The sequence below is a fragment of the Streptomyces javensis genome (genome assembly GCF_039525925.1).
Classification (GTDB): Bacteria; Actinomycetota; Actinomycetes; order Streptomycetales; family Streptomycetaceae; genus Streptomyces; species Streptomyces asiaticus.
The window spans coordinates 1-113,643 of record NZ_BAAAIF010000007.1; the positions used below are offsets into that span (position 1 = coordinate 1).

Consider the following 113,643-nt stretch of genomic DNA (forward strand, 5'->3'; position numbering starts at 1 on the left):
CTGCGCTGGTGCTCGCCGTACTGCGCGGCATCGAAGCGCTGGGCAAAGCCGGAGCGAGCGAGGAGACGCTGACCGATATAGCCCGGACAGCCCTTGCTGTACTGCCCCGCCCCGCTCACTGAGCTTCTTCACACCCACCGGATCATCCGTATCTGCGAACGCCAGGGCATCCCCTTACTGGCCGACCTGGCCGAGCGTGGCATCGCCCGCCTCGAGTCCTGGCGGATCTTCCCGCACGCCCGCTGCGCTGCGGCCCGAACCGCATGACGTCATTCGCCAATGCCGTACTCACCCTGGAGCGGCACCGCTGAAGAAGCTCAGTCCTGCTGCCAGTCCAGCGACCCCTGCCACTCGTCCCGACGGGGATCTCCTTCTCCACCTTGCCCGTTTCCGGGTCGGTCCTTGTAGTCGCCCAAGAGGACCGGTGACGCGTCGCTGCCCGCCTGGTTGCCGATGCGGCCGTAGTCGTCAGGGGCGTCGGCCTTGGTGAACTCCGGGGCAGTTCTCGTTGCGCTCGATCTCCTTGTTGTTCGGGCCGGCCGGTGTCCGCAGGGGGGCAGTCGCCGGTCAGGCCGTCGGTCATGGTGGTGGTGTTGGCGCGCTACCTCGATGTCCGGCGCGGCGCCCAGAATGAGTTGGAAGCCCGAGCGGACCAGTGCCTCGTCGTCGACCACCACTACCCGGATCACGCGCTCCGCCTCACCTTCGTTCATGCCGTCCCGGCCCATGCCGCCTCGACCCTGAGGCCACGCAGAGCCCCGGCGGCGCGGCGAGCGGCAGCTCCAGCCACACGGCGGGGTAGCACCCACCAGTCGGCAGGGACATCACAGCCATCTGCCGCAGACTCCATGATCGGCCCGGTCTCCAGCCTGACGGCATGACACATCACCCGGGCTCCCCGCCGCTCCCGGCCGACGCGCCGTCCCCTGAACGCGAGCGCACCAAGCCCTCGACCGGAGCGCCCGGCGTGGGCCCGCTGATCGGGCTGGCCCCGGCCCGCGGCCTGGCCGTCTTCGGTATGTACGCGGTCCACGTGGGGCCCGCCCCGAGCCAGGGCCGGCACCGGGCACGAGACGCACCGCCAGCCAGGAGCCGCCGTACGGCTGGGGGCTGCTGGCGGCCGAGCCGCACAGCGGTTCCACGTTCGACCTAGTCGGCTGCCTGGGTGTCGCGATCACCGTGATCCTGTGCCTGACGGTGGCCGTGGACCGGCTGCCGGTGCTGCGCCGCCTGGCAGCGCCAGTCATCGCCGTCGGAACCGTGTCCCTGACCCTCTACGTGAGCCACATCCTGGTGATCCTCGCTCTGCCCGGCGAAGCAGTGACCCCACTGCGGTCCGCCTCCTTCGAACTGCTGTTCTGCTTCGTCGTCGGAGCGACCCTGTTCGCGGCGATCTGGTCCCGCTTCTTCCACCGCGGGCCGCTGGAGTACCTACCTCCTCAACACCACCACCAAGCCGGCGAACCGCGTCCGCTGAACCTCGGGCGGGCGCCCATGGAAAGTCCGTACACCGGAAGTGACCGCTGCCCAAGATCACAACCCTGAAAGGGCAAGGCTCGGCGGCGGACGGGCACCGCCTCCGCGCCGGGGTGGGGCCCGGGCCGGTGCCGGTCATGGCTGCCGGCCTGGCGGGCAGCGTCGGTGCCGGATGCGGCCGGGCCGGTGCGGAGCGACACTGGCGGGGAGGGCAACAGCCGTGAGCGGAGTGTGCGTATGGATGGGCTGCCATCCGTCTGGGAGAGCACGCGATGAACACGCCCCACCGGCGGCGGGGCGCCCGGGGCACCCCGAGGGTGCGGCGGGACCTGCCCACCCGCATCGACGCCACCGGCACCCGGCGGGAGACGGACGCGCTGGGGACCGTCGAGGTCCCGGCCGACCGGTACTGGGGCGCCCAGACCCAGCGGGCCCTGGTCCACTTCGCGATCGGTGACGACCGCATGCCCAAGGCGGTTTATCACGCGTACGGCTATGTGAAGAAGGCCGCCGCGCTGGTCAACGGCCGGGAGGGGCGGCTGGCCGGATGGCAGGCGGATCTGATCGCGCATGTGGCCGACGAGGTGGTCTCCGGTGCGCTGGACGACCACTTCCCGCTGTATGTGTGGCAGGCCGGTTCCGGCACCCAGACCAACATGAACGTCAACGAGGTCATCAGCAATCGCGCGATCCAGCTGGTCGGCGGCGTCGTGGGCAGCAAGGAGCCGGTGCACCCCAACGACCACGTCAATCTGGGGCAGTCCTCCAACGACACCTTCCCCACGGCCATGCACATCGCCGCGGTGCGCGTCCTGCACGACCCGCTGCTGCCGCAGGTCAGCCTGCTCCAGGAGGCCATCGCCGCCAAGTCCCGGGCCTGGTACGAGATCGTCAAGACCGGCCGCACCCATCTGCGGGACGCGGTCCCCCTCTCCGTGGGGCAGGAGTGGTCCGGCTACGCCGCCCAGCTCTCCGACGCGCTGGAGCGGCTGCGGGCCACGCTGCCGGATCTGTACCAGCTCGCCATCGGCGGCACGGCGGTCGGCACCGGTCTGGGCGCCCCCGAGGGCTTCGGCCCTGCGGTGGCCCGGGAGATCGCCGTGGCCACCGGCCATCCGTTCAAGGTGGCGTCCAACTCCTTCGCGGCGCAGAGCGGGGTGGACACCATGGTGGCCGCCTCCGCCGGGCTGCGCGGCCTCGCCGTCCCCCTGATGAAGATCGCCGACGATATCCGCTGGCTCGCCTCCGGCCCGCACGGCGGGATCGGGGAGCTGACGCTGCCCGCGAACGAGCCCGGCAGTTCCAGCATGCCCGGCAAGGTCAACCCGACGCAGTGCGAGGCCATGATGATGGTGTGCACCCAGGTGCTCTCCGACGACGCCGCCGTGGCGCACGCGGGCACCCGGGGGAACTTCCAGCTCAACGCGGCACGGCCGCTGGTCATCAGCGACTTCCTGCACTCCGCGCGCATCCTCGCCGATGCCTGCGAGAAGCTGCGCGCGTACTGCGTGGAGGGCATCGAGCTGAACCGCGAGCGGATCGACGAGTATCTGGCCCGCTCGCTGATGCTGGTCACCGCGCTGTCCCCGCGGATCGGCCACGACAAGGCCGCCGAGATCGCCCGTAAGGCCGCCGCCGAGGGAACGACCCTGCGCGAGGCGGCCATCGCCAGCGGCCACATCGGGGCCGAGGACTTCGACCGGATCGTGGACCCCCGGAGGATGGCCCGGCTGCGCGACGGCTGAGCTCATCGGCGTCGTATCCCGTGCTCGGCCAGCGGCCCCACCTCCAGACCCGCGGCCCGGCACTCCGCCACCACCGCGGGCAGCGCGGCCAGCGTGGCGCGCCAGCAGCCGGTGGCCGCGGCGCGGTCGGTGTCGTGCAGCAGAACGGTGGCCCCGCCGCGCAGATCGCGCCGTACGGTGGCAGCCACCGAACCCGGGGTGGCGTCCTCGGTCCAGTCGCGCCCCCAGGCCGACCAGAGGACCGGGGTGAGCCCGGCCCGGACCGCCGCCAGCCAGCGGCCGCCGGTGAGGATGCCGTACGGCGGCCGGTACCACCGCGGCACGGCCCCGGTGGCCAGCCGGATCGCGCGGGCGGCCCGGGCCACCTCATGGGCGTCCCGGGACACCGTGGGCAGCCAAGGGCGGCTGTGGGCCCAGCCGTGGACGGCGAGCTCATGGCCCCGGCGGACGATCTCCAGCGTGGTGTGCGGGAAGCGCGTCACACCGTCCCCCAGGACGAAGAAGGTGGCACGGACCCCGAGCTCGTCGAGCACCTGGAGGAAGCGCGGGGTGGTGCGTGGATCGGGTCCGTCGTCGAAGGTGAGGGCCACATGGTCGCGCCGTCCGCGGCCCGCCAGGGCGGGGAACAGGGTGCGCCGGGGCCCGGGCAGCCAGGTACCGGCGGGTGCCAGGTGCGCGGCCGCCGCGAGCAGCGCCGCGTCGCGCACCAGGACACCGGAGCGGTGGCGCGCGCTCATGGTGTTCCCTCGCCGCCGCGGCCGCTCCGCCCGCCGGGGAGCGGTGTCCCGGTGTTCCGTGGCGGCTCGGGGACGGCCTGGTCCCAGCCGCCGCACATCGCGGGCGAGCGGGTCAGGCCCACGATGCCGGCCGCCATCAGCAGGATCCCGGCCACTTCGGGCACGATGCGCGGCCCCAGCTCGATGCGCTCGCCGAACAGCACCCAGCCCAGCGCGATGCTGACCATGGCGTCGCCGAGGGTGAGCGCGGGCTGCGAGGCGGCCAGGGTGCCCGCGCGCAGGGTGCTCTGGAGCAGCAGGAAGCTCAGCAGTCCCACGGCGCACACCACGTACAGCGGCCAGTCGGTGAGCACCTCCACCACCCCACCGGCGAACCGCCCGGTCAGCTCCTTGATCAGCGCCGCGGTGCAGGCGAAGCAGGCGGCGGTGGCGCTGCCGAGGGCGACGGCGCGCGCGGCCCCGCGCAACACCCGGCCCACCGCGATCAGTGCGCCCACGGCGATGGCCACCACCACGCCCACGGGCATCCAGCGGCCGTTGCGTGCCGTGGGCGAGCCGCTGGAAGGGTCGGCCGCCACCAGGAACAGCGCGAGCCCGGCGGCGAGCATCACGAACGACAGCCAGGTCCGGCCGTCCGGGCGGTGGCGGAACACCAGACTGCCGACCACCAGGGTGAACAGCAGCTCGCTGACCAGCAGCGGCTGGACCACCGAGAGCCGCCCGACCGCCAGCGCGCCCACCTGCGCCACCGCCGACACCACCATCGCGGCGAAACCGGCCAGCCAGAACGGGCGGCGCAGCAGCCGTGCCAGCCGCAACAGGCCGCGCACCGGCCCGCCGTCGCCCCGCTCCTCCCGGACCTGGTCCATCGCGGCCCGCCGTTGCAGTACCGAGGCCGCGCCGTTGCCCAGGGCGGACAGCAGGGCCAGTACGACGGTCAGGGCGCTCACCGGGGGTCACCCGAAGCGTGTGGCCAACCGGTGGTACAGCCGGGGAGCCAGGGCCCGTACCACCGCCGGCAGCCGCATCCAGGCCGGTACGTACACCTCGTCCCGCCCGCGCTCGACCGCGTCCCAGACCGCGTCGGCGATCCGCTCCGGCGGCAGCGGGCGGGGCAGCCGCCGGGTGTACGGGGCGCCGCGCCGGGCGAAGAACGGGGTGTCCACCACGCCGGGGACCACATGGGTGACGCGCACCCCGGCCCGGCTCAGCTCGTGGCGCAGGGCGTCGGCGAAGACGCCGAGCGCGGCCTTGGCCGCGGAGTACACCGCCTCGCCGCGCACCCCGACGGTCCCGGCCACCGAGCCGATCAGCACGATGTGTCCGCGCCGCTCGGCCTCCATCCGGGGGACGACCATGCGGACCAGGCGCATCGCGGCGAGCAGGTCGACGCGGACCACCTGGTCGATGGCGGCGGGCGGCATGGTGGCGAAGGGGCCCGCCCAGCCCACGCCCGCCCCCGCGACCAGCAGATCCACCCGTCCGGCGGCACGGAGGGCGTCCCTGAAGAGCGCCTCCGGGCCCTCCGGCGCCGCCAGGTCGACGGGGAGGGCGAGGGCCGACGTCCTGGCGGCCACGTGGTCGAGCCGTTCCCGGTGGCGGCCGCTGACCAGCAGCCGCCATCCGCCCTCGGCCGCGATCCGGTCGGCGATCTCGGCCCCGATGCCCGAGGAGGCACCGGTGACCAGCGCGACCCTCGTCCCGGCGGCCGCCGGGTGCCCGGTGTCCCGCACCTGGCGGCGATCCAGGGGTGGGTCCGGGAGGGGGCGGATCATGGCATCTCCCTGTCTCGCCGCCGACCGGCCGCTGGTCCTGGGTCACCGGCCGTCGAGCGCGCGGTTTGACGGCATGCGGAGCGGATACCTCCAGTGAGCCATGAGGAGCCGCGCCTCGCACCATCGGAGGTGGTCATGCACCCGCTGTCGGCACGCTTTCTCGTTGTCAGCGCCGGGATGGGGGCCGGACACGACGCGGTCGCCGCCGAGCTGGTCCGCAGGCTGGAGGACCGGGGTCAGGGGGCCGGTCGGGTGGATGTGCTGGAGTTGCTGCCGCACCGGATCGGGGCGGGGCTGCGTTCGTTCTATCGGACGGCCATCCGCCGCGCCCCGGTGCTGTACGAGGGCATCTACCGGGCGTTCTTCCACCCCGGCCGGGGTCCCCGGCCGGGCAGCGCCCCACTGGCCGCGCTCGCCGAGGACCGGCTGCTGGCGCTGGTGGAGCGGGAGCGGCCGGATGTCGTGGTCCCGGTGTTCCACCTGGCCGCGCAGCTGACCGGCAGGCTGCGGGCGCGCGGGGCCCTGGGGGTGCCCAGCGCGGTCGTGGTGACCGATTTCGCGGTACACCGCCAGTGGCTGCACCCGGGCAACGATCTGCACCTGTGTGTCACCCCGGACGCCGCGGACACGGTGCGCCGCGCGCTGGGCCGTCCGTCGGTGGCCACCGGGCCGGTGGTGGCGGCGCGCTTCTTCGGCCCGGCGCGGGGGGCGGCGCGGTGGCGGCGGCACTTGGGCGCGCTCGCGCCCGGGAGGCCACCGGTGCTGCTGTCCGTGGGGGCGTGGGGCGCGGGCACACGGGTGGCGGACACCGCGCGGCTGGTGTCCGGGGCGGGGTACCTGCCGGTGGTGCTGTGCGGCCGGGACGAACGGCTGCGCGCCGAGCTGTCGCGCCGCCCGGGGGTGGCGGCCCTCGGCTGGGAGCCGGACATGCCGGGTCTGCTGGCCGCCGTACGGGCCGTGGTGGACAACGCGGCCGGTCAGACCGCGCTGGAGGCGCTGGCCACCGGGGTGCCCGTGATCGGTTACCGCCCCATCCCGGGCCATGGCCGCGAGGGCGTCCGGCGGATGGCGGCACTGGGGCTCTCGGACCACGCGCGGGACTCATGGGAGCTGGTGCGGCTGCTCGACGCGCTCACCGAGCCCACCGCGTGGCGGGAGCGCCGTATCGCGGCGGGCCGCGGGCTGTTCGCCGACGACGCCGCCGTCCGGCTGACCGACGCGGCCGCCCGGGCGGCCGCGAGGTGAGTCGCCGACCCGGCCGCCAGGCGAGTCGCCCGGACGGCCGCGAGGTGAATTTCCGCGCACGCGATGCCGACCGTGCCGACCGTACGACGGCGAGTGGTGGCATGCTCGGCCCCGACCCATCCGACCTCGGGAACCCCGTGTGGAGCACCGCCCCCGCGCGTGAGTTGTCCCCGTGCGGTCCCGCGGGAGTTCCCGAACGACTGACGGAGGCACCGCCCGATGGGAAGTCATCTCTTCGCCGAGCTCGCCCGGCGCACCCTGGACGACGCGCGCCACGAAGTGGAGGTCTACGGACAGGAGATCCCCGAGTACCGGTTCGTGGAGCACGACGGCCGACGACGAGCCGAGGCGCTGGACTACGCGGTCTGGCTCAGACGCCGCACCCTGGACTTAGCCCCCGAGGGAACCCCCCTCGGTCAGGAGGACCTCGACCACATCGCGTCGATGGGCGCCTCGCGGGCCAGGACGGGGATGTGCGCGGCGTCCCGGCGGCGGGTCCTCGGTCTGCACACCAACCTCATGCTCCGGGAGATCCAGGAGGCGTCCGGCCCGGAGAACACCGATGAGCTGATGCGGGTCATGGTCTGGTTCACCACGCAGGGCACCCGCGGCATCGACGCCTACACCCGCGGCCATGCGGCGGAGCAGAAGCGCCGCCTTCCTTTCGTCGCCCGGGTGCGCGCCCTCACCGCGGCCCTCCTCGCCGACGACTCCCTGGCCCCGGGCCTGGCCCGCGCCGTCGGCATGAGCCCGGCCGCGTCGTACGAGGTGGTGGTCGTCCGTGTCCCCGGCCGCCCCGCCCCGGCCGCCGGAGGGCGCGAGGCGATCGTCGAAGCCCTCCTGACCCACCACCGGATGCCGATCGCCTGGCCCCGGGCGGAGGAGCTGGTGGCCCTGGTGCCCGCCGGCCAGGACAGCGCCCCCGATACGGCCCGGCCGGGCCGCGACCGGTCGGCGCGGGACCGGGCGCTCGCCTTCGTGCGCGACGCGGGCGAGGCGGTGGCGCGGCCCTGCGCGGTGGGCATCAGTACGGGACGCGTGCGCGCGCTGGCCGACGCGTACGACCGCGCCCGGCGCGTCAGCCTGGCGGCTCCGCTCCAGCCCGTGCCCCACCGCCTGCACACCCTGGCCGATGTCTTCGTCGAACTGGCCGTCGCCGAGGACCGCGACATCGACAGCTGGCTGTCCGGCATGGCCCGGACCCTCGCCCGGGGCCCCGAACTGCTCGCCACCCTGGAGACGTACTACGCCCATGACATGCACCGCAGGAACACCGCCGCCGCGCTGAACATCCATCCGCGCACCCTGGACTACCGTCTCCAGCGGGTGCGCCGGCTCACCGATGTCGACCCCGGATCCGCCCGTGGCGTACGCATCCTGAGCACCGTGGTCGCCAGGGCCGCCTCCGGCGCCTGGACGGCATGAGGCCGGTGCGCTGACGGGACGTAGGCCGCCCGGGAATCCCCCGGCGGCCTACGCGGCCCCCCGCCGCCCGTCCTCGGAGCTCGCAGTTGATTCAGAGCTCGCAGTTGATCTCGACTTCGGCGTCGCACCGGTCGATCCCCGGGCCACCGTTCGCCACGTCGTAGCCGGGGCCGCCGATCAGCGTGTCGTTGCCGGAGTGGGACGCGTTGTCGGGGCTGTCACCGAAGAGGTAGTCGTTGCCGGTGCCCCCGGTGATGTTGTCGTTGCCGTTCTGGCCGCTCACGCCGAAGTACGTCCCCACCGACACATTGGTCGGGTCGCTGGGGTTGAAGTTGTCCGAGCCGTCGCCGAGGCAGACCACGGCGGAGGTGCTGATCAGGTCGGAGAAGACCCAGTCGTCCCCGGAGAAGGCGTTGACGACGCTGCCCGGTGTGCCCCAGATGGCATTGGCGTTCCGGTCCCCCTCGATCGTGGCGGTGAGCGGGACACCGGTCTTGGGATCGGTGCAGGTGGTCGCCGTCGGCGCCTTCGCCGGGGCCGCCGCCTGAGCGGCCCCACCGGTGCTGAGGGCGGCACCGGTGAGGGCCGCGGTACAGGCCAGCAGCGCGATGACGCGTCTGCTTCCGTGTCGGGTCATGCGGTGTTCCTCCTCGGAAGGGATGCGGAGTGACGCCGCACAGCCTTCCGCCCGGCCACCCGGCACGTCTTCGTGAACCAGGGAGAAAACACCCGCCCACCACGGGCGCGGAACTGTCAATCCGCGCAACCGGACCCGGGGCCCGGCCCGGACAGCACCCCTAGCCCGCCTTCTTGACGAACTCGGTGGTGTAGGTCTTCTTCAGGTCCACCGTGGCGTTCTTCAGGTTGGGGTTGAACGCCTTGAGGACGCGCTCGACGGTCGCCGGGCCGTCCGCCGGCATCACCCCGTCCTTGGTGAACATCGGCAGGGTGCTCTTGATGGCCTCCGCGTAGAGCTTGGCGCCGCCCTGCGCGTAGTCGCTCGGCATCTTGGCGGCGATGTCCTCGGCCGAGTGGGTGGACATCCACTTGAGGGTCTTCACGAAGGCGTTGGCCAGCTTCTGCACCGTGTCCTTGTGGCCGTTCACCCAGTCGGCGTTCATGTAGAGCGAGGAGGACGGGTACAGGCCGCCGAGCGCCTGCTTGGAGCCCTCCGGTGTGCGCATGTCGATCAGGACCTTGCCGATCTTCTGGTCCACGATCTGGGCGACCGTCGGATCGGTGGTCATACCGCCCTGGATGGAGCCCTGCTTGAGCGCCGAGATGAAGGTCTGGCCGGCGCCGACCGCCACCGGGGTGAACTCGCTGGTCTTGACGCCGCTGTCGACCGCGAGGTACTTGGTCAGGAAGTCCGTGGAGGAGCCCAGACCGGTGACACCGAGCTTCTTGCCCTTGAAGTCCTTGGGCGACTTCAGCTCGCCCGCCGCCTTGTTGGAGACCACCTCGACCTCACCGGGGGCCTGGGCGAGCTGGACGACGGACTCCACCTGCTTGCCCTTGACCTGGAGATCGAGGGTGTGGTCGTAGAAGCCGACGACGCCCTGGACATCGCCCGCGACCAGCGAGGTGGTGGCCTGGACCCCGGCGGGCTCGGTGAGCAGCTGGACCTTGAGGCCCTCCGCCTTGAAGTAGCCGAGCCGCTGGGTGAGCATCGCGGGCATGTAGATGACCTTGTCCAGGCCACCCACCATGATCTTGACCTTGCCGTCCCCGCCGCCGGAGGCGCTGGAGTCGCCGCCACAGGCGGTGAGGGTGGTGAGAGCGAGCGCCGCGGCGACGGCGGCCGCGGAGAACTTGGCACTGCTGCGCATGAGGTCACGTCCTTGTGAGCGGTGATGAGCGGGGCGGAGCGGGGAGGAGGAAGGCGCGGCTGAAGCGGGAGCCGGGAGGAGGGAGGAGGGAGGAGGGAAGCGGGGCTCAGCGGTCCTCACCGGGCTGGGCGGGCTTCCAGCGGAAGAGCCGCTTCTCCAGGAAGGTCAGCAGCCCCTCGGCGAGCAGGGCCACCACGGCGAGGATCACCATGGCGGCGTACACGCCGGCGGCGTTGAAGGTGCCCTGCGAGGAGGACACCAGCAGGCCGAGCCCCTTGGTGGCGCCGATGTACTCGCCGACGATGGCGCCGATGAGGGCGAAGCCGAAGCTGACATGGAGGCTGGTGAAGATCCATGAGGTGGCGGAGGGAATCACCACCTGGAGGGTGACCTGGCGGTTGCTCGCGCCGAGGATCCGGGAGTTGGCCACCAGGTTGCGGTCGACCTCCCGGGCGCCCTGGAAGGCGTTGAAGAAGACGGGGAAGAACACCAGGACGACGGCCGAGGCCACCTTCGAGGCCGGGCCGAGGCCGAACCAGATGAGGAAGATGGGCGCGAGCACGATCCGCGGCAGCGCGTTGAGCACCTTGATGTACGGGCCGAGCACATCGGCGAGGAAGGCGATCCGGCCGAACGCGATCCCCAGGACCACACCGGCCACGACGCCGATGCCCCAGCCCAGGAGCGCCTCGTAGAGCGTGTACCAGATCTGCTCCCAGAGCGAGCCCTGTGCGGTGCCGTGCAGCGCCCACTGCTTGAGCTGCTCCCAGATCTTCGACGGCATGGAGAAGTTGAACGGGTCGATGACGGAGGCGCGGGCCAGCCATTCCCACAGCCCGATGACGCCGAGGAGCACCAGGGCGCGGGTGCTCTGGACGAGGATGGCGCGGTTGCGCGCGGCGCGTGCACGGGCCCTGGAGCGCTCGGTACCGGGTGTCTTGCCGACGGCCGGGGCGGCCGTGGCGGAGATGGTCTCAGGCATCGACGGCACCCCTCTCACGGGTGATGCGGACCTCTTCGCCGAGCGAGGACCAGATCTCCCGGTAGATCTCCACGAACCGCGGCTCCAGCCGCACCGACTCCACCTTGCGGGGCCGGGGCAGATCGATCTCGAAGACCTCCTTGACGGTGGCCGGTCCGGCCGTCATCACCACGACCTTGTCGGCCAGGGCGATGGACTCCTCCAGGTCGTGGGTGACGAAGACGACGCACGCGCCGGTCCCCGCCCACAGCTCCAGGAGCTCGTCCGACATCAGTGCGCGGGTCTGGACGTCGAGCGCCGAGAAGGGCTCGTCCATGAGCAGGATCTCGGGGTCGTTGACGAAGGTGGAGGCGAGCGCCACGCGCTTGCGCTGGCCACCCGACAGCTGGTGCGGATAGCGGTCCTCGAAGGAGGAGAGGCCGACCCGGGCCAGCCACTCACGGGCCCGCTCCTTCGCCTCCGCCTTGGGCACACCGCGGAAGCGCGGGCCGGCCATCACGTTCGACAGCACGCTGCGCCAGGGGAACACCGCGTCCTGCTGGAAGACGAAGCCGACGTTGGAGGCGATGCCGCGGACCGGCTCACCGGCCACCAGCACATCGCCCTCGGTGGGCTCCTCCAACCCGCTGACCAGGGTCAGGGTCGTGGACTTGCCACAGCCGGTGGGCCCGACGACGGCGACGAACTCCCCGTGTCCTACGGTCAGGTCCAGATCCCTGACCGCGGTGTGGAGGGCCCCGGACGGTGTCCGGAACGCCTTGCTCGTTCCCCGCAGCTCGATGGCGGGGCTGGTGTGGCTGCTCATGGCCGGGAGGGTAGGAGTGACCCGCGCCACAGCGGCAGTCTTGTGTGCACAACGCGTCCTTGCGCGCACAAACCGCGTTCTGCTCGTTTTGCTCGCGCCCGCGCAACGAAAACGCTACGGAGACTGGGCATACGCCCCGGGCGCCTTTACGGTGCCTTCACAGCACCATAAACGGACGAAGTACTACCGCTCGCGTACGGGACCACACGGGACCTCGAGACGGGAGACAGGGGGCCCATCATGCGTATCCGATGGCCCCGGCGTGTCTCCGGTCAGGTGCTCGCCGCGCAGCTGTCCATCACCGCCGGGGTGATGGTGCTGGCCACCGCGCTGTTCCTGGCCCCCCTCAGCTCCGAGATCGACAACCAGGCGATGCACCAGGCGCTCGCCATCGCCCAGACCACGGCGGCCGATCCGGACATCGCCCGCGACCTCGCCGCCACGAAGCCCACCCCGTCGGGTCCGGTGCAGCGGGCGGCCGAGCGGATCCGCCGGTCCACCGGGGCGCTGTACATCGTGGTGATGGACTCCCATGGGGTGCGCTGGTCGCACACCACCACCGCCCGGATCGGCGAACACGTCTCCACCGATCCGCGCGAGGCGCTGTCCGGCCGGGAGGTCCTCCAGATCGACGTGGGGACGCTCGGCCGCTCGGCCCGCGCCAAGGTGCCGCTGCGGGCCAGGGACGGACGGATCATCGGGGCGGTGTCGGTGGGCATCGGCTACGGCAGCGTGCGCGACCAACTGCTGGCGGCGGTGCCCCGGCTGCTGCTGTACGCCGGCGCGGCGCTCGCGGTGGGCGTCCTCGCGGCGATCGCCGTCTCGCGCCGGCTGCGCCGCCGCACCCACGGTGTGGCGTTCGCCGACATCTCGGCGCTGCTCGACGAGCGGGAGGCGATGCTGCACGGCATCCGCGAAGGGGTGGTGGCCTTCGACCGGCAGGGCCGGATCCGCCTGGTCAACGACGAGGCCGGGCGGCTGCTGGGGATCCACCCGGACGCCACCGGACGCACCCTGGAGGAGTCACTGCCCCCGGGCCGCACCACCGATGTGCTGGCGGGCCGGGTGGACGGGGCGGATCTGCTGACCGTCAGCGGCGGCCGGGTGCTGGTGGCCAACCGCATGCCCACCAAGGACGGCGGGGCGGTGACCACGCTGCGGGACCGCACCGAACTGGAGTTGCTGGGCCGCGAGCTGGACAGCACCCGGGGGCTGCTGGACGCGCTGCGCGCCCAGGACCACGAACACGCCAACCGGCTGCACACCCTGCTGGGGCTGCTGGAGCTCGGACTGCACGAGCGGGCGGCACAGTTCGTGGCCGAGCTGACCAACGCCCGGCGCGCCTCCGCCGAGCAGATCTCCGAACGGGTGCACGATCCGATGCTGTCGGCGCTGCTGGTCGGCAAGTCGGCCATCGTGGCCGAGCGCGGGGTCGCCCTGCGCATCTCCCCCGCCACGCTGCTGCCGGGGCGGGTGGTCGATCCGCGCGATCTGGTGACCGTGCTCGGCAACCTCATCGACAACGCGCTGGACGCGGTGGCGGCACACCGCTCGCCCACCCCGTTCATCGAGGTCGAGCTGAGGGCCGAGGGCACCACCGCCGTGCTGCGGGTGAGCGACACCGGTCCTGGGGTGCCGCCGGGAATGCGCGAACAGATCTTCACCGAGGGCTGGTCCACCAAACGGCCCGCCCCTCCCGGCTCCCCGGACGGCCCCGACGCCCACGAGGGGTGCGCCACGGTGTCGCCGCGCGGCCGGGGCATCGGACTGGCCCTGGTACGGCGGCTGGCCGAGCGATACGGAGGGATGGCCCGGGTCACCGCCCGGGCCGGTGGCGGGGCGGTGTTCACCGTCGTCCTGCCCGAGGCCCTCACCGGGGACGACACACCCATTCATGAGTTCACCGCAGCAGGAGAGTCACGATGATCGACGTTCTCGTCGTGGACGACGACTTCCATGTCGCCGAGATCAACGCCGCGTATGTGGCTCAGGTGCCCGGCTACCGGGTCACCGCCCGCGCCCATACCGCCGCCCAGGCCCTCGCGACCCTCGAACGCACCCCGGTCGACCTCGTCCTGCTGGACCACTACCTGCCGGACGAGACCGGGCTGACGCTGGTGCGCCGGATGCGCCAGCTCGGCCATCACGCCGACGTCATCATGGTGACGGCGGCGTGTGATGTGGCCACCGTGCAGGCCGCCATGCGCCATGGCGCACTCCAATACCTGGTCAAGCCGTTCAGCTTCGCCGGGCTGCGGGCCAAGCTGGACGGCTACGCGGGGCTGCGCCGCACCCTCGAGGGCGTCGGCGGGCGCGGCGAGACCGGCCAGGAGAGGGTGGACCGGATCTTCGGCGCCTTCGCGGCCGCCGACACCTCCGGTCCCGCCCTCCCCAAGGGCCACTCCGCGCCCACCGTCGACCTCATACGCCGGGTCCTGGACCAGTCCGACCACCCGCTCTCCGCCCATGAAGTGGCGGAGCGCACCGGCATCAGCCGCTCCACGGCCCAGCGCTATCTGAAGTACCTCGAGCATGCGGGCCGTATCAGCCTCACGCTCAAGTACGGGGACACCGGCCGTCCCGAACACCGCTACACATGGGTGGCGGTGAACTGACGGCACCCCTCAGCTGGTGGCCGTGGCCTCGTACAGGCCACGGCCGGAGCGCTGGGCCCGGTCCGAGGAGCGCAGCCGCTCGAGGGTGTTGCGCACCGAGTTCACGTTGGTGCGGGACTCGTCGCGGCCCAGGGCCTCGTTGACCTCGGAGGCCCGCATGGGGCGGCCGGCCTTGCGCAGCGCGGTCAGCACGCTGTCGGCGAGCCCGGTGGAGCGCTCGGAGGTGGTGGCCGTCTCCTTGGTGGCCTTCTCCGCCGGCTTCTCCGCGGCCTTGGTGCTCTTGGCGGTCTTGGACGTTGCCTTGGTGGCCTTCACCGTGGCCTTGGCGGACTTGGGAGCCTTCGCCGCGGTCTTCGCGGCGGTCTTCTTGGCGGCGGTCTTCTTGGCCGCCGCCTTGGTGCCCCGTCCGGTGGCCGGCGCCTTGCCCGCCTTGCCGCCGCTGCGCTGACGGCCGATGGCCGCCTTGCGGGTGGCGGCGGAGGTACGGCCGGTGGCGGCCGTGTCCTCGGCGGACTCCGGCGCGGCGGCCTCGGCCGTGGCCTCGGTGGCCGGTTCCGCGGCCGGCTGGGCCACGGGCTCCGCCACCGCCACCGGGGCTCCGTTGCCGCCCTGCTCGGGCACCGCGGAGGTGGAGAGGGACTGAAGACTGCTCAGGGCGGTGCTGACCGCCTCCAGCCGCTTGGTGACGGCCTCCAAATCACCCTTGAGTGCCTCCTGTTGCTTCTGGAGCTGAGGGAGTTCGGCCTCCAGCACCTCGATGGTGGAACCGACACTGCTGTCCGCGCTCAACGCGTTCACTTCACTTCGTCCCCTTTCTGGGCGTCTGCGCCCATCGCAGCAGCGATTATGCCTGCTGTCAGTGGTGTGCGGTGCCCTGTGTGCCACTACGCAAAACAACCACACATGTCTCAGCACCCCATGAGAGGCCAACTTTCGGTGAAAACACACGCCTGTGACAACATGCCCGCACGGCCGATGTCATCCGGAAGGGTGGCGCCGCAAACGCGGTGACGACGTGTCAGGCCCCCGTTTCCGGAGTGGCATCACATGGGTGGTAGAAACACCGTACCTGTCCGAGGAAACCGAGGTAGTCGAGGTAGTCCCATGAAGTTGCGCTGCGCCGTGCTCGACGACTACCAGGACGTGGCGCTGTCGGCGGCCGACTGGTCGGGTGTGCTCGACGCGGTCGACGTGGTGCCGGTCCATGAGCACATCGCCGGTGAGGACGCGGTGGCCGAGGCGGTCGGGGACTGCGAGATCGTGGTCATCATGCGGGAGCGCACCCCCTTCCCCGGGTCCCTGTTCGCCCGGCTGCCACGGCTGAAACTGCTGGTCACCACGGGTATGCGCAATGCGTCGGTGGATCTGGAGGCCGCCGCCCGCCACGGCGTCACCGTGTGCGGCACGGGCAGCAGCTCGCAACCGCCCGCCGAGCTCACCTGGGCGCTGATCCTGGGGCTCGCCCGCCATGTGGTGCCGGAGAGCACGGCGGTGCGGGACGGCGGACCGTGGCAGAGCACCGTCGGCACCGATCTGCACGGCCGCCGTCTGGGGTTGCTGGGTCTTGGCAGGATCGGCGCCCAGGTGGCGCGGGTCGGCCGGGCCTTCGGCATGGAGGTGGCCGCCTGGAGCGAGAACCTGACGGCCGAGCGCGCGGAGGCGGAGGGGGTCCGGGCGGCGGATTCGAAGGAGGAGCTGCTGGAGACCAGCGACATCGTCTCGGTGCATCTGGTGCTCGGCGACCGCACCCGGGGGCTGCTGGGCGCGCCGGAGCTGAGGCGGATGCGTCCCACGGCACTCCTGGTGAACACCTCCCGCGCCGCCATCGTGGATCAGGCGGCGCTCGCGCGGGCGCTGCGGGACGGCTGGATCGCGGGCGCGGGGGTGGATGTGTTCGAACGGGAGCCGCTGCCGCCGGGCGATCCGTTCCGTACGCTGCCCAATCTGCTGGCCACCCCGCATCTGGGCTATGTCACCCGGGGCAACTACGAGCGGTTCTACGGCGATGTGGTGGAGGACATCAGCGCCTATCTTCAGGGCGCGCCGATCCGCCGTCTGAGCCCGCCCGAACCGGCCGGCTGACCCGGCCCCGAGGAACGCCAAGGGGGCGTATTCCGGAACGCGTTGGAGCCGGTCGGCGGCCTCGCCGACCTTGTTCGAACATCCCGTACCCAGCCACTCTTCGTCTGCCCGGGCTGAAAGCGACGCATGCCCTCCGCCCGGTGGACACTATTCCGTTTCGCCTTCGTCATACCGGACAGGCTGCCTGGCACGGACAACCCATCGGCCCGCACAACAGACCGGTGCCCGGTCCACCGACCCGGCACCGCGGACGGAGGGAACGTGGCTCACAGCACATCCGGAAAGCCGACGGACGACGGGGTATCGGAAGGGCAGGACGCCCTGCGGCACGGCGACGGCGGCGGAGGTTCGGGGACCCCGCCACCGACCCGGCGCGGCATGCTCTCGGTGGCCGCGGCGGCCGGGCTCGGCCTGCTCGCCGGCTGCGGCGAGGAGTCGGCCGGCTCCTCCGGAGCGGGCCCGCAGGGGTCCACGAAGGCGGAGCGCTCCCCGTCCGCCACCCCGTCCAAGCACTCCCCCTCCCCCACTCCGAAACCGCGGCCCGAGCTGCCGCGGGGCGGCCGGGAGCTGTCCCGCTACCGGCTGGTGGGCTACTGCGGGCTGCCCGGGGCCGCCGCGCTCGGCCGGCTCGGTGTCGGAGACCTCGACGACCAGGTGCGGCAGATCGAGAAGACCGCCCGCGCCTACGCCGCGGACCGTGAACCGCAGCCGGTGCTCGAACTCCTCGCGACCGTCGCCAACAGCAGCGCGGGCCCCGACGGCACCTACCGCTCACGCACCTCCCCCGACACGATCCGCCGCTTCCACGACGCGGCCAAGCGCCACCGCGCCCTGCTGCTGCTGAACATCCAGCCGGGCCGGGCGTCGGTCCTCGGCGAGGTCAAGGCGCTGCGCGAATGGCTGGTCCACCCCGATGTGGGCATAGCCCTGGACCCGGAGTGGGAGATGGGTCCGGGTGAGGTGCCGGGGGACATCTACGGCCACACCAGCGGCAAGGAGCTCACCGATGTGGCCCGCTATCTCTCCGGGATCGTCGACGAACACGATCTGCCGCAGAAGCCGCTCGTCTTCCACCAGGTGGCCGTGTCCGTCGTCAGCGACCAGTCCGGCTTGCGCCCGCAGCCCGGTGTGGTGCTCATCAAGAGCGCGGACGGCATAGGTTCGCCGGGGATGAAGCGCGACACCTGGCGACAGCTGGTCAGGAACCAGCCCGAGGGCGTGCGCACCGGCTTCAAGCTCTTCTACGAGGAGGACACCGAGGGGAGCCGGCTGATGACCCCGGAGGAGGTGCTGGCCCTGCGGCCGCGCCCGGACTACGTCATGTTCGAGTGACCGCGGCGTCCCGCGCCACGCATTCGGCGGCCCGCGTCACGCACGCGGCCGCCCCCGGCCGGAGGGCGGCCGGGGGCGGCTGGGGGCGGCTGGGGAAGGAGCGCTCAGGGGCGGGGCGCCGTCTGCACGGTGAGGGGTTCCTGGGTGGCGACGTCGCCGGGGCCGCGGCGGGTGAAGCGCATGGCCACACAGGCGCCCGCGTACAGCACCGCCACCACCAGCAGCAGCGCCTGATAGCCCGTGAGCAGGGCCAGATACTCCAGGGTGCCGCCGAACAGGGAGCCCAGCAGGTTGGCGCCGAACGCCGATGTGGGGTCGGCGGTCGCCGCCAGCCGGTCGGAGAAGATGAGGTTGGCACAGAAGATGGGGGCGAAGGCCAGCGCGATCGCGGCGGCCAGCCGGGGGGCGAAGGGCAGCCCCAGCACCACATGGGACGGGACCAGCCAGGCGATGGCGAGGCTGGCGAACAGCATCAGCTGGAGCACCAGCTGATTGACCCGGCGCAGCCTGCGCCGGACCTCCACCGCGCACAGCACGGCGAGCAGCACCCCAGCGAAGACCATCGCGTTGACCAGCCAGGTGGTGCCGAAGTAGAGGGCGAACCCGATCACGTTCTTGGTCTCCAGCAGCATGAACGCCGCGCCGAGCAGGAACATGTCCACGTAGCGGGCGGTGCGCCTCAGCCGGACCCCGGTGAGCCGCACCGACACCAGCGTCACCAGCAGGATCGCGCCCAGTACCCCGATGTAGAGGGTGGGGATGGTGCGGTGCAGCAGATACGGGAAGGGGTGGTCGTCGCCGGCGGCCGAGGGCACCGGGCCGGAGGGGCGCCACGCGGAGGCGGTGCAGGACTGGTCGCCGGAGGTCACACCGGCCACCAGGATGGCCGCCTTCTTGCCGCCGTAGTGGGTGATGCAGGGGGCGTGCCCGAAGACGGAGGTGAGCGTGGAGCCGAACCGGTCGATGAGCCAGTTCTGCCGGTAGTAGTTGTACATGGCGAACGCGCCGCCGGGGGCGAGGTGGCGGTGTGCCGCCTCGAACGCCTGCCGGGTGAACAGATAGCTCTCCAGGCGCAGGTTGCTCGCGCCCGACACCAGGGTCAGGGAGTCCGGCAGGGCGAGGACGACCAGGTCGTAGCGGGTCCTGGTGCGCTCGAGGAAGGCCCGGCCGTCGTTGATGTGCACGTGCACCCGGGGGTTGGCGTAGGGCCGGGCCGGGTGGAGTGACGCGCCGATCTCCTGCAACCGGGGGTCGATCTCCACCGCGTCCACCCGCCGGGCGCCGTGGGCGAGCGCCATCGCCACGTCGTTGCCGTTGCCCGCCCCGATGACCAGCACCCGGCGGTGGGAGTTGCGCGGGGTCTCGCGGTAGGGCTGCTCGTACGGGGAGTCGGGGCGTCTGAGCACCTTCAGCGGGGCGATGGACTGGTGCGGTACGCCATTGGCGGAGATCTTGTAGTCCCGGCTGCCGGAGGTCGGCCTGGTGACCTCGATCTTGTAGTACGGGGACCAGGAGATACCGCTGGCCGCCGTCTCCAGCGCCAGGATGGCCACCATCAGCGCGAGTGGCACCGAATATCTGATGGTGTCGCGGCGGCCGCCGAGGGTCAGCAGCGCCGCCGCGGCGATCACCCCCCACACCACCGACGGTGCGCGCAGCCAGGACAGCAGCGCGAAGGACACCGAGCCGGTGAGCGAGCCCAGCAGGTCGAAGCGGTACGCCTCAAGCGAGGGCAGTCGGCGGAACTGATCGGCCGTCATCTTGCCGATGGCCATCATGATCAGCGCGGTCAGCCCGAAGAGCACCGGCAGGGTCACCCACTGGGGCAGACCGGTGGTCTTCACGGCGGTGAAGTAGATGACCTCGCCGCTGGTCTGCCGCACCTGCACGGGGAACTCGCGCACCAGGACGACGAGAACGGCGAGCGGGACGGGCGTCCAGCGGGTCAGCCACTGCCCGCGGTCGGCGGGCAGCAGGAATCCCAGGCCGATCCCGAGGAACGAGCCCAAGAGGATGAAGTTCGAGAAATAGCTCAGATGGACGATATTGGCGCCGGTCCACCGGATCAGCGCCAGCTCGACGAAGAGCATGGTGGCGCTGGCCAGCAGCAGCCTCGCGCGCACGTTTTGCGGTCCTGGGCTGTGCTCCATGCCGGCCACGCTGTCATCCGTGGCGGGGCAGGTCGAGCACCCGCACGGCCCGTGCCGTCGGCCGGATGGCGGGCGTCCGGTGCCTCGCGAAGTGGCTCCGGCCGCGCGCCCTCCGTCCGCGCGACGGTGCGCCACCGCGCCACTGTCGCGGCCGTCGGCGCAGGTCAGCGGCGCGCCCTGGGATGCGGTGCGACGGCCGTGCGGGGTGGTGGGGTCATGTCGCGCCACATGTCGTTCAGTCCGCTCCCCCGGCCACCGCCGTACGGCGTTCGGGTCATGGCCCGGCCGGTGTCCGTCACCTGCCCGGGCCAACGGCGGACGCCCGCGCGGAGGAGGCGGACCCGGATGGCGGAGCGGGGCGACGCCGGGTGCGCCTGGCGAGAACCACCGCCGTGGCCACGGTGCCCGCGAGCACGCCCCAGGAGACGATGTCGCCCGTGCGGGAGTACGGGGTGCGCGAGCCGTGGATGGGCACGTCGGCGTACCAGACGCCCGGGTCGGTGGTGGTGTCCTGGGTGGACAGCAGCCGTCCGGTGGCGTCGTAGGCGCTGGACTGGCCGTTGAAGTCCTGCCGGACCAGCGCATAGCCGTTCTCGATCGCGCGCAGCCCGGCCATGGCGGTGTGGGTGCGCCCCATCTCGGGCCAGTCACCGCCGGGGACGAGGACGATGTCGGCGTCGATGTGATTGCCCGCCGGGAAGTCGGCGTCGTAGCAGATGACGTTCGCCAGCCGGCCGTACGGGGTGTCGACGACGGGCACATGGCCGTCGCCTGGTGTGTAGATCTCGAGCCCGGGGATGGGCCGGGCCTTCTCGTAGTCCCACAGCTTCGTGCCGTCGGGGCCGAAGAGATGGGTCTCGTCCCTGCCGTGGGGCGCCTCCGGCAGATAGGTCAGGTCGGCCACCAGGAGATAGACGTTGTGCGCGTCGGCTGCCGCCGATGCCTGCCGCAGGTACGCGCGGTGGTCCTCGTCGGCCACCCGCGCGGCGTTCTCCGACCAGACGACGATCCGCGCACCGGCCGCGGCCGCCCGGGCGGTCTGGCGGAAGAGGTCGTCGAGGAGGGGTCGCATGGCCCGGCGCACATCGGCCCGGTCGACACGGCGCGGATCGGTGACGGCGAGCCGGGACGCGCCGTGCACCGCCGTCTCGGCGTCGATGGCCGCCTGGCTCGGATTGATACCGGCCACTTTGACGGTGTCGGCTCCCGTGTCGTCCGTGGACATCGTGCGGAGCTGTCCGCCGACGACGATCAGCGCGAGGGCCGTGGCGTAGGCGGCGGCCCAGCGCGGCGCGGGCCGGTGCGGCCCGCGCTCCCAGACCAGATTGCCGACCGTCGCTCCCGCCCCGATGGCGAAGGCGATGACGTAGGGCCCGGTCAGCGCGGTGATCTGAAGCAGTGCGGTGTTGGCGTGCTGGGACGCGGCCCGCATGCCGTACGCGGTGCCGAACGGGCCGTACGTGCCGAGGAGGAATTCCACGGACATGGCCGCGGCGGGGAACAGCAGCACCCGGCCGGGCGTCCCGGCGCGCGGGCCGAGCAGCCGGTCGACCACATACGGCAGACCGTAGGCCACTCCGAAGGCCACATCGCCCAGGAGGGTGAGCCAGGTGATGGGCACGGCGAGTTCGGCCATCCACACCGCGGCCGACGCCACCGTCACGGCGAACACCGCGGGCAGGGCCACCAGCGGGCGAGTGTGGCGCAGGAAGCGGAGGAGGAGCAGCGGCGCCACCCATGCGGCCAGCGGCACGTCGAACCGGCCGCCGACGGACAGCAGGGACGCCGCGGCGCCGCCCCACAGGCACAGCCAGGGGCGTTGAGCGGGCGGGGCGAGTCGTTCGGTCATCGGGCACTCCCGTGCGCGGGCCGCGTCCCCACGGACCGGCCCGCATCGATGTGTACGATGCCCACATTGAAGGATGGAGGTGTGGACACTGTCAACATCCACTGGCTCGGGATACCACCACGGGGATCTGCGAGCGGCCCTGCTGGACTCCGCCCTGGCGCTCCTCGACGCCGAGGGCCCGGGCGAGCTGTCGCTGCGCGCGGTCGCCCGGCACGCCGGGGTCTCCCCGAACGCCCCCTACCGCCACTACCGAGACAAGGAGGCGCTGCTCGCCGCCCTCGCCACTCGGGGCTTCACGGAGCTGGGCGAACACCTCGCCGCGGTCGCCCCCGGGGAGGACCCCGACGCGGAGGTCATCGCCATGGCGTGCGCGGCGGTCGACTACGCGCTGGACCACCCCGGGGTGTACCGGCTGATGTTCGGGCAGGCGTGCAGCGGCCACCCCGACACCATCGCCGCCTCCGACGCCGCGATCGCCATCGTGGCGGAGCGCATCGCGGCCATCGCGGAGCCGGAGCGGCGCGAGCCGCTGCGGATCGGGATCTGGGCCCTCGTCCACGGGCTGAGCACTCTGCTGCTGGACGAACGGCTCGGCACGCCGACGCGCGCCGAGGCCGACGCCCTGGTGGAAACGGTCGTACGCACCATGCTGGGCGCCGGCCCCGATCGGCCGGACGGGGGATCCGCCACCGGGTGAAGACCACGCCGGTCAGCGGGGGTTCACCGGGTCAGCTCCCCCCGGTGGCGTAGAACGGCTTGCACACGGTGCCCACGTAGTCCGTGGCGATCTCCAGCACTCGGCCGCCGTCCGCCGAGGGCAGCAGCGCCGAGCTGTAGTTGGGGCACCAGTCGACTACCTTGGAGTCCACCCGCACCGGGGCGGAGATCGAACGCCAGGCTCCGGTGCCGCCGTTGCTGTTGGTCCAGACGGTGGCACCGCTGCCGGTGGCGGTGGTGCCGTCGGCGTTGTTCAGGACCTGACCGACGAGGAACAGCTTGCCCCGGGGATTTCCGGGCTCGGGGGCCCAGGCGAGGTTCGGCGTGTGGGTGAAGTACTTCCCGTCGGCGGTCTCGGGACGGTAGCCGAGGTGAGCGGGGTCGCCCCAGTTCCAGCCGTCCGACGAGGTCCGGTAGTGGACCACGCATGAGTACTGCCCCTGGGCGGCGCAGATCTCGTACACCATGAAGTACTGGCCGCCGGGCAGCTTGCGCACGATGGGCATACCGGGCCGGTCGGAGGCGAGGTTGCTGGCGATGGTGGCGTGGTGGCCCGTCCAGGTGATCCCGTCCGCGCTGCGGGCGGCGACCAGCTTCTGGCTGTGCGCGGGGTCGGTCTCGTCCGAGTAGTGGGCCACCAGCCGTCCGCTGGAGTCGATGGAGAACTCCGGCTCCCACAGCCCCTTGGTGTTGGGGGCGGTGGCCACGGTGGACAGATAGGACCAGGTGCCGCCCCGGTCGTTGCTGCGGAAGACCCGGATGGCCATCCGGCGGTCGGGCTCGTCCTGGCCGATGGAGGCCGCCCACAGGAGGGTCCCGGCGGGCATGGCGCCGACGGCCCGCGGCAGTTCGTACAGGGTGGCGCAGCATTCGCCCTGTCCGCCGGACGCCTCGGGGTCGCCCACCTCGCCCACCTGCCGGAAGGTGGCGCCGTCGTCGGTGCTCTCGTAGATGGCACCGATCCCGTCCGAGCCGCGGAAGGTGACCACCGAGGCGAGGACGCGGCCGTTGGCGGCGCCGTTGTGCTGGAGGCGCAGGGCGCGGGGGTAGAGGCCGGTGCCGTCGCGCAGCAGGGTCCCGGAGGCGGCCGCGGCCGGGGGTGCCTGGGCGGCCAGGAGCGAGCCCAGGACGGCCAGAAGGGTCAGCAGGGTGGGCAGGAGGTGTCTTCGGTACGGCGTGGTCATGCACGCTCCCTCGGGAGGAGTGGTGAAGGGGGGAGAGGGGCCCGGGCCCTGCGTGGCGCAACGCTAGAGAGAATTTCCAACGTTGTAAATCCCTCGCGCAGGTTCCGCGAGGGCCGGGACGGGGACGCGCCTCCGCCCCGTCACACCACGGTGTAACGGGGCGGTCGGGGGCGGTCGGCGGCGGTCGGGGCGGTGCGGTCAGTGCTCCTGGGCCGTGGGGCGCACCATGATCTCGTTGATGGCGGCGTGCGCGGGCTGGGTGACCATGAAGGCGATCGCGCGGGCGATGTCCTCGGGGTGCAGCCAGGACTCGCGCGGCATGCCGCGCCCGGCGGCGGCGATCGCGCTGTCGGTCGTCAGCTCCGTGGCGACCATGCCCGGCTCGATCAGCCCCACCCGGACGCCGCGGGCGGTCACCTCCTGGCGCATGGCCTCGCTCATCGCGCCCACCGCGTGTTTGGTGGCCGAGTAGACGCCGTTGCCGGGCCGTGCCAGCCGGCCGGCCACCGAGCTGACGTTCACCACGTCCGCCACCCCGCGCGGGCCGTCGGAGGCCGTACGCAGCAGATGGGGCAGCGCCTGCTGGGAGGTGTGCAGCACGGTCCTGACGTTGAGGTCGAGCATCCGCTCCCAGCCCTCGGGGTCGCCCTCCTCGACCTTGCCTGGCGCCACGGAGCCGGCGTTGTTCACCAGCACATCGAGCCGTCCGCACTGCTCGACGGCGTCCTCGACGCACCGGCGGGCCTGCGCCGTGTCCCGCAGATCGGCGGTGAGGACGGCGCAGGAGCGGCCCTCCTTCCGCGCCGTGGCGGCCAGGTCCTCCAGCCGTTCGGTACGGCGGGCCACCACCGCGAGATCGGCTCCCTGCCGGGCCAGCGCCACGGCGGTGGCCGCTCCGATGCCGCTGGAGGCGCCGGTCACCAGCGCCACACAGCCGGACAGCGGGCCGTAGGAGGGTCCGGTCTCGCCGGCGTGCCGGTCGTTCCCGGTGTTCATGTCCGTCACCCTGGCTCCCTGGTCTTACGGGGGTGGGGAGGCCACGGGTCGCGTGGCCCGGGGTGTGGACCGGGTACCCCGGCGGAGGCCATCCATCGCCCCCGTTCCGCCTTCTCGGCCGACTTCTCTTCATCACTTCTCAGCCGAAGGCGCCGCTGTAGGCGTGGAGCGCGGGCCGGCCGCCGAGGTGGGCGCGGAGCACGTTGGAGCCCTTGGGCATGCCGCCCGGCGGTCTCGCGTGCGGTCTTCGCCACCTGAGCACGGGTCTCGGCCGGTTTGGCGGAGGCGTCGCTGCCCAGGCCCGGCGGGGCGGTCCTGGCCAGCGAAGCCCCGTGATCACGCCCGCCTGGGTGGAGCCGGTGACGCTGCACACCACGATGGTGGGACATGGGTGGCTCCTCGTGGGTGGTGCCGGATGTCCGGCGGTCCCTACCCCGCCCCCGCCCCTCGGCACACGATTCCCCGAGCCGTCCCCGCCACACGAGCCGAGCCCTCCCGGCCACCCCTGTCAGTACCCGACCGGCGTATGCCAGTAGGCCGTTGGAGTCCCGCTGCTGTCCAGCCTGAGCACCCTGCCGCCGGGTCGCGGCGACTATCTGTGCCTGAGCCCTCGTACCGCCGAGACGGCGCTCGACCGCCGGGCCCACCCGTCCGCCCCACTCGCCCAGGGAGCCGAGATCATGCCCCAGTACTTCCGCGACTCGCCCGAGTCTCTCGTTCCCGACGCGCTCGCGGGCTTCGCCGCCGCCCATGCCGATCTCGTCGCCTACAACCCCGACCACGGGTACTTCCACACCCGCCATATCGCGCCCGCCCGCCGCGTCGGGCTGGTCTCGGGCGGCGGCTCCGGCCATGAGCCGCTGCACTCCGGCTTCCTCGGGACGGGGATGCTGGACGCCGCCTGCCCCGGCCGGATCTTCGCCTCGCCCCACAACCGGCAGATCTTCGAGGCCAGCCGGGCCGTCGCCCGGGCCGACGGGGTGCTGCACATCGTGAAGAACTACACCGGAGACCGCATCAACTTCGGCATCGCGGCCGAGCGCCTGGCCCACGAGGGCATCCGCTGCGCCCGGGTCCTCATCGACGACGACCTCGCCACCGACTCGGACGACATCGCGGTCGGCCGCCGTGGCACCGGCGCCACCCTGATCGTCGAGAAGATCCTCGGCGCCGCCGCCGACGAGGGGCGCGGCCTTGAGGACCTGGTCGCGCTCGGCACCGATGTGACCCGGCGGGCCCGCAGCCTCGCCGTCGCCGCGGCCGCCCACACCACGCCCCAGTCCGGGACACCGGCCTTCACCCTGCCCGACAACGTCCTGGAGTTCGGGGTCGGCATCCACGGGGAGCGGGCCGAGGGGACCACTCCGCACGCACCGCTCGGCAAGCTGGTCGAGACGATGACCGACCAGTTGCTGGCCGCGCTGCCGGACGGCGCCGGGGCACGGGTGCTCGCCCTGGTCAACGGGCTGGGCTCGATCACCTCGCTGGAGCTGTACGGCATCCGGCACGCGGTCGCCAAGGCCCTGGACGACCGCGGTGTCGGCCTCGACCGGTCCCTGACCGGCACCTTCGTGAGCGCCCTGGACATGCGGGGCTTCTCGCTGACCCTGTTCGCCACCGACGCGGAGGCGCTGCGGCTGTGGGACGCCCCCGCCCGCACCCCCGCCTGGCCCCTGTGATCCGCCTGCCCGCGTGACCCCGCCACCACCCCGAGGAGTTGCCCCGCCCATGCCCGACCAGCCCGGCCCCAAGGGCCTCACCCACACCGCCGTCATGGACTGGATGACACGGTTCGCCGCCACCGTACGTTCCGTGGAGCCCGAGCTCACCGCGCTCGACCAGAAGGCGGGCGACGGGGACTTCGGCGCCAACCTGGTCACCGGGATGGACGGTGTCCGCCGCGCGCTGGACGCCCTGGCGGCGGGCGCGGGGAACGGCGGGAGCCGGCGGGGCCCGGACGCGCCGCTGGACGCCGCCGCGCGGGTCTTCCTCGACGATGTGGGCGGCACCAGCGGCCCCCTGTTCGGGCTGCTCTTCCAGGAGCTCGCCGACGCGCTGGGGATGGCCGCCGACCCGCCCGGGACCGCGGCGCTGGCCCTCGGCACCGCCGCGGGCACGGCCGCGATCCAGCGGGTCGGCGAGGCCGAGGTGGGCGACAAGACGATGGTGGACGCCCTCGTCCCCGCCGCGCGGGCCCTCGCCTCCTGCGAACCCACCGCCGACCCCGCGCACGCGCTCCATGTGGCCGCGGTGGCGGCCCACCGGGGCGCCCGCTCCACCACCGATCTGCGCGCCCGCCGCGGGCGCGCCAGCTACACCGGCGACCACTCGCGCGGCGTCCCCGATCCGGGCGCCCTGGCCGTGGCCCTGTTGTTCGCATCCGCACACGCCGAGCTCACCTCGCTCCGCCGGCTCCCCGTGTCCTGAGGGAGGAGGGCCGAGACCGTCGGGGGATCCCCGGAACGTGCCGCCCGCCGGTGAACGCCGCGGCCGGGCCGCACGTACTGGGATCCGAATCCTGACCGCATGAGAGGAGCGGAACGGGGCAGACGACCAGGATTCGACTGTCGGCTCGACCAAAGGTGTCCGGGAGAATCTGTGCAGCAGGAGACCGCCGCCCGTGTGACCACACCACCGGCCGTGACACGGCCGCGCGACGGCGGCGCGTCCAGAGGCCGGGCGCGCGACCCGTACTTCGACAACGCGAAGTACCTCACCATCGTGCTGGTGGCGTGCGGCCACGCATGGGAGCCGCTCACCTACGGCAGCCGGGCGGCCACCGCGATCTATCTGACGGTGTACGCGTTCCACATGCCCGCGTTCGCCCTCATATCGGGCTACTTCTCGCGGAGTTTCGACATGGCGCCGGGGCGGGTGAAGCGGCTGCTCACGGGCGTCGTGGTGCCGTACCTGGTCTTCGAGGTGGCGTACACGCTCTTCTACCGCTGGGCGCAGGACGATCCGGGCTATCCCATCAGCCTGCTCGACCCCTGGTATGTGATGTGGTTCCTGGCCGCGCTGTTCATCTGGCGGGTCACCACCCCGCTGTGGCTCGCGCTGCGCCATCCGGTGCCGGTGGCGCTGGCGGTGGCCGCGCTGGCCTCGATCTCCCCCGAGGCGGGCGGGGATCTCGGTCTCCAGCGGGTGCTGGCGTTCCTCCCGTTCTTCGTGGTCGGGCTCACCCTGCGCCCGGACCACTTCACCCGGCTGCGGACCCGGCGGAACCGGCTGGTCGCCCTTCCGGTGGCGGCCTTCGCCCTGTGCACGGCGTACGCGGTGGCGCCCTGGATGGACGCGGAGTGGTTCTACCACCGCAAGAGCGTCGCCAAGCTGGACGGCGTACCGTCCTGGGCCGGTCTGCTCACCACCCCCGCCCTCTTCGGTCTGGCGCTGGTGCTGACGGCCTGCTTCCTGGCCTGGGTGCCGGGGCGCAGGACCTGGTTCACCACGCTCGGCTCGGGCACGCTGTACGGCTATCTGCTGCACGGCTTCATCATCAAGTCGTCCCGCTTCTGGGACTGGTACGACCATCCGTGGCTGCACACCCCGCTCGGGGAGCTCGCCGTCACGGCGGCCGCGGTACTCATGATCACCGCACTGTGCACGGAACCGGTGCGACGGGTCCTGCGCGCTCTGGTGGAGCCACGCATGGACTGGGCGTTCCGGCGCACCGGTTCGTCGGCCGCTTCCTGAGGGCGGCGAGGCGCTTCCTCGTCCTCTCGCCGACGGTGGGGAATCGCCGTCAGCGGCCGGGAATCGCCGTCACCGGCGGCGGACCTTCACGGTGTTGTCGACGCGGGTGGCCGGCTTTCCCTCGGGGTCGGTCATCTTCTCCTCGTGCACCTCGCTGACGAGGACCTCCCACTCCCCCTCCGCGAGGTCGAGCCCGGCGAGCACCTCCTCGGGGGTCGGGAAGTGGAAGTCCGGATCGGGGTCCGCCACCCAGGACGGGAATCCGGCGTGTCCGGTGATCAGGAGCACCCCGCCCGGTGCGACGGCGCCCGCGGCGCTGCGCAGGATCCGCTCCCGGGGCAGCTCGAGCCAGGAGTGCAGGAAGTAGGTGGAGACCAGGTCGAAGGTGCCGTCCGGGAAGGACACGGACAGGTCGTGCGGCTGCCATTGGATGCGGTCGCCGACACCTTCCGACGCCGCGTGTCCGGCGCCGCGGTCCAGGGCCACCTGGGAGACGTCGACGGCGGTGACCCGCCAGCCCTGCCGGGCGAGCCAGATGGCGTCGGCGCCCTCGCCGCAGCCCAGATCCAGTGCGTGGCCGGGGGTCAGCCCGGTGACCTCGCGCACCAGGGCGGCGTTGGGCCTGCCGCTCCAGACGCGGTCCTCGGCGCTGTAGAAGGTGTCCCAGAACTCCCCGTGCGTGGTGTCGGGCGAGATGTCCGGCTTGGTGGTCATATCGGATGCGCTCCCTTCGTTGGGTCAAGAGAGTGCGTCCGGCCGTGGCCACTTGACAAACTTCTTTGCCGGGGTGGCAAATGAAGGTATGGCTGATGAAGACCTCACCGAGGTGCTGACCGCCGTAGGACCCCGGCTGCGGGCGCTGCGGCGCACCCGTGGCACCACCCTCGCCCAGCTCAGCGAGACGACGGGGATCTCGCTGAGCACCCTGTCGCGACTGGAGTCGGGGCAGCGCAAGCCGACCCTGGAGCTGCTGCTGCCGCTGGCCAAGGCGTACGGAGTGCAGCTGGACGAGCTGGTGGGGGCGCCGGCCACCGGGGACCCCCGCGTCCATCCACGGCCGTTCACCCGGCACGGCCAGACGTTCATTCCGCTGACCCGCTATCTGGGCGGGCTGCACGCGTACAAGCAGATCATGCCGCCCCGGCCGCAGGGCAGCGGCGATGAACCGCTGGAGCAGCGGGTGCACGAGGGCTATGAGTGGCTCTATGTGCTCTCCGGGCGGCTACGGCTGGCGCTGGGCGAGCACGATCTGGTGCTCGCGGCCGGGGAGGCCGCCGAATTCGACACCCGCACCCCCCATGGCTTCGCCAACGCCGGGGACCAGCCCGTGGAGTTCCTCTCCCTGTTCGGGGCGCAGGGCGAGCGCATCCATGTCCGCGCCCGCCCCGCCGGTACCTGACCCCCCGTGGCACCCGGGGCGTTCACCCCGAGGGCTCGTCCGGGACGGGCTGCTCGGGGTGCACGCTCCCGGTCTGCGGCCTCCCCCGCCGTCCGGTGCCGGACTCGTCCGTCTCGGGGATGTCGTCCGTGTCGTCCGGCTCATGGTCGGCGTCCGCCACATCCAGGTGGTCGGGTCCGTCCTGCGCCTGCTGGTCGGGGAGGTCCCTGGGGATCCCGCCCCGCTCCTCGCGTTCCTCCGGTCGCCGGTCGTCGCTCACGATGCCGCTCCTTTCGTCGATGCGTCGATGGAGGGGGCACAGCAGAGGCGATTACCCAGGAGCGCCGGGCGGATGCATGGCAGGCCGATCTGATGCGGCCATCCACTGCGGGCGTCCACTGCGGCCGTCCACTGCGGTCTTCCGTGCACGCGGCCGGTTACTCCCCGCACTCCAGCACATACAGCTCCGGCAGGTTGACCACGATGGCCTCCTGGGTGCTGCGGGCGATGACCACCACCGCCTCGTCGTCGGGATCGGGGTTCTCCTCCCGGTGCGGCACATAGGGCGGTACGAAGATGTAGTCACCCGGCCGGGTGCGCAGCCGGATCTCCTCGACATGTCCGTCCCGCTCCTCGGCGAAGACGAACTCGGGGTGGCCCCGCACCACGAAGATGGCCGTCTCGGACTCGCCGTGGTGGTGGTTGGCGGAGGCGGTGTCCGGCGCCACATGGGTCTGGCCCATCCAGAGCCGCTCGGACCCCACCGACTGGCCGCTGATCGCGGCGAACCGCCGCATGCCCTCGGTCTGGGCGGTGCCGGGGTCGACGTCCTCGGTGCGGATGTGGTGCAGACGCGACCGCAACGGACCGTTGGGGACGGTGGCGTTCAGATGCGGATGGAACGCGTCGTGCTGCTGCGCGGGCTCGCCGCCGGGGGTCGTCATGCCACCGACCGTACCCCCCGCGGACACCGGCAGGCCGCTCACATGTGAGGCGATAGCGACCTCCCAGGACATCCCCTTCCGGTTCCTCAAGGCCGTCTTCCGCGATGCACCAGGCCGGTCTGGTGCGACGGCCTCGTAGGCCGCTGGAGACGGCCCGTAAAGATCTCCTAAATCACTCTGAACGCAACTCGTGCGCCGCCCGTATCCACTGCCGGGTCGTGCTCGTCACGGATGAGCGGATCCCGTAACCCCCCAACAGGAGGTCATGAGTTGAGCCATAAACGGGTACCCAAGCGAAAGATCGTGTTCGCGGGGGCCGGGGCCGCCGCCGTGGCGGCAGCCGCGATCATCCTGCCCAACGCCAACGCCTCACAGGACGACAAGGCCGAGGCGGCCCAGCCCAAGAAGGTGGACGCCGCGTCGGCGGCGGACATCGCCGCGGAGCTCGCGTCGCAGCTGGGCGAGGCGTTCGGCGGGGCCTACTACGACAAGGACAAGCAGCAGGTCATCGTCAATGTCGTGGGCGACAACAACAATGTGAACGTCCAGGTCAAGAGCGCCGGGGCGGTGGCCAGAAAGGTCGACAACAGCACCAAGGCGCTCCAGACCGCCGCGAAGACCCTCAAGACCAAGGCGACCATCCCGGGCACCTCCTGGTCGGTGGACCCCAAGACCAATGAGCTGCGGGTCACCGCGGACTCCACGGTCACCGGGGCGAAGTGGGACACGCTCGAGTCCACCGTGAAGTCGCTGGGCGACGGCATGGCCACTCTGAAGAAGTCCACGGGTGAGTTCAAGCCCTTCGTCGCGGGCGGCGACGCCATCTTCGGCGGCGGCGCGCGCTGCTCGCTGGGTTTCAACGTCACCACGGACAGCGGCGCCCCGGCGTTCCTCACCGCCGGTCACTGCGGCGTCGCCGCCGAGCAGTGGTCGGACTCGCAGAACGGCGCCGCGATCGGCACCGTGCAGGACGCCACCTTCCCCGGTGACGGGGACTTCGCGCTGGTCACGTACGACGACGCCAACACCGAGGCGCCCAGCACGGTGAACACCGGCGACCAGACCGTGGACATCACTGGGGCGGGCGAGGCCACGGTGGGCCAGCAGGTGCAGCGCATGGGCAGCACCACCGGGCTCAACGACGGCTCGGTCACCGGTCTCGACGCGACGGTCAACTACCCCGAGGGCACGGTCAGCGGGCTCATCCAGACCGATGTCTGCGCGGAGCCCGGCGACAGTGGTGGCCCGCTGTTCAGCGCGGACGGCCAGGCCATCGGCCTGACCTCCGGCGGCAGCGGTGACTGCACCTCCGGCGGTGAGACCTTCTTCCAGCCGGTGACGACCGCGCTGGAGGCGGTCGGCGCGAAGATCGGGGACGGCGGTGCGACCGAGGGCGGCGGCGCGGCCGACGACGGTGGCGCGGCGGACGGCGGCGCCGCTGACGGCTCCGGGGCCGCCGGGGACGGCGCGGGCGGGGACGGGCCCGGTGGGGCCGCCGACAACGGCTGATCCCACGCGACCGGGTGTCCCGCGCCGTCACCGCGGGACACCCCGGGAGCCGTGATGGGCCGGAGGCCGTGACGGAGCCGGGAGCCGCGTCGGGCCGGGCGGCCGCTCAGCGGGCGGACGGCCCCGCCGAGAACCCGGCGGACGGCCCCGCGGAGAGCCCCGCGCGCACCCGCTCCACCGTGATCGGCAGATCGCGGACCCGCACCCCCGTGGCGTGGTACACCGCGTTGGCGATCGCCGCCGCCGTGCCGACGATGCCCAGCTCCCCGACGCCCTTGCTGCCCATCGGGTTGAGCTCGTCGTCGTTCTCCTCGAGCCAGTGCGCCTGGACATCGCGCACATCCGCGTTGGCCGCGATGTGATACGTGGCGAGGTCGTGGTTGGCGAAGTCGCCGAACCGCGGGTCCGGCTCCAGGCCTTCGTGCAGCGCCATCGACAGCCCCATGCACATACCGCCGCGCAGCTGCGAGCCCGCCGTCCGGGGATTGATGACGCGTCCGGCGGCGAACATCCCCAGCAGCCGGTCCACCCGCACCTGGCCGGTGACGGCGTCCACCCGCACCTCCGCGAACTGGGCGCCGTAGGCGTGACGCGAGAACGCCCGGCGCGCCGCCACGTCCTCGGCGGTGTCCGCCCGCTCCTCAAGACCGCCGGGCGGGATCGCGCCGGAGACCTCGTCCAGCCGCTTGGTCAGCGCCCGGCATGCCTTGGACACCGCCCAGCCCCAGGAGCTGAGGCCCATGGAACCGCCCGCCCACGGCGCCTGGCCGTAGGCGCTGCGGCCGATGTCGAGGGTGACCCGGTCGATCCCCACACCGAGTTCGTCCGCCGCCACCTGGGTCAGCGCGGTACGGGCGCCGGTGCCGATGTCGGCCGCGGCGATCCGTACGGTGAAGCCGCCGCCGGGCTCGACGCGGGCGGTCGCGGTGGAGGGCCAGGTGAGTGCGGGGTAGTTGCACGCCGCCACTCCGGTGCCGAGCAGCCAGTGCCCCTCCCGGCGGCTCCCCGGCGCGGGGTCGCGGCCCGCCCAGCCGAAGCGCGCCGCGCCCTCCCGCAGACAGGCCACCAGATTGCGGCTGCTGAAGGGATGGCCGGTCCCGGGGTCCACGGACGGCTCGTTGGCCACCCGCAGATCGATGGGGTCCATGCCCAGCGCCACGGCCAGTTCGTCCATCGCGCTCTCCAGCGCGAACATCCCGGGCGCCTCGCCGGGGGCGCGCATCCACGAGGGCGTCGGCACATCCAGCTGCGCCAGCCGGTGGGTGGTCCGGCGGTGGCGCGCGGCGTACATGACGCGGGAGCAGGTGACCGTCTGCTCGCAGTACGGGGTGAGCGTGGAGCTCTGCTGGAGCGCGTCGTGCCAGATGGCGGTGAGCCTGCCGTCCCGTTCGGCGCCGAGGCGGACGCGCTGGAGGGTGGGCGTGCGGTACGAGACCATGGTGAACATCTGCTGCCGGGTGGCGGCCACCTTGACCGGGCGGCCGACGGCGCGGGCGGCCAGCGCGGCGAGCACCGTGGGCGGGCGGGGAATCGCCTTGGAGCCGAAGCCGCCGCCGGTGTGGTCGGCGACGATCCGGACGGCGCCCTCGGGCAGGCCGAACAGCTCGGCCACCCTGGCGGCCGTCATCCAGGGTCCCTGGTCGCCGTTGTACAGGGTGAGCGTGTCCCCGTCCCAGACCGCGATGGTGGCATGCGGTTCCATGGCGGCCGTGTGCTCGGGGGGTGTGGTGTACGTGGCGTCGAGGACGACCGGCGCCGTGGCGAGGGCGGCCTCCACATCGCCGGCCTCCGTGTGCCCCGGGTAGCCACCGTTGACCGTCTCGGGGACGAAGATGCGGGGATCGCCGTCCATCAGCTCGGCGTCGTGGTCGTCCACGTCGTACTCGACCCGTACGGCGGCCGCGGCCTGACGGGCCGTCTCGAAGGAGTCCGCCACCACGGCCGCCACGATCTGCCCCCGGTAGGCGACCTCGGGGGACTGGAGAACGGCGAGTTCGGGGGTGTCGGTCGGGCGCAGCCGGGCCACATTGCGGCTGTCCAGCACGGCGACGACGCCCGGCAGGGACAGCGCCGCGACGGTGTCGACGGCGCGCACCGTGCCGCGCGGAACCGTGGACTGCACCGCCCACGCGTACAGGGCGTCCGGCACCGGGTACTCATACGCGTAGAGCGCGGCACCGGTGACCTTCGCGCGCCCTTCGACGCGGGTCACCTCCGCGCCCACGGTCCGCTGGAGCGTGGTCATCGCCGTCGCCCTCCCGCGAGGTCGCGCACGGCCGAGGTGATGACGTCCACGGCGAGGTCGATCTTGAACGCGTTCCGCGGCAGCGGGCGCGCCGGGGCGAACTCGGCCCGGGCCGCCTCCCGCAGCCGCTCCTCGGTCGGCTGCCGCCCGGTCAGCAGCCGTTCGGCCTCCCGGGCCCGCCAGGGGCGGGCGCCGACTCCGCCGAGCCCCAGCCGGATCTCCCGCAGTGTGCCGTCGGCCTCGGTGGCCACGACGGCGGCCACCGACACCAGGGCGAAGGCGTAGGACCAGCGGTCGCGCACCTTGCGGTAGGACATCGCGGCGCCCTCGGGGGGCGGTGGCAGTTCGACGCCGGTGATCAGGTCGCCGGGCTGGAGCACCGTCTCCCGGTGTGGGGTGTCACCTGGCAGCAGATAGAAGTCGTTCAGCGGCACCGTACGGGGGCTGCCGTCCACCCGCCGCAGATGGACGACCGCGTCGAGCGCGGCCATCGCCACCGCCATGTCCGAGGGGTGGTTGGCCACGCAGAAGTCGGAGGTGCCGAGCACGGCCAGGTCGCGGTGGAGGCCCTGGACGGCCGAACAGCCGGTCTCCGGCCGCCGCTTGTTGCAGGGTTTGGTCACGTCCTGGAAGTACACGCACCGGGTGCGCTGGAGGAGATTGCCACCGGTGGTGGCCACGGTCCTCAGCTGCCCGGAGGCCCCCGACAGCAGCGCTTCGGCCAGCGCCGGGAACCGCTCGCGGATGCCGGGGTCCCCGGCGAGGCGGCTGCCCGGGACCAGCGCGCCGATGAGCACACCGCCGTCCGGGCGGTGCTCGACGGTGTCGTACGGGAGCCGGGTGATGTCGACGAGCAGGGCGGGCTCGGTCACCCCGAGCTTCATCAGGTCCACCAGGTTGGTGCCCCCGGCCAGGTACACCGCCTCGGTGGAGCCGGCCACGAGCGTGGCGGCGGCCTGCGGGTCGGTGGCGCGCTCGTAGCCGAAGGGCTTCATCGGGCGCCTCCCGCCGCGCCCGCGCGGTCGGGCGCCCCGCCGCCGTCGGCCCCGGCGACCTGGCGGATGGCGGCCACGATGCCGGGGTACGCCCCGCAGCGGCACAGGTTGCCGCTCATCCGCTCCCGGATCTCGTCGGCGTCCAGCTCACCCGGCGCGCCGACCCCGGCCGCCATGTCCGCGGTGACATGGCTGGGCCAGCCGCGCGCGGCCTCGGTGAGCGCGCCGATGGCGGAGCAGATCTGGCCCGGTGTGCAGTAGCCGCACTGGAAGCCGTCGTGGTCCAGGAACGCCCGCTGCAACGGGTGGAGTTCCTCGGGGGCGGCGAGCCCCGCCACGTCCTCGGGGGCGGCGAGCCCCGCCACGCCCTCGATGGTGGTGATGTCCCGGCCCTGGGCGGCCACGGCGAACACCAGGCAGCTGTTGACGCGCTCCCCGTCGATCAGGACGGTGCAGGCTCCGCACTGCCCGTGGTCGCACCCCTTCTTGGCCCCGGTCAGCGCCAGGTGTTCGCGGAGGGCGTCCAGCAGGGTCACCCGGTGGTCGAGGGTGAGGGGGCGGTCGGCGCCGTTGACACGCAGCGCGAAGTCGCTGTGGAACGCGTGAGCTGTCACACCCGTCAGCGTGGCATCGGGGCGTGCGCCCCGCATCTTCAGCGCCGGCCGTCCGGCCCCGGTCTCGATTCGGGCGCCGGTTCCGGTGGCTCGTCGGGCACCGGGGGGAACCGCAGATGCGCGAGGTCCGGCGGGATCGGGGCGCTGGGGCGGTAGAACGGCGGGGCCGCGTCGGCGGCGGGCGAGTCGGCCAGCCGGAAGCGGTCCCGCAGCCGGTGGTAGAACTGCGTCGGCGCGAGCCGTACCAGCCGCAGCCGGACCGGCGCCCGGTAGGCCGCCACCCAGTCACCCGGGTTCAGCACCCCGCGCAGCTGCCCGTCGAGGCTGACCGCCACCTGCCCCGAGGTCGGCAGCACCCGTACGGCGACGGGTTCGTCCACCGCGGCCACCACGGTGCGGTCGAAGGCGATGTGCGGGGCGACCGGGGTGAAGACCACCGCGTCCAGGTACGGGGAGACCACCGGCCCGCCGGCGGCGAAGCTGTAGGCGGTGGAGCCGGTCGGGGTGGCCACGATGATCGCGTCGGCCGAGTACGAGGCGAGCAGCTGCGCGGACACATACACGCCAAGACCGGCCTGGCGGTCGCGGGCGAGCTTTTCGAAGACCACGTCGTTGACGGCGTTGACGTCCAGTGGGATGCCCCAGCCCGCCTCCTCGGGGGCGCAGCCGGGGCGGACCTTGGGCGGGGGCGGTACGGGGCCGCGCCCGTACCGCAGCAGCGCCTCCATGCCCTCGGGCATCTCCAGCGGCCGGGACGCCCGCAGGGTGAGCAGCATGCGCTCCTCGATCGTGGCCCGGCCCTCGTGGACGGCGTTGAGCGCGTCCTCCACCTGGTCGACCCTGATCTCGGTGAGGAAGCCGACCCGTCCCACGTTCACGCCCAGCGCCGCGGCCCCGTTCCTGGCGGCGAGCCGGGCGCCGCGCAGAAAGGTGCCGTCGCCGCCGAAGGTGACGATCAGATCGGGGTGGCCGGCGGCCGCCGACTCCTCCTGGGCGCTGCGCCGGGGCTGGTCGCCGCGCCAGACGTCCAGCTCGAAGCAGGAGATGCCATGCGCGGCGGCCCATGCGCGGGCGGTGCGGGCCGCCGCGACGGCGGTGGGGCGGGCCTGGTGGACGACCATGCCGAGCCGGTTGACAGCCATGGCCCTTCCACCGTAGGTCGGCCGGCCCCGGAGCGCCCATCGGGCGGACAGGGGGCGGGCCCGGGGCGGGCGCCCTGGAGTCGCACATCCGCCCTGATCTATGGTGTTCAGCGGCACAGAGACCCGCGTGGGAACCACACCGCATCCGTACGGAGCCAGGGGGATGGTGCAACAGATGGCGAGTGAGAGGCGAACCGCGCTGGTCGAGGGGCTGATGGGGCGTTTCCCCCAGGTGCCCCCGGAGGCCGTGCTCAAGGAGGACCTGCTGCGCGGCGGCATGGCCTTCGACGAGTCCGCGCTCAGCGGCAACGAGGACGGCGACGTCAAGCCGAAGTCGTACTTCATCTTCTCGTTCGACCACCGCACCCTGCCGGAGCTGGGCGCCGCTGCCCTCAACCGGCCGCCCGAGGAGATCGTGCTCACCGGCGGGCCGTACGACCTGCGCCGCACCGTGGTGTCCGTCCGCGTCAACCCCGCGTCGCCGTATGTGGTCCGGGCCGGGGAGGACGGTGCGCTCGGGCTGTATCTGGACGGTGCGCGCATCGCCGACGTGGGGCTGCCGCCGATGCCGGACTACTACCGCCACACCCTGTCGAACGGCAAGTCGGTGATGGAGGTCGCGCCGACCATCCAGTGGGGCTATCTGGTCTATCTGACGGTCTTCCGGGTGTGCCAGTACTTCGGCGCCAAGGAGGAGTGCCAGTACTGCGACATCAACCACAACTGGCGTCAGCACAAGGCGGCGGGCCGCCCGTACACCGGGGTGAAGCCGGTCGAGGAGGTGCTGGAGGCGCTGGAGATCATCGACCGCCATGACACCGCCCGCGCCTCGCAGGCGTACACCCTCACCGGCGGCGCCATCACCTCGCATGTGGGCGGCCGCGACGAGGCCGACTTCTACGGCCAGTACGCGAAGGCCATCGAGGAGCGCTTCCCGGGCCGGTGGATCGGCAAGGTGGTGGCGCAGGCGCTGCCCAAGGCGGATGTCCAGCGGTTCCACGACTACGGGGTGCGGATCTACCACCCCAACTTCGAGGTGTGGGACCGGCGGCTGTTCGAGCTGTACTGCCCGGGCAAGGAGCGCTACATCGGCCGGGACGAGTGGCACCGCCGGATCCTGGACTCGGCCGAGGTGTTCGGGGCCCGGAACGTGATCCCCAACTTCGTGGCGGGCGTGGAGATGGCCCAGCCGCTCGGCTTCGCGTCGGTGGTCGAGGCGATCGACTCCACCGCCGAGGGGCTGCGCTTCTTCATGTCGCACGGGATCGTCCCCCGGTTCACCACCTGGTGCCCCGAGCCGACGACACCACTGGGCAAGGAGAATCCGCAGGGCGCCCCGCTGGAGTACCACATCCGGCTGCTGGAGACCTACCGGGCCACGCTCGAGGACTTCGGGCTGTCCTCGCCGCCCGGATACGGCCCGCCGGGGCCGGGGCGTGCGGTGTTCTCGGTGAGCTCGTTCATGGACAGCCTGCCCGCCGTGGACCCGGACCCGGAGCCGGTGGCGCCCTGACCGGCCCTACGGCGCCCTGATGTGGCGGCCGCCCCAGGCCCGGCGGGGCCCGTTCACTCGACGGGACCCGTTCAGCCGACGTGGACGTGGGGGCGGCGGCCGCGGTCGGGCTCGGCCTCGCGGAGCACCTCACGGGTGACGGGGGCGACCTCGCCCTGGCCGAAGAGGAAGAAGCGCAGGAAGTGGGCCAGCGGATGGCCCTCCGTCCACTCGAAGTAGATGTGCGGGCGCTGCCCGGTCAGGTCCCGCACCCGCAGCAGCAGCGCCGCCAGCGCGTTGGGGATGGTGGCGCTCTGGAGGGTCAGCACGCGGTAGCGGCCGTGCACCACCTCGCCGCACACCCGCAGCTCGCTCTCGAACTCGGACGGGTCGGCCACCGTGACCTCGACGAAGATGATGTCGTCCTCGGGCGGGATGTCGTTGTCCGCCCGGATCTGGTGCTGCTTCTCGCGGTATTCGGCCAGGTCGCGGCGTTCCGGTTTGTTGGCGATGAAGCGGATCCTGCGGTGGGCGGTGTCGCGGACGAATCGCTCGGCCAGGGCGTCGAACGTGACGCTGGTGACCCGTAGCTCGAACGCCCGCGCCACCCGGGACAGCAGCGATACGGCCATGATGCCCGCGATGAAACAGGCGCCGATCTTGACGCCGTCGGGCCGTTCGATGACGTTGACCGCGGTGGTGTACAGGAAGATCAGCGAGATCACTCCGAAGCCGATGGTCCAGCCGCGCTGCCGGGCGCGCCGGGCGGCGATGGTGACCGCGATGGCGGCCGAGGTGATGAGCACGAGCACTCCGGTGGCGTAGGCGCCGCCCTGGGCGTCCACATCCGCCCTGAAGAGCCAGGTCACCAGGAACGCGATGGCGATGAACACCAGCACCATGGGGCGGACCGCGCGCGCCCAGTGGGGTGCCATGCCGTAGCGCGGCAGATAGCGGGGCATCAGATTGAGCAGTCCGGCCATGGCCGAGGCGCCGGCGAACCAGAGGATGGCGATGGTGGATGCGTCGTAGACGCTGCCGAACGCCGAGCCCAGGTACTCATGGGCGAGATAGGCCAGGGCGCGCCCATTGGCCTGACCACCCGGTTCGAACGCCCGCTGCGGGATCAGCAGGGTCGTGACGAAGCTGGAGGTGATGAGGAAGACGCTCATGATCACCGCGGCGGTGGTCAGCAGCTTCCGGGCGCCCTGGACGCGTCCGGCGGGGCGCTCCTCGGTGTCGCCCGGCTTGCCCTCGATATGCGGCATGACGGCCACGCCCGTCTCGAACCCGGACAGGCCGAGGGCCAGCTTCGGGAAGATCACCAACGCCACGCCGACCATCACCAGGGGGCTGCCGCGCTCGGCGACCAGCGCCTGGGACCAGTCGGGGACGACGTGGGGCGCGGTGCACACATGCCACAGCCCGACCGCCACCACGACGGCGTTGAGCAGCAGATAGGCGGCGACCAGCGCCACCGCGATCCCGATGGCCTCGGTGAACCCCTTGAGGAACACCGCGCCGAGCATTCCCACCAGGATCAGGGTGACAGCCACCTCATGGCCGTGCAGGACCGCGGTGAAATGCGGGTTCTCCACCAGGTGGGCGGTGGCGTCGGCGGCGGAGAGGGTGATGGTGATGAGGAAGTCGGTGGCCGCGAAGCCCAGCAGGGTGAGGACGAACAGCTTGCCCTTCCAGAAGGTCAGCAGCCGCTCCAGCATCGCGATCGAGCCCTGGCCGTGCGGGCTCTCCGCGGCCACTCTGCGGTACACCGGCAGCGCGCCCGCCAGGGTCACCACCACCAGCACCACGGTGGCCAGCGGGGAGAGCAGCCCGGCCGCCAGGGCGGCGATACCGGGCTGGTAGCCGAGGGTGGAGAAGTAGTCCAGACCGGTCAGGCACATCACCCGCCACCACCGCTGGCCCCGGTGTACGCCCTCCGGCTCGGCGTGCGGGCCGGGCTGGCGCTTGGCGATGTCGGTCAGGCCCTCCAGCAGCCATGCGCGCAGCCGGTGCCGTGCCCCGCCGTCGGAGGCGGCGCCGCCAGAGGTGGAGGAGACCACGGGGTGCTCCCGTCGTACGGCGAGAGGGGGTCTACGGCGAGAGGGGTCCCCGACCATCGATGAGCCCCTTCGATCAGCGTATGCGGCGCGGCCGGCCACCACCCGGCCGGTGCCGCCGGCCGAAGGACATCGCTCTCTACATCGCTTTCTCAGTGAGTTTTCATCTTCGGTCCCTACGGTTGCGGCACATGGACACCACCAAGACCGACCAACCGACCGACACCGCAGCGCAGCCCGCAGAAGCCGAGGAAGCCACGGCGGAGGGTGTCCCGAACGCTGTTTCGGACCAGCAGGAAACCCCGGACCCGAAGGAGACCCCGGACTCGCTGGACGCATCGGGCCCCGACGACGACATCGTGACCCCTCCCCCGGCCACCACACCGGGTGTCCTCCCCGGCGCCGCCTCGGTCGTCGCCGCGGGCCTCGGGCTCGCCTCGCTCTCCGGCACCTGGCTCGGCACCATGCTCCAGGAGCGCAAGCAGCTGACCGGCCAGATCAAGGCCCAATCCGGGTCGGCCGCCGATCAGATCTCCGCGGTGTACGGCACTCCGTGGCACACCACGGCCCTCGTCAACGGGTTGTTTGCGCTGGTCGCTGTGGTGATCGCCGCCGTGGTGCTGCTGCGGCAGCGGCGGCCCGTCACGGCCGGGGCACCCTGGGTGACCGCGGTGGCCTGGGGAGCGGTGGCGCTGGGCGTGATCGGTCTGCTGATCGCCGCCGCCATGGGGCTCGACATCTTCAGCGCCCTGCCGAAGGTGCCCGCGTCCCCGAACGCCCCGGCGGGCTGACCCATCCGAGCGCGCCCCGTGGACCGGATGGATCCGGCGGGGCGCGCTCCCTCGGGCGGGCGTGTCACGATTGAGTTCCCGACATCGGGACACACGCGAAGGGGACAGGCCGTCCGGCCGCCCCGGCGGAGAGGGCCATCAGGACGGCACGGACTTCCCGCCTACGGAGTTTCCCGCCGATGAGCCGTTCCACCACACACTCCTCCGACCGGTACGGAACACCGCGTACGCCGCATACACCGCATACGCCGGACCCGCCGGAGACCTCGCCCGCACCGGGCGCCCAAGACGCGCAGGACGCGCCGGAAGCGCTGGACACAGACCACGCACCGGACAGCGGCCACGGGTCGGACCGGTCCGGCGCGCGGCAGGGCAAGGACGCACGCACCGCCGTCACCGTCTTCGTCGCCCTCGGCGCCAATCTGGTGATCGCGCTGGCCAAGGCCGTCGGCGGGATCTTCGCCGGCTCCCCCGCGCTGCTCTCGGAGGCCGCTCACTCGGTCGCGGACAGCCTCAACGAGGTGTTCCTGCTCGCCTCACTCAAACGCAGCAGACGGGCCCCCGACGACCAGCACCCGTTCGGCTACGGCAAGGAGCGCTACTTCTGGGCGCTGCTGGCCGCTGTCGGCATCTTCGTCATGGGCGGCTGCTTCTCCTTCTTCCAGGGCGCCGAGGCGCTGAGCGCCGGCAGCTCCGAGGACCACAGCGGCTATCTGGTGGGCCTCGGGGTCCTGGGCGTGGCGCTCATCGCCGAGGGCTCGTCCCTGGTCCGGGCGCTGGTCCAGGTGCGCGGGCACGCCCGGGAAGCGGGCCGCTCCATGGCGACCGAGCTGCGCAGGGGGGACGACCCCACGCTGCGCACCGTTCTGGCCGAGGACTCCACCGCCTGCCTCGGCGTGGTGTTCGCCCTGCTCGGCATGTGGCTGCACATGATCACCGGCCAGGTGGTCTACGAGGCCACGGCCTCCTTCCTGATCGGGGCGCTGCTGGTCTATGTGGCCTACCGGCTGGCCAGGGAGTCGCGCGGGCGGCTCATCGGTGAGGCGATCGACCCGGTCCAGCGCCGGGAGCTCCGCCGGTTCCTCGAGTCGCAGCCGGAGATCGACACCGTGACCACGCTGCTGACGATGCGTCTGGGCAATGACTCGACGCTGGTGGCGGCCCGGGTCGATCTCGTCCCCGGTCATGACAGCGAGGAGGTCGAGGAGGTCCTGGTGCGCGTCAAGACGGCGATGGCGGAGCTCTGGCCGCATGCCGACCAGATCTTCCTCGATGTCACCGACGCCTCGGCCAAGGACCGGGCGAAGGCGCATGCGGACCGCCAGGCGCTGGAGGAGACGGTGGCGGCCGTGGAGCGCGAGGACGGCGAGGCGTGAGATTGGCTCCGGCGGGCCTGGGTACTCGGTGACGACCAGCCCACAACAGCGAACTCATGTACGGAGGCAGAACTGATGGGCCTCGGCGGTTGCATTTTGATGATCGCGGTGGGAGGGATTCTCACCTTCGCCACCGACTGGAACGCCAACGGCTTCAACGTCCACCTGGTCGGCCTGATTCTGATGGCAGTCGGGATCATCGGCACATGCGCGTATGTGAGCGTCTACAAGCGCCGGCGCGTCGTCGAGCCGGGCGCGGTGGCACCTCCGGTGGTCGAGGAGCCCGACCATCACCGGCACCACCACCACTACGACTACTGAGTGCCGGCCAGTCCCCTTTCCGACGAGGTGGTCCCCGCCGCGGGTGGGGGCCACCTCGTCGTTCGTACGACTCTCCCGGGAGGGCAGACACGATGAGCAGCGAACGCACCTCGGAGCAGGACGCCCGTGGCCGCCGGGCCGCGCTGTTCGATGTGGACGGCACGCTCGTGGACACCAACTATCTGCACACTGTCGCCTGGTGGGAGGCGATGCGGCAGGCGGGGCACACGGTGGGCATGCGGGAGATCCACCACACCATCGGCATGAGCTCCGACAAGCTCATGGACCGTCTGCTGCCGGAGGACCGGGACAGGTCGGGGGACCAGCGGATCAGCACCGCCCACAAGACCCTGTACGCGGAGTACTTCGCCCGGCTGCCCGCCCTCGACGGCGCCTCGGAGCTGCTGCGCACCCTTGCCGACCGCGGCTGGTACCTGGTCCTGGCCAGCTCCGCCTCGAAGGACGAACTGGCCGCGATGCGCGCCACGATCGGCGCCGACGAGGCCATCGCGACCGTGCTCAGCTCGGACGACGTCGAGGAGGGCAAGCCCGCGCCGGACCCCGTCGAGCAGGCCCTGAAGCAGGCCGGGGTGTCGGCCCGGGACGCGGTCTTCGTCGGTGACACCGTGTGGGACGTCGTGGCGTGCGTGAAGGCCGGGGTGCGCTGTATCGCGCTCCAGTCCGGCGGCATTCCCCCCGAGATGCTGTTGGATGCCGGTGCGGACGAGATCTACCGCGATCCCGCGGATCTGCTCCGCCACCTCGACAGCAGCGCGCTGGGGCACTGAGCCCCAGCCCGCTGTCTCCCCAGCCCCCAGCCCTCTGCGGGACCCTTGACAGTTCCCTGTTGGAAACTGTCAGAATCTGTTGCGCAAAGGGCTGTTGTGGTCGGTCAACTGTGGTCGGTCAACGACCCTGGTGCCACCCAAGCCCTTGCACACCACACAACCGAAGAGAAGGGGATCGCGATGGCGGTCACTCGCAGATCGTTACTGATCGCAGGCACCGCCGCCCCGATGGCCGGGGCACTTGTCACGGCCGCTCCCGCCCAGTCCGCCACCGCGTCCCGCGCCATGGGAGGCCGGAGCATCCCGCTCACGGACGGCTGGCGCTTCGCCCTCGTCAACCCCGGCGGCATCACCGACCCGACCGGCGGGTACGGACACGCCCACGAACCGGCGTACGACGACTCGGCCTGGCGCGAGGTCGCGGTCCCGCACGACTGGAGCATCGAGCTCACCCCCACCACCGACCACGGCACCAGCGGTGGCACCGGCTTCCTGCCCGGCGGTCTCGGCTGGTACCGCACCAGCTTCACCCTGCCGCGCGCCCTCGAGGGCAAGCGGATCTCCGTCGAATTCGACGGCGTGTACATGGACTCGTCCGTGTACTGCAACGGTCGGCTCCTGGGCGAGCACCCCTACGGATACACCGGCTTCGCCCTCGACCTCACCGAGGTGGCCCACACCGACGGCGCCACGCCCAACGTCCTCGCCGTCAAGGTGCGCAACCGGCTTCCCAGCAGCCGCTGGTACTCCGGCAGCGGCATCTACCGCCACGCCCGGCTCGTGGTCACCGACCCGGTCCATGTGGCCCGCTGGGGCACGTACATCACCACCCCCGGCCTGGCCACCACCCTGCGCGCCGGGCATGCCACGGTGCGGGCGCGGACCCTCGTGGTCAACGAGTCGGACGGCCGGAAGCCGGTGACCGTGGTGTCCACGGTCAAGGACCCCGAGGGGCACCTGGTGGTCCAGACACACTCCACCCTCACCGTCGGGGCGGGTGAGACCCGTACCGCCACCCAGGAGCTGCGGATCGACCGGCCGCGGCTGTGGTCGTTCGACACTCCGCGGCGCTATGTCCTGGAGACCGAACTACGGGTCGGCCAGGAGACCACCGACCGGTACCGCACCCCCTTCGGGCTCCGCCACGCCACCTTCGACCCCGACCACGGATTCTCGCTGAACGGCCGGTACGCCAAGCTCCAGGGCGTCGATCTCCACCACGACCTGGGCGCGCTCGGCGCCGCCGTCAACGCCGACGCCGTGCTGCGCCAGCTGACCATCATGAAGAGCATGGGCGTCAACGCCCTGCGCACCTCGCACAATCCGCCCGCGCCGGAGCTGATCGAGGTCTGCGAGCGGCTCGGCATCGTGATGCTGGTGGAGGCGTTCGACTGCTGGCGCACCGGCAAGAACACCTATGACTACGGGCGCTTCTTCGACGAGTACTGCGATGCGGACATCACCGAGATGGTGCGCGCCGCCCGCAACTCCCCCGCCGTCGTCATGTGGTCCATCGGCAATGAGATCCCCGACTCCACCAGCGCCCCGGGGCTGGGGATGGCCCAGCGGCTCATCGACGCCGTGCGCGCGGCCGATGACACCCGGCCGGTGGTGATCGGCTCGGACAAGTACCGCGCGCTGCCCGCCGAGGGCTCCCCCGCCGATCTGATGCTCGCCAAACTGGACGGGCTCGGCCTGAACTACAACACCGCCGCCTCGGTGGACGCCCTGCACGCCCGTTATCCGCATCTGTTCCTCTTCGAGTCCGAGTCCTCCTCGGAGACCTCCACCCGCGGCGCCTACCAGGAGCCCGAGCACCTCAACACGGGCGAGAACCACACCCCCGGCAGGCGCCAGACCTCCTCTTACGACAACAACCTCGCCTCCTGGACGATGAGCGGCGAGTACGGGCTGAAGAAGGACCGGGACCGGAGGTTCTTCGCCGGGCAGTTCCTGTGGTCGGGCATCGACTACATCGGCGAGCCCACGCCGTACGACGTGTTCCCGGTGAAGGCGTCGTTCTTCGGCGCCGTGGACACCGCGGGCTTCCCCAAGGACATGTACCACCTCTTCAAGAGCCAGTGGACGAGCGAACCGATGGTCCATCTGGTCCCCATGGACTGGACCGGCCACCGGCCGGGCGAGACGGTGGAGGTGTGGGCCTACTCCAACGTCGCCACGGTGGAGCTGTTCCTGGGCGGCCGGTCGCTGGGCGTCCGTGAGTTCGACACCAAGAAGACCACGGACGGCCGTACCTACCTGGAGACCACCGAGCCGACAGGCGACGACAAGACCGTCACCTCCGGCCCCTACCCCGGCAGCTACACCAGCCCGGGCGGCAGCGCCGGAAAGCTCCACCTCACCTGGAAGGTGCCGTTCGCACCGGGCGAGTTGAAGGCCGTGGCCCGGCGCGGTGGCCGGGTGGTGGCCACCGATGTGCTGCGCACGGCGGGTCGCCCGCACGCCGTACGGCTCACCCCCGACCGAGAGACCGTCCACGCCGACGGCCGCTCGCTGTGCTTCGTGACCGCCGAAGTCGTCGACGCCGACGGTGTGGTGGTACCGGACGCCGGCCATCTGATCGCCTTCAAGGTCACCGGAGGCTCCCTGGCCGGGGTCGACAACGGCCGCCAGGAGAGCGCCGAGCGCTACCAGGCGAGCACCCGTACCGCCTTCCACGGCAAGGCCCTGGCCATCGTCCGCGCCGGCACCGAGGCCGGGCCGCTGACCATCACCGCCCGCTCGGCGGGGCTGCGCACCGCCACCGCCACCGTCCGCGCCACCGGCGGGCCATCGGAACCGGTCACCCGCCCCACACCGGTCACACCCGACCCCGGCCCCGGCACTCCCCACCACCCGCTGGCCGACGCCAGCTATTCGGGCGCGCCGACGACGCTGCCCTCGGCCATGCTGGACGGCGATCCGGCCACCGGCTGGTCCAACGCCTTCCACAAGCCCGCGACGGCGCTGCTCCCCGCCTTCGACGGCGCCCGGAAGGCCGACTGGGTCTCGGTGACCTGGAGCGGGAGGCGGCGGCTGCGCCGCGTCGAGGTGTCCATCACCGTGGACGCCAAGCACACCCTGCCCGCCTCGATCGAGGTGTCCGCGTGGAACGGCCACGCCTACGTCCCGGTGCGCGGGGCGTCCATCACCTGGGCCACCGACTCCGACACCCCGACCGTCATCACCTTCGACCCGGTGCGCACCGCACGGCTGCGGCTGGACCTCACCAGCCGTCATCCGGGCGCGGCGAACGGCGCCCAGCGCATCGTCGCCCTCGAGGCCGGCGACGGCTGAGCGGGCGGGCGGGTGCCCCGCCGCGTCACCCGCCGAGCACGCCGAGCCGCGCCACGCCGGACGGGTGGAAGCCTCCCGCGGTCGTTTGTCCGCGATACGAAGAGGGCACCCGACTTCTCCGACGTCGTGCTGGAGGCGAGATGACTCTTTCCCGTAGCCCGGTGACCCGTGCCTGGCGGCGGTGGCGACGGCCACGCGATCTGGAGGTGCCGCGCAACGCCGTGGACGTCGAGGACGCCAACCGGCGGTTCCTGATGTACGGGGTGATGCCGCTGTGGTTCGTCCCGGCGGTGGCGGACTGGCTCATGCACCGCCGGACCAGGATCGAGGACACGTCGGGCACGAAGGAGTCGGCGATCCACGCCCTGATGATGACGGAGGCCGGTGTCCCCGTCGCGATGGGGCTGCTGGCCCGGGTCAATCCGCTGGTGCTGTCGGTGATGGGCGGAGCGGCCGCCGCCCACGGCGCCACGGCGCTGTGGGATGTGAGCCTGGCCACCGGGGAGCGCGAGGTGCGCCCGGTGGAGCAGCACATCCACAGCTTCCTGGAGGTCCTGCCGCTGTCGGCGATGGCGTTCACCTGCTGTCTGCACTGGGACCAGGTCCGCGCGGCGCTGCGCGGCGGGGACCGGCCGGAGGACTGGAAGCTGCTGCCGAAGGACAATCCGCTGCCCGCGCGCTATCTGGCGGCCATCGGGCTCGGCATCGGCGCGTGTGTGGTGCTGCCCTACGCCGAGGAGATGCGCCGGTGCCTCAGGGCCGCCAAGGCCCGTAAGGCGGTGTGAGCCCATGCCGCACGAGCGAGCCGGTACGCGGACACGGTCCCGCGTACCGGCCGAACCGCTGCCGTGTCCACGGGTCCTGGCGCCGGAGGCGCACGGGCCGGAACACGTCGCCGTCGACGCGGAGGGCCGGATCCTCACCGGGACCGCGGACGGGGCGGTCCGGCGGCTGACGCTGTCGCCGGACCATGAACTCGTCCGCTCCGAGGTGCTCGCGCACACCGGTGGCCGGCCGCTGGGGCTCGTCCCCTGCCCCGACGGCGGGCTGCTGGTGTGCGACGCGCGGCGCGGGCTGCTGCGGGTCGGGCCGGACGACGGGTCCGTACGGGTGGTGGCCGACGAGGTGAACGGCAGGCCGCTGCGCTTCTGTAGCAACGTCGCCACGGCGGACGACGGCACGGTGTACTTCACCGTGTCCAGCCGCCGCCACGGCCTGGAGGACTGGCTCGGCGACATCCTGGAGAACACCGCCACCGGGCAGCTGCTCCGGCTGCGGCCGGGTGGCCGACCTGAGATGGTGCTGGACGGGCTGCGGTTCGCCAACGGGGTCGCCCTCGCCGCCGACGAGTCGTATGTGGCCGTGGTCGAGAGCGGCGCCTACCGGATCAGCCGGCTGTGGCTGACCGGCCGCCGGGCGGGGACACGGGACCTTCTCCTGCGCGATCTGCCGGGCTTCCCGGACAATCTCACCCGTGGCCCCGACGGTGTCATCTGGGTGGCCATAGCCGCGCCACGGGAGCCCGCCCTCGATCTGCTGCACCGCGCGCCCGCCGCGCTCAGAAGGGCGGCGGTGCCCGTCGCCACCCGGCTCCGCCCCAGCCCGCGGCGCACGGTGCGCGCCCTGGCGATCGGCCCCGACAACCGGGTGGTCCGCCATCTGGTGCGGCGCCGGACCCCGTACCGGATGGCCACGAGCGTGTGCGCGCTCGGCGGCCTCCTCGTCATGGGCAGCCTCCTCGAGCGGGGCATCGCGGTCTGCCCGCTGCCACCGCCCCGGGAGGCCACAGGCTCTCACCCCCAGCCGGTGGAGTAGCCGCGGTAGCGGCGCCGCCGGGGCCGGATGGTCAGCGTGGACAGCAGCCCCACGAACCCCACCACGATGACCACCAGACCGGGCCCGAAGTTCTGGGCGTACGCCACGACGTCGTCGAGTGTCGAGACGCCGTCGTCGACCCCCGGGCTCCCGGAGGAGCCGGAGGCGATGGCCGGGTTGGGGCTCTGGGTCTTGGCGCCCGGGATGGACACCCCGAGCGCGGTCAGCGCCTTGGTCACGGGCTGGAAGAAGGTCACCCCGCCCCGGTCGCAGTCGCCGCTGCCGCCGGAGGTGACGCCGAGCGCCACGCCCTGGGCGAAGAGCGGCCCCCCGCTGTCGCCGGGCTCGGCGCACACGGTGGTCTGGACGAGCCCGGTGACCGTGCCCTCGGGGTAGTTGACCGTGGCGTTGAGCCCGGTCACCTTGCCCGAGCGCAGCCCGGTGGTGCTGCCGCTGCGGAACACCTCCTGACCCACGACCGGATCGGCCACACCGGTGACCCGCACCGTCTGGCCGCCACCGACGTTGACCACGCTCTTCTGGTCGAGCGAGGCGTTGTCGTAGCGGATCAGCGAGAAGTCATTGCCGGGGAAGCTGCTCTGGACCGTGGTGCCGATCCGGGTGGAGCCGGTGCCGTCGGTGAACCAGGGGGTGCCATTGGGGCCGCAGTGTCCCGCCGTCAGGATGAAACCGGTCTGGCCGTTGGTGACGTTGAAACCGGCCGAGCAGCGGCTGCCGTTGGTGAACATGGGCGAGGCACCGGCGGTCCTGGTGGTGAAGGAGCCCTCCGTCCGCTGCGCGCGCACCTCGCCGCCCACCTGCGCGGCGAGGTCCTTCATCTTCGACCAGCGGGCGGTGGAGACGGTGCTGTCGCCGACCAGCACCACCTGGTTGGACTTGGGGTCCACCATCCAGGCGGTGCCCGCCACCCGGGGCGCCGAGCGCAGCTTCTCGGTCGCGGTGTCCAGGTCCGCCATGCTGTAGCGCACCCGTTTGGCGGTGGCCCCGGCCCGGCTGACCTCGTCCGCCGCCGTGTCGTCCGTCACCGCGACCACCGGGCGGCCGTCGGCCCCGATCCAGTTGCCCGCCGTACGGGAGGCGCCGAGCGCGGACACCAGCCGACCGCCCACATCGTCCGTCCGGTCCGCGCTCAGGGCTCTCGTACCGTCGCCTCCGGTCGTCCCGTGGGCCGATCCGCCCGGCCCGGCCTGAGAGACCATCACCCCGCCACAGACCAGTGCCCCGACAGCCGCGAACCGCACGACCCGGCGCACGCCGCGCCGCATGTGCTTCACCACCCTGTCTCCTTACGTCGATCCAGCCGGGGGCCTCGGACGGCGAAGGCCCACCCGCTCATACGTAAGGAAGCGGCGTGCTGCTCACTCCCCGGACGAAGAGGTCACGCGCGCGGACTCGCGTACGGTGGCGCACCGGGCGTCATGAGGCGTCCTTGCCATAAGGCTCGCTGGTGAACACCACCCTGTCGTCGGCGCCGTCGGTCACCCAGAACCGTTGCGGCTTCTCCCCGTAGAGCGCGAAGAGCGGGTCCGGGCCCCAGGCCAGCACGATCTCGTCCTTGCCGTCGTGGTCGTAGTCCCCGGCTCCGTAGAGCCTGACGGCGCGCCGCTTCTTCGGCACCTCGCGGCCGTCCACGCGGGAGGGGACGGTGCGGTCGAGGGTGCGGCGGTGGGCGATCTCTCCAGGGGCGTCCGGGCGGATCGTCAGCAGTTGGGTGCCGCCGGTGCGCAGCGAGACGGCCAGTTCGTCGGTGCCGTCCCCGTCGGTGTCGGCGGCGGCGAGCACATCGCCGCCCAGGGCGGGGATCCGGATCGGCTCGGGGGCCGAGCCGGCCGTGCGTGTGGTGTACACGCTCACCGACTGGCTGACGTCCGCGGGTTCGGTCTCATAGCCCGGTTCGTCATTGCGGCTGCCGGTGTCGGCGACCGCCACATCCCGCTGCCCGTCGCCGTCGAAATCGCCGAAGGCGATCGCGTTGCCCTTGCGGAGGGTGCGGCCGGTGGTGGCGAGGCCGTCCGGGCCCGCCGTGAGCAGCGCGGACCTCGTCTGGTCGTCGTCGCCCTGCTCGTGCACCACCAGATCGGTGGGCCGGTCGCCGTCGATGGCGTCGGCGTACAGCTCGGCGATCTGGCCGCTGGAGCCGAGGGGGTTGGCGTACGTCTCGGTGCGGGCCGCCTTGCCGTCGCGGCCGAACGGGCCGTACAGCACATGGAAGTCCTTGCCGCTCTGGCGCACGGCGGCCAGATCGTGGTGTCCGTCCCCGTTGAAGTCGCCCGTCGCCAGGGGCCGCGAGTTCTCGAGGCCGTCGTCGGCGTCGGCCAGCCGCACCGGAGTGGCGGGGGTGCCCCGGCGTGGCCCGTCGGGGCCGCCCCAGGCGATGTAGGGCAGCGTCTGGGTGGTGATGTGCACGCGCTCGCTACTGGCCGGGTCGCGCTCCTTGGTGGCGGTGACGATCACATCGGCGTAGCCGTCGCCGTCGAGGTCGGCGGTGGTCGCGGAGTGCATCTCGCCCGCGGTGCCCTGCCACCCGGCGCCGGCGGGCAGGCCGAGGTCGTCTCGGCCGAGCACGGTGCGCACGGCGGGGTCGGGGCCCTTCGCCGAGCCGTACACATAGGCGATATGACGCAGGCCGCCGAGTCCCTCGTCGTCGGAAGCGAGCGGGATTCTGAGCTCGGGGCGGCCGTCGCCGTTGAGGTCGTCCGCCAGCGCGCTGCCCTTGCCCCGGGGGACGGAAGCGGTCGCGGTGGGGGTGACGACGGGTGCGGCCGTGCTCTTCCCGGTCCCGTCGCCACCCTTGGGCTCATCGTGTCCACCGCCACCGCCACCGCCGCACGCGGTGATCAGCGCCAGCGCGGCGGCGCAGAGGGTGGCGGTGACGGGGCGGAGCCTGGTGGTGGGGGATGCCATCAGGACACGACAGCGCATTCGGCGGTGACGCGCCATCGGAGAGATCATTTCGTTACGGCGGCCTCCCTCGCGGCTCCCTCCCCTCGCTACGGCGCGCTCCCCTCGTCACGGCGCGCTCCCCGCCAGCGGGTGTCCGCAGCGCAGATTCCACCGGCCCGCGCGGCCACTGAGCTCCGTCGCGGTCAGCGGGGCGACGTCCAGCCGCCAGAAGGTGGGCGCGGGAAGGCCGAGGGCGTGCACGAGCGCGGCCCGGACCACGGCCGGTTCCACGACGGCGAGCAGCCGCGCGTCACGGGCCGGGGCGCGCGGTGCGGCCGGTGCCGGATCCTCCCGCCGCGCGTCCAGCCAGGCCCCGATCCGCTCCACCAGCTCCAGCAGCGTTTCGCCGCCGTGCGGCGCGGCGGCCGGATCGGACAGCCATCCGGCCACCTCCTCCGGCGCCTCCTGCCCCACCTCGTCCAGCGAACGGCCCCGCCAGCGGCCCACGTCGAGGTCGCGCAGCTCCGGCGTCACCGCGGCGTCGAGCCCCAGGGCCGCGGCGGTGCCGCGGCAGCGCTCGGAGGGCGCGGTGAACGCCATGTCGTGGTGGGGCTGCGCCGCGGCCGCCGCCCCGGCCGGGCGCACCCCGGCCGCGTCCGGCGGGGCGTCGTCGAACCGCACCTGCCGCAGCGCCGCGTTGACGGCGGGCGCGACCAACGTGATCCGCACCACCCAGCCCCTCCTCATCCGCGCCCTCCGCCCATGTGGAGGGCGCCTTCCGGGTCCGCGCCAAGCCGCGGACGACCTCGCGCCCACAGTCTCATGACGCGGACACCGGCATGACCCGGGTGGCGGATCGCGCCACCCGGCAAGCCCAGCCGCGGATGCACACCGCCATGAACCCCGACACGGTGGAGATATCGGACATCACCGACCGGGTTGAGGTGCTGTGGTATGCGCGTGACCGGACTTGGGCATGCTGGGCTGTTCATCGAGACCGCGGCGGGGTCGGTGCTCTGCGATCCATGGGTCAACCCGGCCTTCTTCGGCTCCTGGTTCCCGTTCCCGGACAACACCGATCTGGACTGGGCGTACTACGGGCGCGCCGCGGACTATCTGTACGTCTCCCATCTGCACCGCGACCACTTCGACGCGGAGAATCTGCGCCGGAACGTGCGCAAGGACATCACCGTGCTGCTTCCGGCCTTCGCCACCGATGAGCTGGAACGCGAGCTGAGCGCCCTGGGTTTCGCCAACTTCCTCCGCACCTCCTCCGGTACACCGGTCGAGCGCGACGGACTGCGCATCATGATCACCGCGCTGACCGGCCCCGGGGACGGCCCCATCGGCGACTCCGCGCTCTCGCTGGACGACGGCCGGACCGTGCTGCTCAACCAGAACGACGCCCATCCGCTGGACATCGCGGCGATCCGGGAGTTCGGCGAGGTGGACGCGTACTTCGTCCAGTTCTCCGGGGCGATCTGGTACCCGATGGTGTACCAGTTGCCGCTCTCCGCCAAGAAGGAGTTCGCCGCGCGCAAGCGGCAGGGGCAGTTCGACCGGGCGCTGCGTTACATCGACGCGGTGGAGGCCAAGCACGTCTTCCCCAACGCGGGTCCGCCGTGCTTCCTCGACGACGAGCTCTTCGAGCACAACGGCACCGGCCAGGACGGGGAGAGCATCTTCGTGGACCAGCTGGAGTTCCTGCGCCAGCTGGGCCGGGCGCGCCCCCAGGTGGCGGCGCATCTGCTGCTGCCGGGAACGGTGGCGGAGCCGGAGGACACCGCGTGCAAGCTCACCCACCGCTACACCGAGGCGGAGATCGAGCACATCTTCGGCGAGAAGCCCGCGTACTTGCGGGAGTTCGCCGACCGGCAGCGGTCCACGCTCGCCGCAGAGCGCGCCTCACGGTCCCCCGCACTGCCGCGCGAGCGACTGCTGACCGAGCTGAAGCAGTGGTGGGAACCGCTGCTGACCAGGGCGGACCGGATCTGCGCGGGAGTCGGCGGCCCGGCGCGGCTGGATGTGGGCGAAGTGCCGATCGTGATCGACTTCCCGGCGCGGGAGGTCCGCCTCTGGGACGGTGAGCGCTGCCGCTACACGCTGTCCACCTCGGCCGATCTGGTGGCCACCAACGTCGAGCGGCGCGAGGTGGACTGGTCCAACAGCCTGCTGCTGTCGATGCGGTTCACCGCCAGCCGGATCGGGCCGTACAACGAGTTCCTGTACGTGTTCTTCAAGTGCCTGTCGATGGAGCGCATCGAGTACGTGGAGAACTACTACGACTCCTGCCAGGACGACGGCCAGGACATCGTGTTGGACGGCTGGCAGGTGCAACGGCGCTGCCCCCATCTGCGAGCCGACCTCGGCCGGTTCGGGCAGATCGAGGGCGAGGTGCTCACCTGCACCCTGCACGGCTGGCGCTACGACCTGACCACGGGCCGCTGTCTGACCGCGGACGGACACGACATCCGCGCCTCGGCCGTGTCGTGACCCGCCGCGCCGGGTGGTGGCGGCGATGCCGCCACCGCCCGGCGACTTGCCCTGGAGCGCTCTTCAACTCCTAGCGTCGGCGCACGTCACCACACGACCAACGCAAGGGGACCACCGTGCGCTGCACACTTTTCGGCAGGACCGGCCTCCGGGTGAGCGAGCTGAGCCTGGGTGCCATGACCTTCGGCGAGGACTGGGGCTGGGGGGCCGCCAAGGAGACCAGCCGGCGGCTGCTGGACCTCTACGCGGACGCCGGCGGCAATTTCGTCGACACCGCCAACAACTACACCGGCGGCAGTTCGGAGGCCATCCTCGGCGAGCTTCTCGAGGGCCGCCGGGAGGGCTTCGTCCTGGCCAGCAAGTACACCTGCGCGACCCGCGCGGGCGATGTCAACGCGGCGGGCAACCACCGCAAGAACCTGGTGCGTTCGGTGGAGGACAGCCTGGAGCGGCTGCGCACCGACCGCCTCGATGTCCTGTGGGTGCACGCCCGGGACAACTTCACCCCCGTCGAGGAGGTGATGCGGGCGCTCGACGATCTGGTACGGGCCGGAAAGGTGCTGTACATCGGGGTGTCCGACTGGCCCGCCTGGGAGATCGCCCAGGCCGGCACGCTCGCCGAGCTGCGCGGCTGGACCAGCTTCGCGGGCTCACAGCTGCGCTACAACCTGCTGGAGCGCACCCCCGAGCGCGAACTCCTCCCCCAGGCCCGCGCCTTCGACCTGGCCGTGCTGGCGTGGGGCCCGCTCGCGGGCGGCAAGCTCACCGGCAAGTACCGCCGCGGTGAGCCGGGACGGCTGACCACCCATGCCACCTGGGACGACCGCACGGAACACAACGAGGAGGCCACCATCACCGCGGTGCTGGAGATCGCCGAACAGGGCGGCTGGACCCCGGCCCAGGTGGCGCTTGCCTGGCTGCGCGGCCGCCCCGGCACCGTGATCCCGATCGTCGGCGTCACCCGGGAGTCCCAGCTCACCGATGCCCTCGGATCGGTCGACGTCCGGCTCGACGCCGCCGCGGTGGCACGGCTGGACGAGGTCAGCGCGGTGCCGCTGGGCTTCCCGCATGACTTCGTACGGGACCCGGGCATCACCGAGAACATCTACGGCGACCGCTGGGCCGAGATCGACGACCGCCGCTCCACCCACCGCCGCGCCACGAGCGGAATCCTCTAGAGCACCCGCGGTGGCGGCGCGCGCCGCGCCCTGGTGGCGCGGGCCGTCCCTACGATGGGTGGGGCCAGCGACGATCCGGTACGACAGGAGCGATCCGCCATGCCCGAGGCCCCCAAGCCGACCGGCTCCCCCGCCCGCCGACACGTCACCTTCCCCAGCGCGGGGGCCACCGCGCACGGCTACCTCGCGCTGCCGCCGTCCGGACACGGCCCCGGGTTGATCGTCATTCAGGAGTGGTGGGGCCTGGACCACCACATCGCCGATGTCACCGACCGGCTGGCCCGCGAGGGCTTCGTCGCGCTGGCGCCCGATCTGTACGGGGGCAGCGTCGCCCACAACTCCGACGAGGCGTACCGGATGATGCGGGAACTGCCGGTGGGGCGCGGGGTCGAACTGCTCTCCGGGGCGGTGGACCACCTCCTGGGCCGACCCGAGGTCACCTCCGACACGGTGGGTGCGGTCGGCTTCTGCATGGGCGGCGGCTTCGTGCTGTACCTGGCCGCCACCGATCCCCGGGTCAGCGCGGCGGTGCCCTTCTACGGCGTCATCCAGGGCGAGCTGCCGGACTTCTCGGGACTGCGGGCCGATGTCCTGGGCCACTTCGGGGAGAACGACAACACCATTCCACTGGACGATCTGGAGCGGCTGCGGAGGGTCATGCGGGAGGAGTCCGGCGTGGAGCCGGATTTCCGGCTCCACCCCGCGGGGCACGCCTTCTTCAATGACGAGCGCCCGTCCTATCACGCCGAATCCGCGGCATCCGCCTGGCAGAGCACGCTGGGCTTCCTGCACCAGCGGCTGGACTGACGAAATCGGCTTACCCCGAAAAGGGCCTTAAGGCTTCATGAAGCCTTAAGGCCCTTTTAAGGTCGGACCCGGAGAACCCACTACCGTTCAATTCTCAACCACATTTCCCGGGAAAATTTCCGCCCGGCCCTGAGACGACTCCCGCATCCGCCCGTATGGCATGGCGGACAGCTCGAAAAGGAGTCGACATGACACGCAAAAGGACACTCAGCGGCAGGAAGAAGCTCGGCCTGCTGATCGGTTCGCTGGCGCTGGCGGGCACCGGCGCCGGGGTGCTGGCCGCCACCAGCAACGCCAGCACCGAGGGCGGGGCGCAGTCCTCCACGGCCTGCGCCGGACTGGAGCAGGCGCTGGCCAACAATCAGAAGTTCATCGCCGACCAGCAGGCCAATCCGGATGCGCAGTCACAGGCTCGGATAGCCAACCGGCAGGCCGTCATCGAGGAGATCAAGCGGAAGCAGCAGGCCTCGGGGTGCGCCGCCGATGAGGCCGCGGGCCAGGCGGAGGGGGCCGCGGGCCAGGACGAGGCGGCGGCTCCGGCCGAGGGCGGCGCCTCCGCATCGGCCTCCGCATCGGCGGGGGCCTCGGACTCCGGTGCCGGTGGCGCCGGCGCCTCGGGCGAGGTCGTCTGCGCGGGGTCGACCGTCACCCTGTCCGGCGAGGGCGGGGCCCCGGCCGCCTCCAGCAATGAGTTCCCGGTCGGCACCAAGCTCAAGGTGACCAATCTCGACAACGACAAGTCGACAACCGTCTCGGTCACCTCGACCTCAGGCAGCTGCGCCCTGCTCAACAACGCCGCCTTCGAGCAGGTCCGCGAGCCGGGTAAGTTCCTGATCCGCAACGCGCGCATCGAACGCGTGGGCTGAACCGGCCACACCGGCCGCCGCGCGGCGGCCGGTGTGCCGCGGGGGTGCACACCGGCCGTCCGGCGGGCCGCCCCCACACGGGCGCGAACCGGCGAACTGACCGCCATGTCCGACTGTGACCGGTATCGCAGGGTGAGTCCTCAGCCCGTGGGTACCCGCTGGCCATGAACAGAAATGAGCAGTCAATGCTCACTCCCGATCTGCCGCCGGTCGTCGACGTACCGGACCTGACCTTCCCTCCTCAGGGACGTCACTCCGAGGAGTCGAAGCGCGCGGCGGAGCGGAACGGTGACCAGGAAGCCTCCACCTCCGCCCCCTCCCCCTCTCCCGGCCGGCGCCGCTTGGCGGCGTGACGGACGAACCCCCAGCCCGCGACCGATCCCCTCGCGTCGCCGCCCCGACGGCCGGAGCCATCGGGATGATCTCGCGCACTCCCCTTGTTGACCATCGGCACGGGGAGACGCCAGGCGAGTTTTCGCACACGAGACGAGGGGACGGACATCATGCCGTTGCAGGGTGAGTACGAGCCGAGCCCGGAGAAGTTCGTACGCGATCAGGTCGAGCTGATCGAGAGCTCCGGTGGCACCGAGGGCACGACCATGCGGGGCATGCCCGTGGTCGTCCTGACGACGCTCGGCGCGAAGAGCGGGAAGATCCGCAAGACCCCGCTGATGCGGGTGGAGCACAACGGCACCTACGCCGTCGTCGCCTCGCTGGGCGGCTCCCCCAAGCATCCGGTCTGGTACTACAACGTCCTGGCCGACCCCCGGGTCGAACTTCAGGACGGCCCGCTGCGGCAGGACATGATCGCGCGCGAGGTCACCGGCGAGGAGAAGGCCCGGTGGTGGGAGCGCGCCGTCGAGGCGTACCCGGACTACGCCGACTACCAGACGAAGACCGACCGCCAGATCCCGGTCTTCGTGCTGGAGGCGGCGGCCACCGCGCACTGACCCGTGGGGACCCGGCGCGCCCGGCCCGTTCCGGCGCGCCGGGCGCCGGTGGATCACCGGGCGCCCCCGTGTGATCGACGTCAAAGCATGCCTGTTTGATAGATCGGGTAGCCGGGAGCCGACCCGGGATCCGTACCCAAGGAAGTTGCACCACATGACCACGACAGACAAATCAGACTTCGTGCCGATCTACGACAGCCTCGTGGCGGAGCACGGCGACGTCCCCGCGGAGGCCAGGGAGGCGGCCGAGGAAATCCAGCGCGAGGCCGCCGAGGCCCTGGACTGGAGCAAGGTGCGCGGCGGCGGCTGACGCACTCCGGCCCCGTCTCCCGGGGCCGCCGCATCCGGCTCCGTGAGCGGCCGTCCGTCATCTGCCCGGAAGGCCGCTCGACACCCCTCACCTTCGATAAGCTACCGATGACGCACTGTGCTTGATGGCGTCGACACTTATCTCACGAGGGGAAACAGTTGACTACAGGGGTCGAGACTTTCGAGTTTCAGGTCGAGGCACGACAGCTTCTGCAGTTGATGATCCATTCGATCTACTCGAACAAGGACGTCTTTCTGCGCGAGCTCATCTCCAACGCATCCGACGCGCTGGACAGACTGCGCCTCGAATCGCTCCGCGACGAAAGCCTTCAGGCGGACACCTCTGATCTCCACATCGCCATCGAGATCGACCAGGAGTCGCGCACGCTGACCGTCCGCGACAATGGCATCGGCATGTCGCATCAGGGGGTCGTGGAGCTCATCGGCACGATCGCGAACTCCGGCACCGCGAAATTCCTCAAGGAGCTGCGGGAGTCGAAGGACGCGGCCGCTTCCGCGGATCTCATCGGGCAGTTCGGAGTGGGCTTCTACTCCAGCTTCATGGTGGCCGACGAGGTGACCATGGAGACCCGGCACGCCGGGGAGAGCCAGGGCACCCGCTGGGTCTCCACCGGCGAGGGCACCTACACGATCGAACCGATCGACGACGCCCCCCAGGGCACCTCCGTGACGCTGAAGCTCAAGGCGGAGGACACCGAGGACCACCTCTACGACTACGCCTCGCCCTGGAAGATCCGGGAAATCGTCAAGCAGCACTCGGACTTCATCACCTGGCCCATCAGGATGGCCCCCGCCCAGGCCCCGGCCACCACGGACGAGGCGGAGCAGGCCGAGGAGGGCGACGAGAAGGCGCCCGAGCTCGAGACCGTCAACTCGATGAAGGCGCTGTGGGCCCGCCCCAAGGACGAGGTCACCGACGAGGAATACCACGAGTTCTACAAGCACATCAGCCATGACTGGGTCGATCCGCTCGAGACCATCCGCATGCAGGCGGAGGGCACCTTCGAATACCAGTCGCTGCTGTTCATTCCGGCCCGGGCACCGCAGGACCTGTATATGCAGGACCGCAAGCGGGGTGTGCAGCTCTATGTGAAGCGCGTCTTCATCATGGACGACTGCGAAGCGCTCATGCCGGAATACCTCCGCTTCGTCAAGGGCGTGGTGGACGCCGCGGACCTCTCGCTGAACGTCTCGCGGGAAACCCTTCAGCAGGACCGCCAGATTCAGCTGATGCGGCGCCGCCTGGTGAAGAAGGTGCTCTCGACGGTGAAGGACATCATGTCCTCCGACGCCGAGCGCTACGCGACCTTCTGGAAGGAATTCGGCCGCGTTCTCAAGGAGGGCCTCCTCAGCGATCTGGAGAACCGCGAGGCGATCCTCGAGGTGTGTTCGTTCGCCTCGACCCAGGACGCCGAGCAGCCGACCACGCTGCGCGGTTACGCCGAGCGCATGAAGGACGGGCAGGAGCACATCTACTACATGACCGGCGAGTCCCGGTCGATCGTGGAGAGCTCGCCCCATATGGAGGCGTTCCGGGACAAGGGCTTCGAGGTGCTCCTCCTCACCGACCCCATCGACGAGCTGTGGGTCGACGCCGTGCCGGAGTTCGACGGCAAGCAGCTCCGCTCCATCGCCAAGGGGCAGGTCGATCTCGACTCGCAGGACGAGAAGGACGAGGAGGCGGAGGCCGAGCGGGAGCAGCGGCAGAAGGACTTCGCCGAGCTGCTCTCCTGGATGACGTCGACGCTGAGCGAGCAGGTCAAGGAGGTGCGGCTGTCCTCGCGGCTGACCACCTCCCCGGCCTGCATCGTCGGGGACACCTTCGATGTCACCCCGGCCCTGGAGAACATCTACCGCTCGATGGGCCAGAACCTGCCCCAGATCAAGCGCATCCTGGAGCTGAACCCCACCCATCCGCTGGTCAGCGGGTTGCGCAAGGCCCACGCCGAGCGCAAGGACGACAGCGGTCTCGGGGAGACGGCCGAGCTGCTCTACAGCATGGCGCTGCTCGCCGAGGGCGGTGAGCTGAGCGATCCGTCGCGCTTCATCAAGCTGGTGGCGGAGCGCGTGCAGCAGACGCTGTAACCACGCCTTGGCGTGCGGCGGGGCGGGCCCACCCGGGCCCGCCCCGCTTCGTGTCGGTCACCGTCCGGGACAGGCCGCCGCGGAGGCGTCGATCAGCTGCCGCAGCGCGCCGTGGTAGACCTCGTGGTCGGTCTGTGCGGCCACGACGACGTCCAGGTTTCCGGTGAGGGCCGGGAAGTCCTCGGGGTCCAGCGCGGCGAGCGCGGTACGCGCTGCCGTGCGCACCCGCTTCGCGTCGCGGTGGTCGACGAAGGCCACGGCGCCGAGGGTGAGCAGATACAGCCGCCGGTAGACCCGGATCGCCGCCTCGGGCGTCATTCCGGCGGCGATGTTGTGCGCCAGCTGCGGCTCCACGAGGCGGCTCAGCAGATGCGGCCCCCACCAGGCGCGGCCCGACCGCAGCGCCACAAGACCGGGGTGCTCGATCAGCACCCGGTAGAACGCGGCGAAGCGGGCCTCGGTGGCGGTGGCCCAGTCCTGGTCCTGCCCCACCAGCGGTATCCGCGCGGCCAGCCGGTCCGCGCACGCGTTCACCAGACCGTCGAAGTCGCCGCAGCGGCGGAAGACCGTGGCATGGGAGACCCCCAGCAGTTGCGCCACCCTGCGGAAGCTCAGCGCCTCGGGCCCCTCGTCGTCGACGACGGTCAGGGCGGCCTCGGCGATGGCCTCCAGGGTGGGCTGGTCGGCTCGGTCCCGGTTGTTTCGCACACCCCGAGCGTACCAGTGGTTGTTACAGTGTTTCAGTGACTGTTTCCATTGAGGACGTAACCGCCGCGGCCCAGCGGGTCGCGGGACATATCCGGCCCGTGGCGCTCGCGCCGGTGGAGCAGGGGGCGTGGGGCGCGGCCGAGGGATGGCTGGCCCTGGAGTTCCTCCAGTACACCGGGACCTTCAAGGCGCGCGGCGCGTTCAACTTCATCAGGGCCCACCGGGAGGCGGGCACCCTGCCGGACACGGGTGCCGTCATCGCCTCGGGCGGAAACGCCGGGCTGGCGTGCGCCTGGGCGGCCGCCCAGCACTCCGTGCCCGCCACCGTGTTCGTACCCGAGACCGCGCCCGCGGTGAAGGTGGACCGGCTGCGTCGGCTCGGCGCCGAGGTCCATCAGATCGGCACCGAGTACGCCGACGCGCGGGACGCCGCCCAGAAGCACGCCGCCGAGACCGGTGCCCTGCTCTCGCACGCGTACGACCACCCGCTGATCGCCGCCGGGGCGGGCACCGTGATGGAGGAGATCCTCCAGGCCCGGCCCGATCTGGACACCGTGCTGGTGGCGGTCGGGGGCGGCGGGCTGTTCACCGGGGTCGCGGTGTCCGCCCTGGAGCGCGGGGTGGGCGTCGTCGCGGTGGAGCCGTACGGCTGCCGGGCCCTGAACGCCGCGCTGGAGGCCGGCGCGGTGGTCGACGTTCCGGTGGACTCGGTGGCGGCGGACTCGCTCGGGGCCCGCCATGTGTCCTCGGCCGCGCTGGAGTGGGCCCGTGAGGACGGGGTGCGGTCCGTCCTGGTGTCCGACGAGTCGATCGTCTCCGCGCGGCAGGCGCTGTGGGACGACCGCAGGATCGCGGTCGAGCACGCGGCGGCCACCGCGCTGTCGGCCCTGACCTCCGGCGCGTACCGGCCGCGGACCGGGGAGAAGGTCGCCGTGCTCCTCTGCGGCGCCAACACCGACCCCGCGGACCTCACCCGCGGCCACTGAGCGCCCAGCGGGAAGTGGCGCGATGCGTCGTTGGCCGACTGCGGCACCGTCGTGGCTGGTCGCGGAATTCCTCCGACCTGCTCAGCGGTACGACACGGCCGGACGCGCCCGTACGGCAGCCTGACCGAATGCCGTACGGGCGGCCGTCCACCTCGGTGGGCTATGCGCCGTCGTACGCCGCCTGAAGCGCGGCGATGTCGAGCTTGCCCATCTTCATCATCGCCTCGGTGGCCCGCTTGGCCTTCCGCGGGTCCGCGTCGGCGATCATGTCGATCAGGACGGTGGGGACGATCTGCCAGGACACCCCGAACTTGTCCTTCACCCAGCCGCAGGGGCCCTCCTCGCCGCCCTCGGAGAGCTTGTTCCAGTAGTGGTCCACCTCGTCCTGGTCCGCGCAGTGGACCTGGAAGGAGATGGCCTCGTTGAAGGTGAACTCCGGCCCTCCGTTGAGCCCCACGAACTTCTGCCCGTTGGCCTCGAACTCGACGGTCAGCACGCTCCCGGCCGGGCCGCCCGGCTCGACCCCGGTGTAGTGGGTGATCCGTCCGAGCCTGGAGTTCTTGAAGATCGAGATGTAGTGCTGCGCCGCCTCTTCGGCCTGGCCGTCGAACCACAGGCACGTGGTGAATCCGTCACTGACCATCGGTACCTCCTGCGTTGGGGAGCCTTTACCCCTACAGACCGCTCCCCCGCCGGGAACTCATCGGTCCTCGGCCGATCCGTTTTCCGTGAGGTAGTGGTGCAGCCGGCAGGAGCCCTCGAGCATCGCCGTGGCCCGCTGGGCGAGCCCCTCCTGACGTCGCGCGATGACCGTACGAAGGGCCTCGCTGCCGCCCGTGCGGCGCAGGCCGTCGAGGACGGGCCGGATCTGGGGCAGCGGATAGCGGACCTGCCGCAGCAGGTCGATCATCCGGGCGTCCCGGACGTCCGACGGCCCGTAGACGCGGTAGCCGGTGCTCCGGTCGCGCGGCGGGCGCAGCAGACCGGCGGACTCCCACACCCGCAGGGCCGAGGTGCGCAACCCCAGACGGGCGGCCACCTCGCCGATGCGCAGCGGCCCGGAGCGTGACGGCGCCGACGCGTCCGGAGCCTGCTCGGCGACCACTTCGAGCGCCTTTCCCGCCGCCTCGAGGGAGAGCCGCTGGTCATGGAGGGCGGCATGACCGGCGTTGACCAGGGTGAGCGCCAGGGTGACGTCCTCGTCGTGGACCGCCCGCATGACCTCGCGGGCGGTCTCCGCGCCGTATCCCGGCATCAGGGCCCGGTAGGTCACCAGGGCTCTGCGGTGCCGGTCGTCGAGTCTGCGGTATCCGGCGGGGGTGCGGGTGGCCGGGGGCAGGATGCCCGCGTCGACGTAGTTGCGGATCTGCTGGGTGGAGACACCCGCCATACGGGCCAGATCGACGGGGCGCAGCGCGGCGTCCGTACGGCTCACGGTTCGTCACCTTCACATCGAGGGTTCACGGGCGAGTTGAGGGTTGGCGTCCACGATATCGCGATGCCTCCGGTGGAGATTGGGCGGAAAGCCGGAGAAAGTCTCAACGTGCACTTCAATGAAACACTTGAAGGCATGGATGTCAGCGAAATCAAGGTCCGTGGCGCCAGGGAAAACAACCTCCAGGGCGTGAGTGTGAACATTCCCAAGCAGCGGCTCACGGTCTTCACCGGTGTCTCCGGATCCGGTAAGTCCTCGCTCGTCTTCGACACCATCGCCGCGGAGTCGAGGCGGCTGATCAATGAGACCTATACGGCGTTCGTCCAGAACTTCATGCCGACGCTCGGGCGGCCGGACGTCGACTCGCTGCGAAATCTGAGCGCGGCGATCATCGTGGACCAGGAGCCGATGGGCGCCAACTCCCGTTCCACCGTGGGCACCGCCACCGATGCCCACACGCTGCTGCGGATCCTGTTCAGCCGGATCGGCAGCCCGTACGTCGGCCCCCCTCTCGCCTTCAGCTTCAACACCGCCGAGGGCATGTGTCCGCGGTGCGAGGGGCTCGGCCGGGTCACCGACATCGACATCGGCCAACTCGTCGACAGGGAGAAGTCGTTGAAGGAGGGGGCGATCACCGTCCCCGGATTCGAGGTGGACAGCTGGCACTGGCAGGTTATGGCGGCCTCCGGCCTTTTCGACCCCGATACCAGGCTCCGGGACTACACCCCGGACCAGTGGGAGGACTTCCTCCACAAACCGGCCACCAAGATCAAGGTGGGGAAGAACAACCTCACCTACGAGGGGCTGGTGACCAAGGTCCGCCGGCAGTACCTGGCGAAGGACCGGGAGACGATGCAGCCGCGCATGCGCGCGTTCGCCGACCGGGCCATGACCCTGACCGAGTGCGGGGAGTGTGAGGGCGCCCGGCTGTGCGAGGCCGTCCGGTCCTGCCGGATCGACGGCCGCTCCATCGCGGACTGCTCGGCTTTGCAGATCAGCGATCTGGCGGAGTTCGTACGCGGGATCCGGGACGATTCCGTCGGACCGGTGCTGGAGAGCCTGCGCGCGCTCCTCGACTCCCTGGTCGAGATCGGCCTGGGGTATCTGAGCCTGGACCGGGAGTCCGGCACCCTGTCCGGCGGCGAGGCCCAGCGGGTGCGGATGGTCCGGCATCTGGGCTCCAGCCTGACCGATGTCACCTATGTCTTCGACGAGCCCACCGTCGGCCTGCATCCGCATGACATCGAGCGCATGAACCGGCTGCTGCTCCAGTTGCGGGACAAGGGCAACACGGTGCTGGTCGTGGAGCACAAACCGGAGACCATCCGGATCGCCGACCATGTGGTGGACCTGGGGCCCGGCGCCGGGGTGGCGGGCGGGCGGATCTGCTACCAGGGCGACCTGGCGGGCCTGCGCGCCTCCGACACCCTGACCGGGCGCTATCTGGACCACCGGGTGCGGCTGCGGGAGAAGGTGCGGCAGCCCACCGGGCAACTGCCGGTCCGGGGCGCCCGGCTGCACAATCTGCGGGACGTGAGCGTGGACATCCCGCTCGGTGTGCTCACCGTCGTCACGGGTGTCGCCGGATCGGGCAAGAGCTCCCTGATCCATGGGTCGCTGTCCGGGCGGGAGGAGGTGATCGTCGCGGACCAGTCGGCGATCCGTGGCTCCCGCCGCAGCAACCCGGCCACCTATACGGGGCTCCTCGATCCGATCCGGACGGCGTTCGCCAAGGCCAACCGCGTCAAACCGGGGCTGTTCAGCGCCAATTCGGAGGGCGCCTGCCCGCGGTGCAAGGGCATCGGGCTGATCTACACCGACCTCGCCATGATGGCCGAGGTGGCCTCGGTGTGCGAGGACTGCGAGGGGAGGCGGTTCCGGCCCGAGGTGCTGACGTACCGGCTGCGCGGGCGGAACATCAGCGATGTCCTGGGCATGTCGGTGGCCGAGGCGCTGGAGTTCTTCACCACCGGTCAGGCCCGGGTGATCCTGGACCGGCTGGCCGCGGTGGGGCTGGGCTATCTGGCGCTGGGCCAGCCGCTCACCACGCTCTCCGGGGGTGAGCGCCAGCGGCTGAAGCTGGCCATCCACATGGCGCGGAGCGGCACGACGTACGTCCTGGACGAGCCGACCACCGGACTGCACCTCGCCGATGTGGACCAGTTGCTCGCGCTGCTCGACCGGCTCGTCGACACGGGCAACACGGTCGTCGTCATCGAGCACCACCAGGCCGTGATGGCCCATGCGGACTGGATCGTCGACATGGGTCCGGGGGCGGGCCACGACGGCGGTCAGGTGGTGTTCACCGGGACCCCCGCCGACCTCGTGGACAACGGTGGCTCGCTCACCGCCGTCCACCTGCGCGACTACGTCAAGCGGACGTGAGCCCCCGCCCCGGTGGTCCCGTCGGCGGGACCACCGGGGCGGCACGGCGCGTCAGGGCGCGGGCGGGGGTGCGGGAGCGCCCTCGGGCGGCGGGATCTTGGCGTACGCGGCCATGGTGGTGCCCGCCGCCGCGGGCGCCACCACGCTCTCGCGCGGCATCAGGGCGTCGCGCGCCGCGCCCGGGTCCCAGCCGGTGTCGACCACCCGCTTCTGCACCAGGATCGCCGCCCCGAGGACCGCGAGGCCGAGCAGCACGATGACCACAAGCCCGGCGGCCCCACCGGCCTTGTCCGCGTTGCCGATGAGCGCGCCGAACCAGCCGAAGTCGGCATCGCCGAAGGTGGTGTTCTGGTCGCCGAACGCACCGAGCACCTTGAGCAGCAGGGCGGGGAGGAAGGTGATCAGCAGCCCGTTGAGGAACGCCCCCACGACCGCGCCACGCCGGCCGCCGGTCGCGTTGCCGTAGACCCCGGCCGCGCCGCCGGTGAAGAAGTGCGGCACCAGGCCGGGCAGCACCAGGGCGAGGCCGAAGGCCGGGTTGAAGACCCAGGTCAGCAGGGCCAGCCCGATCAGCCCGCCGGTGAAGCTGGAGATGAACCCGATCAGCACCGCGTTCTGCGCGTACGGGAAGACGATGGGCGCGTCGAGCGCGGGCAGGGCGCCGGGCACGACCTTCTGCGCGATCCCCTGGAAGGCGGGGACGAGCTCACCGAGGATCGTACGGACGCCGAAGAGGATCACCGCGACGGCGATGCCGAACTGGAGCCCCTGCATCACGGACTGCATCAGGTAGTTGCCGGTGTCGGTGGCCACGGCGCCGCCGGTGCCCGTGGCGAACGCCTTGAAGGCGGCCTTCTGCCCCTCCTTGACGAGCAGGAGTACCGCCATGACCAGGTAGATCAGCAGCATCGACAGGGCGGTGTCCACCATCGAGTCGCGCAGGAAGCGCAAGCCTTCGGGGAGCTTCATCTCCTCGGTGGAGCGGCTGCGCTTGCCGACCACCTTGCCGGCCGCGCCCGCCACGATGTACCCGGCCGTGCCGAAGTGGCCGATGGCGACGGTGTCGCTGCCAGTGACGCGCTTGGTCCAGGGGTGCGCGAAGGCGGGCATAGCGACCAGCATGATGCCCAGCAGCACCCCGCCGACGGCCACCACGGCGATGGTCGAGCGGCCGCCGTTGGCCAGGACCACGGTCAGCAGTGTGGCCATGAACAGCATGTGGTGCCCGGTCAGAAAGACATAGCGGAGGGGGGTGAACCGGGCCAGCAGCAGGCTGACCACGAAGCCCAGGATCATCAGCCAGGCGACCCGTGAGCCGAACTGGTCCTGGGCGATGCCGACGATGGCCTCGTTGGTGGGGATCACGCCGTGGGCGCCGGTGACGCCCTGGATCATGGTGCCCAGCGGGGCGAGGGAGTCGGTGACCAGCCCCGCTCCCGCGCCGATCAGCAGAAAGCCGAGGGTCGCCTTGATGGCGCCGCCGATGATCTGCCCGGTGCTCTTCTTCATCGCGATGAGTCCGACGGCGGTGATGATGCCGATCAGATACGCGGGCTCGCTCAGAATCTCATTGACGAGAAACGTGGCAAGAGTGACAAACCAGCCCATGGTGCTTCCTCTGTCCCCGTCGTTCAGACGTCGTACGTGTCCCGGAGCACCGCGTCCACCTCGGCGGTGCTGGTGAAGTCCTGGACGACCTTGACCGGCCGTCCCACATCGCCCAGGGTCCTGGCGATCTCACGGGAGGTGAGCAGGGCCACGGCCTCGGATGCCTTGCCCTTCGCGGAGATGGTGTCGGTGGCCTCCACGGTGACGAACCTCGACCAGCCCCAGCGGTCCAGCACCCGCTCCAGGGTGTTCTTGAGGAACAGGCTGGTGCCGACGCCGTTGCCGCAGACGGTGAGGATCTTGTGCAGCGAGCCCGCCCGGGGCTGGATGGGTTCCGAGGTGGTGGCGGGTTCGGACTTCCCGGGGCCGTCCTCCGGCCGCTCCCCGGCCAGTACGGCGTGCAACGCCTGCGGGGTGGGCGCTGCCGCGAGGGCGGCCGCCGTGTCCGGGTCGCCCAGGAGCCGCGCCAGGCTCGCCATCGCGGAGGTGTGCGCGGCGGAGTCCTGGGCGGCCAGGGCGACGACGAGGGTGACGGGGTCGTTGGACTCATGCCCGAATTCCACGGGCTCGGCGAGTCGGACCCAGGACATTCCGGTGGACAGCACCGCCGGGGACGGCCGGGAGTGGGCGAAGGCGACGCCCGGCGCGATGACGATGTACGGCCCGTTCTCCTCGACGTTGGCGACCATCTCGCGGGTGTACTCGTCGGTGGTGGCTCCCGTTTCCACCATCAGACGGCCGGCGGCGCCTATCGCCTCGCGCCAGTCGGCCGCCCGTACGTCGAGCCGGACGGCCTCGACCGGGAGCAGGTCTTTCAGGTTTTCCATGCAGGTCATCATGGATGACATGGCTTCGTCACACAGCCCCCGGGGGCGGAAACGGAGCGACAGCCTCCGCAGTGCCCGGCAAGCATACGAAGACGAGAACCGCGAGCGCCTCGCACCCCCCGGCCACCACCAGGGCGCCGGGCAGCGACCAGGTGGCGAGCGGACCGGCCAGAGCCGCGCCCAGGGCGACGCCGGTGATCTTCAGACTGGCACCGGTGGTGAAGGCCTGGCCGCGCAGCCGCTCGGGCGCCTCCCGGTGGCGGATCGCGAACAGCGCCGTGAGCTGGGGACCCTCGGCGGCGCCGGTGAGCAGTACGGCGGCGATCAGCGCGGCCGGGTGGCCGGTGGCCGCGAGCAGGGGCGCGAGGACGAGCAGCAGGGCGCCGCAGAGGAGCACGGTGTCCGGGCGCGGCGGACGGGGGCGGCGGGAGAGGACCGCGTTGGCCACGAGGGCCGAGGCGGCGGTGGCGGACAGCAGCAGGGCGCCGTGCTCGGCGCCGCCGAGCACGGCCGCGCCGAGCGGTGGCCAGCAGGTGAGCAGCGCACCCTGGCCGACGCACGAGACGACGGAGGTGGCGGTGGCCCGGGCCAGGGGCCGGTTGCGGGCGATGGCCCGCAGCCCGGCGGTGAGATCGGCGACGACCGACGTGGCCGGGGGCGGGGCCGACGGAGCGGATCGCGCGGGCGCGGGGAGCGCCCAGGCGGCGGGCAGCGCGAGGCCGATCAGCGCGATGGACACCGCCACGGCGGCCGGTGCCCCGGCCGCCCCCGCGACGGCCCCGGCGAGTGCGGGCCCCACCAGGGCGGCGAGGCTGAACGTCATCGCGTCGAGCGCGGTGGCGCGGGGGAGGCCCGGCGGCGGTGCCACCCGGGGCAGCTGTGAGGTCCATCCGCCGGACAGGGCCGGTCCCAGCAGCCCCGCCCCCACCGCGAGGAGAACCGTGAGGGCGAACGGCACCCGCCCCAGGCCCAGAAGGATCGCGGCCAGCCCCGCCGCGTAGAGGGCGAGTGCCACGGCCAGCAGCCGGCCCGGCCGGGCCGAGCGGTCGAGCAGCACCCCGAAGAGCGGCCCGCCGACCGCGGCGGCGGCCATGACGCCCGCCAGCAGCGCCGGGCCCGAGGAGGGCGAACCGGTGAGCACCGGCCCGGCCAGCAGCAGCGCGGGACCGGACATCTCGTCCCCCGCGCGGGCGGCGGCCGCCCCGCCCAGATAGCACCCCATAGCGTAACGCCTCGGCATGCGGAACACGTTACGGAGCTAACGCAAAACCTCACCAGGTGCGTTACATTGGCGTCGTGTCACCGCCCTCGAACGACGACTGGTCCACCCGGCACTCGGTGCGGGCCACCGCCCGGCGCACCGCCGCCCTCGTCAACGCCCTGACCGCGGAGCCGGCCCCGGACCCCGCCGCGGTCGCCGGGCTCCTGCTCGACCACGGTGAGTCCGGCCCGCTCGAACTCACCGCCGACGATGTCGCGGGGATGCGCACCGCCGCGCTGAGGCTGCGCGAGGTGTTCGCCGCGGGTCATGTCGACGAGGCCGCCGGGGTGCTCAACCGGCTGCTGCGGGAGGGCACGGGCCCGCTCCGGCTCAGCTCGCACGACGGCCGTTCGCCCTGGCATCCCCACCTGGACAGCGATGACGAGGCGCCGTGGGGCGAGTGGTTCCTCGCCTCGTCGTGCATGGCGCTGACCGTGCTGCTCTGGGAGGGTCAGCGCCCGCCCGGTGGTCTGTGCTCCTCCCCCAGCTGCGGCGATGTCTTCCTCACGGTCGGCAGCGGACCGGAGCGCCGCTACTGCTCACGCCGGTGCGCGACCCGTGAACGGGTGGCCGCCCACCGGCGCGCCAAGGCCAGGGCCGGGGCCGGATCACGAACGCCGTAACCCGGACTCCGTAAGGGGATCCAGGCGTCAGCCGGTGTGCATCGCGTAGGACGAGTCCCCCCGCGCCGGGTCCTGGACATGCCGGGCCCGCCGTCCGTGGCCTCCGAACCGGGAGCCGAGCCAGCCGAGCAGAAAACCCGCCGGAACGGTGATCAGGCCCGGGTTGCGGAGCGGGAACCAGTGGAAGTCGCGCTCGGGGAAGACCGCGAGCGGGTTGCCGGAGATCGCCGGGGAGAAGGCGATGGCCACGGCGGTGAGCAGGAGCCCCCCGTACAGCGCCCAGCGCAGTCCGTTCACCGTGAAGCCGCGCCACAGGGTGCCGTAGAGCACGACCGGCAGCAGGGCCGAGGCGGCGGCCGCGAAGGTGAAGGAGATCAGGACCTGCCGGTTCCAGTGCTGGGTGACGATGGCGAGGACGACGGCCGCGACGCCGACGACCACGATGGCCGTACGGGCGGCGGCCAGCTCCCGGTTGGCCGAGAGCCCGCCCTTGAAGACGACCTTGGCCAGGACGTCATGGGCGAGGGAGGCCGCGGCGGCCAGGGTGAGTCCGGCGACCGCCGCGAGGGTGGTGGCGACGACCGCGCAGGCCACGACGGAGAAGAGCAGACTCTGGTCGGCCTCCTGCGCCGTCGGGTCCAGGGCGAGGGTCAGCAGCAGCAGCGAGTCGCTGCCGGTGGGGTCGGAGGCGCGCAGGGCACGGGCGCCGACGACGGCGGTGGCTCCGGCGCCCACGATCACGATCAGCCCGAGGATGGTGGTGACCGCGCCCACCGCCCAGGTGGTGGCGGCGCGGGCGGCCCGCATACCGCGGATGGGGTGGAGCCGCATGGTGAGGTGGGGCATGCACGCCGCGCCGAGGGCGAGGGTGAGCTGGACGCTGATGACGTCCAGGCGGCCGCTGAGGGAGTCCCCGTACTGGCGGCCGGACTGCCAGAAGCCGTCGCCGTAGCCGCTGGCGTCGGCCGCGGCGTCGAAGAGGGTGGCCGGGTTCCAGGAGAAGCGCTTCAGCACCAGACAGGCGAGCAGGACGAACGCGGCGAGCAGCAGCACCGTCTTGAGGATCTGGACGAATCCGGTGCCCTTCATCCCGCCGAGGGCGGCGTAGCAGACCATGAGCGAGCCGATGAAGATGGTGCAGCCGGTGACCGCGCCGCTTCCCGGGATGCCGAGCAGCAGGGCCAGCATGGCGCCCGCGCCGTTGAGCTGGACCAGCAGCAGCGGCATGACGACCACCAGCACCACGACGGCGGTGCCGATGCGGGCCGGGCGTTCGCTCAGCCGCTCGGAGAGGACGTCGCCGAGGGTGAACCGCCCCCGTCCGCACAGCGGTCCGGAGAGGACCAGCATGAACATCAGGATGGAGAGCACGGTGGAGATGGCGATGAGCACGCCGTCGAACCCGGCCAGGGCGATGGTGCCGGTGGTGCTGAGCACGGTGGCGGCGGAGATGTAGTCGCCCGCGATGGCCAGGCCGTTCTGCATCGGGCTGAGCGCCCCGGTGCCCAGGTAGAACTCGGTGGGGTCGTCGTTGCCGGTGGCCGCGAGGATGCACAGCAGGAACGAGACGGCCATGAAGCCCGCGAAGAGCACGAAGGCGAGCGTTCTGGGGTCGAGGAAGCTCACCGCTCCCCCTCCCCCGCGGCGCCGGACCGGCGGTGGGCCCGGGCCAGGACGGTGAGCAGCACCGCCGCGTCCAGGCCGATCAGCATGGCGCCCACGGTGAACCCGCCGCCCGCGCCGAGGTTGACGACGCCCTCGGCGGCGCAGTTGACCACTACGGCGGCCACGTGACAGGTGAGCGCGGTGCAGGCCGCCCGCGCCGACCAGGGCCATGGCCGCTGCCACGGTGAGCGCCGTGTCGGCGGGGGCGGTGCCGCGGGGCGGGGCGGGAACACGGCGGTGCGGGGCGCGGTGCGGGACGGGACGGACGGGAACGGACCCCAGGGGCGGTCGTGGTCGGACATGTCGCGGCTCCTTGTGCGGGTTCCGTCCCGGGTCGCCGGGACGGAAACGCCACGACAGCAGGTCAGAAGGGGCGCGTACAGCCCAACCCGCGGACCGTGTGACGGGCGCACATGATCGGCGCGGAGCCGTTGTGCACGCCCACATCGGCTCAGGCAGACGGGATGTTCTCAGGGGGTCAGCAGCCGACGCGCGGACAGCGCGAGCGACAACTCCATGACCTCGCGCGGATGGTCCAGCGAACGCCCGGTCAACTGCTCGTAGCGGCGCAGCCGGTTGAGCACCGTGTTCCGGTGGCAGAACAGCAGCCCGCCCGCGCGGCGCGCCGACCCCCCGGCCTCCAGCCAGGCGGCCAGCGTCGTCAGCAGCATCTCCCGGTCGGCGGACTCCAGCGCCAGGACCGGTCCGAGCATCCGGTCGGCGAGCGCGGTGCCGAGGTCCGGGGAGGACACCACCAGCGCCTCCGGATAGCGCTCCTCCAGCAGCGCCGCCGTCCCGGCGGCCGGGCGGGTGCGCAGCGCCGTATCGGCGAGTCTGCGTGCCGTGCTGATCGCGGCGAGGCCGGTCACGGCCGGGCTGACCCCGGCCCGTGCGCCGGGCGGCACCTCCAGCCCGCGGACCAGCCGCTCCGCGCCGCTGCCGCTGTCGCCGCCGTCACAGTCGCCGTCTCTGCCGCCGTCGCCGTCGCCGAGCAGCACGATGGCGTGGGCGGTGCCCTCCCCCGTGTGCCAGACCGCACGGAGTCCGTCGCCCACCTCGACGGAGTGCGGCGTCCGGCACGGCGCGTCGGCGTCCTCCAGCGCCACGACCGCGTAACGCCCCTGCTCGGGCAGGCCGAGGACCTGCTCCGCCTCGGGGAAGTCGCTCACCCGCGCGGTGCCGTCGAGCAGCGCCGCGACGATGATCCGGTAGCGGTTCTCCCGGTGCCAGGAGAGCTGCCGCTCGACCTCCTGGTACGCCGTGGCGACGAGGGTGCAGTGCTCGTCGACGAAGTTCCACACATCGGCGGCGACATGGACCAGCGACTGGGCGCCGAGCGGGTCCTCCTTCGAGGCGGTCTCCAGGAGGTGCTCCCAGACGACGGTGCAGCCGATGCGGTACGCGTGCAGCAGCGCGTCCAGCGGAAAGCCCTGGGCGGCGCGGTCGGTGCCGATCCGCCAGGCGCAGGACCGGGCCGATTCGCGCGTCTCCTTGGGGTGCACCAGCGAGCGCACATTGTGGCTGAGCGAGTCGTGGACCTCCCGCCACACCTCGTGCGGGTCCACGGCGGCGGAACGGTAGGCGGGCTCCCGCTCCTTCATCAGCGCGACGATACGGTCCGTCAGCCGTGGCACCTCCTCGATGAGCACCCGGGCGGTGCGGTGCAGCAGCGCCACGGTCTCGGCGTCGGCCCGCGACCGGATCGGCGGCCGGGCGGCGGGCATCCGGGGCGGCGTCCGTACCCGGTCGGCGGACAGGCGGGGGGCACGGCCCATGGCGGGGACGGAAGCGCGGGAGCCGGTGACTGGGTGCATGGACGTTCCTCCACCTGTGACGGGCAATGCGCAGCTCACCACCGCAGTGAGGCCACGGCCAGGTTTGATACCAGAGCATGCATGGCTATTGCACCATTGGCATACCGGCGGGTCGGTGTCTTCTGGGAATTCTCCCGTCCGCCGGTCGGGCGGCAAGGCGATGCCGCGGCGCGACGGGCGGGGTTGACGTCAGTCCGCCACGGGGGCCACCGGGGGCCACGGGGGCCACCGGGGGCCACGGGAGGCCACCGTACCGGCGGCCGCGGGATATGCTGGCGATCACTTGAATCTTCGGGGGGAGAGTTCCGCATGCTCGATCGTCTGGCGGTCCATGAGCTGATCCACCGCTGGTGGTTCGCCTTCGACGAGGGGCAGTTCGACGTCTGGCCCGAGCTGCTGACCGAGGACGTCCACATCACCTCCCGCTCGGACACCGGCGACTCCCCGTACGAGGAGTTCATCGCCTCCGACAACCGGGGCCGCGAGCAGGTGATCGCCTGGCAGCGGCAGCACCGCGAGGCGGCCGGCTATCCGCTGCGCCACAACGCCTCGAACATCCACATCGAGCGGGTCGACGGCGATGACATCTCGGTGGTGTCCTACATGTACGCCACCAACATCACCGACGGTCGGGTGACCCCGATCGCCGGCGGTGTGGTCCGCTGCGTGGTCCGCTCCGACGGTGCCGCCTACCGCCTCGCGGAGCTCCACATCGTGCTGGACACCCACGCGGTGGCCTTCACCGAGCGCCAGGTGTAGCGACGGCGGCGGCCACCTCGAACAGGTGGCCGCCGCTCCCCCGTGTGATCCCCCGTCGGTTCTGCCGACCGTGTGGCTCCGGGCTTACCAGCCCTTGGTCACGCGGTAGGCCTTCAGGGATCCGCAGTTCGATCCGTAGGTCCAGGTGGACTGGTTGTCGATGCCCCCGGCCCAGTCCACACACTTGCCGCGCCCGTCGCCGTACACCGGGCCCGCGTACGAGGTGTACGCGCCGCCGTCCTCGGCCGACTCGTCGGCGCCCTGAACGTACAGGTAGGCGAACATGGGAACCGGCTTGCCCGTGGCGTTCCGGACGGTGACCACGCAGTTCTTGCCCTTGGCGGAGTTGTAGGTGAGGAAGACGGTGCCCTTGGAGCCGATGGGCGCCGAGTTCACCACCTTGTACCCGCTGCCGCACACCCCGTTGTACGAGGCCGTGGCGGCGGCGGACGCCTGCGGGGTCAGGGCCACGGTGCCCGCGACGGCGGTGGCGAGGACCGCGGTGGCGGCCATACGGCGAGAAAGATTCATTTGTCCCCCTTAATGATTCTTCATGGGCGTAGGCGCTGTTTGCGTCTGCCTAGGGAGACATGCGGAGATGGCGGATGGTTGTACGCCGTCATGGCCCCTCTTACGGCGGCCCGTTGAACGCGCGGACCGGGCTTCCCGTACTCCCCGGGACGGGCGAGCCGCCCGTCGCCGCACCGACCCCGGAGGGCCGCACCGGATGATCTCGTACCGCACCGCCGCCGTGGGCGCTCTTCTCGGGGCCCTCCCCTGTCTGTTCACGGCGCTGGCCGCTCCGCCCGCGCAGGCGCACGGGGCGCCGACGGACCCGGTGAGCCGGACGTTCGCCTGCTCCCCCGAGGGCGGGGGCGCGGCGCGGTCGGCCGCGTGCCGGGCGGCCCGGGCCGCGGGCGACGACCCGGAGGCCGCGGCCTGGGACAATCTGCGGATCGCGGGGGTGGCGGGCAGGGACCGGGAGCGGATCCCGGACGGAAAGCTGTGCAGCGGGGGCCTGGAGGCGTACCGGGGTCTGGACCTGCCGCGCGCCGACTGGCCTTCGACGCGGCTGTCGGCCGGGGCGGACCTCACGCTCACCTATCGGTCGACCATCCCGCACACGGGGACCTTCGAGCTGTATCTCACCAAGGAGGGCTACGATCCCAAGCGGCCGCTGAAGTGGTCCGATCTGGAGGCGAAGCCGTTCGCCACGGCCAAGGACCCCGCGCTGGTGGACGACGCCTACCGCATCAAGGCCACGCTGCCCGCCGACCGGACCGGCCGTCAGCTGCTCTACACGATCTGGCGGAACACCAGCACCCCGGACACCTACTACTCCTGCTCGGACGTGGTGTTGGGAGCCCCGGCGAAGGGCTCCTCGGACGCGGCCCCGCCGTCGTCCGAGGCCGCCGCACCGCCGTCCCGGGCCGTCTCCTCAGCCGCCGACGAGGGTGACGGGAACACCACTCCGGTGCTGCTCGCCGGTGGCGCGTCCGTGCTGGTGCTCGGCGCGGGTGTCGCCGCCACGGTACGGCGGCGACGCGCGGGCCGCTGACCAGCCCTTCCGTACTGACGGCCCGTCACCGGTAGCCGTACCGGGCCGTGACGTGGCGCGGGTAGTAGCGCTCGTCGGGCGCGGGCCGGTACTCCTTCCAGCGCGGGGTGTCGCCGGTGGGCTGGTCGCCGAGGACGGTCACCCGCTGCCCCCTGCGCGGCCCGGTGTAGTCGTTGACGGCCAGGTGCTGGGTGGCGCGGTTGTCCCACATCGCGACGGCGCCGGGCTGCCAGTGGTAGCGGCAGTTGAACCGGGGCGACTCGGAGTGCTCGAAGAGGTACTGCAACAGGGCGTCGCTCTCCGGGCGGCTGAGCTGCGGGATGTGCGAGGTCCACATGCGCGTGACGTACAGCGAGCGCCTGCCGGTCTCGGGGTGGATCCGCACCACCGGGTGTTCGGCGGAGTGCTCACCGGTCTGCGGGGTGTTGAGGACGTGGACGGCGGTGAGCCCGTCGAGGAGTTCGCGCATCGGCTCGGAGAGCGTCTCGTAGACCAGGTACTGGTTGCTCCACATGGTGTCGCCACCGGATGCGGGGCACACCTGGAGATGGAGGATCGAGGCGACCGGCGGATTGGGCTGGAAGGTCACGTCGATATGCCACTCGTCGGCCTTGGCGCCCTGGTCCGCGTCCAGCACGACGATCTCGGGATGGCCCTCGACCTTCGGCAGGAACGGATGGACCTCCAGCTCCCCCAGCCTCCGCCCCAGGGCGATATGCGCCTCCGGGGTGAGGTGTTCCTGGTCCGGGAAGAAGACCACGAGGTGCTTGAGCAGCAACTCATGGATCCGCTCGAAGAGTTCGTCGGTGACCTCGCTCAGGTCGACACCGCGGATCTCCGCGCCGAGCGCTCCGGAGACGGGGGTCACGACCGGTTCGGGAGTGGGCATGGGAAACCGTCCTCACATGGGTTGCGGTCGGCCGGCCGGTGCGGCCGGCACTCGGTGGGCGCGCGGATCGGGGAGGAGACCGAGCTGCTGGAGCCGGTCCAGCAGGGTCAGCGGGCGCGGGCCGAGGCCCGACATGTTGTGGGTGACGGTGTGCAGCAACCGGGGGTTGGCGCCGGTGTGCCGGACGGCCCGGCGGCCCAGGACCCGGCCGCGCCACGACAGATCGGTGACCATCCGCGCCGCGTTGCCGCTGGTCGTGGCCGCCTGGGCGAGCAGGGGCAGCTGCCGGTCGTGGTAGTCGCGCAGCGCGCCGTCCACCGCCTCGGCCGACATCTCGCCGGTACGCTCCAGATGGCCCGAAAGCCGCTCGGCGAGCGCCCCGGCGCTGGTGATGGCGGTGTTCATGCCCTGCGCGGCCATCGGATGGACGGCGTACGCGGCCTCGCCGACCAGCGCGAGGCCGTGGCCGGCCAGCCGGGGCGACAGCAGCCGTCCGACGGGCAGCGTCTGGCGGGTGCCGAGATGGGCGAGCAGGGGCTCGGTGAGCGGCTCCAGGGCGGGCACCTGGGACAGCGCCCCGGCCGCCCAGTCGGCGAGCTCCCCGCGTGCCGTGACACCGCGCAGCTCATCGGGCCCGGCCTGGAGATAGAGCCGCAGCCGGCCGCCGGGCAGCGGATACAGCAGCCGCAGCCCCCGGTCGGTGACATACGCCGAGAAGTCGTCGGCCCGCGCCGCCGCGTCGGCGTCGCCGATGTCGAAGGAGACCAGCCGGTGCGGGTAGTCGACCCGGCGGGCCTCGATGCCCGCCCAGGACCGCAGCCGTGAGGAGATGCCGTCGGCGGCGACCACGAGCGGGGCCCGCTCCTCGTGGACCCGGCCGCCCTCGGCCAGCCGCAGTCCGGTGATCCGGCCGGAGTCGTCGCGCAGCGGCGCCTCCGCGCGTACCCCCCGGCGCAGTTCCACGCCCGGCCCGAGGCTCTCGGCCAGGGCGGCGAGGATGGCGGTGTGGTCATGGGCCAGCAACCACTGGTCCGGGGCGGGCAGTTGCCCGTAGTCGAGGGACATCAGCGCGGTGCCGCGCGGATCGCGGACGACCAGCCGTCCGAGCCGGACCGCACCCCGGGCGTCGAGCCGCTTCTCCACACCCCAGGAGCGCAGCAGGCGCAGCGCGCCCGGCTGGAGCACCTCGCCCTTGGCGATCGGGCGGATGCCCGGCTGCTTGTCGACCACCAGGACGTCCAGTCCGAGGCCGCCGAGCGCGCGGGCCGCCGCGAGACCGCCGACGCCCGCCCCGCACACCAGCACATCGGGGCTCATCGCCCGCTCCCTTCGCCGGTGCCGTTTTCGCGGGTGACGGCTTTGCGCGGGCCGGTCTCACACGGGCCGGTCTCACGGGTGCCGGATTCGTCAGCGCCGGTCTCACGCGGGCCGGTCTCACGGGTGCCGGATTCGTCAGCGCCGGTCTCACGCGGTCCGGTCTCACCGGTGCCGGATTCGTCAACGCCGGTCTCACACGGGCCGGTCTCACCGGTGCCGAATTCGTCAACGCCGGTCTCACACGGGCCGGTCCCACGGGTGCCGGATTCGTCAACGCCGGTCTTGCGCGGGCCGGTCTCACCGGTGCCGAATTCGTCAACGCCGGTCTCACACGGGCCGGTCCCACGCGGGCCAGTCTCGCCACTGCCGGTTTCGCGCGCGCCGGTTTCGCGCGCGCCGGGCTCGCGCGGGCCGAATGCGCCAGCGCCGGTATCGCGCAGGCCGAATGCGCCAGTGCCGGTCTCGCGCAGGCCGAATGCCCCAGTGCCGGTCTCGCGCATACCGGTTTCGCGGCGACAGCCGCGTTCGTGCGTGGCTTCCACGACCTCCGCGGCCTCCGCCGAGCGGTAGTGGGCGAGGGCCCGCACCGCCAGGCCCGCCGCGATGCCGTCGTCGGCGTAGCGCGCACAGCCGCGGATGTACTCGTTGACCGGGGCCGGGGTCCAGCCGCCGTCCGCCCGCTGGGCGTCGACGAGCCGGCGGGCCGCCGCCGCGAGGGCCGGGTCGGTGGGGCTCAGCCCGGCGCGGAGCACCGCGCGCAGCGCCCAGGCGGTCTCCTCGACGGTGCCCCGCCGGGTGGCGCCCGGCCCGGTGCGCTCGCCCGTGCTCCACGAGCCGTCGGGGTGCCGGGTGCGCAGCAGCCAGTCCCTGGCCCGGGCCGCCGCCCGGTGGTGTTCCTCGGTGCGGCCCGCCCGGCTCAGCGCCTCCAGCGCCGCGGCGGTGCCGGGGGTGCCGCCGCGGTACCACATGGCCTCGTACGAACCGTCCGGGCGCTGTCGGCCCACCAGCCAGCGCACCGCCCGCACCACGCGCGGATCGTCGACCCCGGCCCCGGAGTCGAGCAGGGCGCACACGACCTTGGCGGTCATCTGGGGGCAGGGCCCGAAGCCACCCGGTTTGCTGTTCCGTACGGCGAGGCTCCAGGACCCGGCCGCGTCCTGGCAGGCGGTCAGCCAGGCCAGCCCGGCGCGCACATGGCGGTCGTCCGCGCCGCCGGGCAGGCGCAGCAGGATGGCGCTGGACTCGGCCGTCTCCAGGGCCATCGGCCAGCTGCGCGGGCTGGAGAACCCCCAGTAGCCGGCCGGGCAGCCGAGCGCGTCGAACGGCTCGGGCTGCTGGTGGCGGTGGAGCATCTCGCGGGTGCCGATCAGCTGGGGGTCATCGGCGTGACCGGCCTCGATCAGCGCGGCGGTGGCGAAGTTCGTCCAGGTCACATCGAGGGGTATCAGATCCCAGGAGCCGTCGGGGTTCGCCGCCGAGCGGAGCCAGCGGGCGGCGGCGCTCACCAGGTCGGGCGCCTGGCCGGAGCGGGCGAGGCCCAGGCAGATGAGTCCGGTGAGCCAGGGGTCGGTGCTGAACCCGCCGGTGGCACCCTCGCGTTCGTACGCGTCCCGGACGATGGCCAGGGCCCTCGGCCGGGCCAGCCGGTCCAGGGCGCGGCCGACCGGGCCGCGGCGGCGGTGGGCGGACTGGGCGAGCGCCTGGCTCGCGTAGATCGGCAGCCGCAGGCTCAGCAGCCGGCGGCTGGGGCCGGGGAAGAGCAGCAGTTCCAGGGGGAGTCGGCGCTGGGCGCCCTCGTGGGGCAGCCCGGCGAAGGTGTGGAACTGGCGGATGAGAGCGGTCATCGCGGGTTCCGGTACGGCCGCGGAACCGCCGAGCTCCTCGAACCGGGCCCGTGCCGCGCGTACGGCCGACGCCGCCCGGCGGGGCGCGAGCAGTTGGAGCGCCGCGGCGGCGAGCGCGGTGGTGAGGGGTTCGGTGGGCACCGAGGGCATGGCCCAGCCGCCGTCGTCCCGCTGGGTCTCGCACAGCCAGGTGACACCGCGCTCGATGGTCTCCGCCGAGCCCTCGGGGTCGGCGAAGTGCAGTGCGGTGAGGGCTCCGGCGGTGTTCAGCGGGGAGGCGTGGTGGGCGCCGAAGACGAAGGCGCCGTCGTCGCGGCGGTGGGCGAGGAGCGCCTCGGCACCGGTGGTGACGGCCGCGCCGACGCTCTCGGTCAAGGCGGATGCGGGCATGCGATCGGACCCTTCTGCTGGTGGCGCGCCGTCTCAGGGGCGGGGTTCGGGGAGGGTGGGCCCGCCGTCGGCCAGGGGTGGCGCGGGGAACTCGTGGCGGGACCGCATCCGGCTCTGGGTGATGACGCTGACCGCGAGGAGGGGCGTCAGCAGCGCCAGGGCGGGTGCCGCTCCGGCGCCCGCGGCCACCACCGCCGCGGCCAGCACCAGGCGTTCGGCGACGAGAACGGCGTGGGCGCGCAGGGCCAGCGCGGGGGCGAGGTGCCCCGGTGACCGCAGCAGCAGCCCGAAGGCGCCCGCGCCGCACAGCGCGGCCGCCGACAGCAGTACGAGATACCCGGCCGTGTCCCTGGGCACCAGCCCGGTGGCGGCGCAGGCCACGGCCACGGCGGCGAGATACAGCGCGGCGGCGGTGTGGGTGGCGCGCCGCAGGCCCCGGCGCACCGGCACGGTGGCGTAGCCGCCCTCGCGGTCGCCGTCGACGTCGCGGAGGGTGCCGACGAGGTTGGACGCGGTGTCATGGGCCAGGAACACCAGGGCGAAGGGCAGCACCCGCCACGGTGGCCACGGCTGGACGGCCATCGCGCCGAAGAGCACGGTGAGGGCGGTCAGCACGCCGCGGATGAGATTGCCCGACAGGCCACGTCCTTTGAGGACCCTGCTGTACGCCACGATGCCCGCCATGGCGGCGGCGGCCACGGCCACGGCGCGCCAGTTGGCCCACAGGGCCAGCGCGGCGACGGCCACGATGCAGCCGATGCCCGTGGCCACGGCGGTGCGTGGGCTCAGCCGCCCGGACGGTATGGGCCGTTGGGGCTTGCTGAGCGCGTCGAGATCACGGTCGTAGTAGTCGCCGAGGTAGTGACCGGCGATCCAGCCGAGGGTCGGCGCGGCCCAGGCCACCATCAGCTGCCCCGTGGTGGGATGGGCTCCGGCGAGGGTGGCTCCGGCGAGTCCGACCAGCCCGGGATACCAGAGGGTGTACGGGCGCCAGGTCTGTAGATGGGCCAGGAGTGCGGTGCGCGGGGCCGCCACGGCGTCACCGGTCCCGGCTGACCGACAGATCGGCCACCGCCGCGAGTACGGCGGTGGCCCGGGAGCGGGGCAGTTGCTCCAGACAGGTTGTGGCCCGGTCGGCCTGGGCCGTGGCCCGGTCCCGCGCGGCGGTGAGCGCGCCGGTGGTCTCCAGCAGTTCGTGCACCGTCCGCAGCGCGTCGGCCGCGGGCAGGGCGCCGCCGAGCGCCGCCTCCAGCCGGGCGCGGGCCGGGGCGCCGGCCATGGCGTGGCAGAGCAGCACGGGGAAGGTGGGCCGGGCGGCCGCGATGTCACTGAGCGCGGACTTGCCGGTGGTGCGGCTGTCGCTGGTGTACGGCAGCAGGTCGTCGTGCATCTGGAAGGCCAGCCCCAGATGTTCGGCGTAGGCGGTGAGCGCGTGCTGCTGGGCGGGGGATCCGCCGCCCAGGATCGCCCCGCCCCGGCAGGCGGCCCGGAACAGCGCCCCGGTCTTCAGGGCGCTCATGGTGAGGTAGCGGTCGAGTCCGCAGCCGAGGTCGCCGCGGAGTTCGCCCTCCATCGCCTGGCCGCGGCACAGGTCGACGCCCGCCCGGGCGAAGACCCGCACCGCCCCGAGGACCCGGCCCGGCGGCAGCCCGCCGACGTCGTCGGTGAGCGGTCCGGAGTCCTCGGCCCCCTCGGTGAGCACGCCGAACATGCCCAGCATCAGGGCGTCCCCGGTGACGATGGCGTCGGTGGTGCCGTAGCGCGCCGCGACGGACGGGCGGCCCCGCCGCATGGTGTCGCCGTCGATGACGTCGTCGTGGACGAGGGATCCGACATGGAGGTACTCCACGCTCAGCGCGGCCGGGACGACGGCGGGTCCGCCGCCGCCCACCGCCTCGGCCGACTCCATGAGCAGCAGCGGCCGCAGCAGCTTCCCGGCCGGGAGCAGGGCGTACCGGGAGATCTGGTGGAGTCGTTCGGCCTCCGGCGGCCAGCGCCGGTCGAGCTCGCGCAGCAGGAGCTCCATGGTGGGGGCGGCCTCGGCCAGCGGGTCGGCCAGGTCGGTGACCGCGACGTCGGGCGGGGTCACCGGGACGCCTCCCGGTACTTCCCGGCGAGCTCCGCGAACGCCTGGTTGGCCTCGGGCTCGGCGACGGTCACCCGTATCCCCTCGCCCGGTTTGCCGCACACCACCACGCCGTGATCCGCGCAGAACTGGGTGAAGCGCTCCACACCGGACGTCATGGGCAGCCACAGGAAGTTGCCCTGGCTCGCGGGCGCCTCCCAGCCCTGGTCGAGCAGGATCCGGTGCAGCCGGTCGCGCTCCCCGGCGGTCTCGGCGCACTGCCGGAGCACCCGCTCATGGGCGCCGAGCCCGGCGATGGCGGCCTCCTGCGCCACGGCGCTCACCCGGTAGAAGGGCAGGATCGTGCGGAGCGGGGCGAGCACCGGCTCATGCGCCACGAGATAGCCGACCCGCAGGCTGAGCAGCCCGTACGACTTGGAGAACGTCCGCACCACACAGACCCGTTCATCGGCGCGGTGCAGGGCGATGCCGTCGGCGACGGCGCCGGGGTCGGCGAAGTCCCGGTACGCCTCGTCGATCACGACGGTGACGTGTGCGGGGAGCCGGTCCAGGAAGCGAAGGATCTGGTCATGCTCCAGCGCGGTGCCGGTGGGGTTGTTGGGGGTGCACAGCAGGACCATGCGGGTGCGGTCGGTGACGGCGTCGGCCATCGCCTTCAGATCGTGGTCGTATCCGCTGAGCGGCACCCGGACGGTGGTGGAACCGGCGTTGGCCGCCATCATGGGGTACGCCTCCCAGGAGGGCCAGGCGTGCACCGTGTCCGTATCCGGTCCGGTGAGGGTGGAGAAGAGCTGCTGGAGCAGCGCGCCGGACCCCGGTCCGGCGAGCACGTGCTCCGGCGCCACTCCCAGATGCGCGGCGAGGGCCTGACAGAGCCCGCTGCCGAGGGCATCCAGGGTACGGTGGGCGGTCCGCGCGGTGCGCAGGACGGCGTCCACCACTTCCGGAAGCGGAGGGTGAACGGTTTCGTTGAGCGACATCTGATGGAACGGATTGTTCTCCGCGACCACCGGAGTCATGCGATTCCAGCCATCATGCATCGGGCACCATCCATCCATTCCAGCGGGGGGTTCGGGCGGAGGGAGGAATGTCACCGCGCCCGGTTCCCCATGCCGGTCCGGCCGGATCGGTGGGAAGGAAACCGTCGTGGGCGGGGTGTGACCGTACGGTCAGCCGCGCGGGTCGGGCCGTGTCCGATCGGTCACTTCAATGGGCGAGTACGGGCGAAATCCGTCACCATGATTTTGACGGCCTATCGATCACGCGTCCAATTAAAGTCTTTCGGCAATTGATAAACGATTTTTATCTTCCTGTAGTGATCGAACTTCGCCAGCTCACCGTGCTCGCAGAGGTCTGTCGCTCCGGCTCGTACAGCGCCGCCGCGGACCATCTCGGTTACACCCAACCGGCCATCAGCTATCACATGCGCGCGCTGGAACGCGCCGTGGGCATGCCGCTGACGGTCAAGGCGGGACGGGGGGTGCGGCTCACGCCCGCGGGCCACAGACTCGCCGAGCGCGCCCGGGGAGTGCTGGCCGGGCTGCGGGACGTGGAGAACGAGTTCGAGGCGCTGGCCGCCCGCACCCGTGGCCGGGTGCGGATGTCCTCCGTGCAGAGCGTCTGTGTCGCCGTGCTGCCCGCGGCGCTGGCCCGGCTGGGCGCCTCCCGTATCGAGGTGGAGGTCGACCTGGGCCAGACCGCCTCCCAGGACGCGTACCGGCTGCTGGACACGGGCGAGACGGATCTGGCGATCGTCGCCGACGACGAGCCGGGAGAGGCGGCGGAGCCCGCGGAGACCCCGCTGCGCCGGGTTCCGCTGCTGGTCGACCGCCGCCATGTGCTGCTGCCGCGGGGCCATGCGCTCGCCGGGCGGCGCAGCGTCCGCCTCGCCGATCTGGCGCGGGAGCGGTGGATCCTGGAGCGGGACCGCGAGCGGCTGCTGCGGCGCTGCGCGGAGGCGGGGTTCGAGCCCCGGGTGGTGACCACGACCGATGACCAGGCGACGACCCTCGGCCTGGTGGGCGACGGGGTGGGCATCGCCCTGATGGACGGCCTCGGGCTGCTCCCCCGGCCCGATCCGCGGGTCGAGCCGCGCCCGCTGGACGACTGGCCCCGGCGCCATGTCTGCGCGCTGCTGCGGCCGGAGGCGGCCAGGGTGCCCGCGGTGGCCGCCCTGCTGGAGGCGCTGCGGGCGGTGGCGGTCGAACAGTCGGGGGACGCGGTGGAAGCGGCGACGGCCTGACGCCGATGCCGGTCCATCGCATCCGGCGCCGGGGCTCTCTCCGCCGCCGTGGGCCAGGCTCCGCCGCTGTGGCCAGGCTCCGCCGCCGTGGGCCAGGCTCCGCGCCGTGGGCCAGGCTCCGCGCCGTGGGCCAGGCTCCGCGCCGTGGGCCAGGCTCCGCGCCGTGGGCCAGGCTCCGCGCCGTGGGTCAGGCTCAGCCGCCGCGCACAAGGCCGTGGGCCCCGCTCACCCGCCGTGGGTCAGGCCGTGGGTCCCGCTCAGCCGCCATCGGCCAGGCTCAGGGCGCGGGCGCCGGGGGCGCAGCTCTCGCGGAGTGCGGTCAGTTCGGCGGGCGGCAGGGTCGCGGCGGCCGTGCCCCGGCGGTCGCCGTCGAGCAGGGCGCGTCCGGCCGCCAGCCACTCCGGGAGGGGTTCCACCCCGAGGTGGTGGGCCAGCCGGGTGAGCTCGCGCTCGGGCGCGTCGAGAAGGCCCTCGTACGACAGGGACATCCGGATCGCGGCGGGGAGCCGCGACAGATGCCCCAGCCCCTCGACGATCGTGCTCGACCACAGCTCGCCGAACTCGGCCACGGGCACGGACCGTTCGTACAGCGGCCGCAGATCGGCCTCGTCGTCGCTGAGCAGCGCCGCGAGACCGGACGGAAGGTCGTCGGTGCTCGTGGCGCGCTCCGTCATCAGCTGGATCAGCCGGAATCCGGGGTGGCGGCTCATGGAGAGCGCGCAGTCGGCGCCGTCCCGGTGGAGGTGGACGAACCGGGCCTCGGGGAAGACCTCCCGCAGCCGGGGCACCGACCGCAGCGAATAGCCGGACCGCTCCACGACGGCCCGTCGGCCGAACCGCTCCCCCAGCAGGTCGAACAGCGCCCGGTAGTGTTCGGCCACCGGCGCCGCGGGCCGCCGGGACAGCTCCGGCTCCAGCGCGTCGAACAGCGCGTCGGGATCGTCGGTGAGATGAGGCAGCGTCATCATGCACACCGCCGGAATGCCCCCGCCCGCCACCGAGAACCGCCCCTTGACATGCGGATACCGGTACTCGGGCAGCGGGATGCCGTCACGGATGACCCGGTTGGCGAACGACCGCGGAGTGGCGAGGATCCGCCAGAACTCCGCCCCGGTCAGCGGCGCCCCGGGAAGGGCGTCCGGCTCCAGCGAGGCGATCAGCTCGCTCACGCTCAGCAGATCCGGATGCAGCCGCAGGATGCGCGACAGTGCGGTCGAGCCGCAGCGTCCGGTTCCCACGACGAAGGTCAGCGGCCGTACGGTCACCCCGGGTGCCCCTTCCGTCTCCGACGACTACCGGCCTCCCTACCCATCGTCACCCCCGCGCACCCGCGGTCACTTCCGTCACTCGTGGGGTCCCTCGTCACCGGTGGTCTCCGCGGGCGCTCTTGAGGTCGGCTCGGTGTGACCGTACGTTCCACCGGACGGCCACCGCAGGACACACCCCCCACACCGCGGAGTCCGACACTTGAGGCCGTCACCGCACCTTCAAGACCTTGGAGGAGCCATGCCCGCACCTGTGTTCAGCCGCCGTCACGGTATGCGCGCCGCGGCCGCGGCGACCGTCGCGCTTCCGCTCGCCTCCCAGCCGCGTAACGTGGCCGCGGCGGCCCCCGTCACCCCGCTCGCCCCCGCCGACGGTCCCCGGCTGGCCGTCATGACGTTCAATCTGCGCTACGCGAGCGACGCCGAGCCCAACTCCTGGGGGCAGCGCCGACCCGTCATGCGGGAACTGCTGCGCCGGGCCCGGCCCCATCTGCTCGGCACTCAGGAGGGGCTGTACGGCCAGCTGCGCGACATCGCCCACGACCTCGGACAGCGCTACTCGTGGATCGGCACCGGGCGGATGGGCGGCAGCCGCGACGAGTTCATGGCCGTCTTCTACGACACCGAGCGGCTCGAACCCCTGGAGTACGACCACTTCTGGCTGTCCGACACCCCGAATGTCATCGGCTCCAACACCTGGGGCGGGGCCGTGGTCCGGATGGTCACCTGGGTGCGCTTCCACGACCGGCACACCGGCGGGGAGTTCTACGCCCTCAACACCCATCTGGACCACCGCAGCCAGAACGCCCGTGAGCACTCCGCCGCGCTCATCACCGAGCGGCTCGGCGGTCTGGACTCCGCGCTCCCCCGCGTCGTGACCGGTGACTTCAATGTGGCGGCCCACGGCAACCCGGTCTACGACGCCATGCTGGGCGGCGGCACGCTGGTGGACGCCTGGGACGCCGCCGAGCGGCGCGGCCCGCTGTACGGGACGTTCCACGGCTTTGGCCCACTGGTCCCGGACGGCGACCGGATCGACTGGATCCTGACCTCACCCGGTGTGCGCACCCGCCACGCCGTCATCGACACATACTCGCGGGACGGCCAGTTCCCCAGCGACCATCTGCCGGTGCGGACGGTCCTGGAGCTGTAGCGCGGGGCACCTTCAGTGGCCGGGCCTCGGTGACCGACCCTCGGCGGCCGACCCTCAGCGGCCGGGCGCCTCCGCGGAGAGCGCCCGCAGCCGCAGCAGGGTGGCCAAGGCCAGCAGGGCCACACAGCCCGTGAAGATCAGCCCGGCGGACCGCAGCCCGACCGCTACCGTCAGCGCGCCCACGCCGATCACCGGAATCGAGAGCGCCAGATACATCAGCACGAACAGGGCGGAGGTGACCTCGGCGCGGTGGTCGGCCGGGCTGCGCTCCGTCACCACCCGTACGGCCGCGTGGAACGACAGCCCCTGCCCCGTCCCCGCGATGACGGCGCCCAGCACCAGCAGCTCCAGTGACGCGATCGCGAGCGAGACGGCGATGGCCGCCATACCGGCCACCAGCACCGCGCATCCCCCGGGCAGCGAACGTCCCGGGCCCAGCCGCTCCCCCAGCGCCTGCCCGGAGATCGAGGCGGCGAAGACCGAGAACGCCACGGCACCGGCGACCGCGAGATTGCTCTCCCCCTCCACCTCGCTCACGAACGTGGGCGACACCGAGGTGAACAGGCCCAGCGTGGCGAAGCCCGCGAACCCCGCCATGGCCGCGGCCGCGAACGTCGAGCGCATCTCCTTGGGCACCCGCAGCCGCTGCGGCCTCAGCGGCGGACGGCTCCGCTTCCGTACGGTCTCCGGGAGGGCGAACACCACGGCGGCGCTGACCGCCACCAGCACCAGGTCCACCACGAACACCAGCTTCAGCGGCGCCGGGGCGTACTGCGCCAGCACGCCGGCCAACAGCGGGCCGAGCCCGAGCCCGCCCAGGTTGGCCCCGGTCGCGAGGAGGGTGGCGGCACGGCGCCGGCGCTCCGGCGCCAGCTCGATCACCGTCACGGTGGCGGTGCCGGTGGCCAGCCCCGCGGAAAGGCCCGACAGGACGCGGCCCGCGAACAGCTCCGGCAGCCCCTGGGCGAGGAGGAAGCACACCGCGCTCAGCCCCGACAGCACCAGCGCGGCCAGCATGACGGGCCGTCGCCCGATGAAGTCGGACACACTTCCGAGCAGCAGCAGCGCCACGATGACCCCCGCCGCGTACACGGCGAAGATCACCGTGACCATGAACGAGGAGAAGCCGAACTCCCGCTGGTAGAGCGAGTAGAGCGGGGTGGGCAGCGTCGTACCGCACATCGTGACCACGAAGGCGCAGGCGGCCGCGAGGAACGGCCATCCCCTCTCCCCGTCGTCCACATCATCGCGGCGGCTATCCATACGACCCGATTCCACCACAAAACACCTGTGCGTCAAATGCGCTGGCGCGCCGCCCCCTGCCTGGCGGGTTACGTGCGGTAGCGGCGCATCCCGTCATTCGGCCCGCACCGCATGCGGCAGGATGGCACCTTACGCCGGAGCCGTACACCTGTGCGCCCGGTACTGCCCGTAGAACCCAGGCACGAACAGGTGACAAGGTGATTCCACAGAACTCCAGACCGGAGGCCGCACCGACGACGGCAGACCGCACGGCCGCTTCTGACGCGCTTTCCGGGATAGCGGACGGTGGCCGATGAACCGGGCTCTCACCTTGCACGACGTCATCGTCGTCGGAGCGGCGCTGGTCTGCGGCGCGGCCGGTGGTGTGCTGTTGCGCGTGGCGCTTCGCTGGCTGGGTGAGCGGGCCCGCTCCACCCGGTGGAGCGGTGACGACATCATCGTCGACACGCTGCGCACCCTGGCCCCATGGGCGTCGATGGCCGCCGGTGTCGCCGCCGCGGCCGCCGCGCTGCCGCTGAACCGCACGGTCGGCCATGACGTCAATCAGACGCTGGTGGCCGTGCTGATCCTGGTCACCACGGTCACGGCGGCGCGGGTGGTGGCCGACCTGGTGCGCTCACTGGCGCTGTCCCGCTCCGGGGTGGCGGGAACGGCCAGCATCTTCGTCAACATCACCCGGATCGCCGTGCTGGCGATGGGTGTGCTGATCCTGCTGGAGACGCTGGGCGTCTCGATCGCCCCGCTGCTCACCGCCCTGGGCGTGGGCGGTCTGGCGGTCGCCCTGGCCCTACAGGACACGCTGGCCAATCTCTTCGCGGGGGTGCACATCCTGGCCTCCAAGACGGTGCAGCCCGGCCACTACATCCGGCTCAGCAGCGGGGAGGAGGGGTATGTGGTCGACATCAACTGGCGCAACACCGCGGTGCGGCAGCTGTCGGACAACCTCGTCATCATCCCGAACGCCAAGCTGGGCAACACCATCATGACCAACTTTCACCAGCCCGAGCAGCAGATGTCGGTCATGGTCCAGGCGCGGGTCGGCTACGGAAGCGATCTGGACCATGTCGAGCGGGTGACCATCGAGGTCGCCGGGAAGGTGATGTCCGGGGTCGAGGGCGGGGTCGTCGACCACGAGACGAGTGTGCGCTTCCACACCTTCGGAGAGTCCGGCATCGACTTCTCGGTGTTTCTGCGGGCCCTGGAGTTCAGCGACCAGTACCTCATCAAGCATGAGTTCATGAAGGAACTGCACCGCCGGTTCCGGGCCGAGGGCATCGAGATCCCGCTGCCCACGCGGACGCTCGTGCTGCCCGACCAGGACCGGGCGCCGCTGCCGGGCCGACCGGCGATCTGACGCTCCCAGCCGTCAGCGGTCAGCCGTCAGGCAGCAATCGCCGCTCGGTGGCCACCGCCACCGCCCCGGCCCGGGTCTCGACCCCCAATTTCCCGTAGATCCGTCCCAGATGGGTCTTGACCGTGGCCTCGCTGATGAACAGGGCCCGGGCGATCTCCCGGTTGCCCAGGCCGCGGGCCAGCTGCCGGAGGATGTCGCGCTCCCGCTCGGACAGCCCGGGGCGCGGGCTGCGCATCCGCGCCAGCACCCGGTCGGCGACCGGCGCCGACAGCGCGGTACGGCCGGAGGCGGCGTCGCGGATCGCCGCGAACAGCTCCTCCGGCCGCTCGGCCTTGAGCAGATAGCCGGTGGCCCCGGCCTCGATGGCACGGGTGATGTCGGCGTCGGTGTCGAACATGGTGAGCACCAGGACACGCGGCGCGGGCGGGTCGCCGGAGACGAGCCGCCGGGTGGCGGTCACCCCGTCCATCCCCTCCCCGAGCTGTAGATCCATCAGCACCACATCGGGCCGGAGCCTTGTGGCCATGGCGAGGGCCTCCTCGCCGCTGCCCGCCTCACCGACCACCTCGATGCCGTCGGTGCTGGCCAGCAGCGCCCGCAGCCCGGCCCGCACCACGGCGTGGTCGTCGCAGAGCAGCAGCCGGATGGCGGCCGCGGACGAGGGGGACGACGGGGACGAGGGCACGGTCTGGCTCATGGCGTGGTCTCCACGGGACGGTCGGGGACGGGGGCGGGAAGGGGTTCGACGGGGATCGCGGCCGAGACGACGGTCCCCTCGCCCGGTGCGGACTCGACGGTGAGCGTGCCGCCCAGCTGCCGTACGCGGGCCCGCATGGCCGGGAGTCCGTGGCCGCGCGACCGGTCCGCGTTCGCTGCCGGGGCGGCGTCGGTGTGGGTGTCGAAGCCACGGCCGTCATCGGCGATGTCCAGACAGATCTGGTCGCCCAGGCAGGTCAGGGTGAGCGCGGCCCGGCTCGCCCCGGCGTGCTCCCGCACATTGGCCAGCGCGCCCTGGGCGATGCGCAGCAGCGCCGCCTCCACCCGCTCGGGCAGCGGGCCGAGTGGCCCGTCGAGCCGGAAGTCCACCGCCGGTCCGGCACCGCTCTCCCGCTCGGCGAGCGCGCCGAGCGCCTGGGCCAGGGAGCGCTCGGCGAGATCGGCCGGGGCCAGGTCCTGGACGAACCGGCGGGCCTCGGCGAGGCTGCGGGACGCGATCTCCGCCGCGTTCCGCATATGTCCCCGGGCCGCCTCCGGGTCCGTCTCCCAGGTGCGGTCGGCGGCCTGAAGCAGCATCCGCTGGCTGGACAGGCCCTGGGCGAGGGTGTCATGGATCTCCGACGACAGCCGCTGGCGCTCGGCCAGGATCCCCGCCCGCCGCTCGGTCGCGGCCAGGTCGCGGCGGGTGCGGACCAGGTCGTCGATCAGCACCCGCTGCCGCGCCGACTGGCGCCGCAGATGGATGAGGACGGCGGCGGCCACGGCGGCGATGGCGGGCGGCGCGATCAGTGCGTTGGGGTCGAAGCCGTCGTGCATGAACCGCAGTTTGGACGCCACGACCAGCGCGGTGAGCACGGCGGCCAGGGGCACCGCGTACCGGGTGGGCAGGGTGTGCAGACCGGTGAAGAACAGCGGCATGGCACACCAGGCGGCGCTCGGCGCGAGGACCAGCAGCGCGACCCATGCGGCCAGTACCGCGGTGAGCCAGACCAGATAGCGGCCGGCGGGCCGGCCGCCGGGGCTCGGCGCGGGCGCCGGCCACCGGCCGGGCAGGTAGAGCGCGCCGAAGGCCACGAAGAGGGCGACCACCCAGCCGTTGGGCGCGCTGCCGGTGTCCCGGATCAGATAGCGGACCAGCGAGGACCCCAGCAGCAGGAAGAACGCGATGTGCAGGACCGCCGTCAGCCACCGCTCGTCCGGATCGTCCGGCCCGTCGGACCCGGACCGCCCGGACCACGCCGACCACGCCCCCGGCCACCGGGCCCACCCGGACCGTCCGACCGTACTGACCGCCGACCGCACCCCGGCCCCACTGACCGCCGACCGCACCCCGGCCCCTCCCCTGCTCCTCGGTTCACTCCCTCGGTCAGTCCTAACGCGCCGGACCGGACGCCGCATCATCCGATCGGTTGATACGGCGATCACCCGGACCGCCTCCTGACCGGGGCCGCTCCGCCGATCCCCGCCGCCGCCACGGCGCCGAGGCTGGTACCGACCACGACGACGCGGGAACGCATGGGCCGCCGGCCCGCCGCGTCCCCGCCACCAGCACGAGAGAGTCCCCATGCCCGCCAAGAACCTCAGTGTCAACCGCTCCGCCCTCGGCCACCGGGTCTCCTACGCACTGCGCCATCCGCAGCGCGTACCGCGCCATCTGGTCCGTGCCACCCGGGACGCCTGGCTGCGCTACCGCTACCCGGACCACGTCGCGTACTACCGTGCGGTGATGCGGTCGGACACCCGTACCAGTCCGGAGGCGGCGGTCGGCAGCCGCAGCCATGAGCGGTGGCTGGCGCTGGGCGCGATGCAGTTCGACTATCTCCTCGGCCACGGGCTGCGCCCGGAGCACCGGATGCTGGAGATCGGCTGTGGCAATCTGCGGGCGGGCTGGCGGTTCATCAGCCATCTGGAGCCGGGCCACTACTACGGGGTCGACATCTCGCCCGACATCCTGGCGGCCGCGCAGGACACGCTGGTGCGCCAGGGCCTCCAGGACCGTCTGCCCACCCTCACCCCGGTGCGCGATCTGACGCTGCGGTTCCTGCCCGACGCCCACTTCGACGTGGTGCACGCGCACAGCGTGTTCTCGCACTCGCCGCTGCCGGTCATAGAGGAGTGCCTGGCCCATGTCGGACGCGTCATGGCGCCGGGCGGCTGGTTCGACTTCACCTTCGACCGCACCGAGGGTGTGGAACACCAGGTGCTGCGGGAGGACTTCTACTACCGCACCGAGACGCTCATCGCGCTGGCGGAGAAGCACGGTCTGGCGGCGCGGTTCATGGCGGACTGGGAGGAGCTGCCGCACGGCCAGTCGAAGATCCGCGTCACCCACCGCGAGGGCGGGCGGACGTCCTGACCCGACGGGCGGTCAGGCCCGGTGGTCCGCCTCGGAACACCGAGGCGGATCCGGTGCTCCCCACGTGACAGGCCGACTATTCGAAGACGCAATTCCTGAGGCATATGTTGCCTTCGAAGCCTGTGACACACTTCATATCGACCTAGACAGGACAAAATCGTCGCTAGTGAGTGCCGTAGACTTTTAGTACGTACTGTTGCGTGGTGGATAGACGAATACATGGAGCACCAAGAGGTCACTCATGCAGCCCTTCGTACTGAAGCACGCAATCCCAGCCGAGCGGTCGTCGGCCAGTGTTCCCTACGCCTATAACGCCGCCCTTCAGTTGAATGTCCTCTCCGACGGCCGTCCGGCCATCGCCGACCGGGCGGTGCTGCTGGCGACCGGCACGACCACGTCCACAGCCGGTTCCAAGACGCACTTCGACGACTGACCTGCACACACGTCGATGACGGTACTCATCCTGACCTGTCGCCAGGATGTCACTGCCGACTTGGTGGTGGCGGAGCTGCGCGAACAAGGCGTCCCTCTGGTGCGTTTCGATCCGGCCGACCTTCCGGATCAGGCCGCCCTGTCGGTCGAATTCGACCGTGGAGACTTCACGGGATTTCTGTCGACCGAGGGACGCCTCGTCAGCATCCGCGGTGTGCGGTCCATCTGGGTGCGCAGGCCGGGGCGGCCCGCGGCGCACGCGGCGAATCCCTCGGAGTGGCTGACCGCCGAGTGCGGACAGGCCCTGTACGGGATGCTCTACGCGACAACGGCACGCTGGATGAACCATCCCGCGGCCGCCGAACCGGCCCGCCACAAACCCTTCCAGTTGCGGGTCGCCCAGCACAGCGGTTTCGCCGTGCCCTCGACTCTTGTCACCACCTATCCGCGCGCGGCACGCGATTTCGCCGTCCAGTACTCGGACATCGTGGTGAAATCCGCCTCCGGTCCACCGTCCGTCGATCCGCCGGTCGCGCTGCCTACCACCCGTATCGGACCGGACACGGATTTCTCCGATGTCGCGGCCGGGGCGACCCTTCTTCAGCGCTACATTCCCAAAGCGGCGGACATCCGGCTGATCTGCGTCGGCAGCCAGTTATTCGCCGCGCGCAAGACCGCCGCCTCCGGCCAGGTGGATGGACGCTATGGCTGTCATGGACACCGCTGGGAACCGGTGGACGTGCCCACCAGAATCGTGCGCTCCGTGCATGAGTACATGACGCTCACCGGTCTTGCCTACGGGGCCTTCGACTTCGCCGAGGACGCCGAGGGCGTGTGGTGGTTCCTGGAGTGCAACCAGGGCGGGCAATTCGGCTTTGTCGAGCTCGAGACCGGTCAGCCCATCGCGGCGGCGGTCGCGTCCTGGCTGGCGGCCCCCGGCCCGCACTGAGGGCCGGGGCCCGGCCGGATGCCCAGCCCCGCGACCACACACGGTGACGACGGGTGACGCGGAGGCAGCGTCCGTGGCCCCCGCGGTGCGGCGCGGGCGCCGGGGGGGGCGCCCCGGTGGGGCGGGCGCTGCGCCGGACCGGTCCGTCGGTCGTATGGTGAAGTGAGAGTCCGCGCCGCCCAAGGGTTCCGGCCCGCGCGGGAGGTTCCGATGACCGCCGCCGACAGCGTCCGCCACCCGACGGACGCGTCCCGCTATGTGCCGATCGCCGAGCACGGTCTGATCGGCGATCTGCGCACCGCCGCGCTCGTGGACACGCACGGCACGATCGACTGGTACTGTCCGGTCCGGTTTGACGCCCCCAGTGTGTTCGCGTCGATCCTCGACGCCGACCGCGGCGGTTCCTTCCGGCTCGCCCCCGAGGTGCCCGCCCGGACGAAGCAGTTCTACTTCCCGGACACCAACATCCTCATCACGCGCTTCTTCGCGGACGACGGGGTCGCCGAGGTCCAGGACTTCATGCCGATCGTGGACGACTCGCGCGAGGCCGACCGGCACCGGCTGATCCGCCGGGTGCTGTGCGTCCGCGGATCGCTGCCCTTCACCGCGCGGGTGGCGCCCCGGTTCGACTACGGCCGGCGGTCGCACACGGTGCGCACCGAGAAGGGGCTCACGATCTTCGAGTCCCCGGAGCTGTCCCTGGCGCTGACCTCCGGCGTCACCGTGGAGGTCGACGGGCCCGACGCGGTGTCCACGTTCAAGCTGGTCGAGGGCGAGGCCGCGGTGTTCGCGCTGGACCGGATCGGCGGTACGGTGCAGCCGCGGCACTGCCCGCAGGCGGAGGCGGAGGAGCTGTTCGACGCCACCGTGCGCTACTGGCGCCGCTGGCTCGCGCAGTCCCGTTACCGCGGGCGGTGGCGGGAGATGGTGCACCGCTCGGCGCTCACCCTCAAGCTGCTCACCTACGCGCCGACCGGCGCCATCGTGGCGGCCCCGACGACCAGCCTCCCCGAGCAGATCGGCGGCGAGCGCAACTGGGACTACCGATACGTCTGGGTCCGCGATGCCGCGTTCTGCATCTACGCACTCCTGAGGCTGGGCTTCACCCAGGAGGCCGAGGCGTTCGTACGCTTCCTGTCCGAGGGCATCGCCCTGGGGGACGGCCCCGGCGGCCCGTTGCAGATCATGTACGGCATCGACGGCCGCAGCGAGATCCCCGAGCAGATGCTCCCCCATCTGGAGGGCCATCTGGGCTCGTCCCCGGTCCGGGTCGGCAACGCGGCGGTCCACCAGCTCCAGCTGGACATCTACGGGGCGCTGGTGGACTCCCTCTACCTCTACGACAAGTGGGGGCAGCCGCTCTCCAGCGACCACTGGGACGCCGTGTGCACGCTGGTCGGCTGGGTGTGCGACAACTGGGACCGGCCCGATATGAGCGTCTGGGAGACCCGCGCCGGTCCGCAGCGCTTCCTGTACTCGCAGCTGATGTGCTGGGTCGCGATCGAGCGGGCGATGCGCATCGCCCGCCACCGCGGCCTGCCGGCGGACATGTCCCGCTGGTCGACGGCGCGCGATGACATCTACCGCCGGATCATGCGCTGCGGCTGGTCGCCGCGGCGGCGCGCCTTCGTACAGCGCGAGGGCGAGGAGGTGCTCGACGCTTCGCTGCTGATGATGCCGCTGTCGAAGTTCATCTCCCCCACCGACCCCAAGTGGCTGTCCACCCTGGACGCGCTGGGCGAGGAACTGGTGGCCGATTCGCTGGTGTACCGCTACGACCCCACGGTGAGTCCGGATGGGCTGCGTGGTGAGGAGGGCACCTTCTCGATCTGCTCGTTCTGGTACGTCGAGGCGCTGTCCCGGGCCGGCCGGGTGGACGAGGCGCGGCTGGCCTTCGAGAAGATGCTCACCTACGCCAACCATGTCGGGCTGTACGCCGAGGAGATCGGCCGCACCGGTGAGCAGATCGGCAACTTCCCGCAGGCGTTCACCCATCTCGCGCTCATCAGCGCCGCGTTCAACCTCGACCGGGCCCTGGGCTGACGTCGCGGGCACGCCACGGCGGGGTCACCGGCCACCGGCGCAGTCACCGGCGACCGACGGGGTCCTCGGCCAGGACCCGGGCCATGGTGCGCTCGGCCAGGGCGGTGATGGTGACGAACGGATTGACGCCGATGGACCCCGGGATGAGGGATCCGTCGGTCACATAGAGCCCGTCGTAGCCGGTCACCCGGCCGTACGCGTCGGTGGCCCGGCCCAGGACGCAGCCGCCCAGCGGGTGGTAGCAGAAGTCGTCGGCGAAGGCCCGGGTGTCGCCGAAGAGGTCATAGCGGTAGATCGTGACATTGGCGGAGTTGACGCGGTCGAAGAGCGCCTTGGCCGCGGCCACGGAGGGCGCGCTCTGGGCGCGGGTCCAGTTGAGTACGGCGGTGTCCTTCGCCGCGTCGTAGGTGAAGGTGGCGCGCTCGGGGTTCCGGGTGATGGCGAGGTAGAGGCTGACCCAGGTCTCGAGGCCGGCCGGCAGCGGAGCGATCTCGGCGAAGACCGGATTGGTGGCGTTGGACCAGTCGTCGATCGCCATCACCGGGATGGTGGACTGATGGGCGCCGGTCGGGTTCCACACGTGGTTGGCGCGGCCGAGCATGACATTGCCGTTGCCGCCCCAGCCGCGGCCGACCTCCGCGCTCAGCTCGGGGAGTGCGCCGGTCTCCCGGGCGCGCAGCAGGAGTTCGGTGGTGCCGAGGCTGCCCGCGCCGAGGAAGAGCGAGCGGCAGGTGATCTCGTCGGTGGCGACGACGGCGCCGGTGGTGTCGACGCGGTCCACGGTGAGGACATAGGTGCCGTCCGGTGCCCGGCGCAGGGCGCGGACGCGGCTCAGCGTCTGAAGGGTGACCTGGCCGGTGCCGAGCGCGGCGGCGATATAGGTCTTGTCGAGGCTGCGCTTGCCGAAGTTGTTGCCGTAGATGACCTCTTGGGCGAGCGCGGACTTGGTCGCCGTTCCGTCCGCCTCGCGCCGCATGTAGTCGAAGTCGTAGACGTTGGGCACGAAGACGGTCTTCAGGCCCGCCTTGGCGGCCTGGGCGCGGGCGACCCGGGCGTAGGTGTACCACTCCGTGGACTCGAACCACGCCGAGGGCACCGTGGCGGCGCCGAGCATGCGGTTGGCCAGCGGGAAGTAGGTGTCGTACATCGGGTCCGCGGCCACCTGCGGCAGCATCTGCTGGAAGTACGAGCGCGGCGGGGTGACCGCGATGCCGCCGTTGACCAGCGAGCCGCCGCCGACCCCGCGGCCCACGTAGACGGACATGCCCGGGTAGCTGACGCGGTCCAGGACGCCGGGGTAGGGGGTGATGTCCTTGTTGATGACGTCCAGCCACAGGAACGTGGACAGGGGTGCCTCGGTTCTTCTCTTGAACCACATGGAGCGCTGGTCGGGGGCGGTCATCGAACAGTAGACCCGGCCGTCGGGGCCCGGGGCGTCCCATAACCGCCCCATCTCCAGGACGAGCGTTCTGATGCCCGCCTCGCCGAGCCGGAGCGCGGCCACGGCCCCGCCGTAGCCGGACCCGATGACGACGGCGGGGAAGTGGTCGGCGCTCTCGGCGGCGGCCGCCGGGGTGAGGCCGATACGGGTGAGACCGAGGGCCGCCGCGCTCTGTAGGGCGGCCAGACCAAGGATGTGACGACGCGTCAGGTTCGCTGTCATGGCGGCATGATGGGCGGAATCGCCGGAACTCGCCATGGCGTGACACAAGGTCTTTTTCGGCCCCGAGGGCAGGCGAAGTTCTCGTTATTTATCGTTTATTCTCGCAGCCGCGCCCCTCCCAGGGAAGGACACCACCCGTGAAGATCGCTCGTATCGAGACATTCCTGGCCCCGCCGCGCTGGATGTTCGTCCGGGTGGAGACCGACGAGGGGGTGGTCGGCTGGGGCGAACCGGTGGTCGAGGGGCGGGCCGAGCCGGTCCGCGCCGCGGTCGAGGTGCTCACGGAGTATCTGATCGGCCAGGACCCGATGCGGATCGAGGACCACTGGCAGGTGATGACCAAGGGTGGCTTCTACCGCGGCGGACCGGTCCTCTCCAGCGCCGTCTCCGGGCTCGACCAGGCGCTGTGGGACATCAAGGGCAAGCACTACGGCGTGCCGGTGTACCAGCTGCTCGGCGGTCCGGTGCGGGAGCGGATCCGCGCCTACGCGTGGATCGGCGGCGATGAGCCCGAGGAGATCCGCGACGCGCTCACCGCGCAGATCGAGGCGGGGTTCACCGCCGTCAAGATGAACGGCTGCGGCCGGATGACCCCGGTCGCCACCCGCGCGGAGATACGCGCCGCGGTGCGCCGCGCCGAGACCGCGCGTGAGGTCCTCGGCGACGACCGCGACTTCGGCCTCGACTTCCACGGCCGGGTCTCCCCCGCCAACGCCCGGCGGCTGCTGCCGCTGCTCGCCGAGGCGGCGCCGCTGTTCGTCGAGGAGCCGGTGCTCTCCGAGCACATGGACATCGTCCCGGGCCTGGTGAACGCCTCCCCCATCCCCATCGCGCTCGGTGAGCGCCTGTACTCGCGGCGCGAGTTCATCGCCCCGCTGCGGGCCGGGGTGGCCATCCTCCAGCCCGATATCTCGCATGCGGGCGGCATCTCCGAGCTGCGGCGCATCGCCGCCCTCGCCGAGCCCCACGGCGCCCAGCTCGCCCCGCACTGCCCGCTCGGACCGGTGGCGCTCGCCGCCAGTCTCCAGCTCGCCTTCACCACCCCGAACTTCCTCATCCAGGAGCAGAGCATCGGCATCCACTACAACCAGGGCGCCGAACTCCTGGACTACGTGGCCGATCCGGAGCCCTTCCGGTTCACCGCCGGGCAGCTCTCGCGCACCGACCGCCCGGGGCTCGGGATCGAGGTGGACGAGGCCGCGGTGCGCGCCGCCGACCGCCGTGGGCACGCTTGGCGGAATCCGGTGTGGCGCCACGCGGACGGCTCGCTCGCCGAGTGGTGAGCGGCCCCCGGACCGCGGGGCCCCGGGCTCAACCGGCTTCTCGACCGGTTGAAGCGGAGTTCCGGCTCCCTGTGCGGCACCACCCGGCGCGGTCACAGGGTCACTCCGAGTATCCCGGGCGACCATGGATGCCAGGACCGGATGCCAGGTCGCCCGTCATCCACGAGAACTCGATCACACCCCGGGCGTGCCATGTGGCAGGCGGCAGTAGGGTTCGCCGTCAAGTGTGTGTTGGTAACGGGCAGGTAGAAGGGATCGGGCATGTTCCGCAAGGTGCTGGTCGCCAATCGTGGTGAGATCGCCATTCGCGCCTTCCGCGCCGGCTATGAGCTGGGCGCGAGAACCGTCGCCGTGTTCCCGCACGAGGACCGCAACTCACTGCACCGGCTGAAGGCCGATGAGGCGTACGAGATCGGTGAGCCGGGCCATCCGGTGCGGGCCTATCTCTCCGTCGAGGAGATCGTCAACGCGGCGCGCCAGGCGGGCGCGGACGCGGTGTACCCCGGATACGGTTTCCTGTCCGAGAACCCCGATCTCGCACGCGCGTGCGAGGAGGCGGGGATCACGTTCGTGGGGCCCAGCGCGCAGACCCTGGAGCTCACCGGTAACAAGGCGCGTGCGGTGGCCGCGGCCCGTGCGGCCGGGGTGCCGGTGCTGGGCTCCTCCGAGCCGTCGACCGATGTGGACGAGCTGGTCCGGGCTGCGGACGAGCTCGGTTTCCCGGTGTTCGTCAAGGCCGTCGCCGGTGGTGGCGGGCGCGGGATGCGCCGGGTCGAGAACAGGGAGACCCTGCGCGAGTCCATCGAGGCGGCGGCGCGGGAGGCCGAGTCCGCCTTCGGCGATTCCACGGTCTTCCTGGAGAAGGCGGTGGTGGAGCCCCGCCATATCGAGGTGCAGATCCTCGCCGACGGGCAGGGCGATGTCATCCATCTGTTCGAGCGCGACTGTTCGGTGCAGCGGCGCCACCAGAAGGTGATCGAGCTGGCCCCCGCGCCCAACCTCGATCCGGAGCTGCGGGCCCGGATCTGCGAGGACGCGGTGAAGTTCGCCCGGGAGATCGGCTATCGCAACGCCGGTACGGTGGAGTTCCTGCTCGACCGCGACGGCCGCCATGTGTTCATCGAGATGAATCCGCGGATCCAGGTCGAGCACACGGTGACCGAGGAGATCACCGATGTGGACCTCGTCCAGTCGCAGCTGCGGATCGCCGCCGGTCAGACGCTGTCCGACCTCGGCCTCGCCCAGGACACCGTGTATCTGCGGGGTGCGGCGCTACAGTGCCGGATCACCACCGAGGACCCGGCCAACGGCTTCCGCCCGGACACCGGGATGATCAGCGCGTACCGCTCCCCGGGCGGCTCGGGCATCCGGCTGGACGGTGGCACCACCCACGCCGGTGCCGAGATCAGCGCGCACTTCGACTCGATGCTGGTCAAGCTGACCTGCCGGGGGCGGGACTTCGCCACCGCGGTCGGCCGCGCCCGGCGCGCGGTGGCCGAGTTCCGCATCCGCGGGGTGTCCACCAACATCCCCTTCCTCCAGGCGGTGCTGGACGATCCGGACTTCCGGGCCGGGCAGGTCACCACGTCGTTCATCGAGCAGCGGCCGCATCTGCTGACGGCGCGTCACTCCGCCGACCGCGGCACCAAGCTGCTCACCTATCTCGCCGACATCACGGTGAACAAGCCCCACGGTGAGCGGCCCCATCTGATCGACGCGACCACCAAGCTGCCCCCGGTGCCGGACACCGAGCCGCCCGCCGGCTCCAAGCAGCGGCTCACCGAGCTGGGCCCGGAGGGCTTCGCCCGCTGGCTGCGCGAGTCGCCCACCATCGGTGTCACCGACACCACCTTCCGGGACGCGCACCAGTCGCTGCTGGCCACCCGGGTCCGCAGCAAGGACCTGCTGGCCGTGGCCCCGGTGGTGGCGCGGACCGTGCCGGAGCTGCTGTCGCTCGAGTGCTGGGGCGGGGCCACCTACGACGTGGCGCTGCGCTTCCTCGCCGAGGACCCCTGGGAGCGGCTGGCCAAGCTGCGCGAGGCGGTGCCCAACATCTGTCTCCAGATGCTGCTGCGCGGCCGCAACACCGTGGGCTACACGCCGTACCCGACCGAGGTGACCACCTCCTTCGTACGGGAGGCCACGGCCACCGGGATCGACATCTTCCGGATCTTCGACGCGCTGAACGACATCGGGCAGATGCGGCCCGCGATCGACGCGGTGCGGGAGACCGGCTCGGCCATTGCCGAGGTGGCGCTCTGCTACACCTCCGACCTGTCCGACCCCTCGGAGCGGCTCTACACCCTCGACTACTATCTGCGGCTCGCCGAGCAGATCGTGGACGCGGGCGCGCATGTGCTGGCCATCAAGGACATGGCGGGACTGCTGCGCGCCCCGGCCGCGGCCAAGCTGGTCTCCGCGCTGCGCCGGGAGTTCGACCTGCCGGTGCACATCCACACCCATGACACCGCGGGCGGTCAGCTCGCCACCTATCTCGCGGCGGTCCAGGCCGGTGCGGACGCGGTGGACGGCGCGGTGGCCTCCATGGCGGGCACCACCTCCCAGCCGTCGCTGTCGGCGATCGTGGCCGCCACCGACCACTCCGACCGGCCGACCGGGCTCGACCTCGAGGCGATCGGCGGCCTGGAGCCGTACTGGGAGGCCGTGCGTAAGATCTACGCACCGTTCGAGGCGGGTCTCGCCTCGCCGACCGGGCGGGTGTACCACCACGAGATCCCCGGTGGTCAGCTCTCCAATCTGCGCACCCAGGCCATCGCGCTCGGCCTCGGCGACCGCTTCGAGGACATCGAGGCGATGTACACCGCCGCGGACCGGATCCTGGGCCATCTGGTGAAGGTCACCCCGTCGTCGAAGGTGGTCGGCGATCTCGCGCTGCACCTGGTGGGGGCGGGGGTGTCGCCGGAGGACTTCGAGGCGGAGCCGGGCCGGTACGACATCCCGGACTCGGTCATCGGGTTCCTCCGCGGCGAGCTCGGCAATCCGCCGGGCGGCTGGCCCGAGCCGTTCCGCGGCAAGGCGCTGGAGGGCCGTGCCGCCGCCAAGCCGGTGGCCGCGGAGCTGTCCGCGGAGGACCGGGAGCAGCTGGAGAAGGATCCGCGGGCCACGCTGAACCGGCTGCTGTTCCCCGGCCCGACCAAGGAGTTCGAGGCGCACCGGCAGGCCCATGGCGACACCAGCGTGCTGGACAGCAAGGACTTCTTCTACGGACTGCGCCCGCGGCACGAGTACACGGTGGACCTCGAGCCCGGTGTCCGGCTGCTGATCGAGCTGGAGGCCATCGGCGACGCCGACGAGCGCGGTATGCGCACGGTGATGGCCTCGCTGAACGGCCAGTTGCGCCCGGTCCAGGTGCGGGACACCTCGGCGGCCTCCGATGTGCCGGCCACCGAGAAGGCCGACCGGAGCAACCCCGGCCATGTGGCGGCGCCCTTCGCGGGTGTGGTGACACTTGCGGTGGCCGAGGGCGATCAGGTGGAGGCCGGTGCCACCATCGGCACGATCGAGGCGATGAAGATGGAGGCCACCATCGCGGCCCCGAAGAGCGGGACGGTGTCGCGCATCGCCATCAACGCGATCCAGCAGGTGGAGGGCGGCGATCTGCTGGTCGCCCTCAACTGAGCCGACCACACCTGCCACACGCCGCCGCCACCGGTCCCCCGGCCCTCGGGTCAGGGGTGGCCGGTGGCGGCGGTTTCGTCCGGGAGCTCTTCCACCGGCCGGTCCTCGGGCCGCCGCGGCGCCGATCGGCCGGGCAGCCTCGTGGCCAGTAGCGCACCGGCCGCGGCCACGGCCGCGAGGACCGTCAGCGCCGGTCCCATCGCCGAGAGGAAGACATCGGCCGCCCAGCGCGGTCCGTCGCCGGGTGGCCGCCCGGTGGCGCCGCCCCGTCCGGCCACGCCCATCAGCGTGGTCGCGGCGGCGACCCCCAGCGCGGGCCCGATGTTCATGGCGGTCTGCTGGAGCCCGCCCGCCACCCCGGCGGTGGCCACGGACGCGTCCCGCACGAGGGCGGTGGTCGCGGTGACCATCACGGTGGCGAAACCCGCGCCCAGCAGGAGGAAGCAGCCACCGATCGCCTCGGCGCCCGAGCCCCGGCCGAGACGGGACATCAGCAGCACACCGGCCGCCACCAGAACCATCCCCGTCACTGCCGTCCGGCGGGGGCCCTGACGGCGCGTCAGCACCGCCGCGACCGGCGCGCCCAGCACCATCATCACCGCGAGTGGCAGCGCCCGCACCCCGCCGGCCAGCGGATCCAGCGCGAGCACGCCCTGGAGGTAGTACGTGGCGAGGAACAGCGCGCCGAAGAGTGCGGCCGAAGCGGCCATCAGCACACCGAGCGCCGGGCCCGCGGTGCCCGACCGCAGCACGCCCGGTGGCACCAGCGGATCCCGCGTCCGGCGCTCATGCCGTACGAAGGCGCCTCCGGCCACCACGGCGCACCCGGGCCCGAGCGTGGTCACCGTCGTCCAGCCGGTTTCGGGGATGCCGACGAGCGTGTGTACCAGCCCGGCCAGCGCCACCGCGAGCAGAGCGGCGCCGGGCAGATCGAGCCGTGGCCCGGCGCTCTCGCGGGACAGGGCCCGGCCCCGTACGGCGAGTGCCGCCAGACCCATGGCGAGCGCGGGCGCGACATTGACGAAGAACACCGCCCGCCAGCCCAGATGGGTGGCCAGCGCCCCGCCGATCAGCGGACCGGCCACGGCCGCCAGCCCGATGGCCCCGGTCCGCACCGCGACGGGCCTGCCGAGCCGGTCGGGCGGATACGCGGCCCGCAGCATCCCGAGGGTGGCGGGTTGCAGCAGCGCCCCGAACACCCCCTGGGCCACCCGCAGTCCGATCACCCAGCCGATGCCGCCCGCGAACCCGATGCCCGCCGACGCGGCGCCGAAGCCCAGCATCCCGATGGCGAAGACACGCCGATGGCCGTAGCGGTCGCCAAGGCGGCCCGCGAAGACCAGCAGACTCGCCACGGCGATCAGATATCCGGTACTGGTCCACTGGACCTGGGCGAAGGTGGCATGGAGGTCGCGTTGCAGCGGGGGCTGGGCGACGGTCAGCACGGTGCCGTCCAGGGCGACGATCACGGCCCCGGTGACGCTGGCGACGAGGGTGAGGTGCCGTGCGCGCGGGGAGCTCATCGGGCCTCCGGGCCGAGGTGGGCGTCGAGCGCGGCCCGCAGCAGCGGCTCGGGATCGTCGCCTCCCACCGCGAGCTGAAGGCTGCCCCAGCCCCACAGTTGGGCGATGCCGTGCAGATTCGCCCACAGCGCGCCCGCGACGATCCGTGGCTCCGCGCCGGAGTCCGGCCGCGCCCAGGCCACCAGATCGACGAGGATGGCGAAGAGCGGCAGGCTCGTCTCCCGCAGGCCCAAGTGCCCGCTCTCCAGCAGATCGTGACGGAACATCAGCTCGAACATGCCGCGGTTGGTCAGCGCGAAGTCGAGCCAGCTCCGCGCCAGCGCCGTCAACTGCGCACGCGGATCGCCCTCATGGGCGGCGATCGCCTCACCGGCCTGGGCGGCCAGGCCCTCGAAGCCGCGGCGCGCGATGGCGGACAGCAGGGACAGATGCGTCGGGAAGTACCGCCGCGGCGCCCCGTGCGACACCCCGGCCCGACGGGCGATCTCCCGCAGCGAGAGAGCCCCGGCCCCCTCCTCGTCCACCAGCTCCACTCCGACGTCCACCAACCGGGACCGGAGGCCCGTGTCCTGCTCGCGCTCAGCCATAGACACTGTCTACCAGATGTGCGTAGACACTGTCTACGAGTTCATAAGAACGAACAATCGCTCAAAATAAGGGATGGAGATGCCGCCGTATGTACCAGAAAGCGACAGATTCTGTTCAGCTATCTGAACCAATTCTCGGGTAAAGAACCATCCGTGCGCCTTGACGGTCCTTTTGGTCCGGTCCAATCTGCGTGATGCGCCATGAGCACGCCACTCCTTTACCGGATCAGGAAGGAAGTCAACGACCATGGCAGAACTCCCCCCTCCCCACCCGTTGAGCCGCCGCCGGGTCCTCGGTTCGATGGCCGCGGCAGCCGTTGGAACACCGATCGCCCTCGGACAGCTGACCTCGGGCGCCACCCCGGCCTCCGCCACCTCGCGCGCCGCGGCCGCGCAGTTGCTCTGGCATCCCGACCCGTCCAGCGACGGGCTCAAGGCGTTCGAGGGCATCGAGGCCGACCGGGGCGGAGCCCACCCCGACCGGAAGTACGTGATCGTCGAGGGTGGTGACCACTACCGCTTCAACATCTGGAAGGACGACCGGGACACCACCGGTGGCGGCGACCGCCAGCGCACCGAGTCCAAGGGCATGGTGCAGGGCGGCTCCACCCTGAAGATGCGCGACGGTGAGACGTGGAGCCTCAGCTACGAGATGTTCATGCCCACCTCGCTGCACGGCACCAGCAAGTTCACCCACATCTTCCAGACCAAGACCCCGGTGGACAACGGCGGTCCGTACATCACCCTGGACCTGGGCCGCAGCGGCAGCACGGAGACGCTGCGGGCCCGTGCGTACGCCAACTCCGGCTCACCGGACATCGCCTCGACCAACCTCTCGCCGCTGCGCAACAAGTGGATCACCATCGAATGGACGTTCACCGTCGGCTCGAAGGCCAAGGTGGGCTTCGTGGCCCGCAACGGCACCGGGTCCGGCGCCCCGGTGGCGGTCCAGGGCAGCATGTCCAATGTGAAGATGCCCGACCAGGACGACTACCAGCGCCCCAAGTGGGGCATCTACCGCTCGGTCGAAAGCGCCTCGTCGGACATCCTCGACACCTATCTGCTGTTCCGGAACTTCCGGGCATCCACGTCGTAGCCGGCGTCACCGATCGCCGGACACCGGCAGATGGCGGGCCACGGAGGCGTTGAGCCGCTCCAGGTAGTCCGTCAGCCGCGCGAGGTCCTCGTCCGGCCAGTCCGCGATGGCCTCGCCCAGCAGCCGGGTCCGCCGGGCGGCCGCCACGGCGACATGGCGGCGCCCGGTGTCGGTCAGCGCCACCCTCCGTATCCGCCGGTCCACGGTGTCCCGCACCCGGGTCACCAGCCCCGCCGCCGCCAGCCGGTCCACGACGCGCACGGCGCGGGCCCGGTCGGACAGCAGCAGGGCGGCGATGTCGGACACGGTGGGCGGCGGTGGGGTGCTGGCCTCGACGAAACGCAGCACCCGGTAGCCGGTCGGGGTGACACCTGCGGGCAGCCCGCCCAGGAAGCGCTCCCGCACCAGCGGTCCGTACAGCCCGTGGCGGGCGTGGCGCAGCTCTTGCAGCACCGCGTCAAGACCGCGCAGCTCCTCGTCCCGATCGCTCACGGACACCAGCGTGCGGCGCCGCCACCGCTCCTGGCAACGCGCATCCGCCACCGTGCACCGAGATGGTTGTCGGGGTTCGCCGTCCGGTCGCCCACCGGTAGCCCGCCGTGCCGCGCTGTTCACGGCGCCACGGTGTCCGGCGACGGCGGGTGCGTGGGAGCTTCGCCCCATGACGACGACACCGAAGAACCCGGCCACCGCACCGGCAGCCTCGGCCACCGGATCGCGGACGGCGGCCACCACATCGACCGCGTCCCGGATGAGCCGCCGGGGGCTGCTGGGCGTGGCGGGTGCCGCGGCGGCCGGTGCGGGCACGTATCTGTCCCAGCAGGAGGCGGTTGCCGCCTCGCCGGTGCTGTGGACCCGGCCGGAGGGGTCCGGGATGCCGCCGGTGAGCGGGCCGCATCTCCAGTTCGGGGCCGACGCCGCCCGGGAGGTCGTGGTGTCCTGGCAGACTCCGGTGCCGGTGAAACGGCCGCGGGTCATGCTTGGCACCCCGGCCCATGGCATGGGCACCGAGGTCACCGCGCGGACCACCTTCTACCGCGACGCCAAGTCCCGCATGAGCATGTATGTCCACCACGCCCGGCTGAGCCGGCTGCGCCCCGGCACCGACTACGTCTACGCCGCCGTCCACGACGGGGCGACGCCGGAGGCGGGGTCGTTCCGCACCGGGCCGGGCGGCCGGGCACCGTTCACCTTCACCAGCTTCGGCGACCAGGGCACGCCCACGGTGGGCAAGCTGAACGGGCCCAAGCCGCCGAAGATCACCGAGAAGCTCACCTATCTCAACGACAACCTCGGCTCGCCGTACGCCAACGACGTGACCACCGCCGTCGAGCGGGTCGCGCCGCTGTTCCACCTCATCAACGGCGATCTGTGCTACGCCAATCTGTCCGAGGACCGGCTGCGCACCTGGGCGGACTGGTTCGACATGACCAGCCGGTCCGCCCGGTTCCGGCCGTGGATGCCCGCGGCCGGCAACCACGAGAACGAGCTGGGCAACGGGCCGATCGGATTCGCCGCCTACCAGGCGTACTTCGCACTGCCCGGCAACGGCGGCGACGACGAGACCCAGGGGCTGTGGTACGCCTTCACCGTCGGCTCGGTGCGCGTCGTGAGCCTGGCCAATGACGACGTGGCCCTCCAGGACGCCGGAAACACCTATGTGCGGGGCTACTCCGGCGGTGCCCAGCGGCGCTGGCTGGAGGCCGAGCTCAGCCGGGCCCGGGGCGACCGGGACATCGACTGGATCGTGGTCGTCATGCACCAGGTGGTCGTCTCCACGGCCGACCACCCGGGCAACGGCGCCGACCTCGGCATCCGGCAGGAGTGGCTGCCGCTCTTCGACCGTTACGGCGTCGACCTGGTCGTGTGCGGCCATGAACACCACTACGAGCGCTCCCACCCGATCCGCGGCCGGGAGCCCAACGACACGATGACGCCGACCCCCGCCGCCACCCGTACCGATCTGGTGGACACCGGCGAGGGCACCGTGCACATGGTCATCGGTGGCGGTGGCACCTCGATCCCGTCGATGGACGTCCTGTTCGACACCCCGCGGTGCAATGTCATCACCGGGGTCGGCGAAGCCGGTGCGAACGGCCGGAAGACCCCGGTCTATGTGACGGAGACGGCCCCGTGGTCGGCGGTGCGCGACCGGGTGAACCCGTACGGCTTCGCCGCGTTCACCGTCGACCCCGGCACCAAGCCGGGCGGCCCCACCACCATGTCGGTGACCTACTACGCGGTCACCGGGCTCTACGGCCGTATCGAGCCCGTGGACACCTTCACGCTCCGGCGGACCCGTAGCGACGGTGACCGGCGCCGATGACGGTGAGCTGCGCCGACAAGGGCATGAGGTGATCCGTTTCGGGAACGCGGAGGGGCATGCAGACGCTGAACCGATGGGAACGGGCGATAGAGCGCTGGGAGGCATCGCTGCTCGCCAAGGTGGTCCGCGGCGAGCCCGTCGAACTCCTCGGCGCGCTGAAACGTGAATGCGACAGCCACACCGTGGTGTGCGGACCGAACCGGGTGGTCGTGCCCAACGTCTATGACGTCGAGCTCGCCGACGCGGTCCACGAGGAGCTCACCCGGCGTGGCTGTCATGTGGGGCAGGAGCTGACGGATCAGCTGATGCGCCACGCGGAGGACAAGGGCTATGAGTGGGCCGGCCCGCTCACCGTGCATGTGTCCCGGTCCGACCGGGTGCCCAACGGCAGGTACCGGGTGGCGGGCCGGCCCATGACCCATATCCGCGCCGACACGTTCGCCGACGCGACGGCCTAGTTGTGTTGTCCGGGGACGTTGGTGGGGTCTTGACTTGCTCCTCGGGCTGAAGTCCGAGGATTCTGGCCTTCTCTCTCGTTGCTGTGCCGCTACGCGGCACGGGCTTCGGGAGGGAATCCGTGGCTTCCTGCTTCGTTGCGCTGTGCCAGAACGGGTTCTGGTCTTATCGGCGCTCCACAGGCCGATACCGCCAGTCCGGCGGCCTTTTTCACGTTGCGTGCAGAGTTGATGTCCCGGTCGAGGAGGGCTTCGCAAGCGGGGCAGGTCCATTCCCGGATATGGAGGGGTTTGGGGCCGTCCACGTGGCCGCAGTACGAGCAGGTCTGACTGGTCGGCACGAACCTGCCGATCTTGATCAGGGTGCGTCCGTACCGGTCGGCCTTGTAGACGAGCATGGCCACGAACTGTGACCAGCCCGCATCGTGCACACTCTTGGCCAGTCTGGTGCGTGCCAGTGCGTTCACCGCCAGGTCCTCCACGCCGATGGCTTGGTTCTCGCGGATCAGCCTCGTGGAGAGCTGGTGGTGAAATTCGCGGCGCGTGTCGGCGACGTGGGCATGCGCGCGGGCGACCTTCAGGCGGGCCTTCTCCCGGTTCCTGGATCCCTTCTGTTTGCGGGACAGCTCCCGCTGGGCCTTCTTCAGCTTCTTCTCCGCGCGGCGCAAGAACCGCGGAGAGTCAATCTTCGTGCCGTCGTCGAGGATCGCGAAGTGCGTCAGTCCCAGGTCGATGCCGACGGTCTGGTCACTGCGGGGCATCCGGGCGGCATCGGCAGCCGGGTCGGTGTCGATGACGAAAGAGGCGAAGTACCTCCCGGCCGCGTCCTTGATCACGGTGACGGAGGTGGGGGCGGTGGGCAGAATGCGTGACCACTTCACCTTGACGGCCCCGATCTTCGGCAGGCTCAGTCGTCCGCTGCCGGTGACCGACCAGCGGGCGTTGGCGGTGAACCGGATCGACTGCCGAGCATCCTTGCGGGACTTCAACCTCGGCGCCCCCAGTTTGGGCCCCTTGCGCTCGCCCTTGAGGGAGGCGAAGAAGTTCTTGTAGGCCGTCTCGGCATCGCGCAGCGACTGCTGGAGCACGACCGCGGAGACCTCGCCCAGCCAGGAGCGGGCCTTGGTCTGTTTGGCCTGGGTGATCAGGCGCGTGGAGAGCTCCCCCGCTTTCGGGAACGGGCCTCCCGCCGCCCTGGCGTCCTCGCGGGCGCGCACGGCGTCGTTGAACACAACGCGAGCGCACCCGAATGCCCGTGCCAACGCGCCGCGTTGGGCGTGATCCGGGTACAGGCGAAAGCTGTACCGAAGCCGCATGAGAGCCACCGTACGGACGTGGGCTATGGAAGAGATGCAGGAGATCAATACTGGTCGGCACTGCGTTTTCGTGATGCATGTGCACGCGGTCTTCGTGACAAAGTTCCGGTACAACGTGTTCACGGACGATCACCTGGGTCAAGGGCGTCTCCTCACGCCGCCCGCGTCAGGAGTTCCCGAACCTGGTACGCCACTAATAGCGGGCCAACAAGCTGTGGTCGAGCTCCTACTTTGCCGGGGCCGTCGGCGGCGCCCCACTCTCCGCAGTCAGGCAGCACATCGAGCAGCACAACCGGCCGGTGTGAGCCCTGCCCGGCTCCGCCGGACCAGATCCGGCGACGCTCCGCGTCGCTACCTTCAGATTCGCTTCACCACCGGGCTGAAGCCCGATGCACTGCGAGTGAATCCCGGTAGCCATTCGCCGCCGCGGTGTTGGTCTGGTCCCCGGTGGTGCTGGTCGGGGACCAGGCGATCATGCCGAACGGCAGGGTGGCGCCCGGGTAGGTGTTGCCACCACCCGCGGAGCCGATCAGCGGGTCCACATAGGTGACGGGGTGACGTACCTCCTCCGCCCGTGTCGCCGCGCTCGCCGCGGGGGCCTCGACCAGCGGGGCGAGCAGTGCGCCGATCGCCACCGCCACTCCCCCGCCGACCAGTGCCGATCGGCGCCTGAGTCTCTTTCGCTGTGCTTTGTGTGTCTCCATCGGGGATCACGCCCTTCCATGTGTCGGGGTGAACCTATGCGCGTACGGTGACGGTGGGGTGAACCGGACGCCGGTGACGCACGGCTGACGGCGGGACCGGTCCCCGGGATCCCGCTCTACGGTTCCCGCCATGCGGATCACTTGGAGACTCGTCCTCGGCTTTCTCGCCGTGTCGGTCCTCGCCCTCCTGGCCGCCCTGGCGCGGCCGTCGTGGCCCCAGGGGCGGGGCACCGCCGCGCCGACGGCGGCGCTCACCACCGGGAAGGGGACCGAGCGCTGCACCCTGCGCGCCGCCACCCCGCGGGAGGCGGCGCGCCGGGCGAAGCCGGGGGACACCGTCTGCTTCGACGGCGATCTGTCCCGGCGGCGGCTGGTCATCACCAGGGGCGGGAGCCGGGAGCACCCCGATCACCTACGCCGGGGGCGGGGACGCCGTGGACGGCATCACCATCGAGGCCGACGATGTGATCGTGGACGGGTTCCGGTCCGTCCGGCCGGAGGCGCCCGGGATCGAGCTGACCGGCCACCGCGTCACCGTGCGGAACAACACCGTGATCGGCCCCAGGGGCGGGGACGGCGACGGCATCCGGTTCTTCGGCGACGACCTGGCCATCGCGCACAACACCGTCCGCGGCACCGACAACGGCCATGGCCGGCACGCCGACTGCATGCAGACCTTCGCCAGCGACACCCCGCCCAGCCACCGGGTCCGGATCGAGAACAACCGCTGCGAGGACATCGACAACATGTGTCTGATGGCCGAGGGCCCGGGCGAGGGCGACGGCCACGGCACCACCGGCGACTTCACCATCAGGGGCAACCACTGCGAGACGCTGCGCGCCTCCCAGGCCCTGATGTTCGAGGACGTACGGAACGCCACCATCACCGGCAATGAGTTCGCCACCCCCACCCACCACGCCATCGGCCTCGCCCTCCGCTCGACCGGCGCCCGGGTCGACGGCAACACCCTCCATCCCGGTATCCGCTACGAGGTGGGCATCGACGCCTCGTCCCGTCCGGGTTACCGGGGCCCGGAGCCGGGCGGTCTGCCGTAGCAGCCTCTGGGAGGAGGGGCCGGAGGGAGCGGGGGCGCGGGGTTCTCCCGCTCCCTCCGGGATACGTTCTCCCGCTTCTCTCGGGACAGCGGACACCCGGTCAAGCGGCGCCCGCCGCGCCGCGTGCCGCCGCCAGATCCACCGCCAGGCGCTTCTCTACCGGGACACCGGGGTCGGAGTACTGCCCGGACAGACACACCGGGCCCGTGTAGCCGAGCTCCGCCAGTTGGCCGAGCGCCGCCGACCAGTCGGCCAACCCCTCGGGGCCGGGCACGAACCAGGGTTTCCAGTGCCCGCCGACGGCCTCACCGGCCGGCTCGGTGCGCACATGGATGGCGTTCTTGAGGTTGACGATGCCGAGCCGCTCGGCGACCAGCGGCAGGGTGATCCGCGGATCGTCACCCGCCAGCGCGTCATGGGCGGCGTCCCAGATGACCCGGAAGTGCTGGACCGGCAGACCGTCGAGGAGGTCCATCACCCCCAGCGCGGAGGACACATAGCGCCCATGGTGCGGCTGCACCCCGATCTGGACGCCATACTCCCCGGCGAGCGGTGCCGCGTCCTCCAGGCGTTCTCGGGCCCGCCGGACCGAGGCGGCGTAGCCGTCGGGGCCCAGCTCGGCCATGACCCGGATCATCGGCACCCCCGCCTCCCGGCAGGCCGCGAAGACGGGTTCGCGGAGATCGCTCGCCACGCTGATCACCTCGACGCCCTCGGCCCGCAGCCGCGCGGCGAACTCCGGCAGCAGCCGTCCGGCTTCGCCGGGGGTGACGTACGCGGTGTCCCGGACCGGGATCTCGGCGCCGGTGAAGCCGAGGCCGGACACCAGCCGGCCCAGGGCGTCGCCGGGCAGCGTAGACCACGGTTTGGTGAACACGGACCAGAGAAATGTCATGGTGTCAGCGGCCTCCGAGCCCGCTCATGGTGATGCCTTTGACGAACCAGCGCTGGGTGAGGAAGAAGAGCACGATGAGCGGCACGGTGGTGATGGCGGCCGCCATCAGCAGCAGATTCCACTGGGTGCCGTTGGTGGACTGGAACACCTGGAGG

Annotated in this window: 98 protein-coding genes and 4 pseudogenes (1 of these 102 only partly in view); 50 read left to right on the forward strand and 52 right to left on the reverse strand. The window is 71.8% G+C overall.

The annotated features are described in order from the left end of the window. Window positions 1-132: 132 nt before the first annotated feature. Window positions 133-311: pseudogene (locus tag ABD329_RS09045) on the forward strand (IS5/IS1182 family transposase); the annotation flags it as partial. Window positions 312-602: 291 nt separating this feature from the next. Here the strand turns inward: ABD329_RS09045 and ABD329_RS09050 are convergent. Continuing rightward, window positions 603-713, reverse strand: a pseudogene (locus ABD329_RS09050) (DNA-binding response regulator); the annotation flags it as partial. A gap of 466 nt (window positions 714-1,179) precedes the next feature. On the opposite strand from ABD329_RS09050, the gene ABD329_RS09055 reads away from it, so the two are divergent. Both ABD329_RS09055 and ABD329_RS09060 read left to right on the forward strand, forming a co-directional pair. Beyond that, entirely contained in the window at window positions 1,180-1,545 is a 366-nt protein-coding gene (locus ABD329_RS09055; RefSeq protein ID WP_309142798.1) for a DUF418 domain-containing protein, read from the forward strand. 203 nt (window positions 1,546-1,748) lie between these two features. Beyond that, window positions 1,749-3,221, forward strand: coding sequence for a class II fumarate hydratase (locus tag ABD329_RS09060; RefSeq protein ID WP_214665178.1), 1,473 nt, complete (start codon window positions 1,749-1,751; stop codon window positions 3,219-3,221). Window positions 3,222-3,223: 2 nt separating this feature from the next. Here the strand turns inward: ABD329_RS09060 and ABD329_RS09065 are convergent, their stop codons facing one another. The 3 genes from ABD329_RS09065 to ABD329_RS09075 are packed head-to-tail and all read right to left on the reverse strand — an operon-like array spanning window position 3,224 to window position 5,733. Next, entirely contained in the window at window positions 3,224-3,958 is a 735-nt protein-coding gene (locus ABD329_RS09065) for a polysaccharide deacetylase family protein (protein WP_198278872.1), read from the reverse strand. After that, on the reverse strand, window positions 3,955-4,908 hold the full coding sequence (locus ABD329_RS09070) for a DMT family transporter (protein ID WP_198278873.1): 954 nt from the start codon (window positions 4,906-4,908) through the stop codon (window positions 3,955-3,957). The genes ABD329_RS09065 and ABD329_RS09070 overlap by 4 nt, the downstream gene beginning before the upstream one ends. 6 nt (window positions 4,909-4,914) lie before the next feature. Then, window positions 4,915-5,733: an SDR family NAD(P)-dependent oxidoreductase gene (locus ABD329_RS09075; protein ID WP_344316203.1), complete on the reverse strand. Its 819-nt coding sequence runs from the start codon at window positions 5,731-5,733 to the stop codon at window positions 4,915-4,917. 135 nt (window positions 5,734-5,868) lie between these two features. Here ABD329_RS09075 and ABD329_RS09080 point away from each other — a divergent pair, with 135 nt between their 5' ends. Further along, complete coding sequence (locus ABD329_RS09080; protein WP_198280336.1) at window positions 5,869-6,978, forward strand: MGDG synthase family glycosyltransferase; 1,110 nt, start codon at window positions 5,869-5,871, stop codon at window positions 6,976-6,978. Between the two features lie 219 nt (window positions 6,979-7,197). Further along, a complete protein-coding gene (locus ABD329_RS09085; protein WP_198280335.1) occupies window positions 7,198-8,403 on the forward strand; it encodes a PucR family transcriptional regulator in 1,206 nt (401 codons plus the stop codon). A gap of 91 nt (window positions 8,404-8,494) precedes the next feature. Here ABD329_RS09085 and ABD329_RS09090 read toward each other — a convergent pair whose 3' ends face one another. The 4 genes from ABD329_RS09090 to ABD329_RS09105 all read right to left on the reverse strand — a co-directional run bounded on the left by ABD329_RS09090 (window position 8,495) and on the right by ABD329_RS09105 (window position 12,019). Continuing rightward, window positions 8,495-9,040, reverse strand: coding sequence for a calcium-binding protein (locus ABD329_RS09090; protein WP_198280334.1), 546 nt, complete (start codon window positions 9,038-9,040; stop codon window positions 8,495-8,497). 160 nt (window positions 9,041-9,200) lie between these two features. Further along, on the reverse strand, window positions 9,201-10,232 hold the full coding sequence (locus ABD329_RS09095; protein ID WP_198280333.1) for an ABC transporter substrate-binding protein: 1,032 nt from the start codon (window positions 10,230-10,232) through the stop codon (window positions 9,201-9,203). Window positions 10,233-10,338: 106 nt separating this feature from the next. Next, on the reverse strand, window positions 10,339-11,214 hold the full coding sequence (locus ABD329_RS09100; protein WP_086881822.1) for an ABC transporter permease: 876 nt from the start codon (window positions 11,212-11,214) through the stop codon (window positions 10,339-10,341). Beyond that, complete coding sequence (locus tag ABD329_RS09105; RefSeq protein WP_044580123.1) at window positions 11,207-12,019, reverse strand: ABC transporter ATP-binding protein; 813 nt, start codon at window positions 12,017-12,019, stop codon at window positions 11,207-11,209. The genes ABD329_RS09100 and ABD329_RS09105 overlap by 8 nt, the downstream gene beginning before the upstream one ends. Window positions 12,020-12,259: 240 nt before the next feature. On the opposite strand from ABD329_RS09105, the gene ABD329_RS09110 reads away from it, so the two are divergent. Further along, complete coding sequence (locus ABD329_RS09110) at window positions 12,260-13,945, forward strand: sensor histidine kinase (RefSeq protein ID WP_344316205.1); 1,686 nt, start codon at window positions 12,260-12,262, stop codon at window positions 13,943-13,945. After that, window positions 13,942-14,634 carry a response regulator gene (locus ABD329_RS09115; protein ID WP_037959273.1) on the forward strand — a complete coding sequence of 231 codons (693 nt, stop codon included), beginning with the start codon at window positions 13,942-13,944 and terminating at the stop codon, window positions 14,632-14,634. The genes ABD329_RS09110 and ABD329_RS09115 overlap by 4 nt, the downstream gene beginning before the upstream one ends. Before the next feature lie 9 nt (window positions 14,635-14,643). Here ABD329_RS09115 and ABD329_RS09120 read toward each other — a convergent pair whose 3' ends face one another. Next, window positions 14,644-15,432, reverse strand: a complete 789-nt coding sequence (locus tag ABD329_RS09120; RefSeq protein ID WP_198281591.1) for a prephenate dehydrogenase — start codon at window positions 15,430-15,432, stop codon at window positions 14,644-14,646. 306 nt (window positions 15,433-15,738) lie between these two features. Between ABD329_RS09120 and ABD329_RS09125 the strand changes: the two genes are divergently transcribed. Together ABD329_RS09125 and ABD329_RS09130 are read left to right on the forward strand one after the other, a co-directional pair. Continuing rightward, complete coding sequence (locus tag ABD329_RS09125; protein WP_198281592.1) at window positions 15,739-16,716, forward strand: D-2-hydroxyacid dehydrogenase family protein; 978 nt, start codon at window positions 15,739-15,741, stop codon at window positions 16,714-16,716. A gap of 261 nt (window positions 16,717-16,977) precedes the next feature. Then, window positions 16,978-18,048: a hypothetical protein gene (locus tag ABD329_RS09130; RefSeq protein ID WP_198281593.1), complete on the forward strand. Its 1,071-nt coding sequence runs from the start codon at window positions 16,978-16,980 to the stop codon at window positions 18,046-18,048. A 104-nt stretch (window positions 18,049-18,152) separates the two neighbouring features. Here the strand turns inward: ABD329_RS09130 and ABD329_RS09135 are convergent, their stop codons facing one another. Together ABD329_RS09135 and ABD329_RS09140 are read right to left on the reverse strand one after the other, a co-directional pair. Next, a complete protein-coding gene (locus ABD329_RS09135) occupies window positions 18,153-20,171 on the reverse strand; it encodes a spermine/spermidine synthase domain-containing protein (protein ID WP_344316206.1) in 2,019 nt (672 codons plus the stop codon). 322 nt (window positions 20,172-20,493) lie between these two features. Continuing rightward, window positions 20,494-22,047 carry a nitrilase-related carbon-nitrogen hydrolase gene (locus ABD329_RS09140; protein WP_198277665.1) on the reverse strand — a complete coding sequence of 518 codons (1,554 nt, stop codon included), beginning with the start codon at window positions 22,045-22,047 and terminating at the stop codon, window positions 20,494-20,496. 79 nt (window positions 22,048-22,126) lie between these two features. Between ABD329_RS09140 and ABD329_RS09145 the strand changes: the two genes are divergently transcribed. Then, a complete protein-coding gene (locus ABD329_RS09145) occupies window positions 22,127-22,744 on the forward strand; it encodes a TetR/AcrR family transcriptional regulator (protein ID WP_198277664.1) in 618 nt (205 codons plus the stop codon). Window positions 22,745-22,775: 31 nt separating this feature from the next. On the opposite strand, the gene ABD329_RS09150 is transcribed toward ABD329_RS09145, so the two are convergent. Both ABD329_RS09150 and ABD329_RS09155 read right to left on the reverse strand, forming a co-directional pair. Continuing rightward, window positions 22,776-23,948 carry a sialidase family protein gene (locus ABD329_RS09150; protein WP_198277663.1) on the reverse strand — a complete coding sequence of 391 codons (1,173 nt, stop codon included), beginning with the start codon at window positions 23,946-23,948 and terminating at the stop codon, window positions 22,776-22,778. 198 nt (window positions 23,949-24,146) lie between these two features. Further along, window positions 24,147-24,944 carry an SDR family oxidoreductase gene (locus tag ABD329_RS09155; protein ID WP_344316241.1) on the reverse strand — a complete coding sequence of 266 codons (798 nt, stop codon included), beginning with the start codon at window positions 24,942-24,944 and terminating at the stop codon, window positions 24,147-24,149. 680 nt (window positions 24,945-25,624) lie between these two features. On the opposite strand from ABD329_RS09155, the gene ABD329_RS09160 reads away from it, so the two are divergent. The 3 genes from ABD329_RS09160 (at window position 25,625) to ABD329_RS09170 (ending at window position 28,637) form a co-directional block, all read left to right on the forward strand. Beyond that, window positions 25,625-26,623 (forward strand): dihydroxyacetone kinase subunit DhaK, encoded by a 999-nt coding sequence (locus tag ABD329_RS09160; RefSeq protein ID WP_164423564.1) that lies wholly within the window; start codon window positions 25,625-25,627, stop codon window positions 26,621-26,623. Window positions 26,624-26,672: 49 nt separating this feature from the next. Further along, window positions 26,673-27,371, forward strand: coding sequence for a DAK2 domain-containing protein (locus ABD329_RS09165; protein WP_344316208.1), 699 nt, complete (start codon window positions 26,673-26,675; stop codon window positions 27,369-27,371). Window positions 27,372-27,542: 171 nt separating this feature from the next. Next, window positions 27,543-28,637: an acyltransferase family protein gene (locus tag ABD329_RS09170; protein WP_425574305.1), complete on the forward strand. Its 1,095-nt coding sequence runs from the start codon at window positions 27,543-27,545 to the stop codon at window positions 28,635-28,637. Window positions 28,638-28,706: 69 nt separating this feature from the next. Here the strand turns inward: ABD329_RS09170 and ABD329_RS09175 are convergent, their stop codons facing one another. Then, complete coding sequence (locus tag ABD329_RS09175; protein ID WP_198279297.1) at window positions 28,707-29,351, reverse strand: class I SAM-dependent methyltransferase; 645 nt, start codon at window positions 29,349-29,351, stop codon at window positions 28,707-28,709. Window positions 29,352-29,439: 88 nt separating this feature from the next. Between ABD329_RS09175 and ABD329_RS09180 the strand changes: the two genes are divergently transcribed. Next, window positions 29,440-30,036, forward strand: a complete 597-nt coding sequence (locus tag ABD329_RS09180; protein ID WP_198279298.1) for a helix-turn-helix domain-containing protein — start codon at window positions 29,440-29,442, stop codon at window positions 30,034-30,036. A 22-nt stretch (window positions 30,037-30,058) separates the two neighbouring features. Here ABD329_RS09180 and ABD329_RS09185 read toward each other — a convergent pair whose 3' ends face one another. Continuing rightward, on the reverse strand, window positions 30,059-30,295 hold the full coding sequence (locus ABD329_RS09185; RefSeq protein ID WP_198279299.1) for a hypothetical protein: 237 nt from the start codon (window positions 30,293-30,295) through the stop codon (window positions 30,059-30,061). Window positions 30,296-30,452: 157 nt separating this feature from the next. Beyond that, window positions 30,453-30,959 carry a cupin domain-containing protein gene (locus ABD329_RS09190; protein ID WP_198279300.1) on the reverse strand — a complete coding sequence of 169 codons (507 nt, stop codon included), beginning with the start codon at window positions 30,957-30,959 and terminating at the stop codon, window positions 30,453-30,455. 270 nt (window positions 30,960-31,229) lie between these two features. Here ABD329_RS09190 and ABD329_RS09195 point away from each other — a divergent pair, with 270 nt between their 5' ends. Further along, window positions 31,230-32,468: a S1 family peptidase gene (locus ABD329_RS09195; RefSeq protein ID WP_344316211.1), complete on the forward strand. Its 1,239-nt coding sequence runs from the start codon at window positions 31,230-31,232 to the stop codon at window positions 32,466-32,468. A 106-nt stretch (window positions 32,469-32,574) separates the two neighbouring features. Here ABD329_RS09195 and ABD329_RS09200 read toward each other — a convergent pair whose 3' ends face one another. The 4 genes from ABD329_RS09200 to ABD329_RS09215 are packed head-to-tail and all read right to left on the reverse strand — an operon-like array spanning window position 32,575 to window position 37,464. Beyond that, the gene (locus ABD329_RS09200) at window positions 32,575-34,713 is read right to left on the reverse strand and encodes a xanthine dehydrogenase family protein molybdopterin-binding subunit (protein WP_198279302.1); all 2,139 of its coding nucleotides are present in this window, start codon (window positions 34,711-34,713) and stop codon (window positions 32,575-32,577) included. Next, window positions 34,710-35,708, reverse strand: a complete 999-nt coding sequence (locus tag ABD329_RS09205) for an FAD binding domain-containing protein (RefSeq protein ID WP_198279303.1) — start codon at window positions 35,706-35,708, stop codon at window positions 34,710-34,712. The genes ABD329_RS09200 and ABD329_RS09205 overlap by 4 nt, the downstream gene beginning before the upstream one ends. Next, on the reverse strand, window positions 35,705-36,358 hold the full coding sequence (locus tag ABD329_RS09210; RefSeq protein ID WP_246618751.1) for a 2Fe-2S iron-sulfur cluster-binding protein: 654 nt from the start codon (window positions 36,356-36,358) through the stop codon (window positions 35,705-35,707). The genes ABD329_RS09205 and ABD329_RS09210 overlap by 4 nt, the downstream gene beginning before the upstream one ends. Before the next feature lie 2 nt (window positions 36,359-36,360). Then, window positions 36,361-37,464, reverse strand: a complete 1,104-nt coding sequence (locus ABD329_RS09215; RefSeq protein ID WP_198279304.1) for an NAD(+)/NADH kinase — start codon at window positions 37,462-37,464, stop codon at window positions 36,361-36,363. Window positions 37,465-37,639: 175 nt separating this feature from the next. On the opposite strand from ABD329_RS09215, the gene ABD329_RS09220 reads away from it, so the two are divergent. Further along, the gene (locus ABD329_RS09220) at window positions 37,640-38,977 is read left to right on the forward strand and encodes a radical SAM protein (protein ID WP_198279818.1); all 1,338 of its coding nucleotides are present in this window, start codon (window positions 37,640-37,642) and stop codon (window positions 38,975-38,977) included. Between the two features lie 71 nt (window positions 38,978-39,048). On the opposite strand, the gene ABD329_RS09225 is transcribed toward ABD329_RS09220, so the two are convergent. Continuing rightward, on the reverse strand, window positions 39,049-41,019 hold the full coding sequence (locus tag ABD329_RS09225) for an APC family permease (RefSeq protein ID WP_198279817.1): 1,971 nt from the start codon (window positions 41,017-41,019) through the stop codon (window positions 39,049-39,051). A 188-nt stretch (window positions 41,020-41,207) separates the two neighbouring features. On the opposite strand from ABD329_RS09225, the gene ABD329_RS09230 reads away from it, so the two are divergent. The 7 genes from ABD329_RS09230 (at window position 41,208) to ABD329_RS09260 (ending at window position 49,404) form a co-directional block, all read left to right on the forward strand. Beyond that, window positions 41,208-41,807 carry a hypothetical protein gene (locus tag ABD329_RS09230; protein ID WP_198279816.1) on the forward strand — a complete coding sequence of 200 codons (600 nt, stop codon included), beginning with the start codon at window positions 41,208-41,210 and terminating at the stop codon, window positions 41,805-41,807. A gap of 179 nt (window positions 41,808-41,986) precedes the next feature. After that, window positions 41,987-43,183, forward strand: a complete 1,197-nt coding sequence (locus ABD329_RS09235) for a cation diffusion facilitator family transporter (RefSeq protein ID WP_246618837.1) — start codon at window positions 41,987-41,989, stop codon at window positions 43,181-43,183. 75 nt (window positions 43,184-43,258) lie between these two features. After that, a complete protein-coding gene (locus ABD329_RS09240) occupies window positions 43,259-43,504 on the forward strand; it encodes a hypothetical protein (protein WP_138912926.1) in 246 nt (81 codons plus the stop codon). A 92-nt stretch (window positions 43,505-43,596) separates the two neighbouring features. Then, window positions 43,597-44,292: an HAD family hydrolase gene (locus ABD329_RS09245; protein ID WP_198279815.1), complete on the forward strand. Its 696-nt coding sequence runs from the start codon at window positions 43,597-43,599 to the stop codon at window positions 44,290-44,292. Window positions 44,293-44,472: 180 nt separating this feature from the next. After that, the gene (locus tag ABD329_RS09250) at window positions 44,473-47,589 is read left to right on the forward strand and encodes a glycoside hydrolase family 2 TIM barrel-domain containing protein (protein ID WP_344316212.1); all 3,117 of its coding nucleotides are present in this window, start codon (window positions 44,473-44,475) and stop codon (window positions 47,587-47,589) included. Between the two features lie 140 nt (window positions 47,590-47,729). Beyond that, window positions 47,730-48,374 carry a diguanylate cyclase gene (locus ABD329_RS09255; protein ID WP_198279326.1) on the forward strand — a complete coding sequence of 215 codons (645 nt, stop codon included), beginning with the start codon at window positions 47,730-47,732 and terminating at the stop codon, window positions 48,372-48,374. 4 nt (window positions 48,375-48,378) lie between these two features. Next, the gene (locus tag ABD329_RS09260; protein WP_198279325.1) at window positions 48,379-49,404 is read left to right on the forward strand and encodes an SMP-30/gluconolactonase/LRE family protein; all 1,026 of its coding nucleotides are present in this window, start codon (window positions 48,379-48,381) and stop codon (window positions 49,402-49,404) included. On the opposite strand, the gene ABD329_RS09265 is transcribed toward ABD329_RS09260, so the two are convergent. From ABD329_RS09265 to ABD329_RS09275, 3 genes are all read right to left on the reverse strand, one after another. Further along, the gene (locus ABD329_RS09265) at window positions 49,383-50,699 is read right to left on the reverse strand and encodes a S1 family peptidase (RefSeq protein ID WP_309142825.1); all 1,317 of its coding nucleotides are present in this window, start codon (window positions 50,697-50,699) and stop codon (window positions 49,383-49,385) included. The two genes, ABD329_RS09260 and ABD329_RS09265, sit on opposite strands and share 22 nt — an antisense overlap. A gap of 142 nt (window positions 50,700-50,841) precedes the next feature. Then, entirely contained in the window at window positions 50,842-52,329 is a 1,488-nt protein-coding gene (locus ABD329_RS09270; protein ID WP_246618753.1) for an FG-GAP repeat domain-containing protein, read from the reverse strand. A gap of 105 nt (window positions 52,330-52,434) precedes the next feature. Next, window positions 52,435-53,055: a histidine phosphatase family protein gene (locus ABD329_RS09275; RefSeq protein ID WP_344316213.1), complete on the reverse strand. Its 621-nt coding sequence runs from the start codon at window positions 53,053-53,055 to the stop codon at window positions 52,435-52,437. A gap of 207 nt (window positions 53,056-53,262) precedes the next feature. Here ABD329_RS09275 and ABD329_RS09280 point away from each other — a divergent pair, with 207 nt between their 5' ends. From ABD329_RS09280 to htpG, 8 genes are all read left to right on the forward strand, one after another. Continuing rightward, the gene (locus tag ABD329_RS09280) at window positions 53,263-54,801 is read left to right on the forward strand and encodes a Rieske 2Fe-2S domain-containing protein (RefSeq protein WP_198279322.1); all 1,539 of its coding nucleotides are present in this window, start codon (window positions 53,263-53,265) and stop codon (window positions 54,799-54,801) included. A gap of 116 nt (window positions 54,802-54,917) precedes the next feature. Next, on the forward strand, window positions 54,918-55,979 hold the full coding sequence (locus tag ABD329_RS09285; protein ID WP_198279321.1) for an aldo/keto reductase: 1,062 nt from the start codon (window positions 54,918-54,920) through the stop codon (window positions 55,977-55,979). Between the two features lie 99 nt (window positions 55,980-56,078). Continuing rightward, complete coding sequence (locus ABD329_RS09290) at window positions 56,079-56,786, forward strand: dienelactone hydrolase family protein (protein WP_198279320.1); 708 nt, start codon at window positions 56,079-56,081, stop codon at window positions 56,784-56,786. 188 nt (window positions 56,787-56,974) lie between these two features. Then, the gene (locus tag ABD329_RS09295) at window positions 56,975-57,652 is read left to right on the forward strand and encodes a hypothetical protein (protein ID WP_198279319.1); all 678 of its coding nucleotides are present in this window, start codon (window positions 56,975-56,977) and stop codon (window positions 57,650-57,652) included. Window positions 57,653-57,837: 185 nt separating this feature from the next. Then, entirely contained in the window at window positions 57,838-58,005 is a 168-nt protein-coding gene (locus tag ABD329_RS09300) for a hypothetical protein (protein WP_344316214.1), read from the forward strand. Between the two features lie 150 nt (window positions 58,006-58,155). Continuing rightward, window positions 58,156-58,602, forward strand: a complete 447-nt coding sequence (locus tag ABD329_RS09305) for a nitroreductase family deazaflavin-dependent oxidoreductase (protein WP_198281583.1) — start codon at window positions 58,156-58,158, stop codon at window positions 58,600-58,602. A 154-nt stretch (window positions 58,603-58,756) separates the two neighbouring features. Beyond that, a complete protein-coding gene (locus ABD329_RS09310) occupies window positions 58,757-58,912 on the forward strand; it encodes a hypothetical protein (RefSeq protein ID WP_020874272.1) in 156 nt (51 codons plus the stop codon). A gap of 158 nt (window positions 58,913-59,070) precedes the next feature. Further along, complete coding sequence (htpG, locus tag ABD329_RS09315) at window positions 59,071-61,017, forward strand: molecular chaperone HtpG (protein WP_198281584.1); 1,947 nt, start codon at window positions 59,071-59,073, stop codon at window positions 61,015-61,017. A gap of 57 nt (window positions 61,018-61,074) precedes the next feature. Here htpG and ABD329_RS09320 read toward each other — a convergent pair whose 3' ends face one another. Continuing rightward, window positions 61,075-61,725, reverse strand: coding sequence for a TetR/AcrR family transcriptional regulator (locus tag ABD329_RS09320; RefSeq protein ID WP_198281585.1), 651 nt, complete (start codon window positions 61,723-61,725; stop codon window positions 61,075-61,077). A gap of 35 nt (window positions 61,726-61,760) precedes the next feature. Between ABD329_RS09320 and ABD329_RS09325 the strand changes: the two genes are divergently transcribed. Next, window positions 61,761-62,711 carry a threonine/serine dehydratase gene (locus ABD329_RS09325; RefSeq protein ID WP_344316215.1) on the forward strand — a complete coding sequence of 317 codons (951 nt, stop codon included), beginning with the start codon at window positions 61,761-61,763 and terminating at the stop codon, window positions 62,709-62,711. A 160-nt stretch (window positions 62,712-62,871) separates the two neighbouring features. Here the strand turns inward: ABD329_RS09325 and ABD329_RS09330 are convergent, their stop codons facing one another. Continuing rightward, window positions 62,872-63,354: a VOC family protein gene (locus tag ABD329_RS09330; RefSeq protein WP_198279483.1), complete on the reverse strand. Its 483-nt coding sequence runs from the start codon at window positions 63,352-63,354 to the stop codon at window positions 62,872-62,874. Between the two features lie 57 nt (window positions 63,355-63,411). Next, window positions 63,412-64,146 carry a MerR family transcriptional regulator gene (locus ABD329_RS09335; protein WP_309142833.1) on the reverse strand — a complete coding sequence of 245 codons (735 nt, stop codon included), beginning with the start codon at window positions 64,144-64,146 and terminating at the stop codon, window positions 63,412-63,414. A 135-nt stretch (window positions 64,147-64,281) separates the two neighbouring features. Here ABD329_RS09335 and ABD329_RS09340 point away from each other — a divergent pair, with 135 nt between their 5' ends. Then, a complete protein-coding gene (locus ABD329_RS09340) occupies window positions 64,282-66,531 on the forward strand; it encodes an ATP-binding cassette domain-containing protein (RefSeq protein WP_198279484.1) in 2,250 nt (749 codons plus the stop codon). Between the two features lie 51 nt (window positions 66,532-66,582). Here the strand turns inward: ABD329_RS09340 and ulaA are convergent, their stop codons facing one another. From ulaA to ABD329_RS09355, 3 genes are read right to left on the reverse strand one after another with little or no spacing between them, the layout of a single operon-like run. Beyond that, window positions 66,583-68,139 carry a PTS ascorbate transporter subunit IIC gene (gene ulaA, locus ABD329_RS09345; RefSeq protein WP_198279485.1) on the reverse strand — a complete coding sequence of 519 codons (1,557 nt, stop codon included), beginning with the start codon at window positions 68,137-68,139 and terminating at the stop codon, window positions 66,583-66,585. Between the two features lie 23 nt (window positions 68,140-68,162). Then, complete coding sequence (locus ABD329_RS09350; RefSeq protein ID WP_198279486.1) at window positions 68,163-68,966, reverse strand: PTS sugar transporter subunit IIAB; 804 nt, start codon at window positions 68,964-68,966, stop codon at window positions 68,163-68,165. Between the two features lie 28 nt (window positions 68,967-68,994). Then, the gene (locus tag ABD329_RS09355; protein ID WP_246618779.1) at window positions 68,995-70,206 is read right to left on the reverse strand and encodes an MFS transporter; all 1,212 of its coding nucleotides are present in this window, start codon (window positions 70,204-70,206) and stop codon (window positions 68,995-68,997) included. Window positions 70,207-70,262: 56 nt separating this feature from the next. Here ABD329_RS09355 and ABD329_RS09360 point away from each other — a divergent pair, with 56 nt between their 5' ends. Next, a complete protein-coding gene (locus tag ABD329_RS09360) occupies window positions 70,263-70,850 on the forward strand; it encodes a CGNR zinc finger domain-containing protein (protein WP_198279487.1) in 588 nt (195 codons plus the stop codon). 27 nt (window positions 70,851-70,877) lie between these two features. Here ABD329_RS09360 and ABD329_RS09365 read toward each other — a convergent pair whose 3' ends face one another. From ABD329_RS09365 to ABD329_RS09375, 3 genes are all read right to left on the reverse strand, one after another. Next, window positions 70,878-72,476 (reverse strand): sodium/solute symporter, encoded by a 1,599-nt coding sequence (locus tag ABD329_RS09365; protein ID WP_198279488.1) that lies wholly within the window; start codon window positions 72,474-72,476, stop codon window positions 70,878-70,880. Continuing rightward, window positions 72,473-72,817, reverse strand: coding sequence for a hypothetical protein (locus ABD329_RS09370; RefSeq protein WP_344316217.1), 345 nt, complete (start codon window positions 72,815-72,817; stop codon window positions 72,473-72,475). The genes ABD329_RS09365 and ABD329_RS09370 overlap by 4 nt, the downstream gene beginning before the upstream one ends. 168 nt (window positions 72,818-72,985) lie before the next feature. After that, a complete protein-coding gene (locus tag ABD329_RS09375; protein ID WP_198280196.1) occupies window positions 72,986-74,329 on the reverse strand; it encodes a PucR family transcriptional regulator in 1,344 nt (447 codons plus the stop codon). A 309-nt stretch (window positions 74,330-74,638) separates the two neighbouring features. Here ABD329_RS09375 and ABD329_RS09380 point away from each other — a divergent pair, with 309 nt between their 5' ends. Further along, window positions 74,639-75,088, forward strand: coding sequence for a nuclear transport factor 2 family protein (locus ABD329_RS09380; RefSeq protein WP_198280195.1), 450 nt, complete (start codon window positions 74,639-74,641; stop codon window positions 75,086-75,088). 84 nt (window positions 75,089-75,172) lie between these two features. Here the strand turns inward: ABD329_RS09380 and ABD329_RS09385 are convergent, their stop codons facing one another. Next, on the reverse strand, window positions 75,173-75,601 hold the full coding sequence (locus ABD329_RS09385) for a spore-associated protein A (RefSeq protein ID WP_425574307.1): 429 nt from the start codon (window positions 75,599-75,601) through the stop codon (window positions 75,173-75,175). Between the two features lie 214 nt (window positions 75,602-75,815). On the opposite strand from ABD329_RS09385, the gene ABD329_RS09390 reads away from it, so the two are divergent. After that, entirely contained in the window at window positions 75,816-76,646 is an 831-nt protein-coding gene (locus ABD329_RS09390; RefSeq protein ID WP_198280193.1) for a lytic polysaccharide monooxygenase auxiliary activity family 9 protein, read from the forward strand. 25 nt (window positions 76,647-76,671) lie between these two features. Here the strand turns inward: ABD329_RS09390 and ABD329_RS09395 are convergent, their stop codons facing one another. The 6 genes from ABD329_RS09395 to ABD329_RS09420 are packed head-to-tail and all read right to left on the reverse strand — an operon-like array spanning window position 76,672 to window position 84,191. Next, complete coding sequence (locus ABD329_RS09395; protein ID WP_198280192.1) at window positions 76,672-77,535, reverse strand: TauD/TfdA dioxygenase family protein; 864 nt, start codon at window positions 77,533-77,535, stop codon at window positions 76,672-76,674. A gap of 12 nt (window positions 77,536-77,547) precedes the next feature. Further along, window positions 77,548-78,852 (reverse strand): FAD-dependent oxidoreductase, encoded by a 1,305-nt coding sequence (locus ABD329_RS09400; RefSeq protein ID WP_198280191.1) that lies wholly within the window; start codon window positions 78,850-78,852, stop codon window positions 77,548-77,550. Further along, window positions 78,849-81,086, reverse strand: coding sequence for a prenyltransferase/squalene oxidase repeat-containing protein (locus tag ABD329_RS09405; RefSeq protein WP_344316218.1), 2,238 nt, complete (start codon window positions 81,084-81,086; stop codon window positions 78,849-78,851). Before ABD329_RS09405 ends, ABD329_RS09400 begins: the two co-directional genes overlap by 4 nt. A 33-nt stretch (window positions 81,087-81,119) precedes the next feature. After that, a complete protein-coding gene (locus ABD329_RS09410) occupies window positions 81,120-82,121 on the reverse strand; it encodes a UbiA family prenyltransferase (RefSeq protein ID WP_344316219.1) in 1,002 nt (333 codons plus the stop codon). Window positions 82,122-82,125: 4 nt separating this feature from the next. Further along, complete coding sequence (locus ABD329_RS09415) at window positions 82,126-83,175, reverse strand: polyprenyl synthetase family protein (RefSeq protein WP_198280997.1); 1,050 nt, start codon at window positions 83,173-83,175, stop codon at window positions 82,126-82,128. Next, window positions 83,172-84,191: an aminotransferase class I/II-fold pyridoxal phosphate-dependent enzyme gene (locus ABD329_RS09420; RefSeq protein WP_246619024.1), complete on the reverse strand. Its 1,020-nt coding sequence runs from the start codon at window positions 84,189-84,191 to the stop codon at window positions 83,172-83,174. Before ABD329_RS09420 ends, ABD329_RS09415 begins: the two co-directional genes overlap by 4 nt. Window positions 84,192-84,487: 296 nt before the next feature. Between ABD329_RS09420 and ABD329_RS09425 the strand changes: the two genes are divergently transcribed. After that, complete coding sequence (locus tag ABD329_RS09425) at window positions 84,488-85,414, forward strand: LysR family transcriptional regulator (protein WP_198280999.1); 927 nt, start codon at window positions 84,488-84,490, stop codon at window positions 85,412-85,414. A 257-nt stretch (window positions 85,415-85,671) separates the two neighbouring features. Here ABD329_RS09425 and ABD329_RS09430 read toward each other — a convergent pair whose 3' ends face one another. Beyond that, window positions 85,672-86,679, reverse strand: coding sequence for a sulfotransferase family protein (locus tag ABD329_RS09430; RefSeq protein WP_198281000.1), 1,008 nt, complete (start codon window positions 86,677-86,679; stop codon window positions 85,672-85,674). Window positions 86,680-86,920: 241 nt separating this feature from the next. On the opposite strand from ABD329_RS09430, the gene ABD329_RS09435 reads away from it, so the two are divergent. Next, the gene (locus ABD329_RS09435) at window positions 86,921-87,832 is read left to right on the forward strand and encodes an endonuclease/exonuclease/phosphatase family protein (RefSeq protein ID WP_344316221.1); all 912 of its coding nucleotides are present in this window, start codon (window positions 86,921-86,923) and stop codon (window positions 87,830-87,832) included. Between the two features lie 54 nt (window positions 87,833-87,886). On the opposite strand, the gene ABD329_RS09440 is transcribed toward ABD329_RS09435, so the two are convergent. Next, window positions 87,887-89,095, reverse strand: a complete 1,209-nt coding sequence (locus ABD329_RS09440; RefSeq protein ID WP_198281659.1) for an MFS transporter — start codon at window positions 89,093-89,095, stop codon at window positions 87,887-87,889. A 292-nt stretch (window positions 89,096-89,387) separates the two neighbouring features. Between ABD329_RS09440 and ABD329_RS09445 the strand changes: the two genes are divergently transcribed. Next, window positions 89,388-90,449 (forward strand): mechanosensitive ion channel family protein, encoded by a 1,062-nt coding sequence (locus ABD329_RS09445; protein ID WP_198281658.1) that lies wholly within the window; start codon window positions 89,388-89,390, stop codon window positions 90,447-90,449. Between the two features lie 19 nt (window positions 90,450-90,468). Here the strand turns inward: ABD329_RS09445 and ABD329_RS09450 are convergent, their stop codons facing one another. Next, window positions 90,469-91,146: a response regulator gene (locus ABD329_RS09450; RefSeq protein ID WP_198281657.1), complete on the reverse strand. Its 678-nt coding sequence runs from the start codon at window positions 91,144-91,146 to the stop codon at window positions 90,469-90,471. Then, a complete protein-coding gene (locus ABD329_RS09455; protein WP_425574308.1) occupies window positions 91,143-92,468 on the reverse strand; it encodes a sensor histidine kinase in 1,326 nt (441 codons plus the stop codon). Before ABD329_RS09455 ends, ABD329_RS09450 begins: the two co-directional genes overlap by 4 nt. A gap of 262 nt (window positions 92,469-92,730) precedes the next feature. On the opposite strand from ABD329_RS09455, the gene ABD329_RS09460 reads away from it, so the two are divergent. The 4 genes from ABD329_RS09460 (at window position 92,731) to ABD329_RS09475 (ending at window position 96,946) form a co-directional block, all read left to right on the forward strand. Then, complete coding sequence (locus tag ABD329_RS09460) at window positions 92,731-93,522, forward strand: class I SAM-dependent methyltransferase (protein WP_198276736.1); 792 nt, start codon at window positions 92,731-92,733, stop codon at window positions 93,520-93,522. Window positions 93,523-93,763: 241 nt separating this feature from the next. Continuing rightward, a complete protein-coding gene (gene tgmA / locus ABD329_RS09465) occupies window positions 93,764-93,955 on the forward strand; it encodes a putative ATP-grasp-modified RiPP (protein ID WP_020874241.1) in 192 nt (63 codons plus the stop codon). 15 nt (window positions 93,956-93,970) lie between these two features. Next, window positions 93,971-94,903, forward strand: coding sequence for an ATP-grasp ribosomal peptide maturase (gene tgmB / locus ABD329_RS09470; RefSeq protein WP_198276737.1), 933 nt, complete (start codon window positions 93,971-93,973; stop codon window positions 94,901-94,903). A 210-nt stretch (window positions 94,904-95,113) separates the two neighbouring features. Next, window positions 95,114-96,946 carry a glycoside hydrolase family 15 protein gene (locus tag ABD329_RS09475; protein ID WP_198276738.1) on the forward strand — a complete coding sequence of 611 codons (1,833 nt, stop codon included), beginning with the start codon at window positions 95,114-95,116 and terminating at the stop codon, window positions 96,944-96,946. A gap of 43 nt (window positions 96,947-96,989) precedes the next feature. On the opposite strand, the gene ABD329_RS09480 is transcribed toward ABD329_RS09475, so the two are convergent. Next, window positions 96,990-98,609 (reverse strand): GMC oxidoreductase, encoded by a 1,620-nt coding sequence (locus tag ABD329_RS09480; RefSeq protein ID WP_198276739.1) that lies wholly within the window; start codon window positions 98,607-98,609, stop codon window positions 96,990-96,992. A gap of 137 nt (window positions 98,610-98,746) precedes the next feature. Between ABD329_RS09480 and dgoD the strand changes: the two genes are divergently transcribed. Both dgoD and ABD329_RS09490 read left to right on the forward strand, forming a co-directional pair. Beyond that, entirely contained in the window at window positions 98,747-99,892 is a 1,146-nt protein-coding gene (dgoD, locus tag ABD329_RS09485) for a galactonate dehydratase (protein WP_198276740.1), read from the forward strand. 261 nt (window positions 99,893-100,153) lie between these two features. Beyond that, window positions 100,154-103,531 (forward strand): pyruvate carboxylase, encoded by a 3,378-nt coding sequence (locus tag ABD329_RS09490; RefSeq protein WP_198276741.1) that lies wholly within the window; start codon window positions 100,154-100,156, stop codon window positions 103,529-103,531. 50 nt (window positions 103,532-103,581) lie between these two features. On the opposite strand, the gene ABD329_RS09495 is transcribed toward ABD329_RS09490, so the two are convergent. Together ABD329_RS09495 and ABD329_RS09500 are read right to left on the reverse strand one after the other, a co-directional pair. Beyond that, on the reverse strand, window positions 103,582-105,054 hold the full coding sequence (locus ABD329_RS09495; RefSeq protein ID WP_198276742.1) for an MFS transporter: 1,473 nt from the start codon (window positions 105,052-105,054) through the stop codon (window positions 103,582-103,584). Continuing rightward, window positions 105,051-105,641: a TetR/AcrR family transcriptional regulator gene (locus ABD329_RS09500; protein WP_198276743.1), complete on the reverse strand. Its 591-nt coding sequence runs from the start codon at window positions 105,639-105,641 to the stop codon at window positions 105,051-105,053. The genes ABD329_RS09495 and ABD329_RS09500 overlap by 4 nt, the downstream gene beginning before the upstream one ends. A 247-nt stretch (window positions 105,642-105,888) precedes the next feature. Between ABD329_RS09500 and ABD329_RS09505 the strand changes: the two genes are divergently transcribed. Continuing rightward, complete coding sequence (locus ABD329_RS09505) at window positions 105,889-106,737, forward strand: hypothetical protein (RefSeq protein ID WP_198276744.1); 849 nt, start codon at window positions 105,889-105,891, stop codon at window positions 106,735-106,737. A gap of 6 nt (window positions 106,738-106,743) precedes the next feature. Here ABD329_RS09505 and ABD329_RS09510 read toward each other — a convergent pair whose 3' ends face one another. Continuing rightward, window positions 106,744-107,229 (reverse strand): MarR family winged helix-turn-helix transcriptional regulator, encoded by a 486-nt coding sequence (locus ABD329_RS09510; RefSeq protein WP_198276745.1) that lies wholly within the window; start codon window positions 107,227-107,229, stop codon window positions 106,744-106,746. Window positions 107,230-107,398: 169 nt separating this feature from the next. Between ABD329_RS09510 and ABD329_RS09515 the strand changes: the two genes are divergently transcribed. Beyond that, on the forward strand, window positions 107,399-109,063 hold the full coding sequence (locus ABD329_RS09515; RefSeq protein ID WP_246618395.1) for a purple acid phosphatase family protein: 1,665 nt from the start codon (window positions 107,399-107,401) through the stop codon (window positions 109,061-109,063). 56 nt (window positions 109,064-109,119) lie between these two features. Continuing rightward, window positions 109,120-109,521, forward strand: coding sequence for a DUF3662 domain-containing protein (locus ABD329_RS09520; RefSeq protein WP_198276746.1), 402 nt, complete (start codon window positions 109,120-109,122; stop codon window positions 109,519-109,521). An 89-nt stretch (window positions 109,522-109,610) separates the two neighbouring features. On the opposite strand, the gene ABD329_RS09525 is transcribed toward ABD329_RS09520, so the two are convergent. After that, complete coding sequence (locus ABD329_RS09525) at window positions 109,611-110,834, reverse strand: RNA-guided endonuclease InsQ/TnpB family protein (protein ID WP_198276747.1); 1,224 nt, start codon at window positions 110,832-110,834, stop codon at window positions 109,611-109,613. Window positions 110,835-110,859: 25 nt separating this feature from the next. Between ABD329_RS09525 and ABD329_RS09530 the strand changes: the two are divergent. Next, window positions 110,860-111,139, forward strand: a pseudogene (locus ABD329_RS09530) (transposase). 105 nt (window positions 111,140-111,244) lie between these two features. Here ABD329_RS09530 and ABD329_RS09535 read toward each other — a convergent pair. Beyond that, window positions 111,245-111,538: pseudogene (locus ABD329_RS09535) on the reverse strand (GH92 family glycosyl hydrolase); the annotation flags it as partial. A gap of 434 nt (window positions 111,539-111,972) precedes the next feature. On the opposite strand from ABD329_RS09535, the gene ABD329_RS09540 reads away from it, so the two are divergent. Then, window positions 111,973-112,593 (forward strand): right-handed parallel beta-helix repeat-containing protein, encoded by a 621-nt coding sequence (locus tag ABD329_RS09540; RefSeq protein WP_309142698.1) that lies wholly within the window; start codon window positions 111,973-111,975, stop codon window positions 112,591-112,593. Window positions 112,594-112,693: 100 nt separating this feature from the next. On the opposite strand, the gene ABD329_RS09545 is transcribed toward ABD329_RS09540, so the two are convergent. Together ABD329_RS09545 and ABD329_RS09550 are read right to left on the reverse strand one after the other, a co-directional pair. Beyond that, the gene (locus ABD329_RS09545; protein WP_198276748.1) at window positions 112,694-113,488 is read right to left on the reverse strand and encodes a sugar phosphate isomerase/epimerase family protein; all 795 of its coding nucleotides are present in this window, start codon (window positions 113,486-113,488) and stop codon (window positions 112,694-112,696) included. Between the two features lie 4 nt (window positions 113,489-113,492). Further along, on the reverse strand, window positions 113,493-113,643 hold the 3' portion of the coding sequence (locus tag ABD329_RS09550; RefSeq protein WP_198276749.1) for a carbohydrate ABC transporter permease. It continues 710 nt past the right edge of the window; only the last 151 of its 861 coding nucleotides appear in the window; its start codon lies off the right edge, out of view; its stop codon occupies window positions 113,493-113,495.

Excerpts from the sequence above, each read along its gene's own strand:
- ABD329_RS09060 (WP_214665178.1), top strand. The coding sequence starts at position 1,749 with ATGAACACGCCCCACCGGCGGCGGGGCGCCCGGGGCACCCCGAGGGTG.
- ABD329_RS09065 (WP_198278872.1), bottom strand. The coding sequence starts at position 3,958 with ATGAGCGCGCGCCACCGCTCCGGTGTCCTGGTGCGCGACGCGGCGCTG.
- ABD329_RS09075 (WP_344316203.1), bottom strand. The coding sequence starts at position 5,733 with ATGATCCGCCCCCTCCCGGACCCACCCCTGGATCGCCGCCAGGTGCGG.
- ABD329_RS09080 (WP_198280336.1), top strand. The coding sequence starts at position 5,869 with ATGCACCCGCTGTCGGCACGCTTTCTCGTTGTCAGCGCCGGGATGGGG.
- ABD329_RS09085 (WP_198280335.1), top strand. The coding sequence starts at position 7,198 with ATGGGAAGTCATCTCTTCGCCGAGCTCGCCCGGCGCACCCTGGACGAC.
- ABD329_RS09090 (WP_198280334.1), bottom strand. The coding sequence starts at position 9,040 with ATGACCCGACACGGAAGCAGACGCGTCATCGCGCTGCTGGCCTGTACC.
- ABD329_RS09095 (WP_198280333.1), bottom strand. The coding sequence starts at position 10,232 with ATGCGCAGCAGTGCCAAGTTCTCCGCGGCCGCCGTCGCCGCGGCGCTC.
- ABD329_RS09100 (WP_086881822.1), bottom strand. The coding sequence starts at position 11,214 with ATGCCTGAGACCATCTCCGCCACGGCCGCCCCGGCCGTCGGCAAGACA.
- ABD329_RS09105 (WP_044580123.1), bottom strand. The coding sequence starts at position 12,019 with ATGAGCAGCCACACCAGCCCCGCCATCGAGCTGCGGGGAACGAGCAAG.
- ABD329_RS09110 (WP_344316205.1), top strand. The coding sequence starts at position 12,260 with ATGCGTATCCGATGGCCCCGGCGTGTCTCCGGTCAGGTGCTCGCCGCG.
- ABD329_RS09115 (WP_037959273.1), top strand. The coding sequence starts at position 13,942 with ATGATCGACGTTCTCGTCGTGGACGACGACTTCCATGTCGCCGAGATC.
- ABD329_RS09125 (WP_198281592.1), top strand. The coding sequence starts at position 15,739 with ATGAAGTTGCGCTGCGCCGTGCTCGACGACTACCAGGACGTGGCGCTG.
- ABD329_RS09140 (WP_198277665.1), bottom strand. The coding sequence starts at position 22,047 with ATGACCGAACGACTCGCCCCGCCCGCTCAACGCCCCTGGCTGTGCCTG.
- ABD329_RS09150 (WP_198277663.1), bottom strand. The coding sequence starts at position 23,948 with ATGACCACGCCGTACCGAAGACACCTCCTGCCCACCCTGCTGACCCTT.
- ABD329_RS09155 (WP_344316241.1), bottom strand. The coding sequence starts at position 24,944 with ATGAACACCGGGAACGACCGGCACGCCGGCGAGACCGGACCCTCCTAC.
- ABD329_RS09160 (WP_164423564.1), top strand. The coding sequence starts at position 25,625 with ATGCCCCAGTACTTCCGCGACTCGCCCGAGTCTCTCGTTCCCGACGCG.
- ABD329_RS09165 (WP_344316208.1), top strand. The coding sequence starts at position 26,673 with ATGCCCGACCAGCCCGGCCCCAAGGGCCTCACCCACACCGCCGTCATG.
- ABD329_RS09175 (WP_198279297.1), bottom strand. The coding sequence starts at position 29,351 with ATGACCACCAAGCCGGACATCTCGCCCGACACCACGCACGGGGAGTTC.
- ABD329_RS09180 (WP_198279298.1), top strand. The coding sequence starts at position 29,440 with ATGGCTGATGAAGACCTCACCGAGGTGCTGACCGCCGTAGGACCCCGG.
- ABD329_RS09190 (WP_198279300.1), bottom strand. The coding sequence starts at position 30,959 with ATGACGACCCCCGGCGGCGAGCCCGCGCAGCAGCACGACGCGTTCCAT.
- ABD329_RS09200 (WP_198279302.1), bottom strand. The coding sequence starts at position 34,713 with ATGACCACGCTCCAGCGGACCGTGGGCGCGGAGGTGACCCGCGTCGAA.
- ABD329_RS09205 (WP_198279303.1), bottom strand. The coding sequence starts at position 35,708 with ATGAAGCCCTTCGGCTACGAGCGCGCCACCGACCCGCAGGCCGCCGCC.
- ABD329_RS09210 (WP_246618751.1), bottom strand. The coding sequence starts at position 36,358 with ATGCGGGGCGCACGCCCCGATGCCACGCTGACGGGTGTGACAGCTCAC.
- ABD329_RS09215 (WP_198279304.1), bottom strand. The coding sequence starts at position 37,464 with ATGGCTGTCAACCGGCTCGGCATGGTCGTCCACCAGGCCCGCCCCACC.
- ABD329_RS09220 (WP_198279818.1), top strand. The coding sequence starts at position 37,640 with ATGGCGAGTGAGAGGCGAACCGCGCTGGTCGAGGGGCTGATGGGGCGT.
- ABD329_RS09230 (WP_198279816.1), top strand. The coding sequence starts at position 41,208 with ATGGACACCACCAAGACCGACCAACCGACCGACACCGCAGCGCAGCCC.
- ABD329_RS09235 (WP_246618837.1), top strand. The coding sequence starts at position 41,987 with ATGAGCCGTTCCACCACACACTCCTCCGACCGGTACGGAACACCGCGT.
- ABD329_RS09240 (WP_138912926.1), top strand. The coding sequence starts at position 43,259 with ATGGGCCTCGGCGGTTGCATTTTGATGATCGCGGTGGGAGGGATTCTC.
- ABD329_RS09245 (WP_198279815.1), top strand. The coding sequence starts at position 43,597 with ATGAGCAGCGAACGCACCTCGGAGCAGGACGCCCGTGGCCGCCGGGCC.
- ABD329_RS09250 (WP_344316212.1), top strand. The coding sequence starts at position 44,473 with ATGGCGGTCACTCGCAGATCGTTACTGATCGCAGGCACCGCCGCCCCG.
- ABD329_RS09255 (WP_198279326.1), top strand. The coding sequence starts at position 47,730 with ATGACTCTTTCCCGTAGCCCGGTGACCCGTGCCTGGCGGCGGTGGCGA.
- ABD329_RS09260 (WP_198279325.1), top strand. The coding sequence starts at position 48,379 with ATGCCGCACGAGCGAGCCGGTACGCGGACACGGTCCCGCGTACCGGCC.
- ABD329_RS09270 (WP_246618753.1), bottom strand. The coding sequence starts at position 52,329 with ATGGCATCCCCCACCACCAGGCTCCGCCCCGTCACCGCCACCCTCTGC.
- ABD329_RS09275 (WP_344316213.1), bottom strand. The coding sequence starts at position 53,055 with ATGAGGAGGGGCTGGGTGGTGCGGATCACGTTGGTCGCGCCCGCCGTC.
- ABD329_RS09280 (WP_198279322.1), top strand. The coding sequence starts at position 53,263 with ATGCGCGTGACCGGACTTGGGCATGCTGGGCTGTTCATCGAGACCGCG.
- ABD329_RS09290 (WP_198279320.1), top strand. The coding sequence starts at position 56,079 with ATGCCCGAGGCCCCCAAGCCGACCGGCTCCCCCGCCCGCCGACACGTC.
- ABD329_RS09295 (WP_198279319.1), top strand. The coding sequence starts at position 56,975 with ATGACACGCAAAAGGACACTCAGCGGCAGGAAGAAGCTCGGCCTGCTG.
- ABD329_RS09300 (WP_344316214.1), top strand. The coding sequence starts at position 57,838 with ATGCTCACTCCCGATCTGCCGCCGGTCGTCGACGTACCGGACCTGACC.
- ABD329_RS09305 (WP_198281583.1), top strand. The coding sequence starts at position 58,156 with ATGCCGTTGCAGGGTGAGTACGAGCCGAGCCCGGAGAAGTTCGTACGC.
- ABD329_RS09310 (WP_020874272.1), top strand. The coding sequence starts at position 58,757 with ATGACCACGACAGACAAATCAGACTTCGTGCCGATCTACGACAGCCTC.
- ABD329_RS09330 (WP_198279483.1), bottom strand. The coding sequence starts at position 63,354 with ATGGTCAGTGACGGATTCACCACGTGCCTGTGGTTCGACGGCCAGGCC.
- ABD329_RS09340 (WP_198279484.1), top strand. The coding sequence starts at position 64,282 with ATGGATGTCAGCGAAATCAAGGTCCGTGGCGCCAGGGAAAACAACCTC.
- ulaA (WP_198279485.1), bottom strand. The coding sequence starts at position 68,139 with ATGGGCTGGTTTGTCACTCTTGCCACGTTTCTCGTCAATGAGATTCTG.
- ABD329_RS09350 (WP_198279486.1), bottom strand. The coding sequence starts at position 68,966 with ATGGAAAACCTGAAAGACCTGCTCCCGGTCGAGGCCGTCCGGCTCGAC.
- ABD329_RS09355 (WP_246618779.1), bottom strand. The coding sequence starts at position 70,206 with ATGCCGAGGCGTTACGCTATGGGGTGCTATCTGGGCGGGGCGGCCGCC.
- ABD329_RS09370 (WP_344316217.1), bottom strand. The coding sequence starts at position 72,817 with ATGTCCGACCACGACCGCCCCTGGGGTCCGTTCCCGTCCGTCCCGTCC.
- ABD329_RS09375 (WP_198280196.1), bottom strand. The coding sequence starts at position 74,329 with ATGCACCCAGTCACCGGCTCCCGCGCTTCCGTCCCCGCCATGGGCCGT.
- ABD329_RS09380 (WP_198280195.1), top strand. The coding sequence starts at position 74,639 with ATGCTCGATCGTCTGGCGGTCCATGAGCTGATCCACCGCTGGTGGTTC.
- ABD329_RS09385 (WP_425574307.1), bottom strand. The coding sequence starts at position 75,601 with ATGGCCGCCACCGCGGTCCTCGCCACCGCCGTCGCGGGCACCGTGGCC.
- ABD329_RS09390 (WP_198280193.1), top strand. The coding sequence starts at position 75,816 with ATGATCTCGTACCGCACCGCCGCCGTGGGCGCTCTTCTCGGGGCCCTC.
- ABD329_RS09395 (WP_198280192.1), bottom strand. The coding sequence starts at position 77,535 with ATGCCCACTCCCGAACCGGTCGTGACCCCCGTCTCCGGAGCGCTCGGC.
- ABD329_RS09400 (WP_198280191.1), bottom strand. The coding sequence starts at position 78,852 with ATGAGCCCCGATGTGCTGGTGTGCGGGGCGGGCGTCGGCGGTCTCGCG.
- ABD329_RS09405 (WP_344316218.1), bottom strand. The coding sequence starts at position 81,086 with ATGCCCGCATCCGCCTTGACCGAGAGCGTCGGCGCGGCCGTCACCACC.
- ABD329_RS09420 (WP_246619024.1), bottom strand. The coding sequence starts at position 84,191 with ATGACTCCGGTGGTCGCGGAGAACAATCCGTTCCATCAGATGTCGCTC.
- ABD329_RS09435 (WP_344316221.1), top strand. The coding sequence starts at position 86,921 with ATGCCCGCACCTGTGTTCAGCCGCCGTCACGGTATGCGCGCCGCGGCC.
- ABD329_RS09440 (WP_198281659.1), bottom strand. The coding sequence starts at position 89,095 with ATGGATAGCCGCCGCGATGATGTGGACGACGGGGAGAGGGGATGGCCG.
- ABD329_RS09445 (WP_198281658.1), top strand. The coding sequence starts at position 89,388 with ATGAACCGGGCTCTCACCTTGCACGACGTCATCGTCGTCGGAGCGGCG.
- ABD329_RS09450 (WP_198281657.1), bottom strand. The coding sequence starts at position 91,146 with ATGAGCCAGACCGTGCCCTCGTCCCCGTCGTCCCCCTCGTCCGCGGCC.
- ABD329_RS09460 (WP_198276736.1), top strand. The coding sequence starts at position 92,731 with ATGCCCGCCAAGAACCTCAGTGTCAACCGCTCCGCCCTCGGCCACCGG.
- tgmA (WP_020874241.1), top strand. The coding sequence starts at position 93,764 with ATGCAGCCCTTCGTACTGAAGCACGCAATCCCAGCCGAGCGGTCGTCG.
- tgmB (WP_198276737.1), top strand. The coding sequence starts at position 93,971 with ATGACGGTACTCATCCTGACCTGTCGCCAGGATGTCACTGCCGACTTG.
- ABD329_RS09475 (WP_198276738.1), top strand. The coding sequence starts at position 95,114 with ATGACCGCCGCCGACAGCGTCCGCCACCCGACGGACGCGTCCCGCTAT.
- ABD329_RS09480 (WP_198276739.1), bottom strand. The coding sequence starts at position 98,609 with ATGACAGCGAACCTGACGCGTCGTCACATCCTTGGTCTGGCCGCCCTA.
- ABD329_RS09490 (WP_198276741.1), top strand. The coding sequence starts at position 100,154 with ATGTTCCGCAAGGTGCTGGTCGCCAATCGTGGTGAGATCGCCATTCGC.
- ABD329_RS09495 (WP_198276742.1), bottom strand. The coding sequence starts at position 105,054 with ATGAGCTCCCCGCGCGCACGGCACCTCACCCTCGTCGCCAGCGTCACC.
- ABD329_RS09500 (WP_198276743.1), bottom strand. The coding sequence starts at position 105,641 with ATGGCTGAGCGCGAGCAGGACACGGGCCTCCGGTCCCGGTTGGTGGAC.
- ABD329_RS09505 (WP_198276744.1), top strand. The coding sequence starts at position 105,889 with ATGGCAGAACTCCCCCCTCCCCACCCGTTGAGCCGCCGCCGGGTCCTC.
- ABD329_RS09515 (WP_246618395.1), top strand. The coding sequence starts at position 107,399 with ATGACGACGACACCGAAGAACCCGGCCACCGCACCGGCAGCCTCGGCC.
- ABD329_RS09520 (WP_198276746.1), top strand. The coding sequence starts at position 109,120 with ATGCAGACGCTGAACCGATGGGAACGGGCGATAGAGCGCTGGGAGGCA.
- ABD329_RS09525 (WP_198276747.1), bottom strand. The coding sequence starts at position 110,834 with ATGCGGCTTCGGTACAGCTTTCGCCTGTACCCGGATCACGCCCAACGC.
- ABD329_RS09545 (WP_198276748.1), bottom strand. The coding sequence starts at position 113,488 with ATGACATTTCTCTGGTCCGTGTTCACCAAACCGTGGTCTACGCTGCCC.